The organism is Fibrobacterota bacterium, assembly GCA_019509785.1.
Classification (GTDB): domain Bacteria; phylum Fibrobacterota; class Fibrobacteria; order UBA11236; family UBA11236; genus Chersky-265.
In genome coordinates this window covers 57,672-173,014 of sequence record JAEKLQ010000022.1, presented here as the reverse complement: position 1 = coordinate 173,014, position 115,343 = coordinate 57,672, and the positions used below count along the sequence as shown (strand labels likewise).

Here is a 115,343-nt window from a genome sequence, read left to right as displayed (position 1 = left end):
TCCGGTAGCGGGGCCCCGGCCTTTCCCCAGCTGGTGGGACCCTTCAACGTCCAGGACGCGCGCGTGAACGGACGCCTGTCCCTGATCGATGTCGCGAACTGGAAACGTTACGCGGCCGCCCGCGGCGAGGCCGAAGGCGGGGGCTACGAAGCCGAAGCCGCCGCCGAAGGGGCCGAACTGGGCGCGGCCGAAGCCTACTTGGCGCTGGAGCGGGCGCGCGCCTTGGTCGCCAGCCGGCATGCCGAAGCCTCCCTGGCGACCCAATTGGCCGAACTCAGCCGCGCCCAACAACAGGCGGGCGCGGCCACGCGCCTCGAGACCCTGCGGGCCGAGGGCCAGGTGTCCAATGCCAACAGCGGCGTGGCCGCCGCCGAGGGCGAGGAGGAACGCGCGCGTTACGTATTGCTGAGGGCCGTGGGCGCTTCCCTGGATGCGATGCCGGTCCTGGGCGATACCCTGGGTCTGCCCGAGCCGCCTACGGCTTCCGCCGCCGGGGCCATGCCCGAAGTGGCCGCCGCCGACGCGCGTGAACGCGCCGCGCGCGATCAGGTTTCCGCCTTACGCGCCGAGGTTTTACCCACCGTGGAATTATCGGGGGACTACGGCCTCAGCGGTCCCCGTCTCGATGATCGTTCCGAATGGACGGAGAACATCGCGTTGACCCTCAATTGGAACTTGTGGGACGGGGGCAGCCGACGCGCGCGCCTGGCCGCCCAGTCCGAGAACGCCAAGCAAGCCGCCCTGGCCTCCCGCGACATCCGCGATGCCGCCGAACAAGGTTTGCGCTCCGCATCCTCCGCCATGCGCAGCTTGCGCGCCGAGGCCGGCTTCGCCCGCGAACGCGCCGCGCTGGCCGAAGAGGAAGAACGCCTGGCCCGCGAGAAGTTCAAGAGCGGAGCCTCGGGGAACCTCGAAGTCATCAGCGCCCAGGCCAGCGTGAGCTTGGCGCATCAGGCATATATCGACGCCGCCTACGGATACAACCGCGCCCGCTTGGAATACCTGCGGGCCGCCCATCGCTTGGGGGATTTATGACGACGCGCCGGGAAACCGAAGTATTGGATGGGGAGACCGCCGCCCGCGGCAAGGCCCCGAAAAAGAAGAACACCGTCCGCAACGTGATCCTGCTGGCGTTCCTGGCCGTAGGCCTTTTCTACGGCATACGCACCTGGCGCTTCCACCTCACCCACGCCACCACGGACGATGCCCAGGTGGAAGGCCATATCCTGCCCGTAAGCCCCAAGGTAGGCGGCTTCGTGGCCCATATCTTCGTGGCCGATGAGCAAGAGGTGAAGCCGGGGGACACCTTGTTCACCATCGACAACGCCGAACTCGCCATCAAGTTGCGGCAGGCGGAAGCGGATCTCTTGGCCGCCGAAGCCTCCGCCAAAGGCGGCGTCGCGGGGGCCGGCGCGCACGTGGCCGAAGCCCAGCGCACCGCCGCCGAAGCCAACTTGGCCGCGGCCAAGGCCAGCCTCGACAAGGCCAAGTCCGATCTCGAACGCGCGCGCCGCCTGTTCCAGCAGCAAATCGCCAGCAAGGCCCAGTTGGACGCCGCCGAGGCCGCCTTCCAGTCGGCGCAGGCCACCTACCAGTCTTCTTCGGAAGCCGCGCGGGGAAGCTCCTTCTCCATCCAGGGGGCCAACGCCCAGGTGCGCGCCGCCGACGCGCGCTTGGCCGCGACCCAAGCCGCCGTGGATGCGGCCCGCTTGCAGCTGGCCTATTCCGCCGTGATCGCGCCCTCCGCGGGCCATATCGCCAAAAAGAACCTGGAACCCGGCCAATTGGTTTCGCCCGGCCAGATGGTGATGGCCATCGTGGAAGCGACGCCTCCCTGGGTGGTGGCCAATCTCAAGGAGACCCAGTTGGAAGGTTTGCGTCCCGGCCAACCCGTCGATGTGGACGTGGACGCCTTCCCGGACCGGACCTTCCATGGCAAGTTGGCCTCCATCCAATACGCGACGGGCGCCAAATTCAGCCTTTTGCCGCCGGACAACGCCACCGGCAATTTCACCAAGGTGGTGCAGCGCGTGCCGGTACGCATCGACCTGACCGACGCGGACGCGGCCAAGCTGTTGCGGCCGGGCATGTCGGCGACGGTGGCCGTGGATACCCGCGCGGGGGAGTGAACGCGTGGTTTCCCTAGAGGTGCGCCGATGAAGTTCGGGATGGAGAAGTGGATCATCATCCTCACGGTGGTGTCCGCCGCGCTCCTTCAGCTTATCGATACTTCCATCGTCAACGTCACCTTGACGCAGATGATGGGAAGCCTGGGCGCCACCCTGGCCGATATCAGCTGGGTCATCACCTCGTACGCGGCCGCCAACGTGGTGATGATCGCCATGTCGGGATGGCTCAGCTCCCGTTTCGGGCGCAAGCGCTTCTTCGCAGCCTCCATCATCCTTTTCACCATAGCCTCGGTCCTGTGCGGCATGTCCACCAGCGTGTGGATGCTGGTGTTTTTCCGGTTCGTGCAAGGCATCGGCGGCGGCGGGCTGCTCTCCACGGCCCAGGCCATCATCGTGGAGACCTTCCCCAAGGAAGAGCTGGGGCTGGCCAACGCCATCTACGGCCTGGGCGTGGTGATCGGCCCCACCATCGGCCCGACCATGGGCGGCTACATCACCGACCATCTTTCCTGGCATTGGATCTTCTACATAAACGTGCCCGTCGGCATCGTGGCGACCATCATGACCATGCTCTTCATCAAGGAGCCCGCTTATCGGCAAAAGCCGCAAGGGATGGATTGGCCGGGGATCATTTTCCTGGTGGCCGGCGTGGGCGCCTTGCAGGTGGTGCTGGAGCGGGGCGATCAGGAGGGCTGGACGGAATCGGCCTACATCAACGTGCTGATGGCGGTGGCGGCCGTGGGCATGGTCGCCTTCATCTGGCGCGAGATCGTGCATGAACATCCCGTGGTGAATCTGCGCCTGATGAAGAGCCGCACCTTCGCCGTGGGTATGCTTTTCAATTTCATCCTCGGCTTCGGGCTGTTCGGATCGGTATTCGTGATCCCGTTGTTCGCCCAAAGCTTCCTCGGCTTCACCGCCACGGATACGGGCGTTCTACTCATTCCGGGCAGCCTGGCCACGGCGGTGATGATGCCGGTGATCGGCAAGCTGATGCAGAAATTCCCGGCCCATTTGTTCAGCGGCCTGGGCTTCCTCTTCTTTTTCATTTCCACCTGGATGCTCTCGCATATGGGGCCGGAATCCGGCGCGGGCAGCTTTTTCTGGCCCTTGATCATCCGCGGCGTAGGGCTGGGGCTCATCTTCATCCCCCTCACCACCTTGACCCTGGTGGACCTGAAGGGACGCGATATCCCGCAGGGCACGGGCCTCTCCAACATGATCCGCCAATTGGGCGGCTCCTTCGGCGTGGCGCTGATGGCAACCTTCATCGAGCGGCGCACCGCGTTCCACCGCTCCGTGCTCGCGGACAAGGTGGATGCCTTCGCCACCGCCGCCCAACAGCGGATGGAAGGCCTTACCCGCCTGTTCGTCTCCAAGGGGGACGCCTTCGGCTTGGCCCATCAGAAGGCGCTGGGGCTGCTCAACGCGAATACGGGACACCAGGCTTCCCTGTTATCCTTCCTGGATACCTTCTACGTCATCGGATTCTTCTTCCTGGTGTGCATTCCGTTGCTGTTGCTCTTCAAATCGCCGAAAGCGGAGAAGGGCAAACCCCACGTGGATATGGCCATGGAGTGATCTCCGTAGCGGATCGGAACTAAATTCCCCTTCCCTACGCGTCACGAAAAGCATATTTTCGCCTCCATCCCAACCGGAGGCCTCCATGCATTCCCGCATATCTTCAATCGCCTGCACCATCCTGGCTTCAGCCGCCCTCTTCGCCGCTCCCGCCCGCGCCGAATCCCGCTTCGCGACGAACCGGTTCGAAATCACTTTCGGTGACGGTTGGCAGAACCAGCCTTCCGTCGGTGGCGATTCGTCCGTCTTCCTGATGTACGGCTATTCCATGTTGGGATTCTGTTATATGACCGCCGGCAGCGGCGAAAGCCCCGTCTCCGCCGGGGATTTCGATAACTTCCGAAAGCAATACGCCGGGGCGGACAGCGTGACCAAGGTGGCCGAGGGAACGGATAGCCTGGGCGGGAAAGCCTTCGCTTACTCCGAGTTCAAGAACGCGGATACTTCCAACGGGGACACCCGCATCCGCCTTTACTCCACTTCGGACGGATCGCTCCGATTCCAATCCCTGCTGGTTTACGAGTATCCCGTCGGCACCCTCTTGGTCTCCGCGATGGACTCGGCCCTGGCCACCTTGGCCCTCTCTCCCACCGCCATCCACGCCCTACAAGCGCGTTCGCCTCTCGTTCTCCGAGCGGCCGATCATGATGTCCTCGGCCGGCTCCGGCCCTTGGCGATGCGGCCGACTTCGTTCCGCTTACCGGGACGGTAGCGCCGACCCGGACGCAGGGGGATTTTCGCCCCTTCCGGTTCCGGCGCGAAACGCTTAGTTTGCCGTTCATCTTTACCCGCCACTACCCTATCCGGAGGCCTGCATGCAATCCCGTAAAATCCTGATCGCCCTTTCCTTTCTGTCCTTGGCCGTGTTGACGTCGATCTCGACCGCGGCCGATACCACGTTTACGACCAGCCGTTTCAGCATCAGCTTTCCTCCCGCATGGCAAAAGGTCCCTTTCATGGCGGGAGGCGATTCGCTCTTGGCCGTATTTAACGACACGAATATGGCCTATTGCTACATGACCGCAAGCACCACCGATCATCCCCTTACCGCCCAGGAACTAGAAGCATATCGGAAGGCGTACGCCGGATCCGATAGCGTGAACAAGGTAGCGGATGGAACGAAGACCCTCGGTGGCAAGTCCTTCTCCTTCGTGGAATACCAATCCACGGTTACCGCCAATGACTCTTCCCGGGTGCGGATCTACTACACCAACGTAGGTTCGAACCTTTTCACAAGCATTCTTATTTATACTCCGGGAAGCGAGGATGGCGCCGTCGCGGATTTAGAATCGGCCCTGGCGACCTTAAGCCTGTCCGCCAGCCCCATCCACGCCTGGATCGAAAGGCCAACATCCGCCGGGCGCGCCGCCATCCATGATGTCCTGGGCCGTTCCCGGCCTTTGGCAGCGAGAACGGCTCTGTACCGCCTGCCCCTGCCCTAACGGCCATCCGATTCAGGCATAACCGGCTGCGGCCCGCGCTCGGCCCCGGCCGGTTGCGCGGGGGCCCTAGTCGCCCGTCCCTTAGAAGGGGTCTCATAAATGGGTTCGTCGCGGAGGGCGGCGAGGATTCCAGGCCTTTGCTAAGTTACGGATATGGCACTCTCCCTGCGCTCCGCCATCGCCCTGGCGCCCCTCCTGCTTCTCGCCTGCTCCCGTCCCGAGAAGAACATCCATCGCTGGTTCGACATGGATACCGAGTTCGTCGCGACGCTCTATGGGCATGGCGCCGTTCCGCCGGACAGCGCCTTCGCCCGGCTGCAACGGGAGAGCGCGCGACTGGAACAGGTCTTCAGCGATTACCTGCCGGGATCGGACTTAAGGCGGGTGATGGGCCGCGTGGGCGATACGCTGACGGCCGATACGGAGATCATCACCGTGCTGCGCGCGGCCGCGGAGATGGCCGAGGCTTCGCAGGGCGCCTTCGACATCACCATGCACGATTTGAAAGCGGCCTGGGGTCTGGGCAGCGGGGACAGCGGCCGGGTGCCTTCCGATGCCGCCATCTTGGCCTTGATGCATGGCAATCCCGCCTTCGGCGCGCCTTTGGACGGCAACCCCGCCAAGTATCCGCCCTATCGCCTGGTGGGCGGCAACCGGCTGGTGATCCTGCGGGACAGCGTCATCCTCGATCTGGGCGGCATCGCCAAGGGCTATACGGTCGATCGCATGCACGCCCTCCTCGATTCCATGGGCTTCCCGGACCATATCGTTTCGGCCGGCGGGGACATGCGCGTGGGCGGCCATAAGGGACGGGAGCCTTGGACGCTGGGCATCCGCCATCCGCGCGATCCCGAAGGCCTGGCCGGCACATTGAAGCTGACCGAGCCGCGCGCCGTCTCCACCTCCGGCGACTATGAGCGCTACTTCTTCAAGGACGGCATCCGCTACCACCACATCTTCGATCCCCGCACCGGCCGTCCGGCCCGGCCCTTCTGCTCGGTGACGGTCCTGGCGGACAGCGGGCTGCTGGCCGATCGCCTGACCAAGCCCTTGTTCATCCTGGGCCCGGAGCGTTCCAAGGCCTTGCTGGATCGATTCAAGGCCCGGGCGGTGTGGATGCGGGAAATCCAGGCCCTACCCCAGGGCAGCCAAGGGGATCGTATCGACGGCGCCGAGGCCCCGAAGCATCTGTGTTACGTGGCATCCGCGGGGCTGGACGGGGTGTTGGGGATGAAGAATATCGACCCCTGCGAAAAGGGGCGGTGAAGGACGGCGGATCACGGTTTTCCATGGCGATATCCGTAGAATAGACAATACGGGTTAGGAGGTTTTCTTGGCATACGGACGGCGGCGTTTATCCTTGTTCTTATTGATGATGTTGGGAACGCCTGCGCTCGCGTCGGCGGCATTTAAATACTTCGACCCGACCAAACCGGGCGAAATCCCCCAACTCCTTTCGCAAACCGGATTCTACAGCGCCATAGCGAGCCGAACCACGGACACTGCCGCCAAGGCATTCGTGGTGAACTCCCCGCTTTGGTCCGACGGGAGCTTGAAAAAGAGATGGGTGATCCTACGCCCCGGCAAAAAAATCGCCTGGGCGGACGACACCGACTTTTTCGATTATCCGGACAGCACCGTCTTCGTGAAAGCCTTCCTGCACGTGCGCGCGCCCGGCGACACGATCTATTGGGAAACCCGCTTCCTCGTGAAGAAGGCGGATACCGCGGAGGGCGCTCAGAATTGGTATGGGTTTTCCTATCGCTGGAATACGGCGCAGACCGACGCCAACCTGGTGGATCCCGGGACCGGGGCCAATGGGGTCCTCTCCGTGAAGGACAATCAGGGACGCACAACCTACAAGAAATGGCGATTCCCGGCGCAAGCGGACTGTAACCGCTGCCATCAGGTCACCTCGGGCAACCATCCCTCCCCGAACCTGCCGGTGAGACAGGGCCGCGGCGTGATGGGATTCTATCCGGCGCAGCTCAAGAGGCCCACCCAAAACGGCGCCAGCAACCAAGTGCTGGATTTGTTCGCGGCCGGGGTCTTCTCCGGCGCCCAACCTAATGCGGCCTCCTTGGCCCGGCGGTTCATCGGCATGGCTGAAGCGATCGATCCCACCCTGACCGACGCCCAAAGGCGGGTGGTGGTGGACAACATGTCCCGATCCTACCTGGCCGCGAATTGCTCGGGATGCCATGGCGACAGGTCCGCGCTGATAGGGGCCAGCGCCGCCACCATCCCTCCCAATTTCGATTACTTCGATTTACGCCAGCATGATATCCCGTTCAACCAGATCAAGTCGATCGGGATCCTCAACGACACCGCCGCCTATACCGATTCTCTCTCCCTGATCCAGGGCCGCAACAAGTACAAGTGGCTCGTGTCCACGTCCGGGCTGGGGTCGGATCCGAACTGGAACCTTGCTCTTCCCCCCGGCAATCCCGACACCCTGACCACTAATGAGATCTATATCGATCCCGCGACCAAGAAGGGCTACCCGTCCCTGTCCTATGGGCTTTTCCGGCAGTGGGCCCGGACCACCCCGGCCGCGGATTCGGCGACCTGGTACCGGGCGCTTAAGAAGGCGGCCGGCTTCGGGGACGCGGACGCGCTGGCCAAGCTGGCTTGGATGTTCTCGCAGCCTTGGGGATCGAAGGAATGGACCGATAACCTGGCCACCCATGCTTTCAGCCTGGATTCGGTCATGGCGGGCCTGGGAGGCGTGAACCTGTACCGGAACGACGGCGACGGCATGCCGCCCTTAGCCACCTATATCCCGGACACCGCGTCCCTGAAGATCCTGGGGGAATGGGTAGCCAAGCAAGGCGCATCGCCGGGGATCGGGATCCGGGCCATCGGGTCCCGCGCCTTCCCATCCCCGTATATCCGGGACCGCATCCTCATCGTGCCGGCCGGCTTCACGGGAGCCGTGAGGTTGATGGACATCCGCGGACGGGTCTTCGCCCTGCGGTCCTTAGGGAACGGCCGTTACGGCATCCCGGATAGGGCGCAGGACGGCATCTACTTTCTGCGGGTCGGCCAGAGCTTTTTCAGGGCATCGTTGCTGAGATAGCCGAGACCCCATTAGGTGCGCCTACGATAGGCGGGCCTCCGATAGAGGAGCGCCTCCGATAGCCGGGCCGTCTATTAGAACGTCACCGGCCGGACATAGGCGCGCCCGCCCTGCCGCACTTCCAGGATGTGCAGGCCCGCGCCGGGGGCCTTCAGCGTAAATTCGCCCGCGTCGAAACCCTGACGCTCTTCCCTGCGGGCGCCGTTCAATTCCCTGAGCGAAACGGTGTAGGCCCCCTTGAGGTCCACGCGAAGCTTCACCGCTCCCGGAAGCATGGTATGCATAACATGGTTATTCATGTATTGATCGGAAGCGCGATCCGCGATGGAAACCGGGGCGGGATTGAAGGCCACCGTGGATTGGTAGTTGTGCGTGAACAAGGTTGAGTTGTAGACCAAGGATGCGTTGCCGGTGCGCGCATGGATGCCGCCGGCGGTGATGGACAAGACGCGATCGAATTTGGCGTTGCTTCCGATGCCCAGGAAAACCCGGTAGCCGTCCTGGGACAACTGGACGCTGGTGATGGCGGGCGCGGCCGAGGTGTTGTTCCCTGCGCCATAACCCTCTTGGCGCACCAGATCATACTGCTTGATGGCGAAGCTCGCGGCCACCGCCGAGGCTTCGGAGACGGGCTGGGAAAAAGCGACTTCGATTCCCCCGGCCCTCGATTTCACGCTCAGGATTTCGAAGCTCGCCTTGATGGCTGCGGCGTCCAAGGCGACCTTATAGACCGGCTGATCGGCGCCGGAGGGCCAGGCTCCCCCGCTTTGGCCGATGATCTCCAAGGTGCCCACGTAAATGACGTCAGCGGTCGGATCCATGACGAAGCGGTTAGGGGCGGGGCAATTGGCCCCTCCCGGCAGGTTCGTGAACCAATGCACCGATCCGTTGTAATTCGCGTTCACGCCGGTGGCGCCGTTCACGGGATCCAACGCGATGCGGGACATTCCCTCCAGGGTGACGTCCCCCACGACCACGTCGCCCGCGTAGGGCCCATGATCCATGTAGAGGGGCTGCGAGGTGCTCGCGCCCACGCCGTATTCCCCGACCGCTTGGGCCTGCATCATCCAGGCGACCGGAGGCTGGTAAGGCAAGGTGCCGGCCTTATTGGCCAGTCCCGCCCAGTTGTCCTTGAATCCCTTCGAGGTATTCTGATGGAGGCCGTAGAAGGAGTTCGGCTTGATGATGTTCAGCGCGCAGGAAGGGTTCCAGCTTCCTTGGTTATCCGTGAACAGCATGATGCCGTTCGGCCCCAGCCCCCCGCCGTTGGGCGACCGCGTGCCGCCGGCGTACTTGGTGAATCCGCCCGTCCCGTCCGGTTTCCAGGCGAGTATGGAACTGGCGTAGTCGCCGCTCGGATCGGTATCCGCGAAGCCGCCGGAGATGAAGGTCCCGGAGTAGGGCGCATAGTACATGCCGTTGCTGTACATGGGGCAGAATATGTACGAGTGGTACGGGAGCGTCCCATCGTAGGTCGGAGGAGCGGCCACCACCTTGGTCCGGGTCCCATCGGTGGCGGAAACCTTGTACACGCCATCCAAATCGACGACCATGATTTCGTCGTTCGGGCCGACCGTCACTCCCGTGGGCTGGCGGAATTGATCGATGAGTTTGGTCACGGTCGGAGTGGTGGCGATATTCTTCACGATCCATACGCCTGCATTGGCGTTGTTACCGGGCGGAGTAGCGTAGTTGTTCGGGCAGCGCACCCAGACCATGTCCCCGTTCTTCAACCAAGCCATCCCCATGGTGCTGTACTTGCCCAGGGCGTCTATGGCGGAGATGGTAAACCCGGGGTGCGCCTCTTTGCCGGAATAGGCTCCCGTGATGGCGGCGTTCGCTGGGGGGACCGCCAGCGATAGCAACGCGAGCAGAACGAATTCGGAACTTGGAAGTAAGGGACGACGCATCGTTTCTCCGTCGACGTAAAGGTTTGCAACGCCGATAACATAACCTTATTCCGATTGCCCCAATCGCCAAAATTGGCCAAATTTCCGATACTTGCGCATGTGGTGGAATAAAATTGCGCTCACGGCAAACTAGAGCGACGCGCACGACAAATCGAAGCCAATGGAAACGCCCGCTTCCACCTGAGCATTCAGGATGGGCGTCGATTCGGATTGGTATTGGAAGAGGATGAGCGAAGCCCCATCACCGCGTTAATCCCCTGCGCCGCCAAGAGGGACCCGGTCAGCGAGATCAGCGGATTCCAAGGCCAGGCCAACGCCAACCAAGGCTTCCACATCCCCGGCGGAAGCACGGGGATGGTGCTGAAGGGAAGCAGCGCCAACATTCCGACTACCGCTCCGATCATGATCGCCACGGGCCGGGTCTTCGGCAGGAAGAAGGCCTGCAAGAACATCGACAGCAGGGGACCCGTGAAAAGCGAGGTGAAGAACAAGGCCTTCCCCAGAATGGTTTCATCCCCCAGGGCGCATAGGAATGAGGCCGCGGTACCCAAGGTCCCCCACAGCACCACCCAGATCCGGGCATGCTTGAGCGAATGGCTGCCTTCGCCCCCCTGATCCCGCCGCAGGAAATCGATCACCGTCGTGTTCGAGAGCGCGGTCAGCACCGAACTCAGGGCGCCCATATCCGCCGCCAGGATGGCCGCCACCAATAAGCCCTTGACGCCGGTGGGCAGGACGTTCACGATGAAGTGCGGGAGCACTTGATTGGCCTTGAGGTCCGGCAAGACTTCCACGTGGGCGATTTGGAAATACACGTACAGGAAGGCGCCTACCGTGAAAAAGAGCACGCCTACGCATACGCCAAGCAGGGATGAGGTGACGGAAGAGTAATTGGCGGCGCGCACGTCCTTGGTGGAGAGATACCTTTGCACGAATTGCTGATCGCACCCGCGGATGGCCACTTCGAAGACGATGTAGACCAAGGACGCGGTCCAGAAATTACGCGGGCTGGAGGGGTCCCAACTGAAATCGAGCCAACGGGTTTTGCCGGCCTCGCTGGCCATGTGCCAGGCCGCGCCGAAGCCGCCCACGGCATGGGCCACGAAGCCGATGCATAGCAAGCCGCCCCCGAAGAAGATGACGAACTGGATGATGTCGGTGGTGGTCACCGCCTTGATGCCGCCCAGCGAGGTGTACATCATGGCGAAGACGGCCATGGCGACGGCGCAAGCCCAATAGGGGGCGCCCGTTATTTTCATCAGGACCAGGGACGGCCCGTAGATGAGCATGCCCATCCGCAATAGCAGGTGGAACGAGTAGAAGGATGCGGCCATGACCCTTACCGGCCGGGAAAACTTCATCTCCAACAATTCGTAAGCCGATTTGATCCCGCTGGAACGGATACGGGGGATGAATACGGTCCCCACGATGGCGATGGCGGCGAGCGAGCCAACGTTCAGCATCAAGAGGCGCATGTCGTTGGCATAGCCGTCGGCGGGATTGCCTAGGAAGGTATTGGCCGATACCGAAGTGGCGATGAGGGAAATGCCCACCGCCAGCCACGGCATATTGCCGCCCCCGAACATGAAGTCCTTGAAATCCCGGTTGCGCCGGGAGAAATAGACCCCGATGCCGGCCACTACCGCGAAGTAGAGGACGATTACGAGCCAGTCGACGGGGCTGAACATCCGCGCGGTCCCTTCTTGAAAGCAGCCCATAATGTAAAAAGGACGTCCGCCGGCAGACGGGAATGCGCGGCTTGCTATCTTGGTCCCATGGCCAATACTTCCGAAGAACCCGTCGCCGACGGCAAGCGATTCAAGCCCGACGCCTTACGCATCGCCTTCCTGGCCGTGGTGGCCAGCGGGATCTACGGATCGGGCATTCTGGCGGCGATGTGGGCGGCGAACTTGACGATTAAAGCGGCGCATGCCGGCCAGCCCATGCCCGTTTTGCCCTGGGCCCTCGCCTTCGCTTTCGTCGTCGTGGGCATCCTCTCGGTCATCTACGGTTTCTTCTTCCGCCCGCGGGAGCTGCGCTTGAGCGAAAGCCAGGTGGCGGTGGTCTACTGGGACGGCAACGGGAAGAAGATCAGCCGCGATCAGGTACGGCAGGTGGAAACGAAGGGGCGGCGCATCGTCCTGCGCGGGCCGGAGAAGACCTTGGTGATCGCGAGGATCTTCAAAGATTGGGATCGGATTAAGTCCGAATTGGCGGCCTGGGCTAAACCGGCCGGTTCAGCAAGCTGAACCGGCTCTTGATCCCGGGCTTCACCGCTAACGCTTAGCGGTTGGCTTTACGGTACTGCAGCGGAGTCATGCCCATCCGCGCCTTGAATTGCCGGATGAACAGGGTGTCGTCCGCGAAACCCAGGTCATAGGCGATTTTGGCGACGGGGCGCTTGTCCGATACCAGCATGTCCCGCGCGGCCATCACCCGCATCCGGATCAGGAACTGGTTCGGGGGCATCCCGAACTGCTTCTTGAAGTTCCGGTGGAACTGCCGCAAGGAGAGGCGGACCAGGTCGGCGAGCGCCTTCATGGGAACGTTCTCGCGGAAATGTTCGCTCAGGTATCCCATGACGCGATCCATTCCCGAGGCATCATCGGCCGCGCCGATGAAGGCTTCCGGAAGGCGCGCGGGTTGGATCGCGATCACGCGATCGGAACCGGGAAACCTTCCGGTTACCTGGGGCCGCAATGCCTCGCGGAGGGCCGGTGCCGGCGGCTTCGGGCCGAGAGCCAAGGCGCGCACGGTCGAAGTAGTGGTCAAGCCCATTCCCGTTTCAGGCCGGGTTTCCCACGGCCGGAAGCTACGTGTGGTCTGAAGATCACCTGCCAAGGTCTCTTCGTGAGTGCCAGAAATCTCAGGTCCAAGATTCGCCATGGATATTCCCCTCCTTTGGCGTGCGAAGATGAATATACGGCCGAAGTCGGCGAAAATGGGATCGAATATGCAGTCGATTGCAAGAGGCGGATCGCTAGAGAACCATCTTCCCTGAATTCCTCAAACCCCGACACATCATTATTGGGTTCAGGCGTGTTTACCACTCCGTAACCAACGCTAATCGTATCGAAAATGGGGGTAACATGCGTGTGCACATGCCGGAATCCGCGCTAGAGGAGCCGGTCCCGGCAACAAATGGTAAACAGACCCGAGACCGGGTCAGGGTTTTAAGGGGGAGAATTCCAGGTTGGTGACGATGTCCAATGTGGATGAGGCCACCGAGCGCTCGGCGAAATAAAAGTCGAGAGAGTACTGGCTCTTATCCGCTAGCCCGAAGGCGCCGGCTTTGTCGTCCAAGGAAACCGAATCGGACTCCGCCGAATGGATGCCGCCCAGATCGATGGCGCGGTGGCCGTTCACGAAGGCCCACACATCATCATCGCCGCGTGCGGAAAGGAACTGGCGCTCTCCCTGCCTGTAGGTGAAGGTCGCGTGGAATTCCAAGGTGAAGCCATAGTTGTGGGTGGAGAGGTCGACGCCATCCTTGGTCCCGCTCTGCAGATATCCGAAAGGGTCGGGACCGGAATCGGCTTCCTTCCTGGCGCCTTGATCCTTGTCCAAGGGGAAAAACTGGTTCTCCTGGAAGACGTAGTAACCGGTATTATCGTCCTGCTCGAATTTCATGGTATACAGGAAGGGGCGGTTCACGTCTTGGCCGCGATCCTCGAACCAATCCGTGAAGCGATCAGCCGGCTCGAAGCATCGCGAAACGTTGACGGGCATGCTATCCAGAGGCGCCAGCACCGGAGTCCGTTCGTCACCGGGAAAAGAGGGATCCTTGCCGCCGCCGGTGGAGAGATCCGGAAGGACGGTGAATATGCCCGCGAGGTGGGCCTCGCAGGCGGCCACGCCTTGGTTGAAATGCGGGTGGGTGTTGTCCGTGGAGGTGGGATTGCCTTCCTTGAAATCCCGGACCTTGGCCACCACATCAATATGGTTCCTGGTGTCCTTGCTGTCCTTGATGGGTCCCAGGAAACCCAGCTTGCCGCAACCTGCGAGCGCCATGACGGCCGCCAGGCCTCCAATCATCGCCTTATCCATCGCCATGCTCCTTTCCGGGCATACGGGATCCGGGGCGGGGCAGGATAACCTGTCGGTTACCCCTCACGACGCCGCGCGGATCCTTGCCGATTATGTTAGAGGCTCTTTACGCTTTCCTGAAAATAAACTCCCGCCGGAGGGGGAGGGAAAAATCCTGAACGGGAAAAGCGAGGGGAAAGCGGAGGAAAGCCGGGGCTCAGCGGCCTTTGGAGCGGACGCCGCGCAAGGACAGGCACAGGCCCGCGAGGCCGAGGGCGAAGAGGGCGTAGGCGGAGGGCTCGGGAACGGCCGGAGCCTCCAGAGGGTTGCGCGTATCGATGGATGAGAGCACAAGGGACGAGCTGTAGGTGCTATTCTCTACTCCCGGCCCGTTCTGTACGAAATTCTCCCCTTGGACGATCTTCCCTACCTGCCAATCTTCGAACATGGCGTCGGAGGACCATATGTCCAGCAAATCCATGCCGCTCGCATCGGAGTTGCTCCCGCGCAAGGCGCTGAAGATCTCGTCCTGATAGCGCATGATGTCCATCCCGTAATGGGACGACTCTTTGTTCTCGGAAGCGGGATTGTCGCTGGGGAGGATGTTTCCGCCGATGTAGTCCGCCAGGAAATACTTGGTGAAATAGTCCGGCTCCTCGACGTAATCCGCCATCGCCTGGGACTGGCCTTGGCCATCGACGGTGTATCCCGGGGCGCTTCGATCCACCCGAAACACGTAGGTTACGTCCATTCCCAAGGGGTACTCGGACAGGGTGGAATAGACTACTTGGCCCGTGAAGGAATAGTACAGGGGAACGGCTTGCGGGCGGGCCGCGGCCGTGAGGATCAAAGCGGCCGCGGAAAAAAACAGTCGGGGGAGATTTGGGGAAGCCATAGGCGGAAAAAACGCTTCCGCCGGGCGCGGGCGCAAACGGAATCTTCGCGAACGATCAGGGGGAGGCCGGGACGGGCCCGGCGCCGTCGATTTCCGGCGGCGAGGCCTGGGCCGGCTCGAGCCCCGGAATCGCCCGCAATGAGCGGGCTTCGCCGGAAGCCCATCTCCCCGCGACCCATAAGGATTTGGAAAGATGGAGCGGTCCCTGCGCGCAAGCCGCCGCGATCAACGCGGTGGCGGCCGCCTTGAGGATGATGTACGCCTTTTGCATGGACATACCTCCATGAACACCCTGATGCAAATTCCGAGCCCGACCTATTTGGTTCGGGAAAAGGGGTTTTAGGTTCGCGAAAGTCCGAAAATCGCGATTTAGACCTTCGTCGAGCCCGTAGGGGAAAGCATGGGGGGACGCCTTGCTCAATCTTTGCCGGTCGGAATCGGCCCGACAGCCGAAAAAACGGGGCCGGGTCCGGCCCTGCCCTCATCGGGATTTCAGGCGACCGGGGGCGCGGCGCGGTGCTCGGCGGAGGTTAAGTGCTCTAAATCGGAGATGGAGGGACCGTTCAGCACATGGCCGCGGCAATCGAAGCGCGATCCATGGCAAGGGCAATCCCAGGTCCGCTCCGAGGCGTTCCAGGTGACAATGCATTTAAGATGGGGGCAAACCGCCGACATGCGATGCGCTTCGCCGTTCTCGTCGCGGTAGATGGCGATATGCTGCATTCCCTTGCGGATCACCGCCCCGCTGCCGATCGGGATGGTTTCTTCTTCCTTCACCGTATGGCCTTTTACCCAATCGGCCGCCAGACGGGCCGCCACCTTGAGGTTATGCCGGCCGAACTCTCCCGCCGCCTTCAGGCTTTTACGCGCGGGATCGTAGGTGGAAGCCCAGGCATGCAGACGGCCGCTTATCAATTCGGGCAGGATCAAGCCGGCGATGGTCCCGTGGGTAAGCCCGTTGCCCGAATCCCCGGTCGCGATGAAAACGTTGTCGTGATCGCCGGGGTTGCGGCCGATGTAGGCCAGTCCGTCCAGGGTTTCCACGATCTGACCCGACCAGCGCGCATGCACCACGCCCGCCTCGGGCCAACGCGATCGCATCCAGTTTTCCAGATGCGCATAGCGGGAATCGAAATCTTCCGCCTGGCCCACCGGATGATCCTCGCCGCCCACCACCAGCAGGTCCTGCCCCGGCGCGTTATCGGCCCCCGCCGCCAGCCGCACGTAATGGTAAGGATCGGCCGTATCCCATAGCAATGCTTTGGGCAGCCCTTCGGGAACATGCGCGGCGATCACGTAGGTGCGATGCGGCATGAGCTTGGTATGCATGGTGAAGCGATCGTTGACGGGGACGTTGGTGGCCACCACGATGGCTTTGGGATGGATGGCATGGCCCGAACGCAAACCCACCAGCGCGTCGGAGCCTCCCCGGATTTCCGCGGCATGCGCGGTGTAGATGCGGCCGCCCCGGCGTTCCACCGCCTCGGCCAGGCCCGCCAGGTACAACAGGGGATGGAATTGGGCCTGCGCGTCGAATTCGATCGCCGGGCCGGTATCGAAAAGGGGAATGGGCGCGCGTGCGGCCTTCCGCGCCGGCAAGCCCGCGCGCCGGGCCGCCGCCAACTCTCGATCCAAGAATTCCACTTCCCCGCCGGCAGCGGAAAAGAGATAACCGGGCACGCGCTCGAAGCCGCACTCGATGCCCTCGACGGCCGCGATGGCCTCGATGCGCGCGATGGCGTCGGAATGGCTGCGGGCCACGATGCGCGCGGCCTCCGGGCCGTGCATGGATTCGATCTCGGTATAATGATCGTCGACGGCGCTGGCGAGATGGGCAGAGGTGCGACCGGTTTCGCCGCTCCCCACCGCCCCATCGTCGATGACAACCACCGAAGCGCCTTGCTCGGCCAAGGTATAGGCAACGCTAAGCCCGGTGATCCCGGCCCCGATCACGCAGACGTCGGGCGCGAGGCCTTCGGGCGCGACGGGATATTTGGGCATGCCGGCGGAACGGGTCCAAATGGAAACCTTGGCTCCCGATGTGCTGTCGCGATGGTTCGGATGCATGGCGCCCTCCCGGTTACGGGACCTCCCCGTCCTTTGAAAGAAGGGTTCGGCGGCGGGAAGGTCAAGGGCAACGGCTTCCCGATCGGAGGGGACGAAAGGGCGCGACTCCGGTTTTTCCCGTCTCTGGGCGGGGTCTAGGGGTCCAACTGCGAAAGCAACGGATCGTTGGGGATGGGGGCGCCGACGGTCACCGAGTAGTTGCCGACCGCTGCGTTCTGCCCTTGGGCGATAGGTTGCCTGCCATTGATGACGTTCCCGGGACCCAATCGTAGGGTGCCCGCGACGTCGACCCAAGAGAGCGCGCCGGCGCCGGTGAAGTTGAAGTTGAAGACGTTGTCCCAGGCGTCCGCTTCGGTTTCGAGCGCAGAGAGGCGGAAGACGTTGTCGCGATAGGTGCTGGTCGTGAGGTTGAAGGTGTTTTTCCAGAAGCGCAGGCGCTTGCGGTACGGCACCGGAGGGACGAAGGTGGGGCCGGCGCTTTGGTCCTGCTCCCCCATGTTGTCGCCGCCGTAGTGGATGACGGGCGGGCCATTCGAGATGACGGTGTTGCCGTAGACATAGTCGGTGCCGTAGTCCGGCTGCTTGACTATGCCGTTGGTCTGCTCCTCGGACTGTACGAAGTCCATGCACAGGGCGCTGCATTCCACCGTGTTGTTGCGGAAGATCTCGCCGCTGGAGCGGGACTTGTACGAGGATCCGGTCGAGCCGGGGCGGACGACGCCGATGTAGTTGCCTTCGACTATGGGGCTCGCCGCCTGGACGTAGAAGCCGTGCTCGCTATAGGATCCGGAGACGCCGTTGCCGTATACGCGGTTGTTGGCGAGGGTGACCCGGGTGGTCGTCTCGGTCAGCAGTTCGTCCTTGGCCATCAGGAAGATGCCGAAGGCGCAGTCGGAGACGATGTTGTTGCGGACGGTAATGTCCTCGCCCTGCTGGATCCAAATGCAGCCCGCCGAACCGTAGGTCGAGGCGACGCCGGCGAGGGTCGTGTAGGCGGCTCCCTTGCGGGCGCCTTGGACCTGGAGACCCTGGATCGTGATGAATTTCGGCTCATACGCCCCGTACGGGTCCTGCGTAGAAGGGCCGCGCTTGATGACGATGCCTCCCAGGCCCTCGTTGTACCCCCCGAAGACGAGGTTGCCGGGGCTGTCGGTGCCGACGGCTGTCTTGGCTCCGTCGAAGTTGAGGATCGGCTTTTTGCAGTCCGCGTCGCTGACGCCGTTGATGATGACGGGCTGGGAGGCGGTGCCTTGCGCGCGTAGGCCGAACTTGGCCAGGTAGGGCGTGGGACGCGCGTAGATGTTGACGACGTCGCCGGCGACGAGCGAGCCGAACGGGACGGAGTCGAGTTCGGCATAAGGCCTTCCGGGCCCGACGTCATAGGTCATGTGGCTGCCGACCAGGGCGGTGGTGCAAACGTCGGTGCCTGTAAGGCCCTGGGGGACTCCGCCACTGCCGCCACCCGTCGTCGGCGCCATGCTCACGTTGACCGTCGTGTCGTAGGCGGAAAGCATCACCGTCTTCGCAGTGAATCCGGCGGCGGTAACGGTGAGGGTATCCACGACGGCGGCCATCTTGGCCATGCTGGCGCTCATCCGCGAAACGTTCAGCAACTCCGGACTCGCCGAAGGAGGGGCGAACCCCATCCCGAAGTAACGGAAAATCTTCGAATAGCCTCCGACTGAAGCATGTACCAGGACCAGGTTCTCCTTTGGGCCCATCCCTGAGATATCCATCCGATACACGCCCGCCGGGGCTTTCTCCATCACTACCCGATTTAGAAGCTTGCCCTTTACATCGAAGATCTCGATCTTGACCGGAGCGGGGTTACCCAGGAACAGCTCCAATAGGCCTCGGTTCAGGCTGAAGCGAGCAAACATCGGGTGAGAAGGGCCTTCCATCGCCGAGAGGTTCCTGGTGATCGAAAAAGACCCGTCCGATCCAGTAGTGTCCTTTAGTCCCTGGCGCACGAGTTCAACGATGGCATTCGTCACCGGATTCCCGGAAGCATTGGCGACCTTGCCGCGCACGTTTATGATTTGGGCGTTGGCTGCCAATCCGAAGGATAGGCAAAAGCAAGCGATTATCCGTTTGTTCATAACCTACCCCGCTAAAGAACCCTGTTCCGAACCGCGCCACCGAAGGCCATTCCAGAGTAGTATTGAAAAGCTGGCTGGGTGATTGGGAAGATAGCCCGGCCTGGGGCCAGTTTGTCCCCAACTCCGAAGCCTGGGGCTTCAAGGCACAGGCGGAAACAGCGCATCGGCCAAGGCTTTGTAATCGCCCCCGAAATGATGCCCCCCGGTGAAGGATTTCACTTCCGCCAAGGACTTGTCCGCTTCGTTCTTGGCGAGCTCCGGGCAGAGGCTCCCTTTTTCGTCGGTTCCGTAAACGCAAATGATATGCAGGCCCTTCAGCTTGCGCAACTCCGGAAGGACCGGCACGCCTTCGGGTTTCCCGGGGATCCATTCGGTGATGTGGAATTCCAGATCGTAGCGGGTCTCCACGCCCATTAGCCCGATGAGGGAGATCCTCTGCTTGAGGGAGTCCGGCAGCCGGGCCGCCATGGCCGGGAGCCCGTCCGCGCCCAGGCTATAGCCAAGGAGCGCGACCTTTGAGGCATGCCAGCGCTCGCCATAGGCTTGGATCACTTCCGCCAGATCCTGCGACGCGCGCGCTTCGCTTTTCCGCTTCCACAAGTACTTGAGCGAATTCCATCCCACCACCGGGATTCCCCGCCGGGAGAGCTGCTTGGCGAGATCGCGATCGATGCCGGCCCAACCTCCGTCACCGGTAAGGAGGATGGCGAAGAAGGGAGCCCGCGGGCCTTCGGCGGGCACTTCCACCAACGGGAGTTCCCGCGGCAGGCCGGAAGCCCGGGGTTCGGGCGGGGCGCCTCCGGGAGCGATGCGGGCGAAAGCGCGCGTAGCCGACCGCACCGCGGTAAGCCAAGAGGTGTCCGGCAAATCGATCGCTTTCGCTTTCGCGATCACGGCAACGAATGCATTGGCGCTATCGACGGCGCATGCGTTTTGGCTTCCGCCCGATCCTTCGCGCGGGCTTCCGACCGGACCTCCGCCCCGGGTCGTGTCCAGGAGGATCGTCCACGGTTGGCTCAGGCCCGGGAAAGGCAGCAAGTCCATCTCCGTGCCTTCGCGCCGATCCCGCGCGGTCAAGCCCGTGCCCGGGCAAAGCCGCTTAGGCGAAACCAGCCGAGGGCAGAAGCCCAGGCTCACGGCGCCGGCGAAGGTGGCGGGCGGGGACTGGGCCAGGATCGCGTAAGCCATGGCGCCGCCTTCGGCTGAGCCGATCAAGACGGGCATCCGGTAATCGGAGAGGCCCAGCAGCTTCTGGCCGAAATGGCTGAGGCCGTCGAAATCGGCGGCGCAATAGGCGCATTTGCCGTGGGTGGAGGCCATGTCGCGCAGGTAGACCCGCATGTCCACGCCCAGGATCCATGCATTCCCCGAATCGGCCAGTCCGCGCGCGAGCGCCGAGTCGCGGGGGCCCCAGCCGGCCGCACCGGAAATCAACAACGCGACGCGTTCGGGCACCGAGGCCCCGCGGAATACCCGCACGTCGCCGAAGGGGGAGTAGTGGAACGATTCCGCGGAGGCTGTACGGTAAAACGAAATCCCGAGGCAGAGGGACAGGCAAACGACGGCTTTCATTTCCCTATGGCCCCTTTCAATCCTCCCGAGATCAGGGTCGTGACGTTGGCGAGCACCCTCGGCATCGCCATGCCGCCTTGGGCGGCCAGGTAACGGGGCTCCCAGATCGGATCGAACTTCTCCTTGTAATGCCGCAGGCCCTGGAAGTTGTAGAAGCGTTCCCCATGCTGGTATACGAAGGACGCGGCCTTGGCCCAGAAGGGAGCCAAATCGCGGTTCTCCAGGCCCGAGAGCGGCGCCATCCCCAGGTTGAAGCGGGCATAACCTTGATCCCGCCCGTATTGCAGGATGGAGGCGAACAGGAAGTCCATGATCCCCTTGGGGGCGTCGCCCGCGTAGCGCATCAGGTCGACGGAGAGCTCCTGCTTGCCATCGCAGCGCCACAAATTCGCGAAGGCGGCGATCCGGCCTTCCACGCGCGCCACCGCCACCGCGCAGCGCGCCAGATATGCCTGGTCGAAATAGCCCAGGGAAAAGCCTTTTTCGCGGGCGCCCTTGTCCTGCAGCCAGGAATCGGATACCAGCCGCAGCTGGGGTAACGCTTCGGTTACCTGCTCGGGCGGCAGCACGGCGAATTCGACGCCTTCCCGGACGGCCCGGGTGCAATTGGAGCGCAAAGGCTTGAACGCCTTTTTCTCGAGGGAAAAATCCGCCAAGGGAATCAGGGCCTCCTCCCCGAGTTTCAGGAAGGAAAGCCCCGCATCGATATAGGCGGGCAAGTGCGATTGGGTGACCTGGTAGAAAACCATATGCGACGCGTAGCGATCGCAGAGGCCCTTGAAGGCCCAGATGAGCTCGGGCATTTCCACTTCAGGACCCACGGGATCGCCCATGGCCACGCAGGAGCGGCCCGAGGCCGCGAACATGATGAAAGCCTTGCCGTTGGCGCTGAAGAGTAGGGTCTTGTCCCCCACCAGGGCCAGATGGCCATAAGCGGCCCAGTGGGCGCGGGCGATGGCCTGCGCATGATCGAGTGCCGTCGGGCCCGGTTCGGAAACCGCCGCCGAAGGCCGGGCGGCGCGCATGGCCGTCCAGATCCCGTAGAACACCAGGAGGCTGGCTATGCCCACTTCGGCGCGCAGGAAGCGCGAGGCATTGCCGCGCAGGGTGAATTTCCACCATAAATCCTGGCTGTATTCGACGTGCTTGTAGGAAAACAGGCCCAGCCATAGGGCCGCCATCAGGGAAATGGCGATGGCCGCGATCCAGCCGGCGGGGAAATTCTGTTCGCGGATGGAAGCGCGCCGGTTGAAGTAGGGCCGGCCGGGAAGGAGGATCAACCCGATGGAGAACAGCACGCAGGCTTCCTCCACGTCGAACCCCTTCGCCAAGGAGAAAACGGCGCCCGCGCCGAGCGCCCATAGGGCCATGTGGAAGGCGGAATCCAAGCGTAGCTGCAAGCCTCGCGCCAATAGGAGTAGGGCGATACCGCATAGGCTGGCCAGGAAGTGCGAGGTTTCGATCACGGCCAAGGGGAAAATCCGGTTCAGCCACTCCAGGCGGTAGGGTAGGCCGCGGGTCGAACCCGAAAGCAAGAGCACGATGCCGGCGAAGAACACCATGACCGAAGAAACCCCCGGCGCCATGGGGGCCGCGAACTCCCGCACCCAGGCGACGCGACGCCCGAGCCAGACGCGGCCGTTCCAAGCCTCGAAGGCGGCGAAGGTGACGCCTCCCAGCGCCAGCGGACCCAGGTAGTAGAGCGCCCGGAAAGCCAACAACGATCCGAACAGGGCGCTGCGCATCCCCTCATGCGGGATGAAGAGCAGGACCGCGGCTTCGAACACGCCCACCCCGCCGGGGACGTGGCTCAACATCGCCAGGATCTGGGCCGCCATGTAGACGCCCGCCGCCCGCGGCAGGCTGATCCCCAGTTCCGCCGGCAGCATGGCGTAGAAGGCGGCAGCGACGGCAAGCCAATCCAATGCCGATACCAGCGCTTGGAAGATGGCCAGGCCTGGTCCCGGCAGCGCGCGTTCCCATCGGCGGATGCGCAAGGGACGCCCGCGCAATCCGATCGCCAGGCCCACATAGGCCAGGAAAACGGTTTCCATCGCGAAGCCCAGAGGGCGCAGCCCCAGGCCCAGCACAGGTATCTGCCAGGGCAAGGGTTCGAGGATCAAGACCAGGCCCCCGATGGCGAAGAGGCCGATCCAGAAGGTGACCGCCGCGAAGCCGGCGATGGCCGCCGTCTCCACCGCGCTGACGCCGAACAGGGAGTAGATGCGGTAGCGGATCAAGCCGCCGGTCACCGCCCCGAAGCCGATGTTGTTGCTGAAAACGTAGGCCAGGAAAGAGCTGAGGGCGATCTTCGGGTAGGGAATGCTGACGCCGGCGAAGCGGCAGCCCAAGGCATCGTAGCCGGTGAGGGCGGCGTAGGACAGGGCGGTAAAGAAGGCTCCCCGGGCCACGGATGACGCCGGAATGGCCCGCAGGGCCTTGACGATCTCGTGGTAGTGAACCGATCGCAAATCATGGTGGATGAAATAAAGCGCGACCCCGAACAGCGCGGCCAGCAACAACGGAAGGACCTTGCGGGCCAGGGCCTGGGTTTTCAGGGAAATCAATTCCGGCAAGGTGAGGGCTCCATGGGTACCTAATCCCTCAATGTATCCTTTTGGAGCCGGACCTTGCGGATTTTCCCGTGGGGATTTTCCATCCGCGGTTTGGCGCCGGTCCGGGGTGCGAGTAATTTCCCTCCGACGTCCCCGGGATTCCGGATACGGGAGTTAAGCCGGCATGATCCCATTCGGATCCCCATCGCGCTCCGCCTGGCTCGGCTTGTTCCTGATCGCGGGCTGCATCCGGCCCGTGCCACCGCCCGCGGCGCGGGAACGGATCGTACGGAGCAATGTCACGCGCGCCGATTACGTGGGCTCGGCCGCCTGCGCCTCCTGCCATCCCGCCGAGTACGCCGCCTACATGTCCGCGCCGATGCATAACATGACGCGCCGGGCGGACACCGCGCGCATCCTGGCCCCTTTCGATCGCTCTTTCCGCTTCAAGGATGGTTCCGTTTCCCTGGAGATGCGCGAGGGCCATCGTTGGATGCGCATCGGCGCTCCGGGCAAGCCTGAACGCGTATACCGGGTCACCAAGGTGATCGGAGGCCATCATCGCGAGGACTTCGCCGGCGTGGAAGCCGACGGCGATTCGATCACCGAACAGATCCTGCCGGTTTCCTACGTGTACGCGACGGGCGCCTTCCGGTATAAGGGCTATTCGGTGATGGTCCCCGAACGCCCGGGACTCAAGGCGGGGCCCGAATGGCGCGCCACCTGCATCTTCTGCCACAATACCGTGCCTTACCTTTCGACCGCGCTGGGCGCCTGGGCCGGGCCGGGAGGCACGGGCTATCAGGGCCAGATCCTCGACCTTTCCCTGCCCCCCGGGAAGCGCGCGGCGCCGGCCGTCTCCGATTCCGCGGGCCTGCGCGCCGCCTTGGAATCGGAGATCCGATACCTGCATGCATCGCTTCCCGCGCCTGTGGCTTCGACTTCGGCGTGGGTACGCAAGACCATCGCGGCCACCCGCGATCATTTCGGCGAGGGCGACCTGGTCGAACTGGGGATCGGATGCGAGTCCTGCCATGGCGGCTGCGCCGAACATATCCGCGATCCCGCCGTGCGGCCTTCCTTCGCGCCGGTCGCCCCATTCCTGCGACCCCAGGCGCAACTCCAACGCGCCGGCATCGATCCCTCCAAGGCCCATGACGAGCAGGTCATCCGGGCATGCGCGCGTTGCCACCAGGTGCTGTACTCGGGATATCCTTGGACTTGGGAAGGCAAGCGGCGTTCGGATCTCCCGGCCGGGGGAGCGCATATCAATTCCGGGGAAGCCCGCGATATGTTGTTGGGGAATTGCCGCATCGCCTGCAATGCCTGCCACGATCCGCATTCGCATGATCGCGGCGGGGAATTCGCGCGCCTGGAAGGCCCCGCCGGAAACGCGATCTGCCTGAAATGCCATGGCGCCTTCCGCGAACCGGCCGCCTTGCGCGCCCACTCCCGCCACGATCCGCAAGGGCCGGGCGGCCTATGCATGAACTGCCATATGCCCCGCAAGAACATGTCCCTGGACCTTCGGCTTTCCCGCTACCATCGCATCGGCTCGCCCGATGAACCCGCCAAGGTGGAAGGCGATCGGCCCTTGGAATGCGCGCTCTGTCATGGCGATCGCAGCGTGGCGTCCCTGGTGGACACCCTGGAGGCTTGGTGGGGGCATCGCTACGATCGCGCTCGCCTGCGCGGCCTGTACGGCGATCTCGACGCCAATGCCCTGCAAGCGACCTTGCGCCTGGGGAAGCCCCATGAGCAGGCGGTGGCCGCCTACCTGGCTGGAACGCTTGGCCGTAAGGATTGGGCCGGGGACATGGCCGAGGTGCTGACCGATCCGCGTCCCTTGGTGCGCTATTACGCCGACCAGGGATTGGCCCGCCTCCTGGGCGGCCCGTCCCCGGTGGATCTGAACCAGGATACGGCCGCCATTCGCGCGCAAGCCTTGGCCTGGATTACCCGCGCCTCGGGCCAGGATACGGCGGCCGCGCACGCGTCGCCTCCTGCGCCAGTGTTACCACGCATGTTACCGCCCGAACTACATTAGGGCCGGGATGGAAGCCGGAATCGATGCGGGAGCTAATGGCGCTAGCGCGGATATGGACGCTACGTCCGTCGCGGTCGCATTGGCAGCCCTCCGCGCGCGCCTTTCGGCCTTGGAAGAAAACCCCACCGCGGGCGAGGCAGCGGAATTCCTGGCCCGATCGGAAGCGATGGATGAGTTGGAACTGGGAGTATCCCTTCCGCTCGCAAGCCTGGGCTCCGCGCCGGAAGCGGTTGGAGAGGCTGAAGCGGCCGGCGGCCTGGAAGTTGCGGAAGAGCCGAATGCCATCGGTGATCTCGCCGATCTCCGTCGGCGGGCGGAGTCCCTTTTGGCCCGTTGGGAGGCCCTCGATGATTCCCTTTTCCAGGGCTTGCGTCTCGCCTTGCGGGAAGCCCGCGATCCGGGCGCGGCCTTCCGGGGAATGCTGGCAACCTATCTCCCGAGCCGCGCCTTCGAAGGCATCCGCATTAGCCCGGGATACGACGCGCGCGACGCCTTCCTATCCGGCCTCCTGTTGGCGGAGCCCATCCCCGCGCCCGTCCATCCCCTTGAGCCTGGTATGGTTCAACTCCAGAATACCCCGGTCCGCATTCTGCTGGAGCTGATCGAAAAATCGGCCTTAGCGCCTTCGGATACCTTCTACGATATCGGCTCCGGCCTGGGACAGGTCCCGTTGACGGTCCATCTTTTGACGGGGGCCCGCGCCATCGGCATCGAACGCGAGCCCGCCTACGTCGGATACGCGCGCGACCTGGCCGCCGCATTCGGCCTCCCCGCGGTCCGCTTTCAGAGGGTCGATGCCCGCGACGCCGACTACTCCGATGCGAGCGCGCTGTTCCTGTATACCCCGTTCCGGGGGCCCATGCTGGAAGCGGTGTTGGATCGGATTCGCGGCCAATGCCGAGCCGGGGCCCGCATGTTCACTTATGGGCCCGCCTCGGTCGAAATCGCCCGACATGATTGGCTCAAGCCTTTATGGCCTCCCCCGCCGGATGGGCTGGGCGGATTCGCGCTGGCCTGAGCGGGGATTTATAATTCCGGTAGGGCCGATTTTCCGGGCCGGACCGAGCCGCCCCGGCCCGCGTTTTCCAAATTCGGAAGATCGAAAAAAAAATCCGGTGACGTGTCGATTCCGGGCTTTCCCGATCGCCGTATCAGGAGAGGCCCGGGAAAAGGCAGTTCCGCCCCCGGCAACAAGGAGTCGAAAATGAAAGTCATCGTCCTCGTCAAAGCCAGCAAGAATTCCGAAAACGGCGTCATGCCCGATATCAAGCTGCTCACTGAGATGGGCAAATACAACGAAGAACTGGTGAAGGCCGGCATCATGCTCGCGGGCGAAGGATTGCACCCCTCTTCCAAGGGCAAACGCATGGTGATGGGCACCGGCAAACGCACCGTGGTCGACGGGCCTTTCGCGGAAACCAAGGAACTGGTGGCCGGTTTCTGGATGTGGCAGGTGAAGTCCATGGAAGAGGCCGTGGAGTGGGCCCGGCGTTGCCCGGATCCCATGCCCGGCGAGGAGTCCATCCTGGAACTGCGTCAGGTTATGAGCGCCGATGATTTCGGCCCGGCCCTGACCCCGGAATTGAGGGAACAGGAAGAACGATTGCGCGCGGAAGGCGAGCGGATGCTAAGGAAGTAGCGGCGCGAGAGCCGGGCGGCCCGGAAGTGGTCCATTGATGGAACCGCTTCTAGCGCCGCCTGCGTCCTTCGGCTCCGAAAGCCCGCCCCCGGGCCCAGAACCATTCCTCCCCCCCGCCAGGACGTGGACGCATGCCCTGCATGAGCGGTTGGACTAATTGCCTCCGGGGCGACCGCACGGCATCCCCCCATACGGCCGGATTCAGCCACAGTTCCTGCTGCGCATCGTTGGCATCGTCCGCGCTCAGGATGTCCGGATAACCATCGCCATTGACGTCGGCCAACACCGCCTGCCATACGCCGTCGGCGGTGGGCCAGGCCGTTTCGGACCAAGCGTCCCCCTTGCCGCGGTCGGCGTTCCGGAAGATCAGCATCTCCTTCGAACCATGGTGATCGGTCCCGGTGACCACGTCGGGATAACCGTCGTGATCGAGGTCCCCGACTTGGAGGGAGTGCAACCATTGGGCCCGATCCGCGGGCATGATCAAACGCGATGTCCATGGGCCCGCCCGGGGATGGGCGGATGCGAACCAGACCACGGGCATGGGCATGGAGGTATCCGACGGGCCCACCACGATATCGTTGCTGCCGTCGCCATCGAGATCCGCAATGACGACCCGGGTCATGGAGCATCCATATTCGGCGTTGAAGACATGCCGCGGCCAGGCGTCCCGCATCGGATCGGCCGGGGTTTCCAGCCACACCAGCCCGTCGGTGATGTCCAGATCGCCATCACCGTCGATGTCGCCCAACGCGGTGCCTTCGCCCGCGCCGAAGGCCATCTCCAAAATCCGCGTGGACCAGGCATCCGGCGCATCCTGATGGAAGATCGTGAATGCGCTACCGGCTTTCGGGCGCAGTACCGCGTCCACGCGATGATCGCCGTCCAGGTCGCCAACCTTAAAGTCATGCGGGAAGCCGCCGCCCCATCGGCCGATTCGATGGCGCTTCCAGCCCGTCGCGGTCAGCACCTCCGCCTTACCCGGGTTCTCCCACCAATACACGGTGGAATCTCCCATGTCCCGGGCCAGCACGTCGATATCGCCGTCCCCATCCACGTCCGCCGCCTGGATCTCCATCCAGAGATTGCCCGCGGCCTCTATGGTATGGGATTGCAAGGCCGGATAGGACATCCACCGGAGGGCTTGGGGCTCTCGGGCCACCACGATATCGGCGCGACCGTCCCCATCGATGTCGGCGGCCGCGAAGGCGCCGTTATCTCCCGCATGCAGAACGCTTAATTTGAAAGGCGAAGGATCCGCGGCGAGGAGCCTAGCCGGGAGAAGGCAGGATAAGCAGAACGCGAATAATGGCGGGGTGCGATGCATGCATCACCTCGCGGAAACCGGACGTGATCAAGATAATGTCCGTCTAAATATGTTTCCGCGAAGCGCGAAATCAACCCCCTCGGCGCGCGGCATCAGGCCAGGGAAGACACGATCAGGAATCCGATTCCGGCCAAGCCCAGCAGAATACTTCCGAACCACAGGGCCTTTTTTCGGGTCAGGACGGAAATCGCGGATAAGGCGATGCCGATCTGGAAGCAGGTTACGGCGCGCGACTGCGTGGTATGGACCCGCAAATGCGCGGCCGCCTCCTTCTCCAGGTCTTCCGCCTTTTCCTTGATCTCGGTTTGCTCCTGCTTGTATTCCTCCAGCTTCTTGCCGTCTTCCGGATTGGCGGCCTTGCCCAAGGCGTTGAATAGATCGACCTTGGAATTCAGCACTCCCGCCTTGATGCCCTTGCTTTGGTAATAACCCCACTGATCGGATGCTTTCAATTGCACGATCAAGGCCTCGTTGGCATGGTGGCCCGCGAGCATGGAGGCGATGGCCGCCAGCACGGCCAGGATGGCCGCGCTCAGGGCGACCTTGGAGATCCACGCCTCGCGGGATTCGCGGGCATGTTCTTCCAGGGATTCGTGGAGGTGTTCGGTAGGGACTTCGGGTTCTTCGGGCATACGTCCTCGCTGTTATGAGGACGAAAAATAGCACAGCGGGACGGCTTAGGGGACGCGGGCCGCTTTTCCGCGGCGCGGTCCCCGCGCCCTCAGTTCATCTTCTTGATTTCGCTTAAGTGGTAGGTCAAGGTCTGCGGCGCCGTGTCGGCCACTCCGCCCGGGTTCCACGGCACCGTCCCCGTTTCGCCCACCGACGTCTTACGCGCGAAGCCGTCGAAGATGGCGGCATGATCGTAGCCTTGCAGGCTCAAGCTACCGTCGGCATTGCCCTCGGCGAAGAAAATGACGGGAACCTCGGGCGGGGCCAAGGCGCCGTCGGTCGGATAGGCGTTGACGTTGGCGGCCACCACGTTGTCCCCGATGAGGTACAACTCCAGGCGCATGCCGTAGGTCCCGCGGGCCCAGGCTTGATCGATGGCCACGGCGAACTCGTAAGTCTCGCGCATGACGTCCTCGCCCTCCCGGTAGGGTACCGCGGTCGCTTTCAGGAAGGGAACCCGGATGTAAGCGGAGGAATCGGAGGAGAGCAGGTCGGGCGTAACGCTGGAGTTACTGCTATCCCCGGCCCCGGCGAAAAGCAGATCCTGGGGGTTGAAGACGAGAAGCACGTTCCAGCGGCCCGACGGAAGGTACCGGATGGTGGGATGGCCCAGCGAGTCCCGGCCCGTGGTGTCGGCGATGGTGGTGGTACTATCCAGATCGGCCTCGGTCAGATGGAGGGGCCGCAGGAAGCGGAACCAGGTGCCGCCGTTGTTCTTGCGGACCACGGCATCCTCGGCGGGGCCTTGCAGCAACGAGGTCGAGGGCCGGGTGATGTAATAGAAATTGTCGTCGCGGGTGCTGTTGGGATAGCTATGCCGCTCGATGTAGCCGTCATGGGTATAGGCCGTATCCCCGCCGGGGAGCGGGATGGCGGACCGGACCCGGAAGAATGGAGCCCAATTCACGACCACCCAGTTGTAGGCGCCGGTATCGCGGACGGTGAAGGGTTGGCTGGAAGCCATCCTGGCGATGCTGGCGGGATCGCAGAAGTCGATGAAATGCGAACGCCAGGCCGGATCGCGGGCCAGGGTGGAATCGATGGCGTTATGATCGCCCATATCGTGCTGGCTGAAGAGGGACAGCGCGCCCGAGATGTTCGACCAACCGCTCCCGCTGGTGGTCAAATCCTTGGCGATGGAAATGTCCGCGATCGCCACCTGGAAGCTTTTCACCCCGTCGGCCCCGCTGGGAGCGACGCGCGCCAGGGAATGCTCGGCGCCATTCACGCTAGGCTCGAGTTGGATGCGGCCGCCCCGGGCTTCTCCGCTTCCGGAGGATCCCGAATCGAAGCATCCGGCCCCGAACAGCAAGGCCGCGCCAACCGTAGCCCACTTGATTCCAGATCGCATAGCTGCCTCGCGGAACGGGTCCGCCCGGATGGTAAAGGGTGGCCCGTGCCGGGGTCAAGCAATCATGGTTATTTTTCCCCTCCAAGCCGGTGAACCGGCGCGGAGGCCGCATGCTCGGAATGAAGACGTACCCCAAGGACTATATCGCCGCGTGCAAGAAACGCGTGGACGCCAACGTTAAGGCATGGCGCAAGCAAGCCGGGAAGCCCCCGGATCCCGAATTCGAGAAGCGCTTTTTCAACGATCAAACCCTCTTGCTCGACTACATGTTCGTGCACCGCCTATCGGGGGCCGAAGGCAAGGATGGCAACCCCCTCAACGAGGTACGCGTGCTTTGCAATTCGCTCTTGCTCAACGATGGAAAGGTGCAGGTGGAGAAAAAACCGGATTGGCCCACATCCGCCGTCTCCGGATTGAAGCTGCCCGCGGAGAAATCCGTCTTGGGGTTGAAGAACGGGGACGCGATCGGATTGACGGAGGGGGACTTCCTTAAACTCTCCAAGGCCTTCTTTACCGAACTGGAGAGGAAATACTCCTGACCGGCCCCGGCATCAGGCTCCGTGGCACTTCTTGAATTTCTTCCCGCTCCCGCAAGGGCAGGCGTCGTTGCGGCCCACCTTCGGCGCTTCGTTGCGCACGGTTTTCACCGCCGGTGTCGTCCCGTCCTCGAAATACCAGCGGCCGTCTATTTTCACGAAGGTGGCCAACTCATCATGCCGCTGTTCCTCGCCTTTATCCTTGTACCTGGCCGTGAATTCGACCGTTCCGGTATCGTCCCCGGGACCGCCCTTTTCCGTCCTTACTATCTCCAGGCTCAGCCATTCCGATTTGCGGGACCAATCCTCTATGCCTTGCCGATCGAACTCCTTGCGGCGCGAAGGCGCGATGGTATTGTAGATGTAATCGACGTCGTGCGTCGCGAAAGCCGTGTAGCGCGCCCGCATCAGGGCCTCGGGAGTGGCCGGCGCGACGGCGCCGGAAAGCGCGGGGCCGCAGCATTCGGAAAACGGTTTCTGCGAGCCGCAGGGGCAAGATTGCGTGGTCATGGATCGGGCCTTCCGGATGGGGTCGGTCGGGAAATCTAGTCAAGGATTTATGTTTTGAAACCAAGGAGGCCTTATGGCGGTGAACGAGAACCTGACCCAGCGCGGCCCCATCCCGTTGTTCACCGTGGACGCCTTCGCCGACGCGCGGTTCCAGGGCAATCCCGCCGCCGTTTGCCCCTTGGAAGCCTGGCTTCCGGATGCGGTCATGCAGAAGATGGCCGCCGAACACAACCTTTCCGAAACCGCTTTCCTGGTGCCCGACTCCGGCGGATACCATCTTCGCTGGTTCACGCCCGTGGCGGAAGTCGAACTTTGCGGCCACGCCACCCTCGCCTCGGCATTCGTGGTATTCGAAAGGATGGGATTCCCCGGGACACGCGTGGAGTTCCATACCCTGAGCGGAACGCTCACGGTTGAGCGCCGCGACGGCGGGTATGAGATGGATTTCCCCGCGCAAGCGCCCCTTCCCTGCCCTATGCCGCCCGAGGTGGCCGAAGCCCTGGGGCGTTCCGATCTGCCCTGCTTCCGCGCCGATGATTATCTGGTCGCTATGGCTTCCGAAGCCGAAGTGCGGGCCGCATCGCCACGCATGGAGGGATTGCGGCATATCGATTTGCGAGGATTGATCCTGACCGCCCCGGGCGACAGCGTTGATTTCGTTTCCCGTTTCTTCGCCCCGAAGTTCGGCATCGACGAGGATCCGGTTACGGGGTCGGCCCATTGCATTTTGGCGCCTTATTGGGCCCCGCGCCTGGGTAAGACGGAGATGCAGGCACGCCAGGTCTCCGCTCGCGGCGGCTCATTGCGGGTCCGGCTCGCCGGCCCCAGGGTCTTTATCGGCGGAAGGACGGTACTCTACTCCGAGGGCCGCATCCTTCCGGCTTGAATCGCCTTTTGGCAGGATCAGAAAGGAAACCCCATGGCCGCAAATGATGCATCGACCAAGGACCTAGCCATCCGGACGCCGGAGGTGTACGGGACCTCGAAAGCCTACCGGATGGGCTTGGGAACCATCCTCGCTCTCCTGGCCCTTGGCGCGCTCGGCTTCGCGGTATATGGCCTCGTCGGCGGGGATTTCCATAGCTGGACCCAGCGCGCCATCATATGCGTGAGCTGCCTGGCCGTCGCTCTGCTCGTATCCGCCGGCTTGGTTTCCACCTTTCGATACCGCATCGAAGTATGTTCCGATCGGTTGGTACGGAAAGGCGCATTCGGTTCCCGCGAGATGCGGCTCGAAGCGATCGCGGGCATCCGCACCATCCAGACGAAAAACTCCCGCACCCTGGTCTTCCTCCCGAAAGATCCGGGCGGCAAGAAGATCAAGATCAACCTGATGATGCCCCGCAGCAAGGAATTCCAGGCCTGGGCCCGCGGGAACTTCCGGGACTTGGACGCGGAGGAAAGGGAAGCCGATCTGCGGAAGATCCTGGCGGACGAATCGCTGGGCGGCGACGCGGAGACGCGCGGGCGAAAATACCGTTTCGCCATGCGCCTCACGAGGCTGGTGAACGGCGCCGGCACCGTCGCCTTGCTGTGGGCCTTCTTCTATCCATCGCCTTATGAAGTCGTCATTTGGATCCTCATCAGCCTGCCTTTCGCCGCCTTCGCCACGGCATCAATGTTCCCCGACCTGGTCCGATTCAACGGACCTCCCAAAGGCGCCTATCCCATCCTGTCCCCTGTCGTCACCCTGGCCGCCATAGGCCTTGCCTTAAGGGCCTTTATCGACCGGGACATCTTGGCCTGGGATCGGTTCTGGACGCCTTTCACGATCGTCTCCGGATTGCTTTTCGCCTCCCTGCTCCTCCGCTTCCCGGAGATTCGGCGCAAGCCCCGCAACGCGCTTTTTCCCATTATCCTGGCCGCCGCTTACGGCTATGGCGCGACCATCTCGTATAATTGCCTGGAAGATCATGCACGGGCGAAAAAGTACCGCGCCGAAGTCGAGGAAAAGTGGGCCTCCCATGGGAAAACCACTACCTACTACCTGAAGCTTTCCCCATGGGGCCCCCGCAGCGTTCCCAAAGATGTCACCGTAAGCGAGAGCGCGTATGCTCAGGCCCAACGAGGGGACAGCGTAAGCGTATGGCTGCGGAACGGGGCCCTGGGGATCCCGTGGTTCACGGTGCAGGTGGATTGAAAATCCTTTCCCTCTTCCGGATAGGACCCTAATTTCGGACTATGCGCCCAACCTTTCCGCATCTGACGGCGCCGGCGGTCTTGTCCGTGGTTTGCGCCTTGGCATCGCCCCTTGTCCTTCCGGAAGCCGCCCAGGCCGAAGCCGTATCCCTTCCCGTCTTGAAAACCACCCTTCCCGCCAGTTGGGACGAAAGCTGGTTCGGCTCGCCGGTGGCCTATGATCTCGACGGCGACGGCGCGATGGAGATCATCGCCGCGCGCCATAGCGTGCTCTACGTGTGGAACGCCAAGGGCGAAATCGCCTGGCGCGCAGCCGTGGGACAGAACGGCGTCCAGGAGGAAGTGCACGGGTCCGCGCGCCAGTACGCGGGACCCGTGGTTGGGGCTTTCGCGCCCAAGGGCAAGGGCCGCATCGCCGTGGCTTACGACAACAAGGTGGCGGTATACGATGAGGCGGGCCGGGTCCTCCCCGGATGGCCGCAAACCTTCCCGGGCCCGGCCAGTGAAATCCGCTCCCTGGCCGCTGCCGATCTCGATGGCGACGACACCCTCGAAATCGTGGCCGTGAAATCGGGCGCGGGACCTGCGACCATGGCCTGGAAGCTCGATGGCAGCGCCCTTCCCGGTTGGCCCCAAGCCAAGGATTGCGACCAGTGCAATCAATACGGCGGCTATAACCAGAATCTCGGCATCGCGGATCTGGACGGCGATGGAAAGCCCGAAGTCGTGTCCACTTATGACGCATCTTACCTCGGGATCATGGAAGCGGACGGGAAACCGGCGCCGGCGGAGAACGGGTTCGCGGGGCCCTGGGCCTCCAGCGTCCCCATGTTCCACGACTTAAAGCTGGCCCAGCAGGGCTGGGGCGCTGACGGGAACGATCGCGACGAATTCACCTATTCCCCGCCCTCCTTCGCCGACCTCGATGGCGATGGCAAGCCCGAAGTCATCCTTTACTCCTCCCACCGCAAAGCCGGGGATACGGCGGCCCTGGGCAATTGCCTCTGGGCTCTGCACGTCGATATGACCCGGGCCAAAGGCTTCGAAAAGCCATTGTGTTCGGATGCGCCCATCTTTACGGGTTATTACAACAATGTCGTGGAGACGGCGCCGGCGCCGGCCATCGGGAACCTCGCCGGGGACGCGCGCCCCGAAATCGTGGCGGCAAGCAACGACGGGCATCTCCGCGCCTTCTCTCCGGACGGAACGCTGCTCTGGACCTATACGTACGACGTGCAAGGCGAACCCTGGATCATGGCATCGGAGCCCGTCATCGGGGATCTCAACGGGGACGGCGTTGCGGAAGTCGTCCTCACCACCTATAGCGTGGATCAAGGCGTATCGCATCTGATCATCCTGGATAACCAGGGGCGCCTGCAACGCACGGTCACCTTGGACAAGCGCGGGGCCATGGCTTCCCCCGCCCTCGCGGACGTGGACGGCGATGATAAGCTCGACATCCTGATCAGCCTGAAGGACGTGGTAGGCGGCGGGTTGGGAGGAGTGCAGATCTGGACGGTCGCGAGCGCCGGCGATGCCCGGCCGGATTGGCCCATGGCGCGAGGCAATGCGCTCCGGACCGGCGTGGGCGACATCGGTGCGGGGACGCTTTCCTTACGGCGCCCGGCCTCCCGTTTCGTCCCGCGCCTGCGTCCATCGCCCCTCGGGCCCTGGTTCGATGCCCTGGGGCTTCCGGCCCGCGGTCCCAAGGCATCTCTCCCGCGCATATTGATGGGCCCGGCCGAATAGTTACCTTGACCCCATGCCCCCGACCCGATCATCCGAAGACGCGGACCATTCCGCCAAGGTCCCCGAAGCCACCCTGCTCTTCTGGACCCTGAAGATCCTCGCGACCACCCTGGGCGAAACCGGCGGCGACGCGGTGACCATGACCATGAATCTGGGTTACCTGGCGGGTACGGCCATCTTCGCGGTCGTATTCGTGATCGCCGTCGCGGGTCAAATCGCCGCCCGCCGCTTCCATCCTTGGCTGTACTGGCTCACCATCATCGCCACCACCACGGTGGGCACCACCCTCGCCGACTATGCCGATCGATCCCTGGGAATCGGATACGCCGGGGGATCTACGCTTCTGCTGGCGCTGTTGCTCGCGTCCCTGGCGACCTGGCGCTTCAGCCTGGGTTCGGTCTCCATCGCCTCGGTTTCCGGGCCTAAATCCGAAGCGTTCTATTGGATCACCATCCTTTTTTCGCAAACCTTAGGCACGGCCCTGGGGGATTGGACCGCGGATAGCGCGGGCCTCGGTTATGCGGGAAGCGCTTTCCTCTTTGGCGGCGCCCTGGCCCTGGTCGCCGCCGCCTATGCCTTCACCGGGTTCTCCCGGACGGTCCTGTTCTGGATCGCCTTCGTGCTCACGCGACCCTTGGGAGCCGTGGTCGGGGATTTCCTCGACAAGCCTCTGGCCAAAGGCGGATTGGACTTGAGCCGGTATTCCGCCTCGCTCGTCCTCGTGGCCGCCATGGCCGCTTGCATCCTGATCTTCCGACAGCGTCCCGCCTCCCGCGCCCACTGAGGGTTCTTCCCGAACGTTTCCTTGCCCGTCGATGCGGGCCAGATATACCCGGCGCTAGCCTCTTCCCCGCCGCCCGCCCTATCTTTATCTTGAGTCATGGCCAACGCGCGCGATCCCGCGGCCGATCGGGCCGGTCCGGTATTGCGTTTCTGCGCCCGCGCCGGATGCGTTTCCATCGGCGCCGTGTATGCCTTGATCGGAACGTGGGCCCAGTTGGCGTTACTGCGGCTGGCCCGGCCCGCCGCGGACGAAGAGCGCATCCTGCAACGCCTGCGGGAATTCCCGGCCGGCACGGCCTTGGTCATCGCCATCTGCCTTGGCGTGTTCGGCTACATGGCATGGCGGTTGTACGAAGCCGCGCGCGATCCTTACGGCCTCGACGCCGGCCCGGCCGGCCTCATCGATCGCTCCACGACCGTGGTGGGGGCGTTTACCTATGGGCTCATCGCTGTTTCCGCCCTCAAGGTGCTGGCCGGCCGCGGAGGCCATGGCGAGCAAAGCCAACGCGATCTCGTCGCGCGCGTATTCCAATGGCACGACGGCCGTTGGCTGGTGGGCGCGTTCGGTGTCGTCATCGTGCTGGTCGGCTTTTACCAATTCGTTTACATCGCCGCAGGCAATCATCGGATCCGCATCCGCATGGATCGCCTGGCGGCCCCCGTCCGCCCTTGCGTGGACGCCCTCGCATGGGCGGGATTCGCGGCCCGCGGCGTCATCCTTTGGGTGCTGGGCGGATGCCTGGCCAAGGCGGCATGGGCTTCCGACCCGTCGAAAGTGCGGGACACCGATAGCGCCTTCGATTTCCTGGGCAGCCTGAACCACAAGGCCTTCGCCGCGGTGGCGATCGGAACCATCGCTTACGGGGCCTTCTTGTGGATCAACGCTGCGTTCTACCGCTTCGGCCGCGACTCCGCAAACGCGTAAATGCTTCCTTCCGATTCAAGCTTGGCCTTACTGGCCTAGCATGAAACAGCCCCCGGCGACCACTTTCAAACCATCCGCGAACTCTTTCCAAACCCGGAGATAGCGGAACCTGCCTTGGATGGGATTCCCTAACATGGTTCCTTTCGTTTCATAGACCACGACTACCGTAGCGACGTCGCCCGATATCCTTACCTCCTCGATGGAGGGGATCAGATGATCGACGGTCATGTCGCCTCTTCTATGGGAGTCCAAATCCATCTGCTTGGTAATGAGTTGCCCATTGGGAGCCAGGAAAATCAGATCATCATGCAGGGCGGCCTCTAAAAAGGAGATGTCGTCCTTTTTGATCGCCTCGATAAGGTCGCTTTCGATCGCGAGGATCGCGGATTTCTCGATTGCCATCGTTTCCCCTTCGCTTAACGCCATGCGGAATATATCAACAAGGCCCCGCGGCAAGCCCGTCCCGCCAAGTCGATGTAAATTGGGATCCATGTGCCGCAACATCCGTACCCTGTTCAATTTCGCCCCGCCGGCCACCGAAGAGGAAATCCGCGCTTCGGCCGTGCAATTCGTCCGCAAGCTGAGCGGTTTCGCCAGGCCCTCGCAAGCCAATCAGGCCGCCTTCGACCTGGCCGTGGATCAAATCCACGCATCGGCCCGGGAGCTGATCCGCTCCCTGGTAACCTCCGCGCCTCCCCGTGATCGCGAAGTCGAGAAGGCCAAGCTCATGGAAGCCTCGCGCCTTCGTTTCCGTAATCGCGAACCCGACGCCGGCCTCCTCGGCTGATTCCCCTCCCGCTCCCTTCCGGAAAAATTCCCGGGCATCGGAAATTTCGATGTACCCGATCTTCCGGCTATGGTGTCTATACCTCCGAACGGCCCAATGCCGGGCCGCTCGCAAAGGAGTACATCCATGAGCCAGAAAGTCACCATCCCCGCGGGCCTGGGCTTCGATCTCAATAAGAAGCACAACATCGCGGACAAGATCATCGCGTCCATGCGGCATGCGCCCTGCACCTCGGCGGTGGACGTACGCTTCAAGGACATGAGCGGATCCGTCTGACCGGATCGCCTCGCGGGAACCCAGCTTGAAGGAGGAGGAACCAATGGCCGGCAATGGAACCGAAACGCATTCCGGCTCGCCGGAACGCGCGCCATCGGGCGTGGGACTCGTGTGGGTGCCCGGCGTCGAGCCCTTGCTCGCGCCGGGCACGGGACTGGTCGACATCATCGAGATCGAACCGCAAATGTGGTGGGACTATCGCGCCGGGGACGCGCGGCCCTACGCCATGCGGGAGGAGGCATTCGCTTTCCTGGAGCAAAGCGGCAAGCCGGTAATCGTCCATGGCGTGGGCGGCGGAGCGGCCGGGACGGTGCTACCGCCCCCGGGGATGACCGGGCATTTCCACGAAGTCTGCGCTCGGCTGAAGCCGGCGTGGATCAGCGAGCATTTGAGCTTTCTGCACCAGCGGGAGAATGGCGAGCGTTATTTCGCCGGCATGATGCTACCGCCCCTGCAGACCCCGGCGGGGGCCGAAACCGCCGTCGCGAGCATCCGGCAGGTATCGCGCGGGTTACCTGCCCCGTTCGCCCTGGAGACCCAGGTCAATTACCTGCGGTCCGCCTGCGGGACCTTGTCCGACGGCGAGTTCATGGCCCGGGTGTCCGATGGCCTGGATTGCGGCATCCTCCTGGATCTGACCAACCTCTGGGTCAATGAAAGGAACGGCCGCCAACCGGTGGAGGAATACCTGGACGCCATCCCGCTTGATCGCGTGATCGAAGTCCACCTGGCCGGGGCCCGTCTCGACGAAGGCGTCTGGCTGGACGCCCATAACGGCACCTTGCAGGACGAGGTCTTGGCCCTGGCCGAACGCGTCCTTCCGCGGCTCCGCAAGGTGCGGGCATTGACCCTGGAAGTCGTACCCTACTTCGTCCCGCGCGCCGGCATGGATCTTCTGGCGCAACAACTGCAAGTCCTTCGCGGCCTTTGGGACGGGCGCTATAAGGCCCGCGCCGAAGGTTCGCGTCCTCGAGCGGAGATTGCCTCGCGCGCCGACCTCATCCCCTTGGATTCCGCCGAAAGCATCACCCCTGCCGCATGGGAAAAGGCCCTCGGCCTCTGGACCGCCCAGGAACGGGAAGCGGGCCCGGTATTCCCGAAGCTCCGCGGCGATCGCGGCCTCGCCACCTACCGCATGATCGCCAACAGTTTCCGCTGGGGGAACCTCACCGACTTGATGGGGCTGGCCATGCAATTCTTGTTGCGCCTGAAAGGCGCGGCCTGGGTTGAGGAAATGTTGGCGGATTATTGCCGCTCGTGCATGCCCGGCCAATTCCCCATCCAAGAGACGGAGACCTTCGCCGCTTATATGCGCGCCCACCCCATCGATCATCCTTATTGGAAGAACGTCCTCGATTTCGAGGAGGCCAAATTGATCGCTTTGCGTTCGGGCCTTCCCCGGGAGATCCCCTTCGAGTACGAGCCCAACGCCTTGCTGGAAAGCGTGGCCCGCGGGGAGATACCGGTGGGATTGGCCGAAGGGAAATTCGTGGTGGAAGTCACGCCTTAGCAACGTTGGGGAAACGGGTTCGCAATAGGCCCGTTAGGCACCACGAAAATTGGACCTTGTTACCTCGCGGGAACCGAGGTAGGTTGCTGGCATCCCCGATCCCGGGGGACCCGTAACCGGAGGCAAATCATGACCCAAGCGAGCGCAATTCCGATGGCCATTCGTCCCGCGATCGAGGCCGATTCCGAGGAGTTGCTAGGGCTTTTCCAGGAAAATGATCGCAATCACGCCCGGCTTCTGCCGGGAGACGTCCGCAACCCGCGCGCCGCGCGGTCGCGCCGCCAAGTCCAGGACTGGATCTCGGATCGCAACGGGTTGCTCCTGGTTTGCGAACGCGCCGGGGAAATCGTCGCCTGCCTGCACGCCTCCCTGGTCCGTTCCACCGGATCGGCGAAAACCCCTCCGGTCCTCAGGGTCCACGACCTGATCGTCGCCCGCCGCATGCGCAATTCCGGCATCGGGTCGACCCTCATGTCCGAAGCGGAGGAATGGGCCCGTCGCCACCGGGCCCGTAGCGTTCAGATGGAAGTCCTGGCCCGCAACCATGAAGCCTTTTCCTTCTGCGACGAATTGGGTTTCGAGACCCTTTCGGCAAGCCTGGAAAAGCGCATTTGAAGCGGGGCCGGCGGCGCCGGCCCTTTGATTCCGCCGACGCTGCGGCCTATGCGCCCTTAAGCGGCGAAGCGGCCCAGCATGGCGTCGAAGCGCGAGGCGGGTAGCGCGCCCACTTGGCGATGCACCTCTTTCCCGTCCTTGAATACCACATAGGTCGGAATGGCCTGAACGGCGTAGCGGTTGAAAAGATCCGGTACGGCTTCCTGATTGGCTTTCAGGAACCGTAGCGCAGGGAATCGGGTTGCCGCCGATTCGTAGATGGGATCCATTACCTTGCATGGCGGGCACCACTGCGCCGAAAAGGCCACCACGGATACGCCCTCGTCCATCGCCGGGGCCGCGCCTTGTTCCAGATACGTCACCATACCGCCTCCTATTCCGCCACCGGCTGCGCCGTGAGCGATGCTTCCAGCCGTACTGGAAGCGGGTTGAAATTGGGAAAGAAAAAATCCGGCCGAACGCCCTTCACGTAACCGAAATCGCACATCAGGCCGATATGCTCGGCGCTGGGAACGGAAAAACCGGTTTCCCAACGGGCCACAGTGCATTGGGGGACCTGCAAAACCGCCGCGAGGCCGACTTGGGTGAGGCCTACTTTCTGCCTGAATTCTCGAATTTTCTGGGCTGCGAAGGGCATTTTATATCACCTATGCTATAATATAGCACAAACGCTATATAAGTCAAGGAGATTTTCCGCCACTATGGCAATCCTCCCTTTCGATGATCGCCCCTCCCTTATACTCGGTTCCGAGGGCCCACCATGAATAGCTTCGTATGGAGTCCGCTTTACACGGTCGGAGTCCCCGACATCGATGGGCAACACAAAGGCCTCATGTGCGCGATGCACGAATATTACCTGTGCCAGTCGAACGAGGAGCACGATCAGGCGCGCGGCGCCCTCGGCCGGCTTCTCACGCTTACCGTAAACCATTTCCAGGACGAAGAGGAGCTGATGCGCCAGGCCCGGTTTCCCCATATCAAGGATCATATGCGCACCCATCGCGAACTGTTGCATGTCATGGATGGGTTGGCGCGCAAATATCTGAAAGCCCCGAATACGGCCACCGCCGGAAGGCTCTGCAACTTTTTCAGGGTGTGGCTTACGCGGCACATCCTGGGAGACGACAAGAAATACGTTCCTTATATTATTACCTCGGAGGAATTAAAGAGGGCCGCGGCCGGCCGATAAGGGACTTCGTTATGGCAGCGCGCAAGAAGAAGACTACCGGAAAACGGCCCTCTGCCCAGGGTCCCGCGAAGGGAAGGACGGGGAGATCGCCCACCGTCGCGGAATATTTCGCGAACCTGGACCAGGAGAAGCGCGCAGGCATGGAAAAGCTACGCCGCACCCTGAAAGCCCTCCTCCCCGGGGCCGAGGAATGCATCAGCTATGGCGTGCCCGCTTTCCGGAATCCGGACGGAGTGGTTGCCTACTACGCGGCCATGAAATCGCATCTTTCCTTCTTTCCGACTTCCTACCCGATCGAAGTTTGCGCGCAAGACCTGAAGGGCTATGCGACCAGCCGGGGTACCATCCGCTTTCCCATCGATGCGCCTTTGCCGGCGGCATTGGTGAAGAAGTTGGTAAAAGTCCGCTTGCGGCAGATGGCGAAAAACTAGCTTAGCCCGCCATGCCCGTACTCTCGGCCCAAGGCCTTTGCAAGACTTATGGCGACGTCGACGCCGTGCGCGACGTTTCCTTCGCGGTCGAAAGCGGCGAAATCGTAGGGCTGCTGGGACCCAACGGCGCGGGCAAGACCACCACATTGAACATGGTGCTGGGGGTTTTGGAACCCACGTCGGGCAGCATCGCCATCGAAGGGATGGATCTGCGCAAGCACCGGGCGCAGGCACTGGACCGCACCAACTTCGCGGCCGTATACGCGGCCCTACCCGGCAATCTTACCGTCTACCAGAACCTGCGCGTGTTCGGCCTCATCTATTCCGTGCCCGATCTCAAAGCCCGCATCGAGGAATCCCTGGCCGAATCCGATCTGATCCGTTTCCGGAATACCAAATGCGGGGTCCTGTCCTCCGGGGAGCAGACGCGCGTGTCGCTGGCGAAGGCCATGATCAACCGCCCGCGCCTTCTCCTGCTCGACGAGCCCACGGCCTCGCTCGATCCCGCCATGGCCCGCGACATCCGCCGGCGCATCCGCGCCTTCGCGGCCGCCGGCACCGGCGGCGTGCTCTGGACCTCGCATAACATGTACGAGGTGGAGGAGGTCTGCGATCGGGTGCTCTTCATTTCCAAGGGCCGCATCCTGCTGGAAGGGGATCCCCGCAAGCTGCCCGCCGCCAATGGCAAGAAAACCTTGGAAGAACTCTTCATCGCCTTGGCCCGCGAGTCCCTGATCCCGGAGGCTCCCTGATGTCGGCCGCGCGCGTCTTGGCCGTCGTACTGCGCCAGTACTATCTCATCCGGGGCACCTTCGCGCGCTTCTTGCCATTGTTCGCCTGGGTCGCCATCGATATGCTCACCTGGGGGTTCCTTTCGCGTTACCTCGACTCGGTGGCGGGCTCGCCGCTCAATTTCGTACCCCGCCTTTTGGGAGCCGTGCTGCTGTGGGATTTCCTGGTGCGCGTGGCCCAAGGCGTCACCACCGCCTTTCTCGAAGACGTGTGGTCGCGCAACTTCCTCAACTTCTTCGCCACCCCGCTCACCGTGGGGGAGTATCTCGCCGGCCTGATGCTCACGAGCATCGCCACCAGCCTGGTCGGGCTCCTCGTCATGCTGGCGATGGCGACCACGGTCTTCGGCCTGCCGTTCTTCGCCTTGGGCGCGCTCTCCTTTCCCTATCTCCTCATCCTCTTCTTCACCGGCATTTCCCTGGGCGTGTTCGGGGCGGGACTGGTGTTGCGCCTGGGTCCCGCGTCGGAATGGTTCATCTGGATGATCCCGGCCACCCTGGGGCCCTTCGCCGCCGTCTTCTATCCCATGTCCAGCCTGCCGGGATGGATGCGCGCCATTTCCTACCTGGTTCCGCCCTCCTACGTCTTCGAAGGCCTGCGTTCGGTGGTGGGCGGCGGGCGTTTGGCCTGGACGCCTCTCCTGGCGGGAGGGGCCTTGACCGCATTCTACGCGGCTTTGGCCATCGGCTTCTTCCGGATCACCTACCGGCGCGCCATTCGCACGGGCCTGATCGCCCGTTACAGCGCCGAATCCGTTTCGTGATCCCCGCAACGGTTGCGGGAATTTATATTCCCGGAACCATCCGGGAAGGACGCATACCATGAAGTCGCTTACGCCCCACCTCAATTTCCAGCCTGGCAAAACCCGCGAGGCGCTCGGGTTTTACAAGCAAGCCCTACGCGGCGAAATCGAAAGCATCCAGACTTACTCCGATGCGAAGTTGGACGTTCCGCCTCCCCTCCGTGACGAAGTCGTGCATGCCGTGTTCAAGGCCGGCGCTGTCCGATTCACCGCTTCCTCCGGCAATCCGCAAAACCCGGTCAAGGCCGGCACTAACACCAAATTGCTGCTGGAGTTCGGCGACGGCAAAGAACAGGACGCGGTTTGGAAAGGCCTAAGCGAAGGCGGCGAGATCGGAATGCCCTTGCAGGATACCTTCTGGGGCGCCCGCTTCGGCATGCTCACCGACAAATACGGCATCAACTGGATGCTGAACTGCCCGAAACAACAACCCTGACCGGCGCGGCCATCAGGCCGCTCCATCGGGACTACCTGGCCCTTTGCCCCACATGCAGGCCTCCGCGCGCGCCCTGAGGAAGGCCTGTTCCTTTTCATTGCGCGTCAGATCCGCCGCGCGCGCGAATTCCCCCGCGGCGTCCCCGAAGCGTCCCAGTTTGTACAGCAAGTCCCCGCGCACCGCGGGCAGCAGATAATAGCCTTTCAGCGCGGGTTCCCCGGAAAGACGCTCGACCGCCTCCAGCCCAATCCGGGGCCCATAGGCGTAGGCCAGCGCCACCGCGCGATTGAGATCCACCACGGGCGAAGGCGCGATCTTGGCCAGGGACTCGTAGTTGGAGGCGATGAGGGCCCAGTCGGTCTCCGCCGCGGTCCGCGCGCGCGCATGGCAGGCGGCGATGGCGCCTTGCAGTCCGTACGGGCCGAGGCCGGGCCCTACGTTTTCCGCGCGGGCCAAGGCGTCCAGTCCCCGTTGGATCAGCAAGCGATCCCAGGCCGCGCGGTTCTGTTCCGTCAAAGGGATGACCTCCCCCTTCGGCCCGATGCGGGCCGCCGTCCGCGACGCCTGGATCTCCATCAATGCCGCCAGGCCATGGACCTCCGATTCCTGCGGCGCCAAGCCCTGCAGGACGCGGCCCAGGCGCAGGGCGTCTTCGCAGAGGGCCGGGCGCATCCAATCCCCGCCCGACGTGGCGGAATAGCCTTCGTTGAAGATGAGGTAGATGACCTCCAGGACCGACGCCAGGCGGGTGGCGAAATCTTCGCCGCGCGGGACCTCGAAGGGAACCTTGGCTTCGGCCAGGGCGCGCTTGGCGCGCACGATGCGTTGGGCCATGGTGGCTTCGGGGACCAGGAAGGCGCGGGCGATCTCGTCGGTGGCGAGGCCGCCCACCAGGCGTAGGGTGAGGGCCGTGCGCGCTTCGGTCGAAAGTACCGGATGGCAGGCCGTGAAGATGAGGCGCAGCATATCGTCCCCGATGGGATCGTCGAGGGCCTCGTCCAGATCGGCCTCGGCGCGATCGGCCGCTTCGTCCAGTTCCCGTCCCAGGGCCAAATGCTTTTCATGGTGGAGCTTTTCGGAACGCAAGCGATCCAGGGCGCGATGCTTGGCGGCCGTGGTCAGCCAGGCGGCGGGATTATCGGGCAGCCCCTCGCAGGGCCATTTCTCCAAGGCGGAAAGGAGGGCCTCCTGCGCGCATTCCTCCGCCAGCCCTACGTCCCCGAGGATGCGGGCGATGGCGGCGATGATGCGCGGCGATTCCATGCGCCATACGGCGGCCAGGGTGCGTTCGACGGGGGTCGGAGAGGCCATGGTCCAAATATATCAAGACGGGTTGCTAACTTTATCCCGTGGACAAAGCCGCCTATCTCGCCCGCAAACGGGCCCTCGTCGAACAAGCCCCCGATTACCCCCGCGAGCGCCTCTGCTACCGCTGCCATTGGCTGCCGCATCTGTGCCGTTGCCCCTGGATCCGGCCCTTCGCCACCCGCACCCTTTTCGTCCTGCTCATGCATCCCAAGGAAGCCAGGCGGGAGCGCCTGGGGACCGGGCGCCTGACCCATGCGGCCATGCTGGATTCGGAGATCATCGTGGGCGTGGATTTTACCGCGGATGCGCGCGTCAACGCCCTGATATCCGATCCCGCCAACCTGTGCATGGTCCTCTATCCCGGGGAAAAGGCGCTGGACATTTCCCGAGGGGACGTAACCCCTTTGTTACGGGAGGCGGAAGCGGGCCGGCGCCTGACGGTGTTCCTCATCGACGGGACCTGGCAATGCGCCAAGAAGATGATGACCCTATCGCATAATATCCGGGCCCTGCCCCGCATCTCCTTCGCGCCCGCGGGGGAATCGGTTTTCGAAATCAAGGAGCAGCCCGCCCCCTGGTGCCTTTCGACCTTGGAATCCATCCACCGTTTCCTGGACGAATCCGATCGCCGCGGACTGGAATCCTTGCCGGGCCGGCCGCAGGATACCCTCATGGACGTGTTCCGTTCCATGATCGAATTCTCGCTGCGCTGCGCGGCCGATCCGTCCTTGAACAGGTATCGCGAAAGCAAAACCGGCTATACGACCCGGGCTGAGCGCCGCAAACGGGCCAACGCGCGCGGGATTTTCCTGCGGGATTAGTCCCGGCGCGGATCCGCGCCCGATCCGGGCCCGGCGTCGGCGGCCGGCATTTCGGCCGCTCCGGTACGCAGCAATTCGGCCACTTCCTCCTCGTACCGCTCCAGGAATCCGGCCAAGGCCTCGTGCGGACCGCGTCCCGAGGCGCGCGCGGAATGCAGCCGCTCGTACAGGGCGCGCATGAATTCCCGGATCCGCCGGCCATGGCGGTCGTGCTCACCCTGGAGAAAGAGGCGATCCAGAAAGCGCAAATTGCTTTCGCGGTCGGCTTCCGGTATGCCTTCCAGGCCGCCCAGGGCGTTCAGGAGGAATAGGGCCGCGGGTATATCGCTCAAGCTATGCTGCTTCACATGCACGATGGATTCGACGATGCGCAGGGCGCGCTCCTCCAGGAAAGCCATCTCGGCGGCGTATGCATCGGCCCCGCCGCCCAAGCGCGCCACCGCCGCGGCGAGGCGAAGATGATTGTAACGCACGATCATCACGTGCAGGGAAGGGAAGCAGTAAGCGTTCCGATCGAACGCATGGATCAGCAGGGAGTCGGCCCGGAAGCGCGGACCGGGCCGGTTGGCCACGGTGGAATCGCGCACGGTGAATACCTTCCAGGCTTCCCGGAACAAGATTCCCAAGCCCTCGATAAAGCCTTCCATTTCGGGCAGGGCGCGATCGCCGAAGCGCAGATGGAGCCAGCCGAGGGATCCCTGCCATAGGCGGACGAAACCCAGGTAACTCGCAAGCCACGTCTCATCGAAGGGAACGGCCGCATCCAGCTCCATATCCAGGGCGACCCGGTGCCGCCGATGGGCGGTGTATTGGGGCAGAATATAGGTCCTGAGGATGGTTATAAGCAGCCGTAGACAGCGCAGGCCGAAGCGGGGATGGGCGATGATGAGCCAGTACAAGCGCCGCAGGGATGCGGAAGAAGTGATGGCATGCCGGGGAGGAGGAAGGCCGGGCATGGGAATAAGGTAGGCAATTCCCGCGGGCTCCGTGAGGCCCGGCTACAATAACTTCCCCAGCTTCTTCAACGCCCCGTCCATGGCGTTCCCCTGCTTCAGCGCATCCGCGAAGAGATCCCCCTTCCTCTCCAGGCGCTTGGGCATGGTCTTCATGTTGAAGTCTTCCATGGCGAACTTCTTCTTCAACTCGCCCCATTCCAAGGCGGCGCTCACGGGGGCGCCCGGCTTTTCGCGGACCGAATACACCGAGGCCACCGATTTGCCGCGCGAATTCTGCATGCAATCCAGGTAGATGCGGCCCTTGGGGCGCGCCTTGATGCTGCGTTCCACCGTGAAGGTATCCGGTTTCAGCTTGGCCGCATAGGCCCCGATCATTTCGGCGAAGGCCAGGCCTTGGGTGAAATCGTAGCGCGGCTTCAAGGGCACGTAGATATGGATACCGCGCGACCCGGAGGTCTTGACCCAGGCCGAAAGGCCCAGGCCGTCGAGCACTTCCTTGATAAATAAGGCCGAGGAGCAGACTTCCGGAAAAGGCACGCTGTCCTGCGGGTCCAGATCGAAGACCGCGAAATCGGGCCGCTCGGGATGGGGCAGGCGCGAGAGCCAGGGGTTCTGCGGTATAACGCCCATGTTGGCCAACCAGAGCAGAGACTCTCTATTCTGGCAAAGCGCATAATGCACCAGGCTTCCGTCCTCTTCCTTCAGGGGGGCGCGCGTCACGAAGGACGGGGCGGATTTCACGTCATGCTGGAAGAAGGCCGGTTTGCCGATGCCGTTCGGGAAGCGCTTCAGGATCAGGGGACGGTCCTTGAGATGCGGCAGGATCCAATCGGAAACCGCATCGTAGTAGGCGATGAGATCGCCCTTGGTGTATCCGTCGCGGGGCCAGTAGACCTTGTCGGGATGGGTGATCCCGGGGGTATCCTGGGTGTTACCCTGGCGATCCGGTTGCCGTTTCCGGGTCTTCGAGGTTTTAGGCCCGGCGCCTTTATGGCCTCCCTTGGCGCCGCGTCCGCCCGCCTTGGAGCCGCCCGCCTTGGACCGGGTCCCGCCTTCGGCCCGTTCGCGCCCGGCTTCCGCTTCCTCCACCACCTCGTCGGTGGGCCGGGCGAATTCACGCACGCACGCCTTCGGATCCTTATCCGGGCGCAGCCCCATGAATATGGGCTGGCGCATGCGTCCGTCTTCGGTCCACTCGGCGAATTCGACTTCGGCCACCAATTTGGGCTTGATCCATTGCACCTTCTCATTGGTTTTGGGGACCGTGGCGAAGGGGCACTTGGCGGTTTCCAGGGGCTTCATGAACCCGTGGACCTCCTTCAGCAGCTTGGCGTTGAAGCCGCCGCCTACATGGCCGGCGAAGCGGAGTTCGCCTCCGCCGTACAGGCCTGCGACCAGGGATCCGAACAGGATGCGGCTACGGCGCGGCTCGGTATAGCCGCAGATCACGATTTCCTGCCGGAGCTTGGACTTTATCTTGAGCCAGTCATCCGAACGTCCGGCGCGGTAAACCGAACCCGAGCGTTTGGCCACGATGCCTTCGAGGCCCAACTTCACCGCATTACGGAAGATTTCCTTCCCGTCGCGGGCGAAATGTTCCGAGTAGCGCCAGGCGCCGCCCCCGGGCAGGATGCGCTTAAGCAAGGCCTTGCGTTCCAATAGGGTACATCCGGTCAGATCCTGGCCGTCCAAATGCAAAAGATCGAAGGCGTAATAAACGATGATGCCCGCGCTATCGCGGCCTTTCCCTTTCAATCGGTTCTGCAGCAATTGGAAACGCGGCGCGCCTTGATCATCCAGGGCCACGATTTCCCCGTCGATGAGGCAGGACTTGGCCTTGAGGCTATCGCGGGCCAGCAGTTCGGGAAACATATCGTCCAGGCTGTGCCGGTTGCGCGAGATGAGATGGAGGCTGCTCGCGTCCACGCGCGCCAGGGCGCGCCAACCGTCGAACTTGCTTTCGAACACCCAATCGGGATGATCGAAGGGTTCATCGGCGAGAGTGGCCAACATGGGTTCTACGAAAACCGGCAGGGGGGATTTCTTGGCGCCAGCTGGCCACCGGCCCGAGGCACCCGTTGACGCGTTTTCCGGCGCTCCGGCTCCGGTCCCCGCCCGGCCCCTTGCTCCCCGCCCGCGATCCTCGCGGTCTCGCACGGGAGTCCAATCCTTCACGTTACGCAGGGCCGATTTCGGGATCTCGAACCCCTGCGGCCGTTCCGAGCGGGAGCCATAAGGCAATATGCGCGGAGTCTCCCAGCCGGGCTGCGCGTCCTCGTCATGCTTCTTGAAAAAGAGCCATTGGCGATCGCCGTGCGCGCCGTGGATGAGCATGAAAACGCCGCGCAATTTCTCCCCATGGAATTCCAGGTGCAATTTGCCTTTGCGATAAGCCTCCATCGGCTCTTCACCCGTAGGCACGCGATAGCTTCCCCGATCCCAGATCACCATCTGGCCCGCTCCGTAATTGCCGTCGGCGATGGAGCCTTGGAATTCCAGGTACTTGACGGGATGATCCTCGGTTTCCACCGCCAGGCGGCGCACCTCGGGATCCAGGCTCGGCCCCTTGGGCACCGCGAACGACTTCAGCACTCCGCCCATCTCGATGCGCAGATCGTAATGCAATCGGCTGGCATGATGCTCATGCACCACGAAGCGGCCGCCCCGGCCCACCCCCATTTCCGCCCGCGGCTCCGGCGTATGCGAGAAATCGCGCTTCTTCCGGTATTTGACCAGGGATCCTTTGGGCATGGCTCATCCCGCCTTCTTACGATGGTAATGCCGCTCCGAGTGGGCATGATCCTCGACTTCGGCCCGCGCGGCTTTCCCGGCTTTCTCCGCCCCCCGCTGGGGACCCGCCTTCCCGCTTTTCTCCAGGCTTTGCTTAAGGCGTTCCATCAAATCGATCACCTTGCGATCCGGACCGGCGGCGCCCTTGCCGCGCTTGCCCGCCAGCGAGCCCGCCTTCTTGCGGATGGTCGCTTCCAAGGCTTCCCGATGGGCGTTGGCGAATTCTTCCGCCCGGAAATGCCCCTTCAAAGTGCCCACCAATTGCTTGGCGAGATCGAGTTCCTTCTTACCCACCACGGCGCCTTCGGCGGGGAACTGGAGGAGCTTGGGATCCTCCATCTCTTCGGCGAAGTGCATCAGGTTAAGCAGGATGGCGGGCCCATCGCATTTGAGCGCGGCCAGATGCTCCCGGTTGCCGAATTGGATCTTGCCCACGCCTACCATGCCCGAGGCGCGGATGGCCTCGCGCAAAAGCACGTAGAGGTTCTCGGCATTGCGCGCCGGCATGATGTAGTACGGCCGCTCGTACAATTTCGAATCGATCTCCTCTTCCTTCACGAACAGGGAGATCTCGAGATTGCGCGTGTTGGGCGCCTGGCCCGTCTCCAAGTCTTCCTTCTCGAGAGGGACATACACGTCCTTCTCTTGTTGGAAGGCCTTGACGATTTCGTCCGCGCTGAGGATCTTGCCGCAGCGCTTGCAAACCTTCTGGTAGCCGATGCGGCCATGGTCCTGCTTATGCAGCAGATGGAATTCGAGATCCTTGGATTTGAACGCCGGATAGAGGGTGATGGGGATGTTCACGAGGCCGAAGCTGATGGTTCCTTTCCAGGCTGTCGGCATGGGCATCTCCTCGGAGGCGGGTCCAAGGGGAAACTAGGTTTGGGCCGGGGCGGGAGCAAATGCCAGAACCGTTCCGGACGGAACTCCCGGCACGGCCCCAGCTTATGAAGCGCTATTAAAACAAGGGACGAGGAAAGCCCCGGATTTACCGGACCCGGATCTGGACCACCGCGGAGCCGGCCGTCTTCGGCAGCTCCACCCGTTCTTCCAGGCGGGAATCGCCGCTCCGGGAATAGGACCATATTTTATGGCCATCCAGACCGTAGACATCGGCGCCCGTCGCGCCCGCCGGAAGCCGGAAACCGGATATACCCATGATGGCCTGGAAGGAGCGATACCGCGGGGCGGACTCCTGCGGCGCCTTCAAGCCGACCGCGCAGCTCGCTTCGTTCAGCGGGCCGCGGTATTCGATTTTGTAAAAGGCCTTCGCGCCGCCGTTATACCCGCTCGTGCTCCACTGCAAAACGTACATCGCCCCGTTGGCGCCGAATATGATACTGATATCCGACCCCCAAGTATGGCCGGTGAGGGGAATGTCCTCGATTTTCGCGACGCCCCCGAGCGCATCCAGGCTGATCATCTTGGTGAGGTTCCGGCTCCAGTCCCAGAAGATCATTTTCCCATGGTAATAAGGGGGGAATTTGACGTCGGAAACCAGCGCGGCGCTGTATTGATAGAAGGGCCCTATCATGGCGGTCTCGGCGCCGGTTCCGAAGTCCGGGAAGTCTTTCGTATTGGCGATGGAATACCACGCGACCGGCGCCGTGGAGGGCGGCAATTTCGTGATACCCTTGTTGTTGGGGGAGTCGTTCACGGGATTGGCGCAATCGAATTTTTCGTCGAGATGGACCTCGCCGCCGCCGGAATAGTCCACCTTGTTGTACGGAAAATTATTGCCGTTGCAATAGGGCCAGCCGTAAAAGCCCCCTCCCGGCTTGGTCAGGTTGATTTCGTCGTGCCCGGCGCGGCCCTTGGTGCTGTTATCGACGGTCGCGTCCGGCCCGACCTCGGCGGAATAGACCCAGTCGGTATTCGGTTTTACGGAGATGCGGTAGGGGTTACGGAAACCCATCGCGTAAATCTCCTTCTTCACGAGCGTCATATCGGTCGCGGGCAACGTCGCGGCGATCGTTTCCCAGAAGTTCCCGGCCGGGATTTGGTAGGTCGTACCGACGCCGGGGGTCGGGGTCTGGGTGTCGGGAAAGGGCATGGGGGTTACGCGCAGGATTTTCCCGCGGAAGTCCATGGTATTGGCGGCGGACCGCCCGGCGTCCTTGATGGGAGTCCGGATATCGATCGATCCGTATCCGCTATTCGACTGCGGGCTGGTATCGCATCCCGAAGAAATGAGGAGATTGCCATGGCTGTCGAAGGCCATGCCCGCGCCCAGGTGGGCATTGGTTTCCTTGGGGATCGTCAACAAGGTCTTCTGCGAACTCACGTCGAGGACATCGCCGGTCATCTTGAAACGGGCCACTACGTCGTTCCCGCCCGCCTTGGGCGAGAAGCGGATGTAGATCCAACCGTTGCTCGCGAAATTCGGATCCAGGGTGAAGCATTGGAGCCCATGCTCATTGCTGTTGGCGACGGAAATTTTCCCCGCCACCGCCAATCTGGGGGTCCCGCCATCCCGGAAAATCAGGATCTCGCCCGTGTAGATATCCGATATGAAGATGCGCCCATCCGGGGCCAATACCATATTCGTGGGCGTGCTCAAGCCGGTCATGGTCAGATCCACGACGTGGAAATCCGAGGCGGCAGGAGCGGGACACGTAGCTTGGGCATGGGGAAAAGCGACGCAGGCAAACACGAGCATGCCTATTTTCCGGGCCTGGTATTTTATCGAGCTTCCGTTCCGTCCGATATCGGCCATAACCGGTCTCCTTGCAAAGCCCTAAGGCATAGGAATCCCTTATCATAATGCTAAGGCCGGGATTCTACCTGCCGGACCGCGGGGGGATTGGATCCGGTTAGGCCCAACAGAACGGTAATGAGACGGGTACCATGCCGGGGCGAGGCGCGAATGGCCTATAATCCCCAAGGACGGGGCAAGCCCGGCTCCAGTAACGGCGAAGTTACCTGCTCCGGGATCGGCCCCACCTCCCGAATTGCGATTAAAAAGGGCAGAGGTATTTATCTTCTTGGTCCCACATGAATTCGCTGTAGGGAAGATTGTTGATGTCATCGATGGTGAAATTCTTGCCTTCATAGAATCCGAGTACCATGTTGGGATACACACCCGGCAGTACCGCGTCCAGATTCAGGCTGGCGGTGGTTTCCCGGATATAGGCTCCCGTCATGCTCCCGTAATTGAATGCCAGGATGCCTGAACCGTATCCCGCGCTGTAGTCCTTTGTCAAGCGGATGGTGCTGAGGAAAGGCCCCTGGCAAGAACTACCGTGGGGCGGATTATTGTCGTAAATGGGGGCGGCGCTGGTAAACCGGCTTTCCGAGGATAGGTAATCAATGGCGCCGGAATTTTCGGTAACCATGACCGAAAAGGAGGTTTTCCCTGCGTTCTCACCCAGATAGTTATAGCCTAGGACGCGCACCATTTTGGCGGAACCGGTATTGTTCACCCAGGTAGCAGAAGCATTAACCCCCTCATAAGGCGAAAAGTCATCATTCCATGCCACGATTTTGACCTGGTAGGCGGCGGGATCCGCGCTCCCCGTCGTCTTATAGAATGCGATGACCGCCGGGTCCGTGCCAGGGTCCACGGCCCCGGAGTGGATGGTGATCGTCTGGCCATCGCCTACGTTCACATCGCGAAAATGCACGAAAAAGAAGTTGATGCGGCTGAGTTTAGCCGCGAAAGTTTTGAACACGACTTCGGTTTTGCCCAACCCTTGCGGCGCCACGGCTTCCGGAACTCCCGCCGGCGCCGCCTCGTCCTGTCCAGGGGCTAACTCAATGGGCGGAAGCCCATATTTGGCCCTCAGGCCGGGTGCGGCCTCGGCCATGGCCTTGGGAGACAGGCCCTGGGCCTTCAAGGCCAGCCAATCGTGTTCGAAGGCCGTCGCCGCCCGTGGGGAATCCGCCGGCTGTTCTGCCGGGGAAGGGGCGGCCGCCACTGGCGTTTCAGGTTGATTGCAGCCCATCAACCCCAATCCGAGGCTGATGGCGAGGGCCGCGGGTAAAACGGTGAAAGACGGCGAAAAAGAGAACGGGTTCATGCATATCCTTTCACGGGCTGAATTCGGGTCTCTGGTAGGATGCCTATCCGGGAAAAATTGTGCCGAACCGGGGATTTTTCGCGACCCGGATGTTTCCGCGAACGGGACACCCGTTTTTACCGACCAACCGGGTGCCTCTTATTCACTCCAGCCACGGACCCAACATGATGCGAACCCACTTACTTGCTCTCGGATCTTTATGCCTGGCGGCGGGATCGGCCATGGCCGCCCCCAAATTCCCCTTCCCCCAGGATCAGAAGTACGCATTCGGCATCAAGCCCGCCGGCGCCGACCACAATGACGTGCAGGCCGCTTATAAAATCTTCGTCACCAATTATTACGAAGAGAGCGGCGCCATGGCCCGCATCAAGTGGGACACACCCACGCAGACCGTGAGCGAGGGCATCGGCTACGGCATGCTCATCATGTGTTATATGGACAACGCGACCAACAATACGCAGGCGAAATTCGATAAGCTCTGGGCATACTACCAGAACTTCGCCAACGGCGCCGGTTTCATGAACTGGAAGATCAACGGCTTCTCGGGCGCAGCGGAACAGAACGGGGCCACCGACGGCGACTTCGACGCGACGCTCGCCCTGTGCCTGGCCTACTTCCAATGGGGGGACGCGAAATACAAGACCGCCGCCACCACCATGATCAACAAGCTGTACGCGAACGAGGTGAGCGCCTCCAAGGTACTCAAGCCGGGGGACGCTTTCGACAGTCCCAAGAACCCCTCCTACTTCGTGGCCGCGGCCATCGGCCTGTTCAACAAGCTCAAGTGGGATAGCAATGACTGGGCTTCCGTGCTCACGGCGAATTACGCCATGGTATCGGGGGCACAGAACGCGACCACGGGACTGGTGGCGGATTGGACCAATGATGCCGGCCAGCCGGACAGCCGTGGCGTCAACTACACCTACGATGCCGCCCGCGTACCCTGGCGCATGGGCCTGGCCTATGCCTGGTACGGGGATGCCAGCGCCAAGACCATCGCCAACAAGATGACTTCCTGGATCAAGACCAGCACCGCCGGCGATCCCGCCCTGATCATGTCCGGCTACCAGCTCAACGGAACCGCCGTCCAGAAATACAACCTGCCCGCCTACCTGGGGCCTTTCGGCGCCGGCGCCATGGTGGACGCCGCCAACCAGGCCTGGCTGGACGCTTGCTACAAGAAGCTGGCCAGCTTCATCGACGACGACAACTACTACAACGAATCCTTGCAGTTGATCAGTCTGCTCACCATGACGGGCAACATGCTGGACTTCTCCAGCGCGACCCCCAAGTCCGCTTTCACCATCACCGCGGGCGTGTCCCCGGCGAGCGCCGGTTCGGTCAAGCTCACCCCGGCCAAGGCCACCTATGCCTTGAACGATCAAGTGACCCTGGAAGCCGTCCCCACCGGCAGCAACACCTTCACCTCCTGGGGAGGGGACGTCACCGGAACGACGATCACCAAGACCGTCACGGTGACCAGCGACATGAACGTCACCGCTTACTTCAACGCGGGCGCGACCGATCTGATCGATGACGCCGAGGATGGCGATAATTACACCCGGCTCGGCACCAAATGGTTCACCTACGACGACGTCCTGAACAAAGGCGCATCCGTGGTCACGCCCAAGACCTCTACGACGAACCTGTTCACCATGGCAGCCGGCGGGGCCGCGGGCACGGCCAAATCCGCTAAGATCAGTTACTCCTTGGACAAAGGGAGCAACACCAATAACCCCTTCGTCGGCATGGGGTTTCCCTTGAACCCGCTCGGCGATTCGACGCCGGTGGACATCAGCACCTCCTCGGGCCTCACCTTCTATATGAAAGGTTCGACTTGCGACGTGCGCGTGGAGAACCTGGGCATCACCGATTTCGGATTCTTCTTCAAACGCTTGCCCGCCGCCGCGGATTGGACGCTCGTTTCGCTCAAGTGGAGCGATTTCGCGCAGGCCACCTGGGCGAAACCATCCAAGATGGATCTGACCAAGGCCACCAAGATCGCCTGGCAGACCACGGATAAAGGCGTGACGGGCGATAAGGGGGATATCAGCGTCGATGAAATCCATTTGCCCGGCTGGGTCGTACCGGTCATCGTGGGAATCAAATCGCCGCATACCTCCGCCTCCGCCGCCGGGCGCGCCCGCAGCCTCTTCGTGCGCCTCGACCACAACGGGCATCCCGTGCCCGGCTCCGTCATGTACAACGCCGCGGGACGGAGCATTTCCGTGCCGCAGGCCGTAAGCGGCCGCTGAACTCCGAAGGCGCGGGCCCTCCCCCGCGCCTTTTCCCGCCCGCGTCCCTCCGCGGCCGGATCCCGTCTTCCCGGTCGGCCTGGTTTCCATCGACCTCCCGCAATGGCAAAATGTTTATTGGATGAAGCACGGCGAAGCAGGAGGTTCCATGCGATGCAAAGCGAGCTATAAAATCGCGGGATGGGATGAAAAAACCTTTTCCGAGGCGGACGTTTCGGGCCCGGGCCATGCCGGCAAGTTATCCAAGGCCAGCGTGAGGAAAACCTATTCCGGGGACCTGGAAGGCGAAGGGTTCCTGGAATACCTGTTGGCCTATCAGGGCGACGGTTCGGCGGAGTACGTGGGATATGAACGCGTAACCGGCAAGTTGAATGGGTCGACGGGAAGCTTGGTGTTCCGCCATACCGGGACCTACGCCCATGACCGCATGGTTCAGACCACCGTCATCGTCGAGGGTTCGGGCACAGGCGGCTTGGCCGGCATTTCCGGAAAGACGGAAATCACCGCCGGCCACGATAAGGAGTATCCCTTCATCTTGGAATACGGGATACCGTAGGCCGAAGTTCCGATTCCGGGCTTTGGATATCGGAAAGAAGGATTAGATTCACAACCGTCGGGCTCCGGGGCCGGGAGGCGCTTGTGGCTAGGTTTTCCCATTCGATCATTCCCCTTCTGTTCGCCCTCTGCGGTCGCCCGTGGGCGCAGGGAGGGGCCTTGCTCCTGATCGATACCAGCTATGCCCATGGATCCGAAGCGGTGACCCGGCCCGAAGCCTCCTTTTCGCTTTCCGGAAGCACGCCGGCGGATTGGGCCGCTCCGGTGGACTATTCCCATGGAGCCGTATGGCTTCGCATACAGGTGAGCGAAAAGCCCACGCAGGCGGCGCTTCGATTACAGCCTTGTTTGGAACAGGATGCGGACCATGGAGGCATGCGGTCCTGCGCGCCGGCGCAGATGCTTTCCGATACCGGGACCTATGCATGGTCCGCCCCGCTGTCCCAATGGTCTCCCACGCTGTCCTGGCCGGTCCGGCCGGCCCGCATCATCGTCATCTTGCAAGACGCGTACGGCGTTCCCGTGGATCCCGGAGGAGCCGTCTGGGTAGGGAATCCCTATGCCTCGCTTTACTATCCCATGAAGATGCGCTTTTCCGCGGCCGTCCTTTCCGCGGCCGGAACCTTTCCGGGCTGGGACGCTTTGATATCCGCCGCGCTACGTCCCCCTACCGGCGCGGGCGCCGCGGTACCGGGCGCGCGCCCTTGACTTCTTAAGGAGTTCGCCATGTGGACCTTACCTCCGCGGAAATCCCGGCCCGAAGCGGAGCCCCAATCGCCATTGCAATTCCATCCGCGTTCCAACGGGGAGTTCCCGGCATGGGATCCCACGCCCCGGGAAATCGCCGCCGATCGATTGTTCCATGCCACCGCCGCGGAGAAGGCCAAGAGGCTCGGGATGTCGCGGCGGAAATTCATCGAGAGCGCCGCCGGCATGGCCACCGCCCTGGTTGTCCTGAACCAGGTGATGGGTTGCCGCCTATACGGGGTGGATGATGAGCATACGTATGATCCCGATCGCGCGAAAAACCTGCTGGCGCCGGAACAATTCATCTTCGACGGGCATACGCATCCCCGGGACCAGCTCGGCATCGAGGATTTCCTGCGGGCCATGTTCATCAACAGCACCACCACCTTGGCCTGCATCACCGTGGGGCAAGGCGCCGGGACCGGGCCCGACGATACGCAAGGATGGGCGGAGCACGTCGCCGTAAGGGAATTGGCCAACCGCATCTCCGGCGGCAAGCGCGTCGTCATCCAAGGCAAGGTATGGCCCAAGCGCGCTGGAGTCGCCATCCTCGATCAGGCCCAACTCGATGGCATGGAAACCATGGCCAGGCTGTGGAAGGTGGCGGCCTGGAAAACCTATCCCCATGAGGCGGACAATTGGCGCCTGGACGACGATGCCATCGGCATCCCTTTCATCGAACGGGGGCGGCAACTGGGGATCAAGGTATTCTCGATCCACAAGGGCCTGGGCACCAGTTCGCCCGTCGACGTGCCCGCCGCAGCCAGGCTTTATCCCGATTGCGTTTTCAACGTCTTCCATGCGGGCGTGGATAGCGACTATACGGAAGGGGAATATGATCCGGCCAATACCAAGGGCATGGATCGCCTGATAGCCGCCTTCGAGGCCGCCGGCAATCCCGGCAACGTGTACGCGGATCTGGGTTCCATATGGAACACCTATTCCGTCGGCTCGGCGGATGCGGCCGGGCATCTGCTGGGTAAACTCCTTAAGCATCTGGGCGAGGATCGCATCTGCTGGGGAACCGACGCCTTGGTGGTGGGCCAACCGGCGCCGCAGATCGCGTCCTTCAACGCCTTCCAGATCCCCCAGGCCTTGCAGGACAAGCATGGCTATCCCGCCCTGACCGCGCAGGCCAAGGCCAAGATCCTAGGGCTCAACAGCGCGCGCATCTACGGAATCGATCCGAAGGCAACCCTGAAAGCGGTATCGGATGATGGGCTGGCGCGCATGCGGGCCTTGGTGGAAGCGGGCGAAGCCCCTTATCGCCCGCATTTCGGCTGGGGCCCGCGGACGCGGCGGGAGTTTTTAGCGATGCTACGCGGAGAACGGCGCGAAGCCCGCAGTTAGACGGCAACCTTAGCGTCTTGCTGGTATTTTCCATCCGCTATCACTCGAAGTTTCTGCCGGGCCCGGATGGAAATTCCTTCCCATCCCTACCGCGAATCTTCGACTCCAACTTCAAAATCGGCATGAATAGGGCGGTTTTTAGGGGTTCCGGCGCTTGGCACCGGCCTTGCTTAACTACCCCGGCAGAACCATATCGCTTTCCGAAGGAGCGTCTATGTTTGCCGACACGATGGAAATGACCGAGAAGAAGACCCAGGAACCCCTTATCAGCATCCGCGATGCCGCGCGCATCATAGGCGTGCCGCCCCATACCATCCGGTATTGGGAGAAGGAGTTTTCCGATTTCCTGGTGGCCCCGCGCACCATGGGGAAACAGCGCCGTTACGGCGACGCGCAGATCAACAAGCTGCGCACCATCTTCCGCATGCTGAAGGAAGAAGGGTATTCGATCGCCGGCGCGAAGCGCGCCTTGGCGAAGCAGAACCAAGCCGCCAACTTGGCCAATAGCCAGGCCAGCGGCACCCTCGAAAGCCTGAGCGCGGAAATGGCCGAGAAAATCCTGGCCATGGTCAAGAACGAACTCCATTACCAGTTCTGATAGGTAACTCTAATGTTACCTTACGGGAAACCACGCTACTCCGTAGTCATCGTCACCTATAACTCGCGCGAAAACATCCGGGCCTGCCTGGACTCGCTGCGGGGATGCGGCCCGGCCGCGCTAGGCGCGGATGGATCCCACGAGGTGATCGTGGTGGATAACGACTCGCGCGACGGGACGCAGGAATACCTGCGGTCGCAGGGCGACATCCGCATGATCCTGAACGGGGGCAACAACGGGTTTTCCAAAGGCTGCAACCAGGGAGCGGCCATCGCCAAGGGCGAATTCGTCATCTTCCTGAATCCCGATACCTGGGTCACGAAAGGCTGGACCGATGCCATGGCCCGCCATTTCGAGACTAAGGGCGAAACCAAAGACGGATTCAAAGGAGTCGGCGCGGTGGGTCCCGTATCCAATTACGTGGCCGGATTGCAACGACTGGACGTGAACCTGCCCCCGGCTTGGGCGCAGGCGCAGTCTTTCCCGGGGAACGGGGTGCCGGAGGTGGCCGAAAGCATCGCGCGCATCTTGCGCGAAGCCAATGCCGGCCGCGGGGTCGAGAGTAAATTGCTGATCGGTTTCTGCCTGATGATGCGGCGCGAGCTGTTCCTGTCGATGGGCGGCATGGACGAGGATTTGTTCCTGGGTAATGATGATCTCGATTTAAGCTGGCGGCTTCGGAATGCCGGCCTCAAGCTCGTCGTCGCCTCGGACGCCTTCGTGTTCCACGAAGGGCAGAAGAGTTTCAAGACCGAAAAGAAATCGCACGTCGACCGACTCACGCAGGAATCGACCGACGCGCTCTACCGGAAATTGGTGAAGCATTACGGCGGACGGAACCAGGTTCCGCCCGCCTTGGAACTTTGGGGGATCGGGTGGTTCAACCCGTCCCCTTCGCTAGTGGCAGGACTCGATGAAGGCGCCGTCGGATTGGCCCATGGCCCATCCGCGCCCACGCACGCGGGAGGCTCTATGATCAATGGACAACGGATGGAACGCGACGATCAGGCCCACAAGGCGGATGCCGCCGGGGGAGCCTGGAAGGCGGTAACCGTCATCGTACACGCGGGCGCGGCGCGCCCGGCGGATGACGAAACGGTCGCGGCCCGGCTGGATCGCACCCTGGCTTCGCTTCCGGCCCGTCCCGGCCTCGGGATCATCGTGCTTAATTGCGCCGGCTCGATCACGGTCGAGGCCCCCTCGGGCGCCGATCTGCGCAAACTGGATTTGGGCCCGGCCTTCCCGGCCCGGCAGGCCTTGGAAATGGCCCTGGCCCTGGCCTCGGGATCGCACGTCTTCTATTGCGCCGCCGGCGTGGAAGCCTCGGCGCTCTTCAATCATTGGCTCGACAAGCGCGATATGGCCACGCTGGATGCGGCCTTGCCCCTGCCCCTGCGCATCGGGGAGGGAGAGGCCGCTCCCGGCGCGGCGGTCCTGTGCCGTAAGGATTGGCTGCGCGGAGCCCTCGCATCGCTGCCCGCCGACGGATTCTTCGCCGGATTGGGGGATCGCGCTTCGGGTGCGCGCGCCCAGTCCGCCGGTAAACCCATCGATCCGCCCTGGCTGTCGGCGCGCGCCGCCGATCTGCCCATCGGCTTGGCCGTACGGATCGCCGCATCCTCCAATAGAGCCCCTGCGCCCGCCCGCGAGACCTGGACCCCGGTCAAGGACTCCCCGGCGCAAACCATGCGCGACGGCATCGAACTTTATCCCGAAAGCCTGCGCCCCATCCTGCGCGATTCGCAGCACGTCTGTTTCGCCGGCAGCAAGGCCGGAGCCCCCGGCGTCAGCGGTCCCATCTCCGTTTTCGACGTGGCGGGCAAACCCTCGCGCTTCACCGAGCAAGACCTTTTCATCTTCCGCATCACGCCGGATCTGCTGGATAAGCTGCCCGAGCGCTTGGCCAACATCCGCCGGCAAGGCGAACGCCTCAAGCGCCTGGTCGCCATCATCGACGTCAAGGAAGCCAAGGGCCTGCCTCCCCGGAACGGTTTGGCGGCCATCGATCTCACGCCCGATGGCATCCGCCGCGTGCTTTGGGAAGCCGGCTTCGCCGTCACCGGCGAAAGGCCGTACCTGGGATTTCCCCAGGGGAATTCCGGGAAGGCCGATCCGCAACCGGGCTGGATCCAGATCGAAGCCAAGCCCCGCGCCGCCGCGCACGCCTTGTCCAAGAAGGTCTCCATCGTCATCCTGGGCTTCAACCAGATGGCGTATACCAAGAAATGCATCGACTCCATCCGCAAGCATACCCGCCAGAACCATGAATTGATCCTGGTGGACAACGGCAGCAAGGACGATACCTGGGAATATTTCCGCTCGGTGCCGGGGGCGAAGACGATCCGGAACGCGACCAACCTGGGCGTGTCCAAGGGCTGGAACCAGGGCATGCGCCTGGCCGACGGCGAGTACATCCTGATCTTGAATAACGACGTGATCGTCGGGCCGGATTGGCTGGAGAACATGGTGCGATTGGCCGAGAGCGATCCGTCCATCGGACTGGTGGGCCCGCGTTCCAATTACATCGCCGGGCCCCAAGTGGTGGCCGACGTGCCCTATAAGGGCTCAACCGGATACGACGAGCAAGGCATCGCCCCTTTTATCCGCAAATGGCAAGCGGAGCACGATCTCTCGGCCTGCGAATTCGGTTTCATCAAGGGCTTCTGCCATCTCATCCCGCGCCGCGTCTTCGCGGAGGTGGGCTTCTACGACGAGCGCTACGGCAAAGGCAATTTCGAGGACGATGATTATTGCCTGCGCGTGCGCTACCGCGGCTACCGCGCGCTGTTCGCCAACGACAGCTTCATCCATCATTTCGGCAGCGTCTCCTTCAACCAGGAATCCAACGATTGGCGCGCCCTCATGATCGAGAACCAGAAAAAATACGAGGCCAAATGGGCCAAAGGGGCGGCGGCCGTACACGACACCTACCTCGACCCTGCCCCCGCCGACCTGAAGCCGGCTGCGCAAGCGGCGGCTCCGACCCAGGCCCTGAAGCCGGCGGCGCAAAGCAAGCTCAAGGACGGACAGGCCGCCTACGAAGCCGGCGATCTGGATAAGGCCCGCACCCTTTTCCTGGAGGCACAAGCCGCCGAACCGGGCAATCCCGAACCCTATTGCAGTCTGGGCGTGGTCCTTTTTTCCGAGAACCTCTCCACCGAGGCCATGTCTTTCTTCATCCGCAGCCTGGAATTGGATGGCGCGCATGCGGACGCCGCCCAGAACCTGCTGGACGCGATCTCGGCCCGTAGCGGGCAAGTTACCCGCGATGACGCCTCCGCCCTGGCCCATCGCTTTCCGGACAATCCCGTTTTCCGCCGCTTCCTGTCCGGCCTGGAAGCCGGCAAGTCGGCGGCCCCGACCGTACCGGCCGCCCCCGCCCTTCCCGCCTGGCGCTCCGCCGTGGAAGCGCATATCCGCGACGGCAAGTACTCCGCGGCCATCGATCAACTCGAAAGCCGCATGCGGCGCGGCGAAGACGCGGGCGCGTGCGCCAATTACCTGGGCATCATCGCGCACGCTTGCGGCGACGCCGGCATGGCCCTGGCCCATTTCCGCACCGCCTTGGGCCATGCGCCGGCGGAAGCCGACATCATTTTCAACTTGTCCGATACCTTGCTGACCATGGGCCGCGGCGAAGAGGCCTTGCGCCTGCTCGAGGACGCGGCCGGCAAGAACCCTATTCCCGCCGGCGAGGGCCCCGATCTGGCGGCCATGGCCGAGCAAGTCCGGCATGCCCTATCCCGGGGACGCTTGAACGCCGCGGATCTTTTGGCCTCGCGCGATGCCAACCAACAGGCCGAAGCGCTGCTACGACGCAAGGATGTCGCGGGGGCCGTCGAGTACCTGAAAGCGGCCGTCGAATCCGATGCGGAGGACTTCCGCGCCTATAACAACCTCGGGATCGCTTCGTGGTACGAAGGCAGCGCCAACGCGGCCTGGAACTTCTTCTGCTTGGCCTTGGAGGTGCGTCCCGCCTGGACGGATGCGCTCATCAACGCTTTCGATACCGGCTTGTCATTGTCGGATCCGGATTCGCTCGGCGTGCTCCTGGACCATGCCCTGGCCGTCAACCCCAATCATGCCCAGGCCTTGGCCATGCGCCGCCATCTCAAGGCGCAGGGCCCGTCCATCTGCATGTTCCGGACCTTCGAGGCCCTGGAAGCGAACGCGCGCCGGTTGGCCGATGCCGAACGCCTGATGGAACAAGGCAAGCAGGGCGAAGCCATCCTGGCCTACCTGGATGCCGTCAAGGCCTTCCCGGAAAATCCGCAGGCCTACAACGGCTTAGGAGTCATCGCCTTCGCCGAAAAACGCGCGACGGACGCTTTCGGCCTGTTCGAGTTGGCGGCGACCTTGCATCCCTCGGATCAGGACATCCTCCTCAACCTCTGGCAATGCGCCCAGGCCCTGGGCCGTACGGGCGACGTGCTGCCCAAGCTCCGCCAATCGGTGGACAAGAACCCGGCCTTGGCGGATGTAAAGGCGGCCCTGAAGGCTTACGCTTGAACCACCCGCGGCTATCCGTCGCCGTCATCGCCCGCGATGAGGAACGGAACTTGCCGTCATTGTTCCGGTCCCTCGACGGGCTATCGGCCCAGCGCATCCTGGTCGATACCGGGAGCCGCGATGGCACGCGGGAAGTCGCCCGAGGCTACGGCGCCGAGGTCCACGATTTCCCCTGGACGGGCGATTTCTCCGCCGCGCGCAACCATTCGCTTTCGCTGGCCCGGGGCGAATGGATCCTGTGGCTGGACGCTGATGACGAACTGACGCCGGAAGCACGGGACTGGCTCGCGACCCGCCTGCCGCTCTTGGACCACTCCGAGGCCTACGCCTTTCGCGTGCGATCCCCCGGGCCGGACGGCGCCGAAACCACCTGGTCGCAAATCCGCCTCGTACCCAACGGCAAAAGCCTGGGCTTCCGCAATCCCGTGCACGAGACCTTGGGCGAAGCCGTGGCGGAAGCCGGGCTGACCGTGCGCGCCGCGCCCGCGGAAATCCTGCACACCGGGTACCGGGACATGGCCGCCGTGGAACGCAAGCGCGCCCGCAACCGCGCCCTTTTGGAAAAAGCGCTGATGGCCCCGGATGCCTCGGCGGCCTTATGGCTGGCCCAAGGCCGCATGCGGATGGCCGAGAAAGGCTGGGCGGACGCCGCGATCTCGTTTCGGCGGGCTATAGCAAGCGCGCACCCCGCCACCCATGACGTCCTGCTGGCCGCCTACGTGGGGCTGGGCCAATCCCTTTGCTTCCAGGATCGGCCAGCCGAAGCTCTGGAAGCCTTCCTGGCCTGCCCGCGTGGGTCGGCGCATGCGCCTTGGCTACTCGAATGCGGCAAAGCCCTTTGGCTCACCGGCCTCAAGGCCGAAGCCCGTTCGTTATGGACCCGGTGCCTGAACGCCGGGCCGGAATACGGCGGCGTGCCTTTCGACTGGGAAGGCATACGTAACGCGTCCGCTACCCTCTTGGAAACCACGCGCGAAGGCGATGACCCGGAACGCGGGTCGCCTCCACCGGAAGATCCTTTGGCCCCGCCGGGAGGCGGAGGCGGCGGGCCGCGCCTGGACCTGTCCATCTGCTCGATCCTGAAGGACGAAGCCGCCAATCTGCCGGGCCTGCTGGCTTGCCTGCCCTTGGGCCGCGCGGAATGGATCGTCGTGGATACGGGTTCGACCGACGGCACGGTGGAGGCCTTGCAGGAGGCGGGCATACAGGCGCGCCAATTTTCCTGGTGCGACGATTTCTCGGCGGCCCGCAACGTTTCCTTGGCCGCGGCCACCCGAGGCTGGATATTGTGGCTCGACGCCGACGACCGCGTGGACGAGGATTTCTGGGAAGCCCTGGCGCCCTTGCTGGACGGCCCCAAGCGGGCTTACCGCTTCGTGGTGCGGAGCCCGCGGGAGAATTCCCGCGGCGAATGCTTCCGGCAGATCCGCTTGTTCCCCAACCATCTGGGCGCCGCTTTCGAAGGCCGCATCCATGAACAACTCGGGACTTCCCTGGGCCGCCTGAAGGTGCCCATCGGCGCGACCGATCTGGAAATCCTGCACCTGGGGTACGATACGCCGGCCAAGCGCGGCGCCAAGCTGAAGCGCAACCGCGCTTTGCTGGAAAAGGAGCGCCAGGAATTCCCGGCCGATCCGGTAGTGATCATGGAATACGGCAATTGCCTGTACCAAAGCGGGGAATACGCCGGGGCCACCGAAGCCTACCTGTCGCTATTGCCCGGGCGCGATCCCCGCGCGCTGGGCGATGCCCCCGCGGACGAAGCGCTCCGGCATTACCCGGCTTTTCTCGCCGAGACTTTCGCCAAGCAGGAGCGCGATGCGGAAGCGGAGGAATGGTTCCGTCTGGCCGCGCGCTGGGACGCCTCCGACCCCAAACCCTTGTACTGGCTGGGCAAACGGGCCCTGGCGGCCAACAATCTGCGCGGAGCCCTGGAATTCCTGTATGGGGCCCTGGATCGGCCCGTAACCGTGGGCCGGGTCGCCACCGATGCCTATACGGTGCGCCGGAATTCCCTGGCCCTGGCCGTTCTCTGCGAACTGCAACTCTTCGGCCCCGGCAAAGCGCCCCGCGCGCGCGAAGCCCTGCGCGAGCTGATCGCCGGCGGGCTGCGCGACTTCCCCTTGGATCCGCGCGTACCCTGGGATTTCTTCAAAGCCACCGACTGCGATGCCGAAGCGGAGGGCTATGCGCGGGCCTACCTGGCGTTGGCTCCCGGGGACGTAGGCTTATGGGAAGACCTGCTGGAATCCTTGTACGAGAGGGGCAAGCATCGCGACGTCCTCGCCTTGTTCGAATCCCGCCCGTTCCTCCGGCTGCGATCCGGGGTGTTGGAAGCCTTTCGCGGAAAATGCGCCGAGTCTGCCGGCCGCCCGGTGGAAGAGATCTACGCCAACTACCGCGAAGCGTTGCGCAAATTCCCGGAGGATCCCACCCTGCTGGTTTACTTCTCCGAATTCGTGAACCATAATAAGCTCTACGCCAAATGCTACGCCGATCTCAAGGCGATGGCCCGCCCGTCGGAAACGATGCGGGACTTCCTGCGCCAGATGGAGGCCTTGGGATACGGCCAGGGCGCGGCCTAGGCTCTGAGGGAGCGCGAACGACTATGTCCAAAGCCGGCAAGAAAGCCAAGCGGAAGGAAAGGGATCCCATCCCCGCCTCCCAGGCGCCCGCCTCCCAGGCGCCCGCCTCCCAGGCGCCCGCCTCTCAGGCGCCCGCCCCGAAGGCGCCATCCCTCGATTGGGCGGGCCTTCCCGACGATATGCCCGCCGCGGAAATGGCCAAGCGGTTCGGCACCATCCGCGGCGTCTTGAAAACCCCATGGCCTCCCGGGACCCTGACCGTCGCCATGATCGTCAAGGACGAGGCCAAGAACATCCGGGACGCGGTGGAAAGCTTCCGGCCCATCGCCGATGAAATCCTTGTCTACGATACCGGTTCCACCGACGGGACCCAGGCCATCCTGGATTCCCTCGGGGTGCGTTGGATCCAGGGCGAGTGGCGGAACGATTTCGCCTGGGCCCGCAACCGTTCCATCGAAACGGCCCGCAGCGCGTGGATCCTATGGATGGACGCGGACGATCGCATTCCCGCCGATCAGTTGGAGAACTTCCGCAAGCTCAAGACCGCCCCCATGGACCGCGCCTTCGGCTTCCAGGTGATCAATACGCAGGGGGGCCTTCCCATCGGCGGTCGCTTCATGCAATTGCGCATGTTCCCCAACCATCCCGCCTTGCGCTTCCGCTATCAAGTCCACGAGCAGTTGTTGCACGCGGTGGCCCTGCTGGGATTGCATACCTTCTGGACCGAAACCACCGTGCACCACACCGGCTACGAAGATCCGGAACTCAAGAAGAAGAAAGCCCTCCGCAACCTGCTCCTCTTGCAAGAGGATCCCGCGCGCGTGGCGCGCGAGCCTTCCCTGGCCATGGCCATCGGCGATTCGTACTACATCCTCGGCGAGTTCGAGAAGGGGATCGAAGCCTATCAGCGGACCATGGCCATGCCGGATTGCGAGACCATCAACCGCGACATCTACCGGGAACTGCCCTCTTGCATAGGGCAGGGATACCAGCGCCTGGGCCGCCGCGAAGAAGCGCTGGGCTGGTTCGACAAGACCATCGCCCTTCAGCCCGATAAGCACGAGGCCTATTTCCACAAAGCGCAATGCCTGATGGAGATGGGCCGCCCGCGCGACGCCGAGCCCCTCTACGCCAAGCTGGTCTCCATGCCGGTAAGCTTCACCACCACCAGCAACCAGTACGATCTGATCCAGATCTATAGCCGCTATTACCTGGCCCAGTTCGCCTTCGAACGGCGCGAGATGGCGGCCGCCCGGAAATTGCTTGAGGCCTTGCTCGCGGGGCATCCTCAAGTGGTGGAGGCTTGGCAACTGCTGGGCAAATGCAAATTGGCGCAGGGCGAAACCGAGGCCGCCGAGAAATGCTGGGCCAAGGCCATCCTGCTCAATCCCACCGCGGTCCCGGATTTGCACGCGCAACGCCTGGTCCTGCTGCGCAAACTGGATCGGCGCGAGGATTTCCGCGACGCTTTGGCGGCCGCCCGGGCCCTGTTTCCCCAGCGCCGCCTGCCGGAATGGGAAGACCTCTCCCCGGCTTCAACGCGTCCCGCGTTAAGCCTATGCATGATCGTGAAGAACGAACGGGAGAACCTGCCTGCCTGCCTGGAATCGGTGCGCGGCCTCGCCGGCGAAACCATCATCGTGGATACCGGATCCGACGACGGGACCCAGGACATCGCCCGACGCTTCGGCGCGAAATTGATCCAATCCGATTGGACGGGCGATTTCAGTCGCGCGCGCAACCTCTCCCTGGACGCCGCCACCGGCCGGTGGATCCTCTGGTTGGACGCCGACGATCGACTCCTGGAAGAGGATAAGCGGGCCATCCGATCCCTCGCCGATGGCGATCCGGACCTCGCGCCCAAGGCCTATGGGCTAAGGGTGAAGAACAGCCGCGATGGCGGCCTCACCGGCAGCGTCTTCAACCAGATCCGCGTCTTCCCCAACCGCCCCACCTTGCGCTTCCGGGCCCCCGTCCACGAGCAGATCCTGCCCGCCATCGAGGCCGCCGGCATCCCGGTGGAATACCTGGCCGCCAAGATCCTCCACACCGGTTACGCCGACCCGGCCCTGGCCAAAGCCAAGCAGCAACGCAACAAGGCCATCCTCGAGGCCCAGGTGGGGACCGATCGGGGTATCACGCCGGTTACCCTATACACCCTCGGCTGCGCTTGCGCCGACCTGGGCGAGCACCTGGCCGCGGTGGAGTGGTTCCGGCGGGCCGCCTCGTTGGCCGCCGCGACGGGCTCCGACCCCCACGTGCGCGACGGCGCGCCCGCCAAGGCCGCCGCATCCTTGGCCGCCCTGGGCCGGCATGCCGAGGCCCTGCGAGAATTGGCGCCCGCCCTGGCCGTTGCTTCCCCGCTCCCCGAGGCCATGCTGGTGAAGGCCCAAATCGAGGCTGCCGCGGGCCGCCCCGATTCGGCCAGGCCTTTCTACGAACGCCTTCTCGATCTCGTAGAAGCAGGGACTTTCCTGCCGGTGGACTTCCAGCTCCTCAAGATCCAGGCCCTGCAATGGCTGGGGCAATATTGGTTCGATCAGGGACGCCGCGATCTGGCCGTGGCCCTGCTCAAGGCGGGCTTAGGGATCAAAGAAGGCCGGGACCTAACGGGAGCGGCGTTGGCCGCGCTCTATCGATCCCACGGCTTATCCGGCTGAACCGCCGGCGTTTAGACTCATTCCCGTTTGCGAAGTTTGCGTCAATGACGAAATGGCGCGGGATGGCGATTAAATCAGAGTTAAAGTGCGTTCATAACTTTGTCGATATTAGGGGTAGGAACACCATGGGGGAATATGACTTCTTAGACTTAATCTAGAAGCCAAACAGGCAAAAGCAGGTATAGTATGAACAGCACGGATATCGTAAACGAAGTCGCCCGACTGGTGGCGCAACGGGATCTCGGCCTCAAGGATCCCAAGGATGGCAAAGCGGTCAAGGCCAAAAAGGCCGCGCCCGAAGCCCACGACGAGGTCGATCTTTCGGATTCGGCCAAGGCGCTCGCCGGACATGAATCCGGATCGGACTACGAAAACGAGCAATACCTTAAGGTTGGCAGGCTGAAATCGCTGGTCAACTCCGGTAATTACCACATGGACCCGAAGATGGTGGAAACCATCGCGGAGCGCATCGCCAACATGCTCGTGTAGGGTCCCGCTTGCATTGCGGCGCGGCCGGGTCCTATAATCTGGGCATACCCGCGTAACGGACCCGCACTTTCAGACCGAACGCCTCCTCCCCGGAGGCGTTTGCGTTTCCGTCTCCGCTTCCCAGCCGGCCTCCTTCCCGGAAAAAGCGGTTCCTATCTTTCCCGCGATGATCCCCCTCTCCCCCGCGACGCCCGATGCGCTACGCCGCGCCGCCGATGCGCTGCGCGCGGGCGGGCTCGTCGCCTTCCCCACGGAAACCGTCTACGGCCTGGGCGCCAAGGCGCATGACCCCCTGGCGCTGGCCAAGATCTTCGAGGCCAAGCGCCGCCCATTCTTCGATCCCCTCATCCTCCACGTGGCGGAAAGGTCCCAATTCGAAGCCCTGATCGCCCCGGAGGCGCGGCGCGACCCGCGCGCCACGGACCTGATGGATCGCTTTTGGCCGGGTCCTCTCACCTTGGTCCTGCCCAAGGCTTCCGACGTGCCGGACCTGGCCACCTCGGGCCTGCCCACCGTGGCGGTGCGTATGCCCGCCCATCCGGTGGCGCTCGCGCTCATCCGCGCCGCGGGCTTCCCCCTGGCGGCCCCCAGCGCCAATCCCTTCGGACGCCTGAGCCCCACCACGGCCGCCCACGTGCAGGCCCATTTTCAAGCCCCTTTCCAAGCCGGCGAGGCGGGCATCGATCTCATCCTCGACGGCGGACCTTGCACGGTGGGGGTGGAGTCGACCATAGTATCCCTGGCGGGGGAAACTCCCGTGTTACTGCGGGCGGGAGGCGTGCCGCGCGAAGCCATCGAAGCGGCCATCGGCGCCATCGCCATGGCTCCCGCGGCGGCGGCCCGGCCGCAGGCCCCGGGCCAACTCCCCGGCCATTATGCCCCGCGCACCCCCTTGCGGATCCATGCGGGCGAAGAGATTCCCTCCGATGCCACGTTACGCCTGGGTTACCTGGCCTTCCGTCGCGCCCCGGATGGGCCCTATGCGGCGACGGAAACGCTTTCCCCTGACGGCGATCTGCGCGAAGCCGCCGCCCGCCTGTTCGCATGCCTGCACCGTCTGGATGCCGCAGGCTTGGATCTGATCCTGGCCGAAGCCGTGCCGGAACGGGGTCTCGGGGCGGCCATCATGGATCGCTTGCGTAAGGCCGCCGCGGGTTCAGGGCCGGGTTGAGGAGGGCCCTGGCTTCAGGGGTTTAAGTCCAGGGACGGCCCCAGTAGTTAGGGTCCCGTCGCGGCGGAATCGGGCAGACCGTCCGGGGTATTGGGCGAGCCGCGCTTTAGCCACGCCAGCAGGGTATCGCGTTCGGCCTGGGAGGGCTGATAGGGAAACCCCGTCGAGGGCATGGGATCGACCGGGGGATCCTGGGCCGCGGCGACATTGGAATCCAGTCGCTCCAGCAATTTCCCGCTGCCTTTCGCCCATTCCTCATAGGTGTCCAGGCGGATGGCATGCCCCCAGGCATCGTCATGGGACTCGTTGTTCCCGGCTTGGGCATGGCAATCGGCGCAGTAAAGGCTCACCAGGCGGCGGGCCGGTTCATAGGCGCAATCCACCAGGCAACCCTCGGTCACGATCGGCTTCGGGGGGGAATGGGTGGTACCGAACTGGCATCCCGCCAGTGCCGACGGGAGAAGGGCCAACGACAGAAGGACCATCGGAAGGCGGGCCAGGCGCGCGCGGCGGAAGGACATGGGGTCGAAAGGCCCGGGGCGGCGGCGCCCCGGAAGTCTCTGCTTAGTGGATAACGACGGTGAAGGCCACCGAATCTTCCATGCTCTCGATATCATCGTGATTGGCATTCGCCCCTTCGGCGATCAGGTAATGCTTGCCGGCGGTTAAGCCCGTCAGGGTCACCGTATCGGACTTGGACAATTGTTCCACCGCATCGACATCCAGGCCCACCGGTTTATCCAGGAACAGATGGATGTGGCCAACCACATCGCTCGATGAGGAAGATCCGTACGCCGCTGTCCCAGCGGCCGCTGCCGCTTCGGAGGTCGCGGCCCGCTTGGCCGCCGCCGCGCCGGCAAACTGGAAATGGGTCGTCGCCAATTTCACGAAGACGTTCGGGCCGACAACGCTATCGTTCATCTTGGGTGAATCGAAATGAACCGTGGGGTCCGGCTCGGAATTGGTGGCGCAGCCCGAAAGCAAGCATCCCAAAGCCAGTAACAGAATTGCAGAAACCAAGAAAACTTTACGGGCCCGTTCGATATTCCGCATGCTTCTCCTCGCGATTGAGTCCTCCTCCGGTCCAGGGGATTTCGTCCGAATTTACTTTATTGCTTCGCATTAAGCCCGCCAGCCCGGGGAAGGTCATAGCATGGGTCGGGGAAAGGGGCGCCGGCGTTACCGGAAACGCGCCTGGCTTCGGGCCCGAAGCGATCTACTTGGACTCGGAGCAACCTTCTAATAAGGTTTCCCCGGTTTCGTTCCGCAAGGAAAATAAAAGGAAACCGGATTCAACTGCCTCATCACCCGATAAACCCAACGTCCTAGCAATCTTTTCAAGCCGGGAGCCGAAGTACCGATTATATTCGGATTAGAGTCTTCGGTGCGCCAATGCCAAATTACCTGCAAAGCCTCCCCCCAATCCTCGTAGTCGACGATGAGAAAGTGGTGCGGACCCTGATCCGCCTCCAATTGGAGGAAGCGGGGTATCCCGTCCTGGAAGCCCCTGGCGGTCGCGAGGCCATCCAGCTCATCCTGGATCGGAACACGCCGATCGAACTGCTGGTTACGGACGTCTTGATGCCGTTCATGAACGGCCGCGAATTGGCGACCCGGGCCAGCATCATCCGTCCCGACATCCGGGTTCTCTTCATCTCCGCCTATTCGGCGAATCTGCTTATCGACCTGGGCGTAGCGCCCACGGGAGCCGATTTCCTGCGGAAGCCTTTCAAGACCGGCGAGCTTACCGATCGGGTCAAAAAGCTCTTGGCCGTCGGGCGCACCTGGCGGCAAGTGACCGCCAAAACCGTTTGACGATATCTGGACGGAACTGCGGACCGGCGGCTGGAATTCAGCCTCGGTTTGTCCGTGGAACGCGCCTGGTAAAGGCGGAGTATTCCCTCGACAAGGCCGGGTATTTCCTCGCCGCGACTTCGCGTACGCCCGCCCTTACGTTACGGAAGCTCCCTAATTAGGGAAGTATTAGCCGGAAATCATGGAAACATGCCATCCACCGAAGCCACTTTCTTTCGGCGTAAACGGGCCATTCCCGTTACTTTAAGAGCGATTCCTTCTCGGCCTCCATTCGGGTCTTACTTCTAAAACTTCAGAGGAGCATTGCATGGCAAGATTTTTCCGGTTTAACCCCCTCCATGCGGGCCTGTCTGTCGGAATCGGTCTTTTGATATCGCAATCCTCCCCGTCCGCCGGACCTTGCGATATCTACGCCACCGGAGCCACGCCGTGCGTCGCCGCATATAGCATGGCGCGTCCCCTTCTCAATTCTTACACCGGGCCCCTCTATCAGGTCCGTAACGCGGCTGGCGCCACCCAGGACGTCACCGTAAAGGACGGATACGCGAACACGACGGCTCAAGAGACGTTCTGCGGCTCCGGCAACTGCACGGTTTCCATCATGTATGATCAGTCCGGGAAGGGCAACGATCTCATCAAAGGCCCGAAGGGATGCTACACGGGAACCGCCGCCCTGCCGGATAACGAGGCCAATATCAAAGGCCACACCCAGATGATCGCGGGGCATAAGATTTACGGGCTTTACATGATCGTGCAAGACGGCTACCGGAACGACGCTACCAAAGGGATGCCGACTGGCAGCCAGCCCCAGGGCATTTACGAGATCGCGGACGGGAAGCATAACCCGGGCGCCTCATGCTGCTGGGACTTCGGAAACGCATCGACGGACAATTGCAGCGGGGGGACCGGGAACATGGCCACCTTGCTTTTCGGGGAATCGTTTTGGGGACAGGGCGATGGAAAAGGCCCCTGGTTCGCTGCCGATTTAGAGGCCGGCGTCTGGGCGGGAGGCGCCAAGTCGGGAGATCCGGGTTGGGGTGAGCTCAATGGCGCGCATCCGGCGAATACTAAAAACATCTCCTTGCCCGTCGATTTCGCCTTCGGCATCCTCAAGACGAGTTCGACCAACTACGCGATCAAATCCGGGAACGCGCAATCCGGAGTTCTGAACACCGCCTACGACGGCGCCCTTCCGTCAGTCCTGCATTGGACCCTGAAAGGCGCCATCGTCCTCGGCATCGGCGGCGACAATAGCAACTCGAGCGGGGGCACCTTCTATGAAGGCGTCATTACCGCCGGCAGGCCTTCGGATACCACCGACGCCGCGATTTTCAAGAACGTACAGTCCGCGGGTTTCGGGAGCAGCGTGATCTCGATCGGCGAAGGTCCTCAAACCAAGGTCCCAGGCGCGACCGCCTTCAAGGTCCGCTACAATCCGGCCTTGGCCCAGGTGTCCATCCAATACCGCCTAAGCGAATCCCGGCGCCTGACCCTGGCCGTATTCGATACCCAGGGCAAGCGGGTCGCCACCCTCGTGAAAGGCGTAGTATCCAGCGGTAGCCACGAAGCGTTCTGGAACGCCAAAGGGGCGCAGGCCGGGCGGTACATCGCCTCCCTGGCCCTGGATGGGAATACCGCTTGGACCGGCAACATCTTCCTGGAGAAGTGAGCGCAGTCTAGATAAACCGCTCGACCGTACCCTGTACGTTACAGGCTGCCCCGGTCGCGGAATGAACGACCGTCACCGGGGCCGGCTTTGGGCCGCCCCGGATGCCTAAATCTCAGATAAGGGTATTGAGGATCCCGCCCACCACCGCCATGACCAGCCACCCCAACACGGCGGGCACCAGCCCGGCGATGGAGAATCCGGGTAACAGCCACGCTACCAGGCCGAGCATGGCCGCGTTCACCACCAGCAGGAAAAGCCCCAAGGTGAGGATGGTGAATGGCAGGGTGAGGAGGACGAAGATGGGTTTGATGATCGCGTTGACCACGGATAAGAGCAAGGCGGCCAGTAGCAGGGTCACCCAGTCGCTCACGTAAATGCCCGGGATGATGCGGGCGGCCAAGCCTAAGCTGACCATGCTGACGATTAGGCGAACGAGGAATCCCATGTCCGGGAGATAGGTTTTTGCGGCCCGTACGGCAACAGGTCGTCCGGTCTTAAGGCGACTCCCTTCGGCGCCACCCGTTCCGAAGGGGCCCGGTTCAGGCCGTTCCGGCCCCCATTCCGGCCTCGCCGCCGGCGATGGTTTCCTTATGGCGCGCCAGCATCTTTTCCATGTCTTCCAGGCTGCGAGGCCAATCCTTCTTGAGCAACGAGGACAATGCGCGGTCGGCCAAGAGCTTGCCGCCCGTCTGGCAAGTCGGGCAATAGTTGGTTTCGTTTTCGGCGTAGCGGATGCGCTGCACCGGGCTGCCGCAAACCGGGCAGGGCTGGCCGTACCGTCCATGCACCGCCATCCCCTTCCTGAAAGCCGTGACCTTTTCCGGAAAGCCCTCGCCCGTCTCCTCCCTCAATGCTTCGGTCCAGCGCGACAGCACATCCCGGGTGGCGGCGTACAGGGCCGCGATCTCCGCGTCGCCCATCCTCCCCGTCAGCATCACCGGGGAAAGCTTCGCCTGATGGAGGATCTCATCGGAATAGGAGTTGCCGATGCCGCTGAAAAGCCGCGGATCGGTAAGCGCGCGCTTCAAGGTGTGGTTCTCCAGGCGCAACCTGGCCGCGAACTCCCGGAGGCCCGCATCCAGCGGCTCCAGTCCCACCGGGAACTTCGCCTCCAAAGCGGCCTGATCGGGAAAAGCGAATAGCGCCGCGCGCTTCTTGATGCCGCTTTCGGTGAGGATGAGGCTCCCCTCGGCGAAATCCATGGCCATAAGCCCATTCCCCTTGGGAACAGGCGCCCCGGCCGCCTTCCAATGCAATCTCCCAGCGATCATGAGGTGCAGGGCCAGGCGGGACCCGCCCGCGAAGGCGAAAACGATGCGCTTTCCCCTTCGTAACACGCCCGTTACCTCCCTCCCGGAGAAGGAATCCAAGGGCGGATCGACCGTGCGCAGCAGGAAGGGGCTGGACAGACGCATGCCTTGCAAGGTGCGGCCCGCAACGAGCGCTTCGAGGCGTTCCACGTAGACGGTGATGTCGGGGAGCTCGGGCATGCCCGGATTCCCGCGGCCTACGGAATCCTGGGGCCGGCCGGGGATTGCCGGAACGCGAAGGCTCCCCCGGCGCCACGCGACCGAAGCTGCCGTCCCAGCGCATCGCGGACGGGGCCATCCGCGAGAGGAGACGGGAAGATGGTACGCCGCCTGGATCGGAAGGGCGCCAGGGAGACCGGGACATGCACCGTCCCATAGGAATACGCATCGGCGGACATGAGGTACCCGTTCTTATCGTACTGCTTCTTGGTCTTCACATTCCCGTCGGCATCGTACTCGGTTCGTTCGTCCGAGTAGAGCAACGCAAGGGTATCGTTTCCGTATGCGCTGATTTCCCGGATCAATCTCCCCTCGCCGTCATAGGCGAATGTCTTGGCGTATATGGTATCGCCATTGGCCTTCAAGGACAGGCGGGAGGCGGGACGGGCGTCGGAGCCGTAGACATAGCTGACGTTTTCCTTCAAGGCGCCGTTGGATGTAAGGGTCCGGGTTTGCAAGCGTCCCTGCGCATCGTAGACGTAATCGTATTCGGATATCAGGGACGAGCCGGCCGAATCGAGGGGCCACAAGCCAATCGTCCATTTCAAGAGCCTCCCCGAGGCGTCGTATTGGTATCCGTAATCGTACAGAAGCGAATCATTGTACTTGAGGACGGCATGGACCGGGCGGCCCGTCCCGTCGTACTCCGATCGCGTCGAAAGGCGATAGGCGGTCCCGCCGGGGAGAAGGGCGAAGAGGGTGTCGAATATATCCCTCCCCGTGGCGTCGTAAGTCTTCTTCTCCGTCGTCACCACGGAATCATGCCTGCGGGTGGCATCGGTTTCATACCACAATCCCTGGTTATCCAGGGAATAGGAAAATTCTTGATGATTCAGGGTGTCCCCGCCGGATCCCAAATGGTCGATGCGGACCAGCAGCAGGGAATCGGAGGAAAAGGCCCGGGCGAGCGCCGGGAGGGACAGGATGGCGATGAGACAGGAACCTATCTTCAAGCTTCCACGCATAAACTCTCCTTCACCTGGGGTTACCGTTCTTTAGGGCTACGGGGAACGGATATCCACCGCCTTCGTGCAAGGTAGAACCCAAAATCGAATCCGCAAAACCTATTTTCCCCACGGTCGGGAAACGTCCATGGCCCTATTCGAAATCGTCCTCGTCCTTCTCTTCGCCGGCGCCCTGTTCGCGATCTGGTCCGATCGCCTCGGCGTGCCATATCCCGCCCTCTTGGCCTTGGCCGGCGCCCTCATCGCCCTCATCCCCGGCGGTCCGGGCATTATCCTGCAGCCCGATCTGGCCTTGGCCCTCTTCGTCGCGCCGACCTTGCTGGATGCGGCCTACGATGCCTCCCCCCGCGACCTCAAGCGCAACCTGGTTTCCGTCGTCGGCCTGGCTATCGTGCTGGTGATCGTGACCGTCGCCGCGGTGGCCTGGGCCGCGCGCCTGGCGGTTCCCGGCATGGGCTGGGCCCCGGCCATCGCCCTGGGGGCCATCGTCGCGCCGCCCGACGCTTCGGCGGCCGCGGCCGTACTACGCAGGTTACGCCCGCCCCATCGCCTGATGGTCATCCTCGAAGGCGAGAGCCTTTTCAACGATGCCACCGCCCTGCTCATCTACCGCTTATCCGTGGGAGCCGCCCTTACCGGCAGCTTCTCCGCCTGGAAGGTCGCGCCTCTCTTGCTCTTGTCCTGCGGCGGGGGCTTGGCAGTTGGCTGGGCGCTCGCGCGCCTCCAGATCCTGCTGGCGGGGCGAGTGCGCGACATCCCCATCAGCGTGCTGCTGCAATTCGTCGGGACCTTCGCGGTGTGGCTCATCGCCGATCGGCTGGGCCTCTCCCCCATCATCACCATGGTCGCCTTCGCCATGACCCTGGCGCGGCAGATCGGCGGGCGGACCGATGCGCATCATCGCATCGCGTCCTATGTCGTGTGGGACGTGGCGGTGCTGGTGCTCAACGTACTGGCCTTCGTGCTTATCGGCCTGCAATTGCGCGGCATCGTTTCGCGCATGCATGGCCGCGAGTGGGGGTCCTATGCCGCGTGCGCGGGCGCGGTATGCGCCGCCGCGGTGCTGGTACGCCTCGTCTGGGCGCCGGTATTCGTAGGCGTAGTTCGCTGGAAGCGGATGCGCTTCGGCCCCAGGGACCCGGAGCTCATGCCCACCTTCCGGAACGCGGCCTTGGCCTCGTGGTGCGGCATGCGCGGTATCGTTACCTTGGCCACCGCCCTGGCCCTTCCCGATGGCCCGACCGGCTTTCCCTTCCGCGATCTCATCGTCTTCTCGGCCTTTTCGGTTGTCCTCTTCACCTTGGTGCTGCAAGGCCTCACCCTACCGCCATTGATGCGCCTGCTGAAATTGCACGACGACGGCTCCGTGGATCGCGAGATCGCCGTCGCGCGGGCCGAGACCGCGCAAGCGGCGCTGCGCGTTTTGCAAGAACGCGGAGGCGATTCACCGGAAGCCGCCTTGCTGAAAAGCGAGTACCGGGCCCGCCTGCTGGAAGAGGCCGCCGGCTCGGAACCATCGACCCAGGGCGCGGGCCAGGATCTGCCGGGGCTGCAAAGGCTGGCCGTGCAATCCCAACGCGAATCGCTTCGCGACCTGCGGGCTCGCGACGTGATCGGCGACGATGCCTTCCACGTAGTGGAAGAGGAGATTGATCTATTGGAGTTGACCGCGGAAGCGCGGGTGCGGCCCGCCCCGGAGGCCTAGAACCGGGCCTTCCGTCTCCAATCCTTCCGATGGATCGCGTCGCCGTGGTGGCGACGGCAATTCCGGAGGCCGGGTCGTCCTTTATGTCCGGGGGCGGCCGCCGCAAGCGGCATGACCATTTCGATGGTAGTGTTGTCGATTAAACCGAAGCGCCCGAATTCCCCGGATTGGACGCCGACTTCGGCCACGGTAATGCAGGCCAATGGCTTCGATACAGGGATGCTGTCGGCCAGCATCCCGTCCAATAGTACTCGGTAGAATCCGGGAGCGGCTTCCGTCTGCAGCGAGAGGGGCGCGCGGGGGGCGGGATTCCAGGGCGCTTCCACGACATTATCGAATTCGACGCCGTCGCTGGCCCCGAACGATTCCAGCAAAACCCTGCGCTGGGCGCGGGAATACTGGATCGATACGAAGAGGTAATTCGAGAACGACGCATCCGAATCTCCCGACAGGAAAAACAAGCCTTCGCGAAGCGAGGAATCGAATGCCACGCTTTCGTCCATGGCCAATTGGTTGGAGAAGCGGAGCGTACGGGTATCAGAAAGCGCGCCTTCCTTCCCCGCCAGCCAATCCGCCGTCGCCGATTCGGCCCCTTCCGCAGCGGTGAAATTCCCGTTCACAACCCTCTGATCGCCATCGCCTCGCCATAGGCCCGCATCGAAAGCATCCCAAGGTTCCGAAACCAGTCGGCGCACGCATGCGTCCGCTTCCAAGGGGAGAAAGCCATCTTCGCATTGCCGCAGGGAAGTCTTGGGGCAGGATTTGGAAGCCGGGCCGGGATTGGAGATCGAAGCGCTCAAGGCTAAATGGTTATCGGAATCCGTTCCCGATTGGACCGCTTCCGGCCCGGCGATGCATCCCGGCAAAACCGCCATGCACGCAAGGCCGCAAATTGCCATATGTACTATCCGTAACGGCTTCCCTCGAAATTCCATGCGAACCCTCCCATGCAATGGTTGAGCATTAGATGGTATCGGGTCGGGTCGGATGGTTCCAGAAAAATCGCATCGGCCATGAGGAAGCGGCGATGATTGAGGCGGGAACCCAATCCCGCCTTGGGAAAAATGGGAAAGATGAAGTTGCTTTAAGGGCGGAGCAACGGGATGACGGGGTTGCCGCCCAACCGAAAACTCGCAATCCTATGCGGAAGGCGCCGATAGCAGGCCCCCAACCACCGCTCCAAGGCTTACAAGCCGCGATAGACAGGCTCGCGCCAGGTCTTGCCCGGAAGGACCAGGACTCTTCCGGATTCCAATCCGCCTTGGGCATTCAAGTGTCGTTGCGACATCTGGAATCGTAGGCCGACATCGGGCAAAGCAGCGGTATCCCGATCGTACCGGGGACGGAAACGATGGGTGGGCGGGTAGGCGGTAGTCGTTCTCCTTACGCCAGCGGCCAGATATAAGGTGTCGCGGCCGACCCGCCAGCCATGATAAACGTCCCGCACCGATTTCGAAAGTTCGAATTGGTTGAGCGCATCGAAAGCGCCCCTGATCCGGTTCTTGGCGGTATCGATCGACGAACACGTGGTCCAAGTCGTATCGATGGTGGAAACGACCGAGTCCGGGAAAAACTTAAGGGATTCCGAGAAGGAGTAGGAAATCGGCTTTACATCGGTCCGATACGCGCCGGGGAGGGCGCTCTTCCAAGCGGACTTCCATTTTTCCGGAAGGACGGATTCCAGGCAGGCGCGGCTGCATAGCACGAAAGGACTCGGGGGTGCACTCCTGTCGATGGCCAGAACGCATGCGCGCGTGCATTTGCGTTTGCCCAGTTCCGCGCCCGAAAGGCCTTGCAATTCGTTGAAAGCATGGCCAAAATCCAGGTCCCCTTTCCATTCGATCCCCATGAAATCGGGCCTTTGCGGGAGCCAAGCTCCCTGATCCTTTTCCGAGAGTGGGACCGGGTCCGGACCGGCAGGAGCCGACGCGCCCCATGCCCGTTCATGACCGGCAATGAGGCCGGCCCAGAGGAAAAACGATGCTAAAGCAATAGGCGCGACTCCGCCGCGATCAGGAGGGATTCGCGGGACGACGCGCATCAGACACGGACCGTCTTCGGCGGACGCCCCCGGCGTTTGGGCGTCTCTTCTTCTTTCCCGGGCTTGGCGCGGAATACTTCTGGGATTTTCGGTTCGCCCGTCGCTTGGCTCCCATTGTCCGGCGCCGAAGGGTTCCTGGCGGACCCGTTCGCTTGGCCCGGTTTCGAACCGGCCGGTCCCCCCGCAGGCGAGGCCGTTTTAGCCCGCGGCTGCCGCGCATGCGGCAAGGCTTTTTCGATCTCCGCCAGCTTCCGCAGCCACTCGCCGGTATACGATCCCGTCACGGCGGCTACCTGTTCCACCGTGCCCTGGGCGATGATGCGTCCGCCGGCTTCGCCGCCCTCAGGGCCCAAATCCACGACCCAATCGGAATTCTTGATGATGTCGAGGTTATGCTCGATGACGAGGACGGTATTCCCCTGGGCCACCAGCGAATGCAACACCACCAGCAGCTTACGCACGTCCTCGAAGTGAAGTCCCGTGGAGGGCTCGTCGAGGATATAGAAGGTGCGGCCGGTGGAACGGCGGGACAGTTCCGAGGAGAGTTTGAGGCGTTGGGATTCGCCGCCCGAAAGGGTGGTGGCCGATTGCCCCAGGCGGATATAACCCAGCCCGACGTCCAGCAAGGTCTTCAGCTTGTTGGAAAGCGCGGGAAGGTTCTTGAAGAACTCGTAGCCCTCTTCCACCGTCATGTTCAGCACGTCGGCGACGTTCTTGCCCTTGTAATCGATTTGCAAGGTGTCGCGGTTGTAACGCTTCCCCTTGCAAACTTCGCAGGTCACGTACACGTCCGGCAGGAATTGCATCTCGATGCGGATGAGCCCGTCGCCTTCGCAATTCTCGCAGCGCCCGCCCTTCACGTTGAAGCTGAAGCGGCCCGGCTTGTAGCCGCGCACCTTGGACTCCTGCGTCATCGCGAAGAGATTGCGGATCTCGGTGAACAAGCCCGTATAAGTGGCCGGATTGGATCGGGGCGTGCGCCCGATGGGCGACTGATCGATGACGATGGCCTTGTCGATATGCTCCAGGCCCTTAATGGACTTGAAGACCCCCGGCCTCGCCTTGGCGCCATGCAGTTCCTTGGCCAATACTCGCGAGAGCACGTCGTTGATCAGGGAGGATTTGCCCGAGCCGGAAACGCCGGTGACCGAAAGGAAGCGGCCCAGGGGGATTTCCAGATCCACGTTCTTCAGGTTGTTGTGCCCGGCCCCGATCAGCTTCAGGGTCTTATCGCTGCGGCCTTCCGCGAAGCGTATCCCCAGCCCCCGGATCTCTTCCAGGATCTCGTCGCGGTCGATGCGTCGCTTGCCGGAAAGGAAGGCCCCCGTATCGGTATTGCCCGATGCGATCAGATCCGCGGGCAACCCGTTGAAGACCACCCGGCCTCCATGCTCGCCGGCCCCCGGCCCGATGTCGATCACCCAATCCGCGTCCCGGATGGTGTCCGCATCATGCTCGACCACGAGGACGGTATTCCCCAGATCCCGAAGGCGCTTCAACGTCGTCAGCAGCCGATCGTTGTCACGCTGATGCAGGCCGATGGAGGGCTCGTCCAGCACGTAGAGCACGCCGGAAAGGCCGGTCCCGATTTGCGAGGCCAGGCGGATGCGCTGCGATTCGCCCCCCGACAGGGTGCGGGCGCTGCGGCTGAGGCTAAGGTAGTTGAGGCCCACGCTGACCAAGAAAGTCAGCCTGGCGAGGATTTCCTTGAAGACCTGCTTGGCGATGATCCTTTCGTTCTCGCCCAGATCATCTTCGGTCGGATCGATTTTCGGGATCTTGAAGAAGCGGTACAGGCAGGAATCGGCGGCCTCGGCGGGAGGGCGGGCCTCTTGCAGGGCCCGGGTCCAATCGTAGGCGTCCTGGATGGACATCTCGCCGAGATCGGCGATGTTCAGGCCGCGGATGGTGACGGTATAGGCTTCCGACTTGAGGCGCAGGCCCTTGCAGGTCCCGCAAGGCTTGTCGTCCATGTACTCTTCGATCTCGCGGCGGACGAAATCGGAATCGGTCTGCTCGTAACGGCGCTTAAGGCTGCTGATCACGCCTTCGAAGCGGGCGGCCCAGGTATTCGATCCGTCCCCGCCCCATTTCACCTTATAGCGGGCTTCGCCGGTGCCGTTGAGGATGATGTCAACGGCCTTCTTCGACAGGTTCTTGATAGGCATGTCCAGCGAGAAGCCCTCGGACTTGGAGATTTGCTTGAGCAATTGCATGGGCCAGGAGGCCTCGTTGTCCGCGGAGCGGGCCCAGGGAAGGATGCCGCCGTCGTTGATGGACAGCTCGGGATCGAACACCGCGCGGGTGTCCACTTCCTTGATGAAGCCAAGGCCGTTGCAGGCCGGGCAGGCGCCATGGGGCGAATTGAAGGAGAAGGAATGCGGCTCGATCTCGGCGAAGGATTGGCCGGTGGCGGGATCGACCAGGCGTTCCGAGAAGAACACGTCCTCCTTCTCGTCCAACAGGTTCACCAGCATCTCGCGCTCGCCCAGATTGAGCGTTATCTCCACCGAATCGGTCAGGCGTTTCACCGCCTCCGCGTTCTGCCGCGTATCCGGCTTGATGATCAGGCGATCCACCACCAATTCGATGTTGTGCTTCACGTAGCGATCGAGCTTGATCTTCTCTTCGAGCTGGTACACCTGCCCGTCCACGCGGGCGCGCACGAAGCCCTGGGCCAGGTAGCGCTCGAACAATTCCTCGTAGGTGCCCTTGCGATCCTTCACCAAGGGCGCCAGGAGCATGATCTTCACTTCGTCGGCGAGGGTTTTTCCTTCCGCCGCCTTCGCGTCCTTCTTGTCCTTGCTCTTCCGATGCGGCAGCGCCAGGATGGCGTCCACGATTTCCTGCACGGTCTGGCTCTTGAGGCGCTTGCCCGAGGCCGGGCTGCGCGCATGGCCCACGCGCGCGTAGAGCAGGCGGAGGTAGTCGTAAACCTCGGTGATGGTGCCCACCGTCGAACGGGGGTTATGGCCCGAGGATTTCTGATCGATGCTGATGGCGGGCGAGAGCCCTTCGATCAAATCGACGTCCGGCTTTTCCATCAGCCCCAGGAACTGGCGGGCGTAGGCCGAAAGCGATTCGACGTAGCGGCGCTGACCCTCGGCATAGATGGTGTCGAAGGCGAGCGACGATTTCCCGGAACCGGAGAGCCCGGTGATGACCACCAGCTTGTCCTTGGGGATGTCGACGTTGACGTTCTTCAGGTTATGGGCTTTGGCGCCCCGGACGCGGATGTAGTTGTCAGCCATAGAGATAAGAACCCAAACGAAGGTGTCTTGGGAAAGATAGTGAAAATTTGTGCAGCGAAAGGGTGGCTCTCCCCCTCAACCACCCCACTGCGGAACAGGACGGCGAAGCGGCTACCACCCTCCCTGAATCCAGAAGGGTTGAAGCAAACGAATCGCCAGCAACATCCAACCTGCATCGTAAGCGAAACCAAGCCTTACGCTAAAAAAGGGGTGTCGATAATGGATACGAAGAGGCGGAACGACTCCAAAGGCGCGGGATTTCATGGCGGATGGGCGCCTATCGCCCTCATGGGGCTAGGGCTGGGGCTCGGTCTCCAGGGCTGCTTGCGGGAAGCCCCGTTGGAGTCGCAGGAAACCAATACCTTGGCCGTCGCGGCCCGGGGATCGACCCAACAGGTCTCGGACATCTGGAACCTCTCCGATTTGAGGCGCATGACCGTTTCGGGAAACTATCGGTTGCGGGCGAATATCACCATGACCTCGTCGGATGCCGCTTTCATTCCCATCGGTTCCTCATCCAACCCGTTCCACGGAACCTTCAATGGGAACACGTTCACCATCACCGGTTTGCGCATCAACGGCGGTAACGCGTTTTACCAGGGCCTCTTTTCCGCGGCCAACGGCGCCATCCTGAGCAAGGTCCAGCTCGCCAACGTCAATATCACGGCGGGCTCCATTTCCGGGGCCATCGTCGGATACATGATCAATACCATACTGACCGACAGCTACGTCACGGGAACGCTATCGGGCTCGAGCAATTCCAATGACTTCGGGTACTCCTTGGGCCTCGCCGTAGGCACGGCCGCGGATTACTCCGAGATCTACCGGTGCTACGCCACGGGAACCGTGAAGGGGTCGGCCTACACCGCCGGCGGGTTCGTGGGCGAGATCCGCGGCGCCGGCCAGATCAGCAGTACCGATCCCCGGGTGAAAATCCAGGAAATCTTCACGAACGTCAACGTGACTCCGACCAAGCCTGGTATCGCGAGCGAACTCCAGGCCGGCGGCCTGGTGGGATTCGCCGTAGGCGCGATCATCCAGGACATCAATTGCGCCGGGCCCGTCACGGGATACGGACCGGTAGGGGGAGTGGTCGGAGAGCTCGTGAACGATGATCCCTCCAGCGCTCCCTCCCGCTTCACGCAAGCCATCTCGCTCGGCAAGGTCACCTCGAACACCGTTCCGGACCGCGCGGGCGTGATCGGGTTTATGTCGGGCGATCGGGAATCGGGAAGCCGCTGCGGCAGCTCTTACAACATCTCGAACGACGCGGGAACCCCGATTTCCATGGGCGATATCGACTGCAATGTCGGGAGGACTCCCACCGAATTGCGAGCCGCCCACGGGGACCCCAACAAGGATCTAAGGCCCTACATCATCGGGGCCTTCGTAGACGCCCAATTCCGGATCGATCATCCCGGCACCGCGTCCTGCAAGCTGGGTTCCGGTTCGGACGGCGATTGGGGTTTCGGCACTTGCAACACTCCGATCGTCTGGAGAACCTTTGCCAACAACCAGTATAGCGCCCTGTACCGGATTCCCAATCCGGGGATACAACCGCTGTAATAAGCGGGCAGGGAATCGCATCGATGGCGTCCCAACCCGGGCGCCACCTTAGGGGATTTTCGCGACCCAAAGCCCCGAATTCGGGTTTAACGAATCACGATCCGCCGGTTAATCGGGTCTTATGATTGGGGGATGAAATCCCCCTTCGCCACCGCTGCCTGCGTCTTGTTCTTTTCCGCGGTTCCGCGCGCCGCCAACATCCCCTTTTTCCCCATCGATACGACTGGTTCCGAATACAAACGTTTCGTCACCTACATCGATCATGCCTTGGCCGGGAACCCCGACTACGGCTTCAGCCCCTACGATGCGATGATCCGCTATAGCATGGGCGGGGATGCGAAATACGCCGACTTCGCGATAGCCCGAATCGATTCCACCGTCGCCTCCGAGGAGGCCCTGATCGCCGCCAAGAAGGCCCCCGATGTCACCGGGGATTCGTATCTCTACGTGGGCGAGCAGATCGCTTCCCTGGCGCTCGCCTACGATTGGGCATCCGCCCGCCTTACGGCGTCCCAGAAAACGCGCTGGAAGGCGTTCGCCGATCAGACCATTTACAATGTCTGGAATCCCACCCTGGCCAGCTGGGGAGGCGCTTCCCTGCCTTGGTCGGGTTGGAGCATCAACGATCCCGGGAACAACTACCACTACAGTTTCCTGCGGGCCACCATGTACTGGGCCGTCGCGAGCCAGAACCAGCAATGGCTGGATTTCGTGCGCCTGCAAAAGGCGCCTCCGCTCACCGCGTACTTCGCGCAGTTGCCCGGAGGAGGCAGCCTGGAAGGCACCGGCTACGGCACTTCGCATAAGGGCCTGTTCGAAATCTACGGATTCTGGAAGAGCGCGACCGGGGCCGATCTCTCCGCCCAATCCACCCATTGCGCCAACACCATCGACTATTGGATACACGCCACGGTTCCCACCCTCCAGCGATTCGCCCCCATCGGCGATCAAGCGCGCGTCTCCGATGCGCCGTTATACGATTACCAGCGCGCGTTGGTGGAGCGCGCGGTGCTTCTCAATCCGGGCACGCCCCAGGCGGGTCGCGGGATGTGGTGGCTGAACAATATTTCCATCCGGCAGATGAGCGGGACCTTCAATCTCCGCGACAACATCTTCAAGCTTCCGGACGCCCCGCAAAAGCCTACGGCGCTCGCATACCATTCGCCGGGGGTGGGGGATCTTTTCGCCCGCGCCTCGTGGGATACGGCCGCCACCTGGCTGCACGTGAAAGCCGGCCTCTTCAACCAGTCGCACGCCCATCAGGATCAGGGTTCGGTCGAGATCTACAACAAGACTTGGCTGGCGGTGACCGAAAACATGAATTCCCATAGCGGCATCGAGCAGGGCACGGAAGTCCATAACGTCCTCCTCTTCCTGGCGAACGGCGGAGCCGATACCGTACGGCAGGAGCAGAGCGACAGCGCGGCGAGGTTGGATTTCCGGGACGACGGCGCGATACTGACCGCCTCCGCCGATCTTTCCAATATGTACCGCAAGGCCAAGCAGGTGCAAGCCTGGCGCCGTTCCGTAGTGTTCGATCGCCCGGCGAACCTCGTCACCGTGCGCGACACCTTCTCCGCGCAAACGGGCGTAACCGCGGCCTGGCAACTGAATACGCCGGTTCAACCTCTCATTCAAGGCGATTCCATCGTCGCCGGCGCCCTGGCGATAACTCCCCTCGACGCGGACGCCCAAGTACGCATCGTGGAATGGAGCAAGGCCCGGAGCGACGCGGGATGGAAGGATGAATTTCCCTCCGGTTGGAAAATCACTTTGACTCGGCCCTCCACGGCTACGACCTTCGCCGTCCGGCTCCGGGTCAATGCGGCCTCCACCTGGAAACCGGCTTCGATCCGCGAGAGGATGGCAAGGCCGAGCGGCGATATGCCGTTATGGCTGGAACGCCGCGCAGGCAATTTTGTTGCGCTGACGTTGCATCTTACTGCGGTACGCGGCCAGATCATTTCCTTGCAACTTTACGACGGCCGCGGCAGGAAGGCCGGGCCGATGCTGCGCCGTTCCGTTCCGGCAGGATCACAAACGATTCGCTGGGACCTTCCCGGGCTGCCCGCGCAATTCCTTTACGCGGTTATCGACGCGAATGGAGCGCGAACCAGAAGCCGGATAACGATTCGATAGTCCGTAGCGATCTTTGCTTCTTGGCAGGACTTGCCGAACCCCCAGGATGCGGATAAGGATCCAGTTTCGGATCCGACTCCCTGAAATATTTTTTCTGTAGTGCCAATTAAATTGGTGCGACATTCCCCGCCCAGTCTTCGTCTCAATGGTAGCGATCGAAATTTATTCGGTTGCATCACCATGATCACAAGGAACAATCATGAAATTAACGCGACAAGTTCGGATGTCGGCAATCGGGGCGGCCATACTGGCGTTCGCCGGGGCGGCGAGCGCGCAAACTTTCGACGATATCTGGGTTCACGGTAATACCTGTATCGGTGGCGGCGTCGTACAGAGCACATTCGGCGCCAACAATCAGTCCACCAGTTCTTCGGCAACCGTAAATTGCGGGATCCAATGGGCCAGGCCTCAGGGCGCCCTCAGCGGCTCCCAGCTTTATGTCATTCAGGCCACCTTTTGGAATCGTAGCACCACTCCGGGCGCTTACACCTGCAAGGTCGCTGGATTGGACCAATCGGGGAATAACGTGTGGAACTCCGGGACTACGACCTTCCCGACCGGCGCGCAAAATGCCCCTCCGCACACCCAGTCTATCGGGTCACCCCCGATTAACGTCACTTATTTAAACGTCTCCTGCACCATTCCTAAAGCCTCGGGGTTATCGGGTGGTTCATCGTTCCTTAGCGGGATTTCGGTCCTCGTCGGGAGCTAATCCTGCATTAGCCGGGCGGGCACATCCCTGATGTGTCCGCCATTCCGCCGCTTTTCGCGGCAAACTCCGCTTTTCAACCCCTTCCATTAGATCCCCCGACAATCGGGATTCTTATCGCTTTCCGTGGCCCCGTAGGGATTTATTTTCGTGAGAGGCAGGCTCGGCCTCCGCGGCGGCGCGGCCCCCGCCTGAAGGAGGAAAGCATGGAAGGCAGTTCCCTGTCCGCTATCGCGTTGGGTCTCGCCTTGGCCTTCGGCTTGCAAACCATTTTAGCTGGTTCCGCCATCGCCCTAGGAGCCTTTCGTCATGCGCGCCCCCCGGCGACCGCGCGCCAGATCGGCCTGCGCCTGGGTTGGAGAGCGACCTTGGGGGCCTGCCTTCCGCTCTTCGTAGCCTGTTGGATCGCCGCCTCCAGTAACCGATCCGTTACCCATCGGCAGGGTCTCTGGATCGCCCTCGTGGTATGGGCCGGATTCCTCGCCGTGATGTCGCTCTCCGAAACCTCCGGGCGCGCCTCCTGGTTCGGGGCCGTCGTGAGGGTCTTCCGCCGCTCCCTGGCCCATTACTCCGTCCCTCCACTGCACGTTCCCGCCTGGGATACGTCCACCCAGGCGCGTTTGGAATCCGAAGTTCGCGAATCGTTCCGTTCCCGCCGGACCGGGGAAACCCTGCGGGAAAGCCTCAAGGAATTCCTGGAGCGGTTGGGATCCCAAGGCCCGGACCGCTTCGAGATCGATCGCGAAGCGGATGCCTTCTTCGACGACGAGGCCCTGCGCGAGGCCGCGCGGCGGGACGACCTGCTGCGCCTCGATAAGGCGCGCTTCCGGGAGATGGCATCCAGCCGCAACGATTTGACCGCGGAAGAGGTGGCCCAGTGGACGGAAGCCTTATACGCGCGATGGACGGCCCTGCGCGAGGCCGGTCCTGCCCATCCGGCCGAATCCACCGTAACCGATGTGTTACCCAAGGAGGGCGCCCCGGGAGGCGCCGACGTTTCCCCGTCCGGCCCCATCGCCCTGCCCCCGCCGGCGCCGGCGGGCAAACCCTTCGAGGGCGGCGGGGAAAAGCTGGAAGCCGCCACGGCGGTAGCACAGGGGGCCGGCTATCGCGAACGCTTGCAGGGATTCAAGGATTTCCTGCGCAAATCCGATCGCAGCGCGCTGAATCCCGATCGGTTGGAACGGGAACTGGCGCATTTGGTCCTGCGAAGCGAGAACGGCCGGGAGATCGTGGACAAGGAAGCCCGCTCCTTGCGCCGCGAGGACGTGGCCCGCGAGCTCAAGCAACGCCGCGACATCTCCCCGCGTGAAGCCGATTCCATCGCCGATCTCATCGATTCGGCGCGCACCCGCATGCTGTCGCGCAGCGAGATCCGCGAGCATCGCCGCCAGGAGGCCACCGATCAAGCCCTGTCGCGCTTGCGCGATCGCCTCTACGCCTTGTCCCGGCCCGAACGCGACTACGCCTCGTTCCGCCGCGCCCTGGAAAGGCTGCTCGAAGAGCGGCTGGCCGCCGCCCCGGCCCTCGACAAGGAGCTGCGGGAATTCGATAAACCCGCCTTGCAATCCTTGTTCTTTTCCAAGCAGGGCATATCCCGTTCCGATGCCGAGAAGATGGCCGAGGCCGCCGATGCGGCCTTCCGCGCCGCCGAGGAGTCCGCCGGCCGTTTGCACGCCGAAATCGCCCGGCGCCGCGACGAAGCCCGCCTTTCCGTAGAGGCCGAAGAGGCTTCCGTCCGTTCCCTGGCGGCTTCCTCCGCGCGCTGGCTACTCGCCATATCCGCGCTCTCCGGGGCCTCGGCCGCCCTGGGAGGATGGTTGGGCGCCAAGGGCTGAACGGGATACGCCCCCGCCCGAGATTCCCTCGTCCATGTATTTTCCTCCCATGGCCCATCCCGAACGCCGTCTCCCCGGTAATGCCCAAGGCGATTTCTACGTCGACGAGACTTGCATCGATTGCGATACCTGCCGATGGCTGGCCCCGGAAACCTTCGTGCGCAAGGCGGGCCAAAGCGCCGTAGGGACGCAACCCGCCGATCCGGAAGCCCGGCATAGGGCCCGTTTGGCCGCGGTCGCCTGCCCGACCGCATCCATCGGCACCCTGGCTCCCGATCCGGAAATGCCGTCCGCCCGCGCCGCCTTTCCCGTGCCGATCGATGGCGAGGTCTTCTACTGCGGCTACCATAGCGAGAAGTCCTACGGGGCCGCGTCCTATCTCATCGTCCGGCCGGAGGGCAACGTGCTGGTGGATTCGCCGCGGCGGTCCGAAACCCTGGCGGGCCGCATCGAGGCCATGGGCGGGGCCCGTTGGATGTTCCTGACCCATGGCGACGACGTGGCCGACCATGTTTATTGGCATGACCGCCTGGGTTGCGATCGCATCATGCATGCCGCGGACGCGGGCTGGGGCGCCCGGGGGATGGAACGCCTGCTGGAAGGATCGCAGGACCTGGAATTGGCCCCGGACCTGCGCATCATTCCCGTTCCGGGCCATACCGAAGGCAGCTGTTGCCTGCTTTACCGGGATATCTTCCTGTTCACGGGGGATCACCTCGCCTGGTCCGAGCGTCGCGGCCACCTCTATGCTTTCCGCGACGCTTGCTGGCATTCCTGGGAGGAGCTGGCGCGTTCCATGGAGAAACTCGCCGGTTACCCCTTCGAATGGGTGCTGCCCGGGCATGGCCGGCGTTTCCATGCGCCGCATGAGGCCATGCGGGAGAGCATGCGGGAATGCTTGCGATGGATCAGGGAAGGCGATTTCAAAGGAAAACCGCGTTAAATCCCGTTTCCTCCCCTCCCCCGGGGCCTTGACGCATCGCGGCTTTTACGTATAATTCGGATATGACTTCCTGGCGATCCACCCAATCAATCCTCGCTCCCATTCCGGCCCGGCCGTGCCAGCGCGTATGCGCGCGTTGCGTCCGGACCCCGGATGCCATGACCGGCAAACATGGGAACGGGAGGAGCGGGTCTTTATAGGCGTTCGGGGAATCAACCTCGCCTTACCGAAGCCCGCTCCTCCGAGCGGGCTTCTTTTTTTGTTTCGTTTTTCGTTTCACGGAGGGCAAGATGGACATCGCAATCGAAGCGCTCGCCGCGCAAGCGGCACTGGATCCGGAAATCCCGGGGGATACGCCGACCCTGGTCTCTTTCCTGGTCAACGCCTTGTACTTGTTCGGCGGCCAATCGATCGCCGCCCATGGGGCCCCGGCAGGGGTAACCGCCGAGTTAACCCGGCTGGGCCATCGAGTGGCCGGCGCTTTTCCCGACGTCGGCGGGCTGGATCGGATTTTCCTGGCGGGAGCCCTGGGGTTCGAAGCCGATCCCGCGGAACGCCTGCGGGCCTTGCGCCGCGCCCTGCGGCCGGGAGGGCTCTTATGCTTCCACTTGCTCGATCGCGATCGCGCTTGGGAAAGGACCGGGACCCGTTCCATCCAAGCCGGCGGCGCGCCCGTAAACGCCAAGGTGGACTTCGATCCCGACAACGGCAGGCTCATCGCCCGGGTGGCAGGGGAAAGAGGAAGGATAAAGGCTCCGGCGGCCAGCGCGCAAACCTGGAACTTAGGCGAAGTGAAGGCTCTGTTGCGGACGGCCGGACTGGAACTGGAACGGGCTTATGGCGACTGGGACGGCGGGGGGCCGGGAAAGCCTTCCGGCTTGCTCATCGTCGTGGCGGCGAAACCGCTCGGAGGGGCGCGGAGGCGGAAGGGCCGTTACTCTTCTTCGGTCTCGACTTCTTCTTCCTCCGCTTCCACCTCATCGGGGTCTTCGGCGGCGATCAGGTCCTCCACCTTGTCGACCAGGTTCCGGGGCGAGAAGGGCTTGGCCAGGAATCCCGCGAAGGCGTCGCCCACTTCGTCGACCACCCCGTCGGTGGCGCCGTAGCCGGAAATGTAGAGGACCTTCAGGTCGGGCCGTAACAGCCTTAGGCAGGTGGCCAGCTCATGCCCGCTCATGAAAGGCGGCATCACCTGATCGGTGATCAACAGGTCTATGGGCCCGGGGTGCTCGTCGGACAGACGCAGGGCCTGATCCGAATCGCGGGCGGCGAGTACCCGGTAACCCTGGGCCGCGAGGCTGTCTTGCGCCAGGGCGCTCACCTGATCGTCGTCGTCCACCAACAGGATGGTGTAGCCGTTATAGGGAACCCCGGCGCCCTTGGGGCCGCCGGGGTCGTTCTCGTAGTTGAACGGTAGCATCGGGCGATTACGCCTTGAACCGTTCCAGCTTCTGGAGCCGCGACGGATGCCGCAGGCGCTTCAGGGCCTTCTCCTTGATTTGACGCACGCGCTCGCGCGTCAGGTTGAAGCGTTGGGCGATCTCCTCGAGGGTGTAGGTGGTATCCAGCCCGATGCCGTAGTACAAGCGCACCACCTTTTCCTCGCGCTCATCCAAAGAGGAGAGGATGCCCTTCATCTCCTCGCGGAGCGTGTAGGCCACCGTGCTCTTGTCGGGGCTATCCACGTTATGATCCTCGAGCACGTCCTCCAGGCGGCCGTCCTCCCCGTCCTTGACCGGGGCGTCCAGGCTCATCGGCGACGAGCTCAATTGCAGGCTCTCGTGGATTTCGTTGATGGATACGCCCATCTCCTCGGACAATTCGGAAATGGTCGGGGCGCGGCCCAGCTTCTGTTCCAGCTTCACGCTGGTCTTGCCCATCTTGTGGATGGTGCCTACGCGGCTGGGAGGGATGTTGATGACCCGCGATTGATCGGCCAGGGCCGAAAGGATGGCCTGGCGGATCCACCACACCGCGTACGAGATGAACTTGAAGTTCATGGTCTCGTCGAAGCGCTTGGCGGCGCGGATGAGGCCGAGGTTGCCCTCGTTGATCAAATCGCCGAGCGGCAGGCCCTGGTATTGGTAATTGCGGCACACGGCCACCACGAATTTCAGGTTGGCTTGCACCAAGGTGTTCAGGGCGTCCTTATCGCCGGCGCGGATATTCCGGGCCAGTTCCGCCTCCTGCGCCAAAGTGAGATTCTGGGATTGGCTGATCTCCCGCAGGTAGGTCGCCAGGCCCGAATCATCGCCTAGGAAACGCAGGTTCCGATCCGATCCGCTCTTCTTTTCCTTTTTCGGGGCCAGGGTCTTCTTTACGCTTGGCCCGCGGACGGGAGTTCCGTCTTCGCCCGTCGCTCTCTCTTCCGGGGCCATCCCCATGTCTTCGAGGGAGGAGGGGATTTCCGTGGATGAATTGAGTTCGTTCAAGGTGATCTCCTCGCTAGGGTGCTTCCGAGCCCTACTAATCTCTTTTTAGGCCAAAGCGAGGACAAGAGAAAATTGAGGTGCGGGATGCGCCGTCAGATTTGGAAAATTCGCGGAGAACCGCGGGACCGGAACCGCGATTCCCGGGAAATTCCGCTCGGCACGGAGAGGGCGGCGCGGGTTCCGGTATCCGATCTTTTATTAGTGGGGATCGACCGCGCCTAATCCAGATTGAAGACGTGGGACGTTATCCGGTCCGTAACGGTGCGGGAGATGTCCTCCCAATGCCCGCGGATATCGTCCGCGTTCACGCCGCTTTCGATCTGGAATTGCCCATAGGCGATCGCCGCCGACTTCCCGTAATCCCACAGGATGTACTTCGCGAAGGCGGTCAGCTTCGGCTTAAACCCTTCTGCAAGGATCTCGATCCCGCCGCCGCCTACGAAAGTCTGGTTCACCGTAGGCGCGCTCCCGCCGTGGAAGCTTACCCCCGTAGTCTGCCATGATCCGCCTCCGCCCTCGTTTCTGAAAGAAGAGGCCGGGACATCCTTGATGGAAACGGTGAGGCTGGTGAGGTATAAGATGAGATCGGCCCGGATCCCAAGCGAATCGAGGACCTCGCGTTTCGGATGCTTGAAATAGTACTCCGCCTTGCCATTCCCGTAGTAATGGATGCTCTCTTCCAGGGCGGCATCGGTGAGGGCCGCGTTATAGCGGGCGAAGTCGGGTTCGGGTACGATCTCCACTTTGAGGAACGATTTCCGGAAGCGGGCGTTGAGGCCCTCATTGTAGACGCGCGCGAGGGTGTCCTTATTTATGAGAAGGGCCTGCTTGCCGCTATCCACCTTGGCGGACGAGTTCCCTGCCGAGACGGCAATCGAAGATAAGGGAGCGATGAAGAGCTTCTCGCCTTTGAAGACGGCTTTCTCCGCCTTCGCATCCTCCTGGTAATTGTTCGTCGAATACGTCGATGCGCAGCCGACCAAGAAAATAGCCAGCACGGCGCAATGTCTTATCATATTCCCCTCGTTTTCGATTCGGCAGGCGGAAGCCCGGGTACCCGAAAGGTACCCTGGCCCAGGCCCCGTTCCAAGATGGAAACCCGGGCGCATGCCCGGTTTCGCGCGATCATGGCCGTCCGCCAAGGCCGGTTTGTTTGAAAAACGGCCCCGGATTACCTATGCTCCTCCCGTGTTTGATACTCTTTGATCCCATGGCCGACCCGACAAATAGCATCCGGAAAAACAGGCAGGTGTGGCGATCGCGATGGCTGACCGTCGCGCTTCCCGTCGCGGCCACCTTGGCGACGGTAGCGATCTGCTTCGCATGGGCGGAAAACTGGGAACGGCAGCACTTGCGCACGGAATTCGAACATCGTTCCTTGGTGCTTTCCAATTCCATCCAACGCGAGGTGGAAACCTTGCTGTCGGGCTTGGACGACGTGGAGGATTTCTTCGCGGGTTCGCAATCGGTCGACAAGGACGAATTCCGGCTGTTCGCCATGCGATTGATGGCGCGTACGCCGGGATTGGTGGGGATGGGATACGCGCCCAGGATCACGGAGGCGACCAAGGCCTTTTGGACGAAGGAAGCCGCCAGGCAGGGAGTGGTCCCTTGGCGCATTTACGATTTGGACAGCATCGGATTCCCGACGGAACCCCGGCCCCGCGCCGAGCAATATCCCCTGTTCTACGTCGCCCCCGACAAGCTCTCCTACGCCGTGGGCATGACCTTGACCCACGAACCCTTGCGCCAAGCGGCCATCGCATACGCCTTGGAAAGCGGAGGCACGGGCGTGACCTCCCGCCTCTACTTCTCGCGCAACGCCGGCAAGCGCCTGGACTCGGCCAGCAATACCGAAATGGAATCCCGGATCAAAAGGCCCGCGGGACATTACGCCTTCCGTCCCCTGCGCGCGGCGGCGGCCTATCGCAGCCTGTTACCCATGACCTGGTCCCCCGCCGACCGGGATAGCGTTCGCGGTTTGCTGGTGGCCGCGTTCCGTCTCCCGGAGATATTGGGGAAGGCCTGCGGTCCTGATCTAACGGCCGGCATCGCCCTCCGCCTCATCGATTCCGCCGCGCCGCCGGAGGCGCGCGAATTGTTTTCTTCCAACCTTGCCTTCAGGGAGGGGGCCGTTCCAGGCGGGTTCGGGCTGGCCGGAGGGACGTCGCCCCTGAAATGGACGCGCGAAATCCAGGTGGGCGGCCGGAATTGGGTGATGGAATTCGCCGCTACGCCCGGCTTCATGAAGGCGCGCCGGGCCTGGACGGTATGGGTGGTGTTGGTGACGGGATTGCTTTTCACGGCCCTCTTGGCGCTGTTCCTGTGGATGTTGACCGGGCGGCACGCGCATGCGGAAGCCTTGGTGGAGGAACGGACCCATGCATTACGGGAAACCTTCGATGCCTTGGTAAAAGCCAAGGACGAAGCCCTGAACGCCAGCCGGGCGAAAAGCGAATTCCTGGCTACGATGAGCCATGAAATACGCACGCCGATGAACGGCGTATTGGGCATGGTGTCCCTGTTGCAAGGTTCGCGGCTGGATCCCCAGCAGCAGGACGGTTTGCGCACCATCCAGACTTCGGGAGAAGCCTTGCTGCGGATCCTGGACGAGATCCTGGACTTCTCCAAAATCGAAGCCGGCCGGATCGGTTTGCAACCGGCCCCTTTCAATTTGAAGATCGTCATGATGGAGGTTTGCGGCCTGTTCCGGCCCCGCGCGATGGAGATGGGGCTGGAGCTTTCGCTGGACTACCCGGGCCACCTGCCCGAATATTTCTTCGGCGACGCCGGCCGTATCCGCCAGATCCTGACGAACCTCTGCGGCAATGCCGTCAAATTCACCCACCAAGGCTCGGTGCGCGTCAAAGTCGCGGGGCGGCCCATTTCCGAAGGCAAGCTCGCCGTGGAAATACGCGTCGTCGATACCGGCATCGGCATTCCCGAAGATAAGCTGGCCCTCTTGTTCCAGCCGTTTTCGCAGGTCGACTCCGGATTCAACCGACGTTACGGGGGAACCGGGTTGGGCCTGGCCATCTGCAAGCGCCTCGCGCTGCTGATGGATGGGGATATCCGCGCGGAAAGCAGCGCGGGCTTCGGTTCCGCCTTCATCGTTTCCCTGCCGCTCCGGAAGGTGGATAAGGAACCGTCCTCCGGGGAAAACGGTTCGGCCCCTCAGGGTGACGGACCCCTGCAGGCGCCCGCGCGCAAAAGCTTTCCGAAGGTCCTCCTCGTCGAAGATCATGTGGTGAACCAGAAAGTCGCGGCGCAGATGCTCGAAAAAATGGGTTGCATCGTGGAGGTGGCCGGCGAAGGGGAAGTCGCGGTGGAGATGGCGAAACGCGGCGGTTACGCCGTCGCCTTGATGGACGTGCAAATGGCGGGATGGGACGGATACGAAACGACCCGCAGGATCCGCGCTTGGGAAAAGGAAACGGGAACGGCTCCCATGCCCATCATCGCGGTAACCGCCAATGCCATGGCCAGCGACCGCGACCGCTGCCTGGAAGCGGGGATGAGCGATTACCTGAGCAAACCCATCATCCTCGAAATCCTGCGCAGGACCCTGACCCCTTACCTGGGCGATTCGATTTCGGTTTGAAGCGGTAAGGCCCAGCGGCGGCCGAGGAAATCGAAGAACTCCGCGCGGCCGTTTTCCGCGGAACGCAAGGGAACGGCCCGTACCCGGGGCGCATGGATGGGGCTGGGATCCGTGGGTTTGATGGGGATGCTATCGGCCATGGGCGCTTGGCCATGGAAGACCTTGGCGATCTCTCCGGCCAAGCGCAGGTACCAATCGGACGGCAAGGCTTCCCCATCGGCATCGAGCGTAAGCCAATATCCCTGGTCGGGAGCGTCGGCGCGCGTGGGCGCGAGCTTGAAAATGGCCGTGCCTTCGTCGACCTCGTCGAACATCGCGATCTTCACGGATTGCGCTCCGGCGGCCTTGGCGTTCATCGCCTGGCGCCATAGGAACCGGCCCCCGCGGCGCGGGATCTGGTTGGCCGGGCCGGCGTTCAGGTTCTTCCAGGAGAACCCTGGGAAGATGACCGGGCAGTATGCGTTCCCGTCCGCGGCGGCGAGGGCGAGATCGGGCGCCAGGGAGTTCTGCCGGTATCCGTCCGCTCCGGCGATGTCGACGTAACGTCCCACCGTCCAAGGCTGGACGGCGTCCATGGACGCGTACACCGCCTTCCATCCGGAATCCGTGCGGGCATCCTGTTCGAGCCGGCGCCATCCGGCCGGGGCGCCGCCCATGAACCAGGCGCGGTAGCGGGCGTCTGCGTCGGCGTGGAACCAGCGGATGAAGGCGGTAGCCGCGGCCGGATCGGCGGGCGGATGCGCGTCGGTGAATCCCATTCCCCACGCCGCGATGACCGGCTGTCCGCCCTCGTGGAGGTAACGGGGATCGGCGCCGATCCCCAGGCTGTCCACCAGATAGCGCCAGTCCTCTTCGATGAGGGCGGCGAAGCCCGGATCCGGCGCGCCGGAAACGTCGTATTCGACGGCCCAAGCGCGCCCCGACGCCGCGCAGGCGCGCATGACGTTCTTGAGGACGATATCGCCGCCCCGGCGTTTCGATGCGATTTCCGTCACGAATCTCTGTACCAATGCGCCGTCGATCCCGTAGGCCTCCATCCAGCGGAAATGCGCGTCCACCACCGCCGAGGTCCGCGCCGAATAGAATCCGGCCGTTTTCCCGCCCACGGTCATGCCGGCCGAGGCGCATAAGTCGGCCCCGCCGAACTCGCGCAAATCGGGATACATGTCGACGGTGAGGTTGGCGGCCGTCGGGACGCCGCCGCGGGTCCAATGGATCCAGGAGCCGGCGCCGCCCATGGGGCAATCGAACCAGCCCTGGTATCCGACCAGGACCTTGCCATTCATGCTGGAAGCATCCACGCCCGCGGCGGAGGCAGCCGGGTGCGCTATGAAGACCGCCAGGGCGAGGGGCATTGCGCATAAGCCTGGGATTCGCATAAGCAGCCTCCGGGAAAAGGCTACTAAACCGGAATCGGAAAACCCAAGCGGGAAAAGGGCGACGGATCTCCGATCGGCCCTCTGCTTACTTGGGCGCCAGCCCATCCGCCAAAAGCAATAGCTCCGTCTCCGCGCGCTTGCTCTCGAAGCGGGCCGAGACCAGACGCGTTTCGGCCGCCACGAATTTCTCCTGGGCGGCCCGTAACTCCAAGGAGGCGATCGTGCCCAGGCGCAATTGCTGCATGGCGATGCCCATGTTCTCCCGCGCCAAGGCGACGTTGGAAGTCTCCAGGGCCAGCTGGTTCATGCTGGCCCGATAGGCCTGGGCCGCTTCCGAGAAGGCCGCTTCCAAGGCGGCGCGAGCTTCCTGGTATTGCAGGTCGGCTTTGGCGATGGAGCGCTTGGCCGCGCGCCAATCGTCCCGCAAGGTGAACCCGTCGAACAGGTTCATCTTCACGTTGATGCCGTAGCTGACGCCCTCGGCTTCGTTGGTGCGCAGGAATCCCGCTTGGGATTCGGCCAGGTTGTAATTGTAGCCCAGCGAAAGCCCCACCGCCGGGAAGAGCTTACCCACGTATTCGCGGAAGGCCGCATCGGAAACGCTGCGGGTAAGGGCGGCCTGGCGGAGCGACGGGGAGATTTCGATGGCCCGCCCGCGCAGGCCCTCGAGATCGGGAGCCGCCGCCAAGGGGATGGAATCCTCCGCTTCGAAGGCCAGGGTGTCGGGGCGGGTCAACAACCGGTTGAGCAGGCGCTTGGAAGCGTCCAGGCCCAAGGACTGTTTCAGGCTATCCGCCCGATCGGAGTTCAGATCCAATTGCGCTTGCAGCAGTTCTAGTTTGGAGGTGCCCCCGAATCCGTATTTGCCTTGCGTGATCTTGACGCGCTCGCGGGAGAGGGCCACGGTGGAATCCATCGCCGCCAGCACCCGGCTCTGCCGCACCACGTCGCTATAGCCGAGGATGACCTGGGAGGCCAAGGTCTGGCGGGCCTGTTCGCGACCCGCATCGGAAAGGGCGGCGCTGGCTTCCAATCGTTTGTGCGCCGCCAAGGAGGACAAACCCTCGAACACGGTCCAGGTCCCGTTGATGCCGGCCAGCTTGGTGCTGGATTCGGCCCCGGACACGCTTTCCGGCGACGAGCCCACGCGCACCTGGCGAGTGTCGTTGACGCTTTTGACGTAAGACCCGCTGGCATCCACGGAGGGCAAGGCCCCGGCGCGGCCCCAGGATACGGCCTCGGCGGCGGTGCGGGCATCCAATTCGGAGATGCGGTAGTTGCGGTTGGAATCGAGGGCGATGGCCAGGGCCTGATCCAAGGTAAGCACCGGCGCGGCCTGGACGGCGGTAGCCAGGGCCAAGGCGGCGGGGAGAAGGACTCCGGTTAGCATGGTCGGAATGCATTGAATGGCGGCATTAGGGGCGCGCTCGGCGCCGATCAAGATCATCTTCATGTTGTTCATCCGTGCTCGCGAAAGCGACCCGCCGGAAGCACGCGGCCCGCTTCAGTCGGATTGGCGGTTCCGGGTTTCGCGGGAACCCCGTTGCTGGCCAAGAGGTCGTCCGGGCCTTCGGGCCCCAGGTCCTTGCGCAGGGAAAGGTAGCTGTACATGGCGGGCACCACGTATAAGGTCAGGACCAGGGAGAAGAGCAGGCCCCCGATCACGACGATGCCCATGGGCATGCGGCTCTTGGCGCCGGCGCCCAGGGCCAGGGCGATGGGCAAGGTCCCCAGCACCGTGGCCAGGCTTGTCATCACGATGGGGCGGAAACGCGAGGCGGCCGCGTCCTTGACCGCCTCTAGCTTGTCCAGCCCATGTCGTCGCCGTTGGTTGGCGAACTCCACGATCAGGATGCCGTTCTTGGTCACCAGGCCGATGAGCATGATGGCCCCGATGTTACTGAAGATGTTCCGGGTCTGGTTGAAGTACCAGAGCGCGAGGCCGGCCCCGCACAAGGCCAGCGGAACGGTGAACATCACGATCAAGGGGTCGAGATAGCTTTCGAATTGGGCCGAGAGCACCAGGTAGACGAGAACCAGGGCCAGCACCAGCGCGAAGGCGATACCGCCCGAGGCTTCTTCCTGATCGCGCGCCGGGCCCGACAGCTCGGTCGAGAAACTGGGGTCCAGCACCTTGGCTGCGATGCGCCGCATGGCGACGATGCCGTCCCCCAGGGTGTAGCCGGGATTCAGGCCCGCCGAGATGGTGGTGCAGTCGTAGCGGTTATAACGATAGAGCTGGGGCGGATTGATCTGCTCGCGGTAGCTCACCAGGTTGTCCAGGCTGACCAGCTCCCCGCGCTTGTTGCGGACCGTGAGGTTCTTCAGATCGCTCGGCTCCTTGCGGAACTCCTTGGCCACGCGGCCGATCACCTGGTATTGCTTCCCGTCCTTCACGAAATAATCGAACCGTTGATCGCTAAAGGCGAGTTGCAGGGCGGTGGCCACGTCCAGCACGTTCACGCCCAGGGTGCGCATCTTATCGCGATCGATTTCCACGCGCAACTCGGGCTTGTTCAGCTTCAGGTTCTCGTCCACCACGGAGAAGGCGGGATCCTGGCGGGCCTCCTCCAGGAACTTCGGGAGGATTTCCTTCAGCTTCTGGAAGGTGGGGGCCTCGATGATGAAGTTCATAGGCAAACCCAAGCGCGCCCCGACCTGGATGGTCTGATCCTCGGCGACGTTGATGCGCGCGCCGGTCAGGCCCTTGGCCTTGGCGAACATGAGGGAGGCGATCTGGTGTTGGCTACGCGTGCGCTTCTCCGGATCGATCAGGTACAGGCGGATAAAGCCCGAATTGACGCCGGCCGAGCCGGAAAAGCCGGGTGCGGTGACCGAAAGCATCACGTCCGATTCCGGGACTTCGGCGGTGGTCAGCTTGATCAGCTTGTCCATGTACTTGTCCATGTAATCGAAAGTGGCGCCTTCCTGGGCGGTGGCGTTGATCATGAACATGTTGCGATCTTCCATGGGCGCCAGCTCTTCCTTGAGGTGGGAAAAGAACCAGCCGCCTCCGGCCAAGGCGGCCACCAGGATGATCGGCGCCATCCAGCGGACGCGCAGGAAGGAGGCCAGGCTATCGCGATAGCCGTCCTGCAAGCGGGTGAAGAACGGTTCGGTCCATTCGTAGAAGCGGCTATGGCGCGCGTGCCCTTTCACGATGCGGGAGGTCATCATGGGCGTGAGGGTCAGCGACACGAAGGCGGAGATGAACACCGAGCCCGCCACCACCACGCCGAACTCGCGGAACAGGCGGCCCGTGAAGCCTTGCAGGAACACGATGGGCAGGAAGACCACGCCCAGCACCAAGGTGGTGGAAATGACGGCGAAGAAGATTTCCGCCGCGCCCTTATGCCCGGCCTCCACCGGATCCATGCCATGCTCGATCTTGGCGTAGATGTTCTCCAGCACCACGATGGCATCGTCCACCACCAGGCCGATGGCCAGCACGATGCCGAGCAAGGTGAGCACGTTGATGGTGAACCCCGCCAGCCACATGAAGAAGAAGGTGCCGATGAGTGAAACCGGAATGGCCAGCACGGGGATGATGGTGGTGCGCCAGTCGCGCAGGAACAGGAAGATGATGAGCAAAACCAGCAGGAAGGCGAAGATGATGGTCTCCTTCACCTCGTCGATGGACCGCTGGATGAAACGGGTGCTATCGAACCCGAGCCTGATCTTGACGTCGTCGGGAACGTCGTCCTTCAGCTTTTCGAAGCGCTTGTAGAATTCCTTGGCGATGGCCAGGTTGTTGGCCCCCGGCTGGGCCGTAAGCGCCAGCCCGATCATGGGGATGCCGTTGTTCTTCAGGATGGTCCGCTCGTTCTCGGCGCCCAGCTGGGCATGCCCGATATCCTTGAAACGCACGATGGCCGAACCGTCCGTCTTGACGATGAGGTTGTCGAAGTCCTCCACGGTGGCGAGCTGGCCCATGGTGCGCACCGCCAACTCGGTGTTCTGGCCCTCGATGCGCCCCGAAGGCAGATCCACGTTCTCGGCGTTGAGGGCGTTCTTCACGTCCACCACGGTGAGGCCGTACGCCGAAAGCTTCTTCGGATCCATCCACAGCCGCATGGCGTATTTCTTCTCGCCCCAGATGCGCACTTCGGCCACGCCGGCGATGGTCTGCAAGCGATCCTTCAGGCGCGATCCGATGGCGGTTACGTCCAGGATGTCCCGCTTATCGCTCTGCACCGTGACCATGATGATGGGGAAGGCGTTGGCATCGGCCTTGGCCACCGTGGGCGGATCGGCGTCCACCGGCAGGCTGCGCGCCACGCGCGAAACGCGATCGCGCACGTCGTTGGCGGCCACGTCCAGATCCGTCCCCAGATCGAACTCGACCGTAATGGTGCTCTGCTGCTCGCGGCTGATGGAACTGATGTCGCGTATTCCCGAGATGCCGTTGATCGATTCTTCCAGGATCTCGGTGATCTGGTTTTCGATGATGTCGGCGGCGGCGCCCCGATAGGTAGTGGTGACGGTGATGGTGGGCGGATCCACCGCCGGGAATTCGCGCACGCCCAGGTAGAGGTAGCCGATGATGCCGAAGACCGTGATCAGGATGGACATGACCGTCGCGAGGACGGGACGGCGGATGCTTGTAGAAGAAAGACTCACAATACGTTCTCCATGGCGGAGGGAAGGCTGGGACGCTTAATCGACATGCGCCAGGGTCACGGGCGCCCCCGGGCGGATCTGGACCACGCCCGAGGTGATGACGGTATCGCCGGCGGCGAGGCCGTTGGTGATTTGGACCAGGGAGTCGGTGCGCAGGCCGGCCTGCACGGGACGAGCCTCGGCCTTGCCGCCCCGGAACAGGAAGACCTTGGCCCCGCGGGCATCGGCGGACAGGGCCTCGCTGGGCACCGTCAGGGCGGACTCCACCGTTTGCAAAGGCACTTCGATGGTGGCGAAGGCCCCGGGGAGGACGCGGCTTTCGGCGTTGGGGCTGACCGCGCGTAGGCGCAAGGTGCGCGATTCGGGATCGATGCGCGGATCCACCGCGTAGACCTTGCCCTGGAAGCGGGCATCCGAGCCCTGGATGGTGAAGCGGATGATCTGCCCGGGCTTCATCAAGCCCGAATACTTGCCCGGCACGGTGAAATCGATCTTCACGGGATCAATCTCCTGCAGAGTGGTGATCAAGGTGTTGGGGCTGACGTAAGCGCCTTCGCTGACCTGCTTCAGGCCCACCATCCCGTTGAAAGGCGCGCGTAGCTCGGTCTTGGCGAGCTGGGCCTTTAAGAGTTGCACGTCCCCCTTGGCCAGGGTCAGCTCGCTCGCCGTCTGATCGTAATCCTTCTGTGAGACGGCTTCGATTTCCAGCTGCTTGCGCATGCGGAATTCATTGTCCTGGGCGAGCTTGAGATGCGCCTGGGCCTGCAGCGAGCGGGCTTGCAACTCCGAATCGTCGATTTTGACCAGCAGATCGCCTTTCTTGACGCGGCCGCCTTCCTTGAAGGCGATGCGGATGATCTTCCCCTGCACCTCGCTGCGGATCTCCACGTCCTCATTGGCGAGCACGTTTCCGGAGCTGGTAATGGAGTTTTCCAGGCGATCGGCGCGCATGATCCGGCCCGTTACCGAAACCGCGGGCCCACCGGGGCCTGGGGCCGCGGAACCGCCTCCCGCAGCGGAGGTCGCGCTTCCCGCACCGGACGCAACAGGCTGGGCGGAGGGTTTGGCGGACCCCGCCCCGGCAGAAGCGTTCGCTGGGGCGCCCGCTGCCGGAGGAGCGCCCGCTCCTACTGGAGCGCCCGCTCCTCCGGGAGCGCCGGCGACATCGCTCTTTTTAGGCTTCACGTAAATCAAAACCCCTACGATTGCAACAGCGACGACGATCAGGGAAATGCGGCCGACGGGTCTGGACAAAGGCGCTCCTTGGGGAATCCGAAGCTGTAAATTAGCAAACCGGGGGAAGCGCAAAATATGGGTCGCGCTTCGGTACTAGCGCTCCCAAGGGCACTGATGGGTTCCTGTTCGCGAATTCACAAGGTTCTTTCCTTGGACAAACGCGGCATTGCGCTGGTTCCTGTAATGTTCTTTTTTCAGAATTGATGCGTGCCGGTAACCCGCAACCCGGCCGCGTCGGATGCCTCTTTCCGAAGAGGCCCGCCGCCGCGGCCTTAGCCTTATGGATGCTCTGCATCCCCGCGGCCTTCGCAGGCGCCCCGAACGCGCCCGTCCCGGAAGCCTCCGCCACCGGCCCCCGCACGGTGACGGTCCTCGATCCCGTCGATTTGACCACCGGCATGCCGGATCCAGTGGCCGGGAAATTATTGCGCCATAGCCTGGCGGAGAATCCCGCCTGGAAGGTCTTTTCCGCGGACAGCGCCGAGAAACAGCTGCGCGACCTGGGGATGGATCCCGATCATCCATGTTCCGAATTCCAATGCGCATTCGACGCTGGCAACGCGCTGCAAAGCGAATTCGTCCTGTTCGGAACCTCCACCGATTTGCCCGAGGTGAACGCCTATACCATAGGGCTGGCGCATATCCCCTCTTCGCAAATGGTCTGGTCGCGGGTCGGGCAAGCCCCCAAGCGTCCCGGCGATACCCGCCATGCGCGCCGCGGAACCATCCTGGAAGGCCCGCTCAAATTCGCCGTTTCCGACCTGGAGCCGGCCAGCCTCGACCTGCGCAAGCATCCCAGCCTCGGGCTATTGGGGGTGATTGATGGCGGCCAGTCCACCCCGCAATCGCGCGTGGCCTTGCACCGCGCCTTGGCGCATGCCTACGCGTCCCGGTCCTACGACATGCTCGGCCCGGCGGAGTTGGATGCCCTGGTGGCGGCCTTGGACCTGGACCATTCCAAGGCCACGGCCGGCGGCGACGAAGCCGCGGCCTCCGGCACCGGCCCGTCCTCGGCGCATGGCCTGGGGGGTTCGGCATTTTCCGAATCCGGCGGCTCGGACATGCTGGCCTTAGGCAAGCAAATGGGGGTGCGCTATCTGTTGCGTTCCGAGGTCCGCAACGAAGGCGGCCAATACGCGATGGATCTATCGCTTTACGACGTATCCGCGGGGAGGAAAATCCGCGCCTGGCCCTCCCGCGAGACCACCGACTACGCGTCCTTGCTGAACCTGGAGGATCGCTTCATGACGGCCTTGGGCGAAGAAGGCCCCGTGGCCGCCCGCCCGGTCCCGCCCACGCGGCATCCGTGGAAATCGTTCTTCAAGGGGTCGACCGTCGGTTTGGCCGTCCTCGGGGCCGGCGCCTTCGGTTACATGGCCTGGCAATCCCATGCCCAGGCGGATCAGGCATACAACGACTTCAAAGCGGCGAAAGTCCGCAGCGAAGCCGATCCGGCCCGCTCCCGCGTGATCGAAAAGGACTCGGAGACGCGTAAGTTCGGGCTTCTGGGAGGCTTGTCCTTGGCGCTTGGAGTGGTAGTATGGTCGTTTTAAAACGCGTTTACACGGCATTTTTCGGACTCGTGGTATTGTGGGGGTGTAACGAACGGGATTTCTCCTCGCCCTGGCCGTCGACGCCATCCGACTCCGGATCGGTGGTGGCCGCCAAGCCCGTGTCGCCGCCAAAGGAAAAGAAGGATACCGTTTCGATTCATGTGGGAACGACTATCCTCATAGAATCGCTTTCCGCCACGGACCTGCGCCTCTCCGTAGGCGAAACCAAGTCGGCGCCGGTGAGCGTGCTTCCCTCCAACGCGTCATCCCCTCTCTATGAAATGACAAGCAGCAAACCGGGCGTGGCCGAGGTGACCGCGAACGGCATCCATGGGTCGGGCGCGGGATCGGCGACCATAACGGTGCATGCCCTGGACGGGAGCGGCAAGACCACGCATTTCCACGTGATCGTCGATGCGATTTTGGATGGCTGCTTGCTTCTCCCCTGCCTTTGCCTGGGTAAGCTGGCGGGCGACGGCAAGGGGAAGGATAAAGGGAACGGCGACGGCGGGGACGCCGCGAATTCCTGCCCCGATTAGAATGGGGCGGAAGGCACCAGCCGCCCCCGGACATCCGTAACACGCAAGCTACCTCTGCGATCCCGGCGGACTTCCAGCCTCGATCCCCTGGCATGGATGCCGGGCGGTGCGAGAGCCAGGTCGATGATGAAATCTCCCATCAGGTATTTCATGTATCCGTAGGTGGCCTTCCTGAGCCAGGCGCCGTTATCGGTCCAATCGTTGGCCTGGTGGCCTAACGCGGTATACAGCATGCGGCCGCCATGGGCGGGGAATTGCCTGGTCCAGGTAAATCCCTCCCCGTACGTGTTCCAGGCGTTGGCGCCTCGCACTTCCTGGAGGACCTTTATTCCCGGCGCCGCCGCGATATCGATGTTGAGATGCGCGACGGCCGATCCGACCAAAACGGAATCCACGGGGATTTTCAGGGAATCCCGGAGGAATCCCCACATGCCGAGCAACTCCGGATCCCAGCCCGACGGGGGCGGGAAAGGCCTGTACAAGCCGGCCCAATTGTCCAAGCCGAAACTCTGGAACCGCGCGCCGCTGAACAAGACCGTATCGTACCAGTCCCATTTGCCGCGGTGATCGGCGGCGGCGCCGAAAGCCAGGAACTTTCCGCCCGCCTCCATGTATTTCCTTAATGCCATCTGGGGGGCGCCCGGAACGCCGGTTACCCCTCCCGCATCGGTGGCATTGTCGAATACGACCAGGTCGTAATCCGCCACCTTGATCAAATCGTTGGTATCCGCGCTATGCTTGACCGTGAAGTGGTACTCGTTCCCCAAGCTGTCCAAGGCGGCCCGGCAGGCGGCCACCCCGCCGGCCCACTCCTTATAGCCGGTCTTGTAATAATGCAGCACCATCTGGAGGCGCGCGGGCGCATCCTGGGCGATCAAAATGAACGCGAAAATCGCGATGGGCCAATTCCGCTTATGACCTTTTTCCATGGTGCTCCCCCGATTCCCGCAACGCCGGCACCCCTAATTTAAATCAAAACCAGGATCCCGCGCCGGTCCGCCGGATCTTGAGCAATTCGTCCCACGTGGCGGGCCCCTTCCGAACCCCGCTTTCCCCTCCGAATCTCCCCCTGGAAAAAGGACCAAGGGATTAGGTTTAATCCGTCCTCCGGAATCTTCCCGCGGCCCGAATGAGGTCCTATGCGCCCTACCCGATATGGGCCCTTGAAAATCAGCCTCCTGGTATTGGCCGGGACCGCCGCCTCCGTTCATTCGGCTCCCGTTTGGCAATCCCTGCCGTACTCCAAACCCGTTACCGACAGTTTGCTATTGGGCGTGGGCGCGAAACTATGGGTCGCCGAGGACAGCGGCATTCTGGTCACCGATACGGCCGGCCTGGCGCGCAAATGGTTGACGACGCCTTTCCCCTCGGGAAAGTTGTCCGGTTTGAAAATGCACATGGGGCGCATCTTCGCGGCCACGGCGAAAAAAGCCTGGTGGGTCACGGACGATTCCGGAAGCCATTGGAGCGCTTGCGGCGCGGCTTGCCTGGACCCGTTTCTCCTTCCCAGCGACTCCTCGGCATACGGCGACGCCGGCGTGCTTCTGGCTCAAGTGAAATACCTTCCCAGTCCATCCGGTTTGTTGATGTCCGTCCCCGGCGCGGTTTTACGTCGCGTGACGCGGAACGATCAATCAGCCTGGGAAGTAGCCGCCATGGGTTGGGGTGACCAGGTTTTGAATTTGCAGAAGGATGCCCGCGGCCTGCTCGCCATCGGCGACGTAATGTATACGGATCGCGGCGGGGGCGAAATGGTTCCCAATAACCGGCTGGCGTTGCGGTCCACCGACGGGGGCGCCACCTGGAGGCCCGTCCCCCGCGCGCAATCCCATTGCATGACCGCCGTCGAGTCCCAGGGAACCTGGATATGCAAGGAATCGGACACGTCCCAAACCCTCGCCGTTTCCAAAGACCTGGGCCGCACATGGTCGACCCTTCCGGTCAATCCCGTTGCTGCCCAACCCCTCTCGCAAGGATTCCAGCTGTTGGACTACTATGGGCCTTGGGTGGCATGGTTCCTCAGGAACGGGAAACCCTGGCTTTATTTCTCGGTGGATAACGGGGCGCATTGGTCGGATCGGACCCCTGCGGACATTCAAGAGACCGCGCAATTGGGCGGTTTCCAGCGCATGGGAACGGCGTACGCCTTGCTCGGCGACAATAGTACCCTCTATGTTACCTTGGATTCCGGCCGGCATTGGCAGAAAAAACCCCTCCCCGAATCCATCCTTCCAACGCATCAGTATTACAGCATGGTCGGCTCGACAGACTATCTCTGGCTGACCACCAATGCCGGCCACGATTATCGGTCGGGCGATTTGGGGACCACCTGGACGCCCTTGGATTCGACGCTCTATACCGCAGGCAACCTTGGGGCGCAGGACAGCCTGATTACGGCCGGTAGATCCCTCGGCCTCTCGCTATCCCCGGATGAAGGGAAAACCTGGGAATACCTGCCCACTCTGCCTCAAGTCGTGCACGACAAAATCGTTTGGAGCGGCCAATGGTGGGCGGCTACCGAGTATGGGCTCTATTCCAGTTCCTATTCCGGCGCGAGTTGGAAATCCGAATCCCCGGATCCCTCCGGCGTACCGGTCTACAATCTGGAAACCCGCGGCGACTCCATATTCATCCTGGCCCGGAACGGATTTTACCTCGGCACCGGCGCCGGATCGAAAATGAGCACCCTGTTGTCCTTCGGTCATATCGATCCAACACCGATTCAAATCGGGGATGGGATCGCTCAGATGGGTGCCTGGGTTTTCGACAGTACGCAGCAACCATACGGCTTGCCTAACAGAAATGGCGGTTCCCGCGTCGCGCTGATCGGAAAGGAAGCCCGGTGGATTTCGACCCAAGGCGTTTTCGGCGCCCGCATGCGCGATTCCGTTGCCCGATGGTTCCCGCAGATCCATGGAAATGCGGGAAAGCTTCCGGTAGGCTTGGGAAGAACTTTTGTCGCACAAGATGGCCGGTTGAGTTGCCTGACGGGTATCGGGCTTTTCGAAAGCGCCGACTCGGGAGCCTCGTGGAGTCCGACCCCGGCGCCGCTGGATTTTTCCGTGCCAGCCGGTTTGGCCCGGGGATTGGGAGGGATATTCTTATCCACCGCGAATTGGATCTGGTTTCGCGCCCATGCCGGCGAAGACTGGAGGGCGTTGGATACCCTCGGGAAAACCAGCTTGGGCGGTTTGCTGTTCGCCACGGATTCATTGGCGGTAAGGGGATGGCCTTCGGAATATTACTTGCGGAACCGCCTGGATTCCACCTGGCGGATGCTCGGCAATCTGCCGGGCAGCATTATGGCGGCAATCGGAAACTCCCTTTTCGCCCAGGCCCAGGGAAAGTTGTATGCGAGCAGGGACGCGGGCGCGACTTGGCAGCAGCCTTTATCGACTTCCTGTCCGGGAGGGACTTGGCAGGTCCTGCCCGTTGGCGCCGCGCTGCTCGCGCACCCGCTGGAGTTCGGATGCATCGATCCGGCTGTGGCGCATGCCAAGGATCAAATCTCCACGGATGGCGGAAAGACTTGGGCGCGTCCGGACACTTCGGTATTCCCGTCCTTGCGCGCTAGCTACTCCGGCATCGCATCCGGAAATAATTCCTGGGTGTTTACTTCGAAGAACTGGATTTTCCCGGGCAACGCCTCCCCGGTCGAGGCCAATGCAGGGATGCCGCAATCCATCGCGGTGCTCGGGAACCGGTTTTACGCTTTTACCGCCGATAGCCTGAAATGGGCGGCCTTCCCATCAGGTACTTTTACGACATCGATCACAAAGGGTACCCGCGGCGCGATCCAATTCCCTACGAGCTTGATCCGGCCGGAGGCTTTCGGCGGCCTGCATTTGCAATTCAATTCGCCCTTCCCCATGTCCGCCGTCCTGGTTTTTCAGGATATCCAGGGGCGCGTCCGTATGCGTACGGCCGCCAGGAATGTGCTCGCCGGTCCGAATGATTGGTTCGTAGCAACGCCGGGACCCGGGCCTTGGATCGTCCATCTTGTGGAATCAGCCCCTCGGTAAACCTCTGCCTCGCCACAACCTGTAAATCGCCGGATAAACCACCAATTCCATTAGTACCGAAGTCAGCACGCCGCCCACCATGGGGGCCGCGATCCGCTTCATCACGTCGGAGCCCGTGCCGTGGCTCCACATGATGGGGATGAGGCCCGCCAAGATCACCGAGGCGGTCATGATCTTCGGGCGCACCCGCATGACCGCGCCATGATCGATGGCGGCCTTCAGGTCCTTGAGATTGTTCATCAGGCCCTTGCCCTTGGCCGCCTCGTAGGCGCGCTCCAGGTAAAGCAGCATCACCACGCCGGTCTCCGCGTCCAGGCCCGCCAAGGCGATCAGGCCTATCCATACCGCCAGGCTCATGTTGAAGCCCAGCAGGTACAGGTACCATACCGCGCCGACCAGGGAAAAGGGTACCGCCAACAGCACGATGGCCGTCTTGGCCATCGACTTGGTATTCAGGTACAGGATGATGAGGATGATGAAGAGCGTCAACGGGATCACGAGCATGAGGCGCTTCTGCGCGCGTTGCATGAATTCGTATTCGCCGCTCCAGACCAGGTTGTAGCCCGGCGGAAGGCTCAAGTGCGCCCCGATGGCCTTCTGGGCCTCCTTCATGTACGACCCGATGTCGGTGCCGCGCATGTCCACGAACACCCAGGCGTTGGGGCGGGCGCCTTCGGTGCGGATGACCATGGGCCCCCGCGTGGGCGTCAGTTCGGCGATCTGCCCCAGCGGCACCTGTTGCCCCGAAGGCGAGGGAATCAGGACCCGCTTCAGTGCCGCCCACCGCGCGCTCGGCGAAGGCGGAGGCCGTATGCGGGACCTTCCGCATCAGCGCTTCCACCTCCAGCCCGATCATCTGCAGGGTATCCAGGTTGGGCCCGGAAATCTTGATGCCCACCGGGGTCTTGATGCCCGTCGAGAGCATGTCGGTGCGGTTCTTGATGGGCATGGTCCACGAGTTCGTGAGGCCGGGGAACTTCAGGACCGCGTCCATCTCCTCGATCAGCTTTTCCGGCGTCATGCCCGGCCGCCATTCCTGCTCGGGCTTGAGGCGGACCGTGGTCTCCACCATGTCCAGGCCGGCGGGATCGGTAGCCGTCTCCGCGCGCCCGATCTTCCCGAACACCTGTTCGACTTCCGGGAAGGTCTTCAGGATCTTGTCCGTCTGCTGGAGGATTTCCTTGGCCTTGGTCACCGATACGCCGGGCAGGGTGGTGGGCATGTAGAGGATATCGCCTTCGAACAAAGGCGGCATGAATTCCGATCCCAGCTTATGGAAAGGAATGATGGTGACCAATACCAGCAGCACGGCCGTGCCGATCACCCATTTGGGGAAGCGCAAAACGAAATCGACGACCGGATGGTAGACGCGCATCAGGAAGCGGTTGATGGGGTTGCGATGTTCGGGCGGGATTTTCCCGCGGATGAAGAAACCCATGAGGATGGGGACGATGGTGATGGCCAGGATGGAAGCGGCGGCCATGGAATAGGTCTTGGTGAAGGCCAAGGGCCGGAAGAGGCGGCCTTCCTGGGCCTCCAGGGTGAAGACGGGGATGAAGGACACGGTGATGACGAGCAGGGACCAGAACAGGGCCGGGCCCACCTCCTTGGACGCGTCCAGGATGACGTCCCAATGCGGCCGGCGCTCGTTTTCCGGTTTCAGGTTCTCCTGCTCCAGGTGCTTATGGGCGTTCTCGATGAGGATGATGGCCCCGTCCACCATGGCGCCGATGGCGATGGCGATACCGCCCAGGGACATGATGTTGGCGTTGATTCCCTGCAGGCGCATCACGAAAAAGGCCAGCAGGATGGCGGCCGGCAAGGTGAAGATGGCCACCAAGGCGCTGCGCAAGTGCAAGAGGAAAATCCCGCATACGATCGCGACGATGATCATTTCCTCGATCAGCTTGTGCTTCAGGTTGTCGACGGCGCGGTGGATCAATTGGGAGCGATCGTAGGTGGGCACGATCTTCACGTCCGCCGGCAAGCCGGCCTTCAGGACCTCCAGCTTCCTTTTCACGGCATCGATGACCTGCAAGGCGTTCTGACCGAAGCGCATCACGACCACCCCGCCGGCCACTTCCCCTTTCCCGTCCAGTTCGGCGATGCCGCGCCGCATCTCGGGCCCGATGGCGATGTCGGCGATGTCCTTGAGATAGACCGGCGTGCCGGTTTCCCTATTCATCATGATGGGGATGTTCTTGATGTCGTCCAGGTTCTTCAGGTAGCCGAGGCCGCGGATCATGTACTCCGCCTCCCCCATCTCGATCACCTCGCCGCCGGCGTCGGAATTGCCCTTCTTGATGGCCATTTCCACCATGCCGATGGGGATGCCGAAGGCCTGCAGCCTCACGGGATCGACATTGACCTGGTATTGCTTCACGAAGCCGCCCACGCTGGCCACCTCGCTTACGCCTTCGATGCTGGCGAGCTGGTATTTCAGGTACCAGTCCTGGATGGATCGCAGTTCCTGGAGCGAGCGTTTGTCGGACACCAGGGCGTACTCGTACACCCAGCCGACGCCGGTGGCGTCGGGGCCCAGGGTCGGCACCACGCCGGCGGGCAAGCGCTTCTGCGCGTAGTTCAGGTACTCCAACACGCGGCTGCGCGCCCAATAGATATCCGTGCCGTCCTCGAAGATGACGTACACCAGGGAGTAGCCGAAGAAGGAATAGCCGCGCACCACCTTGGCCCCCGGCACCGAAACCATGGCGGTGGTCAGGGGATAGGTGACCTGATCTTCCACGATGCGGGGCGATTGCCCCTTGTGCTCGGTGTAGACGATGACCTGAACGTCGCTGAGATCGGGCAGAGCGTCCACCGCCGTGGTGGACAAGGCGTAGATGCCGAGGCCGATGGCGAGCGCGGTGAACAATAGGACGAGGATGCGGTTGCGGATGGACCAGGTGATGATTTTCTCGAGCATGATAGCCTACTTTCCGTCCGAGCCGGTATGGGCGCTATCGGCCGCGGCAGCGGGCCCCGGGGCAGCCCCCGAAGCGGGAGCCGCTCCCGCACCCGACGCGCCCATGTCCATTCCCTTAGCGGAGCCGCCCTGCATTTGCTGGATGGCCGCCTTGAGATTGCTCTCCGAATCGATCAAGAACTGGGAAGAGACGACCAAGGTCTCGCCTTCGTGCAGGCCTTCGGTGATCTCCACGTAATCGCCGGAGGCGGCTCCCAGCTTTACCTCGCGCGGTTCGAAATAGCCGTTACCCAAGGCGACCACGGCGATGTCGCGCCGTCCGGAACGGATGATGGCCTGCTCCGGCACCGCCACCACGCGGCTGCGCGCCGCGGAACGGATATGCACGGTCGCGAACATTTCGGGCCGGAAATCCAGGGCGGGCGTATTGGCCACTTCGACGCGCAGCTCCGCGGTCATGGTCTGCGCGTTGAGCCCCGGGGAAATGGAAGTGACCTTGCCCTTGAAGGTCTTTCCCGGCATGTAGTTCAGTTCCACCTCCGCCTCGGCCCCGAGGCGCGCTACCGCCAGATCTTGCTGATAAACGCTGGCCACGATCCACACCTTGGAGAGATCGGCGATCTGGTACAGTTCCGTCCCGGGCATGACGTTCTGGCCCTGCACCACCATCTTCTCCAGCACGATTCCGTTGGCGGGGGAGGCGATGGGCAAGGCGCTCCGGGCATGGCCCAGCTTCTCCAACGAGGCTATTTCGCTTTCGGAAATGCCCCAGTTGAGCAAGCGCCGCCGCGAGCTTTCCACCAATTCGCGCGCCCCGAGATCGGCCCCGCCGGCGTTTCCCTTCGCGTACCGCAACGCCTGCAGGTATTCCTCCTGCGTGCTCACCAGGTCGGGGCTGTAGAGTTCCAATAGCGTCTGGCCCTTGCGGACCTTCTCGCCGGTGGTGCTCACCGCGACCTTTTCCGCGTAGCCCATCACGCGCGCGTTCACCGAGGTCAGCTTGCTTTGATCCACCTTCACCATGCCGCTGGTGCGGATCTCGGTTTGCATGTCCCGCAAGCCCACCGCCTCGGTTTTCACCCCCATGTTCTGCACGGTGGTGGGATCGATGCGGACGCCCTTCGCGCTCTGGTCGCCCTCGTATATGGGCACCAGATCCATGCCGCAGTCCGGCGCCTTGCCGGGCTTGTCGGACGTGTACCAGGGATGCATGGGATCGCGCCAATACAGGATTTTCCTTTCCGCGCCGGCGCTCGCCTCCCGGCTTCCCGAATCCGCATGCTCCTTGTCCATCGGCACCAGTTTCATCCCGCAGATCGGGCAGTTGCCCGGCTTGTCCGAGATGTACTGCGGATGCATGGCGCAGTTGTACATGGTCTTGGCGGCCTTGATTCGCGCGGCCGGCGCCCCGGCCCCATGCCGCAAGGTCCAGATCTCCGCCGCCACGCCGGCCAGGAATATGGCGGCCAAGGCGATAAGCATTCCCTTTTTCATTTCTTCGCTCCTTCGCTTATCTTCAGCGAGATTTCTTCCAGTCCCAGGCCCACGGCCTCTTCCAGGTCGGCCTGGCTGGCGGACAGTTGCATGATGGCCATCTCGGCGTTCTCCTTGGCCATCAAGCGGGTTCGGTAGGCGTCCAACAGGGTCATGAAATCGCCTTTCCCGCCCTGGTAGGCCGCCTGGTTCGACTCCAGAGCCTGCTGGGCCTGCGGCACCAATACGCTCTTCGCCAGACGGGCCAATTCGGCCCCGCTTTCGGCCTTGAGCAGCGCCTCCTGCGCCTTGGCGAACAGCATGTTCCGCATGTTCGCGTATTCCCGTTTGGCCTGGGCGAGGTTGGCTTCGCCTTGTGCGTAACCGGCGCGATACCTGGGCAGGGACCAGAAGGCGACGGGCACGTTCATGCTCACCATCACCGACCAGAAGTCCCCCGGCGACCCTTCCCCGGACGACATCGCCAGCATATCCTTATAGGTCCCACGCACCATGAACTCGGGCAAGTATTCCTTTCCGGCCATGCTCTTTTCCGCTTCGCGCATCCGGATCGAAGCCTGCATGGAGCGGAGCTTGGGATGGTTCTCCTCCAGGATGACGGCGATTTGCCCGAAGGTCCAGCCGATTTCGGCGACCTTGAGGTCGGCCGCGACCGGAAAAGGCCTTTCCGTTTCCCGGTTCAACAAG

At 62.9% G+C, this 115,343-nt stretch carries 89 protein-coding genes and 1 pseudogene (2 of these 90 cut by a window edge); 48 read left to right on the top strand and 42 right to left on the bottom strand.

Annotated elements, in window-relative coordinates:
• From JF616_02045 to JF616_02015, 7 genes are all read left to right on the top strand, one after another.
• Positions 1-1,035 carry the 3' portion of a TolC family protein gene (locus tag JF616_02045; protein MBW8886513.1) on the top strand. 264 nt of this gene lie to the left of the window's left edge, so only the last 1,035 of its 1,299 coding nucleotides appear in the window; its start codon lies off the left edge, out of view; it ends in the stop codon at positions 1,033-1,035.
• Complete coding sequence (locus JF616_02040) at positions 1,032-2,129, top strand: HlyD family secretion protein (GenBank protein ID MBW8886512.1); 1,098 nt, start codon at positions 1,032-1,034, stop codon at positions 2,127-2,129. The genes JF616_02045 and JF616_02040 overlap by 4 nt, the downstream gene beginning before the upstream one ends.
• 27 nt (positions 2,130-2,156) lie before the next feature.
• Positions 2,157-3,710, top strand: a complete 1,554-nt coding sequence (locus JF616_02035; GenBank protein ID MBW8886511.1) for a DHA2 family efflux MFS transporter permease subunit — start codon at positions 2,157-2,159, stop codon at positions 3,708-3,710.
• Positions 3,711-3,795: 85 nt separating this feature from the next.
• Positions 3,796-4,422: a hypothetical protein gene (locus tag JF616_02030; protein ID MBW8886510.1), complete on the top strand. Its 627-nt coding sequence runs from the start codon at positions 3,796-3,798 to the stop codon at positions 4,420-4,422.
• Positions 4,423-4,525: 103 nt separating this feature from the next.
• On the top strand, positions 4,526-5,152 hold the full coding sequence (locus tag JF616_02025) for a hypothetical protein (GenBank protein ID MBW8886509.1): 627 nt from the start codon (positions 4,526-4,528) through the stop codon (positions 5,150-5,152).
• 153 nt (positions 5,153-5,305) lie between these two features.
• Positions 5,306-6,418, top strand: a complete 1,113-nt coding sequence (locus JF616_02020; GenBank protein ID MBW8886508.1) for an FAD:protein FMN transferase — start codon at positions 5,306-5,308, stop codon at positions 6,416-6,418.
• Positions 6,419-6,485: 67 nt separating this feature from the next.
• Positions 6,486-8,231 (top strand): hypothetical protein, encoded by a 1,746-nt coding sequence (locus JF616_02015; GenBank protein MBW8886507.1) that lies wholly within the window; start codon positions 6,486-6,488, stop codon positions 8,229-8,231.
• Positions 8,232-8,305: 74 nt separating this feature from the next.
• On the opposite strand, the gene JF616_02010 is transcribed toward JF616_02015, so the two are convergent.
• Both JF616_02010 and JF616_02005 read right to left on the bottom strand, forming a co-directional pair.
• A complete protein-coding gene (locus tag JF616_02010) occupies positions 8,306-10,141 on the bottom strand; it encodes a hypothetical protein (protein ID MBW8886506.1) in 1,836 nt (611 codons plus the stop codon).
• Positions 10,142-10,329: 188 nt separating this feature from the next.
• Positions 10,330-11,829, bottom strand: coding sequence for a sodium/solute symporter (locus JF616_02005; protein MBW8886505.1), 1,500 nt, complete (start codon positions 11,827-11,829; stop codon positions 10,330-10,332).
• 87 nt (positions 11,830-11,916) lie between these two features.
• Between JF616_02005 and JF616_02000 the strand changes: the two genes are divergently transcribed.
• Positions 11,917-12,390, top strand: a complete 474-nt coding sequence (locus tag JF616_02000) for a hypothetical protein (GenBank protein MBW8886504.1) — start codon at positions 11,917-11,919, stop codon at positions 12,388-12,390.
• Between the two features lie 34 nt (positions 12,391-12,424).
• Here JF616_02000 and JF616_01995 read toward each other — a convergent pair whose 3' ends face one another.
• The 8 genes from JF616_01995 to mprF form a co-directional block, all read right to left on the bottom strand.
• Positions 12,425-12,913, bottom strand: a complete 489-nt coding sequence (locus JF616_01995; protein ID MBW8886503.1) for a helix-turn-helix transcriptional regulator — start codon at positions 12,911-12,913, stop codon at positions 12,425-12,427.
• Between the two features lie 393 nt (positions 12,914-13,306).
• Positions 13,307-14,194 carry a fibro-slime domain-containing protein gene (locus tag JF616_01990; GenBank protein ID MBW8886502.1) on the bottom strand — a complete coding sequence of 296 codons (888 nt, stop codon included), beginning with the start codon at positions 14,192-14,194 and terminating at the stop codon, positions 13,307-13,309.
• 190 nt (positions 14,195-14,384) lie between these two features.
• Positions 14,385-15,062 carry a PEP-CTERM sorting domain-containing protein gene (locus tag JF616_01985; protein ID MBW8886501.1) on the bottom strand — a complete coding sequence of 226 codons (678 nt, stop codon included), beginning with the start codon at positions 15,060-15,062 and terminating at the stop codon, positions 14,385-14,387.
• Positions 15,063-15,117: 55 nt separating this feature from the next.
• Positions 15,118-15,339, bottom strand: a complete 222-nt coding sequence (locus JF616_01980; protein ID MBW8886500.1) for a hypothetical protein — start codon at positions 15,337-15,339, stop codon at positions 15,118-15,120.
• A gap of 215 nt (positions 15,340-15,554) precedes the next feature.
• The gene (locus JF616_01975; protein MBW8886499.1) at positions 15,555-17,129 is read right to left on the bottom strand and encodes an FAD-dependent oxidoreductase; all 1,575 of its coding nucleotides are present in this window, start codon (positions 17,127-17,129) and stop codon (positions 15,555-15,557) included.
• A gap of 134 nt (positions 17,130-17,263) precedes the next feature.
• The gene (locus tag JF616_01970) at positions 17,264-19,228 is read right to left on the bottom strand and encodes a hypothetical protein (GenBank protein ID MBW8886498.1); all 1,965 of its coding nucleotides are present in this window, start codon (positions 19,226-19,228) and stop codon (positions 17,264-17,266) included.
• Positions 19,229-19,366: 138 nt separating this feature from the next.
• Positions 19,367-20,800: a virulence factor family protein gene (locus JF616_01965; protein MBW8886497.1), complete on the bottom strand. Its 1,434-nt coding sequence runs from the start codon at positions 20,798-20,800 to the stop codon at positions 19,367-19,369.
• A complete protein-coding gene (gene mprF, locus JF616_01960) occupies positions 20,797-23,376 on the bottom strand; it encodes a bifunctional lysylphosphatidylglycerol flippase/synthetase MprF (GenBank protein MBW8886496.1) in 2,580 nt (859 codons plus the stop codon). The genes JF616_01965 and mprF overlap by 4 nt, the downstream gene beginning before the upstream one ends.
• A gap of 163 nt (positions 23,377-23,539) precedes the next feature.
• Between mprF and JF616_01955 the strand changes: the two genes are divergently transcribed.
• From JF616_01955 to JF616_01945, 3 genes are all read left to right on the top strand, one after another.
• Positions 23,540-25,402, top strand: coding sequence for a hypothetical protein (locus JF616_01955; protein MBW8886495.1), 1,863 nt, complete (start codon positions 23,540-23,542; stop codon positions 25,400-25,402).
• Positions 25,403-25,454: 52 nt separating this feature from the next.
• Positions 25,455-26,420 (top strand): hypothetical protein, encoded by a 966-nt coding sequence (locus JF616_01950; protein MBW8886494.1) that lies wholly within the window; start codon positions 25,455-25,457, stop codon positions 26,418-26,420.
• 186 nt (positions 26,421-26,606) lie between these two features.
• A complete protein-coding gene (locus tag JF616_01945; protein MBW8886493.1) occupies positions 26,607-27,041 on the top strand; it encodes a YciI family protein in 435 nt (144 codons plus the stop codon).
• A gap of 49 nt (positions 27,042-27,090) precedes the next feature.
• Here the strand turns inward: JF616_01945 and JF616_01940 are convergent, their stop codons facing one another.
• The 3 genes from JF616_01940 to JF616_01930 all read right to left on the bottom strand — a co-directional run bounded on the left by JF616_01940 (position 27,091) and on the right by JF616_01930 (position 30,391).
• Entirely contained in the window at positions 27,091-28,368 is a 1,278-nt protein-coding gene (locus JF616_01940) for a VCBS repeat-containing protein (GenBank protein ID MBW8886492.1), read from the bottom strand.
• Between the two features lie 92 nt (positions 28,369-28,460).
• Positions 28,461-29,000: a DUF4337 domain-containing protein gene (locus tag JF616_01935; protein ID MBW8886491.1), complete on the bottom strand. Its 540-nt coding sequence runs from the start codon at positions 28,998-29,000 to the stop codon at positions 28,461-28,463.
• Positions 29,001-29,089: 89 nt separating this feature from the next.
• Entirely contained in the window at positions 29,090-30,391 is a 1,302-nt protein-coding gene (locus JF616_01930; GenBank protein ID MBW8886490.1) for a hypothetical protein, read from the bottom strand.
• 110 nt (positions 30,392-30,501) lie between these two features.
• Here JF616_01930 and JF616_01925 point away from each other — a divergent pair, with 110 nt between their 5' ends.
• The gene (locus tag JF616_01925) at positions 30,502-30,930 is read left to right on the top strand and encodes a hypothetical protein (protein ID MBW8886489.1); all 429 of its coding nucleotides are present in this window, start codon (positions 30,502-30,504) and stop codon (positions 30,928-30,930) included.
• Positions 30,931-30,942: 12 nt separating this feature from the next.
• Here the strand turns inward: JF616_01925 and JF616_01920 are convergent, their stop codons facing one another.
• On the bottom strand, positions 30,943-31,437 hold the full coding sequence (locus JF616_01920) for a YchJ family protein (protein ID MBW8886488.1): 495 nt from the start codon (positions 31,435-31,437) through the stop codon (positions 30,943-30,945).
• 73 nt (positions 31,438-31,510) lie between these two features.
• Here JF616_01920 and JF616_01915 point away from each other — a divergent pair, with 73 nt between their 5' ends.
• The 5 genes from JF616_01915 (at position 31,511) to JF616_01895 (ending at position 37,033) form a co-directional block, all read left to right on the top strand.
• Complete coding sequence (locus JF616_01915) at positions 31,511-32,323, top strand: PhzF family phenazine biosynthesis protein (GenBank protein MBW8886487.1); 813 nt, start codon at positions 31,511-31,513, stop codon at positions 32,321-32,323.
• 33 nt (positions 32,324-32,356) lie between these two features.
• On the top strand, positions 32,357-33,577 hold the full coding sequence (locus JF616_01910) for a hypothetical protein (protein ID MBW8886486.1): 1,221 nt from the start codon (positions 32,357-32,359) through the stop codon (positions 33,575-33,577).
• A 41-nt stretch (positions 33,578-33,618) separates the two neighbouring features.
• Positions 33,619-35,325 (top strand): VCBS repeat-containing protein, encoded by a 1,707-nt coding sequence (locus JF616_01905; GenBank protein ID MBW8886485.1) that lies wholly within the window; start codon positions 33,619-33,621, stop codon positions 35,323-35,325.
• 13 nt (positions 35,326-35,338) lie between these two features.
• A complete protein-coding gene (locus JF616_01900) occupies positions 35,339-36,109 on the top strand; it encodes a hypothetical protein (protein MBW8886484.1) in 771 nt (256 codons plus the stop codon).
• A 96-nt stretch (positions 36,110-36,205) separates the two neighbouring features.
• Entirely contained in the window at positions 36,206-37,033 is an 828-nt protein-coding gene (locus tag JF616_01895) for a DUF1206 domain-containing protein (protein MBW8886483.1), read from the top strand.
• Between the two features lie 27 nt (positions 37,034-37,060).
• On the opposite strand, the gene JF616_01890 is transcribed toward JF616_01895, so the two are convergent.
• On the bottom strand, positions 37,061-37,435 hold the full coding sequence (locus JF616_01890; GenBank protein ID MBW8886482.1) for a nuclear transport factor 2 family protein: 375 nt from the start codon (positions 37,433-37,435) through the stop codon (positions 37,061-37,063).
• An 88-nt stretch (positions 37,436-37,523) separates the two neighbouring features.
• Between JF616_01890 and JF616_01885 the strand changes: the two genes are divergently transcribed.
• The 4 genes from JF616_01885 to JF616_01870 all read left to right on the top strand — a co-directional run bounded on the left by JF616_01885 (position 37,524) and on the right by JF616_01870 (position 40,221).
• Entirely contained in the window at positions 37,524-37,820 is a 297-nt protein-coding gene (locus JF616_01885) for a DUF2277 domain-containing protein (protein MBW8886481.1), read from the top strand.
• Positions 37,821-37,946: 126 nt separating this feature from the next.
• Positions 37,947-38,096, top strand: coding sequence for a hypothetical protein (locus JF616_01880; protein MBW8886480.1), 150 nt, complete (start codon positions 37,947-37,949; stop codon positions 38,094-38,096).
• 43 nt (positions 38,097-38,139) lie between these two features.
• The gene (locus tag JF616_01875) at positions 38,140-39,606 is read left to right on the top strand and encodes a DUF692 family protein (GenBank protein ID MBW8886479.1); all 1,467 of its coding nucleotides are present in this window, start codon (positions 38,140-38,142) and stop codon (positions 39,604-39,606) included.
• Between the two features lie 129 nt (positions 39,607-39,735).
• A complete protein-coding gene (locus JF616_01870; protein MBW8886478.1) occupies positions 39,736-40,221 on the top strand; it encodes a GNAT family N-acetyltransferase in 486 nt (161 codons plus the stop codon).
• A 56-nt stretch (positions 40,222-40,277) separates the two neighbouring features.
• Here JF616_01870 and JF616_01865 read toward each other — a convergent pair whose 3' ends face one another.
• Positions 40,278-40,586 (bottom strand): thioredoxin family protein, encoded by a 309-nt coding sequence (locus JF616_01865; protein MBW8886477.1) that lies wholly within the window; start codon positions 40,584-40,586, stop codon positions 40,278-40,280.
• A gap of 8 nt (positions 40,587-40,594) precedes the next feature.
• Entirely contained in the window at positions 40,595-40,858 is a 264-nt protein-coding gene (locus tag JF616_01860; protein MBW8886476.1) for a helix-turn-helix transcriptional regulator, read from the bottom strand.
• Between the two features lie 123 nt (positions 40,859-40,981).
• On the opposite strand from JF616_01860, the gene JF616_01855 reads away from it, so the two are divergent.
• The 5 genes from JF616_01855 to JF616_01835 are packed head-to-tail and all read left to right on the top strand — an operon-like array spanning position 40,982 to position 43,871.
• Positions 40,982-41,410 carry a hemerythrin family protein gene (locus tag JF616_01855; protein ID MBW8886475.1) on the top strand — a complete coding sequence of 143 codons (429 nt, stop codon included), beginning with the start codon at positions 40,982-40,984 and terminating at the stop codon, positions 41,408-41,410.
• An 11-nt stretch (positions 41,411-41,421) separates the two neighbouring features.
• Positions 41,422-41,841, top strand: a complete 420-nt coding sequence (locus JF616_01850; protein ID MBW8886474.1) for a DUF1801 domain-containing protein — start codon at positions 41,422-41,424, stop codon at positions 41,839-41,841.
• 11 nt (positions 41,842-41,852) lie between these two features.
• Positions 41,853-42,593 (top strand): ABC transporter ATP-binding protein, encoded by a 741-nt coding sequence (locus JF616_01845; GenBank protein MBW8886473.1) that lies wholly within the window; start codon positions 41,853-41,855, stop codon positions 42,591-42,593.
• On the top strand, positions 42,593-43,396 hold the full coding sequence (locus tag JF616_01840) for an ABC transporter permease (GenBank protein ID MBW8886472.1): 804 nt from the start codon (positions 42,593-42,595) through the stop codon (positions 43,394-43,396). Before JF616_01845 ends, JF616_01840 begins: the two co-directional genes overlap by 1 nt.
• Before the next feature lie 58 nt (positions 43,397-43,454).
• Positions 43,455-43,871 (top strand): VOC family protein, encoded by a 417-nt coding sequence (locus JF616_01835; protein ID MBW8886471.1) that lies wholly within the window; start codon positions 43,455-43,457, stop codon positions 43,869-43,871.
• Positions 43,872-43,883: 12 nt separating this feature from the next.
• On the opposite strand, the gene JF616_01830 is transcribed toward JF616_01835, so the two are convergent.
• Positions 43,884-45,182 carry an RNA polymerase sigma factor gene (locus tag JF616_01830; GenBank protein ID MBW8886470.1) on the bottom strand — a complete coding sequence of 433 codons (1,299 nt, stop codon included), beginning with the start codon at positions 45,180-45,182 and terminating at the stop codon, positions 43,884-43,886.
• 38 nt (positions 45,183-45,220) lie between these two features.
• Here JF616_01830 and JF616_01825 point away from each other — a divergent pair, with 38 nt between their 5' ends.
• Positions 45,221-46,000 (top strand): DTW domain-containing protein, encoded by a 780-nt coding sequence (locus tag JF616_01825; protein MBW8886469.1) that lies wholly within the window; start codon positions 45,221-45,223, stop codon positions 45,998-46,000.
• Here JF616_01825 and JF616_01820 read toward each other — a convergent pair.
• The 5 genes from JF616_01820 to JF616_01800 form a co-directional block, all read right to left on the bottom strand.
• The gene (locus JF616_01820) at positions 45,997-46,956 is read right to left on the bottom strand and encodes a hypothetical protein (protein ID MBW8886468.1); all 960 of its coding nucleotides are present in this window, start codon (positions 46,954-46,956) and stop codon (positions 45,997-45,999) included. The two genes, JF616_01825 and JF616_01820, sit on opposite strands and share 4 nt — an antisense overlap.
• A gap of 42 nt (positions 46,957-46,998) precedes the next feature.
• Positions 46,999-49,707 carry a DNA ligase D gene (ligD, locus tag JF616_01815; GenBank protein MBW8886467.1) on the bottom strand — a complete coding sequence of 903 codons (2,709 nt, stop codon included), beginning with the start codon at positions 49,705-49,707 and terminating at the stop codon, positions 46,999-47,001.
• 3 nt (positions 49,708-49,710) lie between these two features.
• Complete coding sequence (locus JF616_01810; GenBank protein ID MBW8886466.1) at positions 49,711-50,589, bottom strand: Ku protein; 879 nt, start codon at positions 50,587-50,589, stop codon at positions 49,711-49,713.
• A 145-nt stretch (positions 50,590-50,734) separates the two neighbouring features.
• Positions 50,735-52,405: a PQQ-dependent sugar dehydrogenase gene (locus tag JF616_01805; protein ID MBW8886465.1), complete on the bottom strand. Its 1,671-nt coding sequence runs from the start codon at positions 52,403-52,405 to the stop codon at positions 50,735-50,737.
• A 298-nt stretch (positions 52,406-52,703) separates the two neighbouring features.
• Positions 52,704-53,765, bottom strand: coding sequence for a hypothetical protein (locus JF616_01800; GenBank protein ID MBW8886464.1), 1,062 nt, complete (start codon positions 53,763-53,765; stop codon positions 52,704-52,706).
• A gap of 221 nt (positions 53,766-53,986) precedes the next feature.
• Between JF616_01800 and JF616_01795 the strand changes: the two genes are divergently transcribed.
• The 10 genes from JF616_01795 (at position 53,987) to JF616_01750 (ending at position 70,684) form a co-directional block, all read left to right on the top strand.
• Positions 53,987-56,020, top strand: a complete 2,034-nt coding sequence (locus JF616_01795; protein MBW8886463.1) for a hypothetical protein — start codon at positions 53,987-53,989, stop codon at positions 56,018-56,020.
• Between the two features lie 148 nt (positions 56,021-56,168).
• Positions 56,169-56,576: a DUF3224 domain-containing protein gene (locus JF616_01790; GenBank protein ID MBW8886462.1), complete on the top strand. Its 408-nt coding sequence runs from the start codon at positions 56,169-56,171 to the stop codon at positions 56,574-56,576.
• An 83-nt stretch (positions 56,577-56,659) separates the two neighbouring features.
• The gene (locus tag JF616_01785) at positions 56,660-57,283 is read left to right on the top strand and encodes a hypothetical protein (GenBank protein ID MBW8886461.1); all 624 of its coding nucleotides are present in this window, start codon (positions 56,660-56,662) and stop codon (positions 57,281-57,283) included.
• A gap of 18 nt (positions 57,284-57,301) precedes the next feature.
• Entirely contained in the window at positions 57,302-58,672 is a 1,371-nt protein-coding gene (locus JF616_01780; GenBank protein ID MBW8886460.1) for an amidohydrolase family protein, read from the top strand.
• A gap of 214 nt (positions 58,673-58,886) precedes the next feature.
• A complete protein-coding gene (locus JF616_01775) occupies positions 58,887-59,270 on the top strand; it encodes a MerR family transcriptional regulator (GenBank protein ID MBW8886459.1) in 384 nt (127 codons plus the stop codon).
• 12 nt (positions 59,271-59,282) lie between these two features.
• Entirely contained in the window at positions 59,283-63,779 is a 4,497-nt protein-coding gene (locus JF616_01770) for a glycosyltransferase (protein ID MBW8886458.1), read from the top strand.
• Entirely contained in the window at positions 63,776-66,364 is a 2,589-nt protein-coding gene (locus JF616_01765) for a glycosyltransferase family 2 protein (protein MBW8886457.1), read from the top strand. The genes JF616_01770 and JF616_01765 overlap by 4 nt, the downstream gene beginning before the upstream one ends.
• Positions 66,365-66,387: 23 nt before the next feature.
• Positions 66,388-69,024 (top strand): glycosyltransferase, encoded by a 2,637-nt coding sequence (locus JF616_01760; GenBank protein ID MBW8886456.1) that lies wholly within the window; start codon positions 66,388-66,390, stop codon positions 69,022-69,024.
• 186 nt (positions 69,025-69,210) lie between these two features.
• Positions 69,211-69,513, top strand: a complete 303-nt coding sequence (locus tag JF616_01755; GenBank protein ID MBW8886455.1) for a flagellar biosynthesis anti-sigma factor FlgM — start codon at positions 69,211-69,213, stop codon at positions 69,511-69,513.
• A gap of 166 nt (positions 69,514-69,679) precedes the next feature.
• Positions 69,680-70,684 (top strand): threonylcarbamoyl-AMP synthase, encoded by a 1,005-nt coding sequence (locus JF616_01750; protein MBW8886454.1) that lies wholly within the window; start codon positions 69,680-69,682, stop codon positions 70,682-70,684.
• Between the two features lie 47 nt (positions 70,685-70,731).
• Here the strand turns inward: JF616_01750 and JF616_01745 are convergent, their stop codons facing one another.
• Together JF616_01745 and JF616_01740 are read right to left on the bottom strand one after the other, a co-directional pair.
• Positions 70,732-71,205 (bottom strand): hypothetical protein, encoded by a 474-nt coding sequence (locus tag JF616_01745; GenBank protein ID MBW8886453.1) that lies wholly within the window; start codon positions 71,203-71,205, stop codon positions 70,732-70,734.
• 43 nt (positions 71,206-71,248) lie between these two features.
• A complete protein-coding gene (locus JF616_01740; GenBank protein MBW8886452.1) occupies positions 71,249-71,737 on the bottom strand; it encodes a hypothetical protein in 489 nt (162 codons plus the stop codon).
• Positions 71,738-72,076: 339 nt separating this feature from the next.
• Between JF616_01740 and JF616_01735 the strand changes: the two genes are divergently transcribed.
• Positions 72,077-72,499, top strand: a complete 423-nt coding sequence (locus tag JF616_01735; protein MBW8886451.1) for a response regulator — start codon at positions 72,077-72,079, stop codon at positions 72,497-72,499.
• Positions 72,500-72,866: 367 nt separating this feature from the next.
• Positions 72,867-74,168 carry an alpha-L-arabinofuranosidase gene (locus tag JF616_01730; protein ID MBW8886450.1) on the top strand — a complete coding sequence of 434 codons (1,302 nt, stop codon included), beginning with the start codon at positions 72,867-72,869 and terminating at the stop codon, positions 74,166-74,168.
• Between the two features lie 112 nt (positions 74,169-74,280).
• Here the strand turns inward: JF616_01730 and JF616_01725 are convergent, their stop codons facing one another.
• The 3 genes from JF616_01725 to JF616_01715 all read right to left on the bottom strand — a co-directional run bounded on the left by JF616_01725 (position 74,281) and on the right by JF616_01715 (position 76,662).
• On the bottom strand, positions 74,281-74,613 hold the full coding sequence (locus tag JF616_01725; GenBank protein MBW8886449.1) for a phage holin family protein: 333 nt from the start codon (positions 74,611-74,613) through the stop codon (positions 74,281-74,283).
• 94 nt (positions 74,614-74,707) lie between these two features.
• Complete coding sequence (locus tag JF616_01720; protein ID MBW8886448.1) at positions 74,708-75,658, bottom strand: formamidopyrimidine-DNA glycosylase; 951 nt, start codon at positions 75,656-75,658, stop codon at positions 74,708-74,710.
• 17 nt (positions 75,659-75,675) lie between these two features.
• Positions 75,676-76,662: a hypothetical protein gene (locus JF616_01715; protein ID MBW8886447.1), complete on the bottom strand. Its 987-nt coding sequence runs from the start codon at positions 76,660-76,662 to the stop codon at positions 75,676-75,678.
• Positions 76,663-76,789: 127 nt separating this feature from the next.
• Between JF616_01715 and JF616_01710 the strand changes: the two genes are divergently transcribed.
• Positions 76,790-78,367 (top strand): Na+/H+ antiporter, encoded by a 1,578-nt coding sequence (locus JF616_01710; GenBank protein ID MBW8886446.1) that lies wholly within the window; start codon positions 76,790-76,792, stop codon positions 78,365-78,367.
• On the opposite strand, the gene JF616_01705 is transcribed toward JF616_01710, so the two are convergent.
• From JF616_01705 to uvrA, 3 genes are all read right to left on the bottom strand, one after another.
• A complete protein-coding gene (locus JF616_01705; GenBank protein MBW8886445.1) occupies positions 78,364-79,266 on the bottom strand; it encodes a hypothetical protein in 903 nt (300 codons plus the stop codon). The genes JF616_01710 and JF616_01705 overlap by 4 nt on opposite strands.
• A 287-nt stretch (positions 79,267-79,553) precedes the next feature.
• Positions 79,554-80,216, bottom strand: a complete 663-nt coding sequence (locus JF616_01700; GenBank protein MBW8886444.1) for a hypothetical protein — start codon at positions 80,214-80,216, stop codon at positions 79,554-79,556.
• Positions 80,217-80,407: 191 nt separating this feature from the next.
• Positions 80,408-83,659, bottom strand: a complete 3,252-nt coding sequence (gene uvrA, locus JF616_01695) for an excinuclease ABC subunit UvrA (protein ID MBW8886443.1) — start codon at positions 83,657-83,659, stop codon at positions 80,408-80,410.
• 219 nt (positions 83,660-83,878) lie between these two features.
• Between uvrA and JF616_01690 the strand changes: the two genes are divergently transcribed.
• The 4 genes from JF616_01690 (at position 83,879) to JF616_01675 (ending at position 90,854) form a co-directional block, all read left to right on the top strand.
• Positions 83,879-85,225, top strand: coding sequence for a hypothetical protein (locus JF616_01690; protein MBW8886442.1), 1,347 nt, complete (start codon positions 83,879-83,881; stop codon positions 85,223-85,225).
• Between the two features lie 132 nt (positions 85,226-85,357).
• On the top strand, positions 85,358-87,364 hold the full coding sequence (locus tag JF616_01685; GenBank protein ID MBW8886441.1) for a heparinase II/III family protein: 2,007 nt from the start codon (positions 85,358-85,360) through the stop codon (positions 87,362-87,364).
• A 915-nt stretch (positions 87,365-88,279) separates the two neighbouring features.
• Positions 88,280-89,911 carry a hypothetical protein gene (locus JF616_01680; GenBank protein MBW8886440.1) on the top strand — a complete coding sequence of 544 codons (1,632 nt, stop codon included), beginning with the start codon at positions 88,280-88,282 and terminating at the stop codon, positions 89,909-89,911.
• Between the two features lie 49 nt (positions 89,912-89,960).
• Positions 89,961-90,854, top strand: coding sequence for an MBL fold metallo-hydrolase (locus JF616_01675; protein MBW8886439.1), 894 nt, complete (start codon positions 89,961-89,963; stop codon positions 90,852-90,854).
• A gap of 934 nt (positions 90,855-91,788) precedes the next feature.
• On the opposite strand, the gene JF616_01670 is transcribed toward JF616_01675, so the two are convergent.
• The 3 genes from JF616_01670 to JF616_01660 all read right to left on the bottom strand — a co-directional run bounded on the left by JF616_01670 (position 91,789) and on the right by JF616_01660 (position 94,302).
• Positions 91,789-92,274 carry a response regulator gene (locus JF616_01670; GenBank protein ID MBW8886438.1) on the bottom strand — a complete coding sequence of 162 codons (486 nt, stop codon included), beginning with the start codon at positions 92,272-92,274 and terminating at the stop codon, positions 91,789-91,791.
• Positions 92,275-92,281: 7 nt separating this feature from the next.
• Positions 92,282-93,232 (bottom strand): sigma-70 family RNA polymerase sigma factor, encoded by a 951-nt coding sequence (locus tag JF616_01665; GenBank protein ID MBW8886437.1) that lies wholly within the window; start codon positions 93,230-93,232, stop codon positions 92,282-92,284.
• A 272-nt stretch (positions 93,233-93,504) separates the two neighbouring features.
• Positions 93,505-94,302: a hypothetical protein gene (locus JF616_01660; GenBank protein MBW8886436.1), complete on the bottom strand. Its 798-nt coding sequence runs from the start codon at positions 94,300-94,302 to the stop codon at positions 93,505-93,507.
• Between the two features lie 233 nt (positions 94,303-94,535).
• Between JF616_01660 and JF616_01655 the strand changes: the two genes are divergently transcribed.
• Complete coding sequence (locus JF616_01655) at positions 94,536-96,887, top strand: response regulator (protein MBW8886435.1); 2,352 nt, start codon at positions 94,536-94,538, stop codon at positions 96,885-96,887.
• Here the strand turns inward: JF616_01655 and JF616_01650 are convergent.
• The 4 genes from JF616_01650 to JF616_01635 all read right to left on the bottom strand — a co-directional run bounded on the left by JF616_01650 (position 96,860) and on the right by JF616_01635 (position 103,837).
• Positions 96,860-98,242: a xylosidase/arabinosidase gene (locus JF616_01650; protein ID MBW8886434.1), complete on the bottom strand. Its 1,383-nt coding sequence runs from the start codon at positions 98,240-98,242 to the stop codon at positions 96,860-96,862. The two genes, JF616_01655 and JF616_01650, sit on opposite strands and share 28 nt — an antisense overlap.
• A gap of 109 nt (positions 98,243-98,351) precedes the next feature.
• Positions 98,352-99,719: a TolC family protein gene (locus JF616_01645; protein MBW8886433.1), complete on the bottom strand. Its 1,368-nt coding sequence runs from the start codon at positions 99,717-99,719 to the stop codon at positions 98,352-98,354.
• A gap of 5 nt (positions 99,720-99,724) precedes the next feature.
• The gene (locus tag JF616_01640; protein ID MBW8886432.1) at positions 99,725-102,886 is read right to left on the bottom strand and encodes an efflux RND transporter permease subunit; all 3,162 of its coding nucleotides are present in this window, start codon (positions 102,884-102,886) and stop codon (positions 99,725-99,727) included.
• Positions 102,887-102,922: 36 nt separating this feature from the next.
• On the bottom strand, positions 102,923-103,837 hold the full coding sequence (locus tag JF616_01635) for an efflux RND transporter periplasmic adaptor subunit (protein ID MBW8886431.1): 915 nt from the start codon (positions 103,835-103,837) through the stop codon (positions 102,923-102,925).
• Between the two features lie 488 nt (positions 103,838-104,325).
• On the opposite strand from JF616_01635, the gene JF616_01630 reads away from it, so the two are divergent.
• On the top strand, positions 104,326-105,675 hold the full coding sequence (locus JF616_01630) for a hypothetical protein (protein MBW8886430.1): 1,350 nt from the start codon (positions 104,326-104,328) through the stop codon (positions 105,673-105,675).
• Positions 105,663-106,214, top strand: a complete 552-nt coding sequence (locus JF616_01625; GenBank protein ID MBW8886429.1) for an Ig-like domain-containing protein — start codon at positions 105,663-105,665, stop codon at positions 106,212-106,214. The genes JF616_01630 and JF616_01625 overlap by 13 nt, the downstream gene beginning before the upstream one ends.
• On the opposite strand, the gene JF616_01620 is transcribed toward JF616_01625, so the two are convergent.
• Entirely contained in the window at positions 106,211-107,143 is a 933-nt protein-coding gene (locus JF616_01620) for a ThuA domain-containing protein (protein ID MBW8886428.1), read from the bottom strand. The genes JF616_01625 and JF616_01620 overlap by 4 nt on opposite strands.
• A gap of 210 nt (positions 107,144-107,353) precedes the next feature.
• On the opposite strand from JF616_01620, the gene JF616_01615 reads away from it, so the two are divergent.
• Positions 107,354-110,236, top strand: coding sequence for a hypothetical protein (locus JF616_01615; protein MBW8886427.1), 2,883 nt, complete (start codon positions 107,354-107,356; stop codon positions 110,234-110,236).
• On the opposite strand, the pseudogene JF616_01610 reads toward JF616_01615, so the two are convergent.
• The 3 genes and pseudogenes from JF616_01610 to JF616_01600 form a co-directional block, all read right to left on the bottom strand.
• Positions 110,222-113,162: pseudogene (locus JF616_01610) on the bottom strand (efflux RND transporter permease subunit). The gene JF616_01615 and the pseudogene JF616_01610 sit on opposite strands and share 15 nt — an antisense overlap.
• A gap of 6 nt (positions 113,163-113,168) precedes the next feature.
• A complete protein-coding gene (locus tag JF616_01605; protein MBW8886426.1) occupies positions 113,169-114,656 on the bottom strand; it encodes an efflux RND transporter periplasmic adaptor subunit in 1,488 nt (495 codons plus the stop codon).
• On the bottom strand, positions 114,653-115,343 hold the 3' portion of the coding sequence (locus JF616_01600; GenBank protein MBW8886425.1) for a TolC family protein. 668 nt of this gene lie beyond the right edge of the window; 691 of the gene's 1,359 nt are visible here — the last part of the coding sequence; the start codon falls outside the window, past its right edge; its stop codon occupies positions 114,653-114,655. The genes JF616_01605 and JF616_01600 overlap by 4 nt, the downstream gene beginning before the upstream one ends.

Coding starts and splice junctions, on each gene's coding strand:
- JF616_01930 (MBW8886490.1), bottom strand. CDS start 30,391: ATGCGATCTGGAATCAAGTGGGCTACGGTTGGCGCGGCCTTGCTGTTC.
- JF616_02040 (MBW8886512.1), top strand. CDS start 1,032: ATGACGACGCGCCGGGAAACCGAAGTATTGGATGGGGAGACCGCCGCC.
- JF616_01895 (MBW8886483.1), top strand. CDS start 36,206: ATGGCCAACGCGCGCGATCCCGCGGCCGATCGGGCCGGTCCGGTATTG.
- JF616_01985 (MBW8886501.1), bottom strand. CDS start 15,062: ATGGCTTCCCCAAATCTCCCCCGACTGTTTTTTTCCGCGGCCGCTTTG.
- JF616_02025 (MBW8886509.1), top strand. CDS start 4,526: ATGCAATCCCGTAAAATCCTGATCGCCCTTTCCTTTCTGTCCTTGGCC.
- JF616_01845 (MBW8886473.1), top strand. CDS start 41,853: ATGCCCGTACTCTCGGCCCAAGGCCTTTGCAAGACTTATGGCGACGTC.
- JF616_01710 (MBW8886446.1), top strand. CDS start 76,790: ATGGCCCTATTCGAAATCGTCCTCGTCCTTCTCTTCGCCGGCGCCCTG.
- JF616_01915 (MBW8886487.1), top strand. CDS start 31,511: ATGGCGGTGAACGAGAACCTGACCCAGCGCGGCCCCATCCCGTTGTTC.
- JF616_01940 (MBW8886492.1), bottom strand. CDS start 28,368: ATGCATCGCACCCCGCCATTATTCGCGTTCTGCTTATCCTGCCTTCTC.
- JF616_01980 (MBW8886500.1), bottom strand. CDS start 15,339: ATGTCCATGCAAAAGGCGTACATCATCCTCAAGGCGGCCGCCACCGCG.
- JF616_01900 (MBW8886484.1), top strand. CDS start 35,339: ATGCCCCCGACCCGATCATCCGAAGACGCGGACCATTCCGCCAAGGTC.
- JF616_01910 (MBW8886486.1), top strand. CDS start 32,357: ATGGCCGCAAATGATGCATCGACCAAGGACCTAGCCATCCGGACGCCG.
- JF616_01675 (MBW8886439.1), top strand. CDS start 89,961: ATGGCCCATCCCGAACGCCGTCTCCCCGGTAATGCCCAAGGCGATTTC.
- JF616_01725 (MBW8886449.1), bottom strand. CDS start 74,613: ATGGGATTCCTCGTTCGCCTAATCGTCAGCATGGTCAGCTTAGGCTTG.
- JF616_01705 (MBW8886445.1), bottom strand. CDS start 79,266: ATGGCAATTTGCGGCCTTGCGTGCATGGCGGTTTTGCCGGGATGCATC.
- JF616_01800 (MBW8886464.1), bottom strand. CDS start 53,765: ATGAACCCGTTCTCTTTTTCGCCGTCTTTCACCGTTTTACCCGCGGCC.
- JF616_01685 (MBW8886441.1), top strand. CDS start 85,358: ATGAAATCCCCCTTCGCCACCGCTGCCTGCGTCTTGTTCTTTTCCGCG.
- JF616_01735 (MBW8886451.1), top strand. CDS start 72,077: ATGCCAAATTACCTGCAAAGCCTCCCCCCAATCCTCGTAGTCGACGAT.
- JF616_01665 (MBW8886437.1), bottom strand. CDS start 93,232: ATGGCCCCGGAAGAGAGAGCGACGGGCGAAGACGGAACTCCCGTCCGC.
- JF616_01855 (MBW8886475.1), top strand. CDS start 40,982: ATGAATAGCTTCGTATGGAGTCCGCTTTACACGGTCGGAGTCCCCGAC.
- JF616_01745 (MBW8886453.1), bottom strand. CDS start 71,205: ATGTCCTTCCGCCGCGCGCGCCTGGCCCGCCTTCCGATGGTCCTTCTG.
- JF616_02000 (MBW8886504.1), top strand. CDS start 11,917: ATGGCCAATACTTCCGAAGAACCCGTCGCCGACGGCAAGCGATTCAAG.
- JF616_01760 (MBW8886456.1), top strand. CDS start 66,388: ATGTCCAAAGCCGGCAAGAAAGCCAAGCGGAAGGAAAGGGATCCCATC.
- JF616_01850 (MBW8886474.1), top strand. CDS start 41,422: ATGGCAGCGCGCAAGAAGAAGACTACCGGAAAACGGCCCTCTGCCCAG.
- JF616_01770 (MBW8886458.1), top strand. CDS start 59,283: ATGTTACCTTACGGGAAACCACGCTACTCCGTAGTCATCGTCACCTAT.
- JF616_01660 (MBW8886436.1), bottom strand. CDS start 94,302: ATGATAAGACATTGCGCCGTGCTGGCTATTTTCTTGGTCGGCTGCGCA.
- JF616_01890 (MBW8886482.1), bottom strand. CDS start 37,435: ATGGCAATCGAGAAATCCGCGATCCTCGCGATCGAAAGCGACCTTATC.
- JF616_01810 (MBW8886466.1), bottom strand. CDS start 50,589: ATGCCGACAGCCTGGAAAGGAACCATCAGCTTCGGCCTCGTGAACATC.
- JF616_01975 (MBW8886499.1), bottom strand. CDS start 17,129: ATGCATCCGAACCATCGCGACAGCACATCGGGAGCCAAGGTTTCCATT.
- uvrA (MBW8886443.1), bottom strand. CDS start 83,659: ATGGCTGACAACTACATCCGCGTCCGGGGCGCCAAAGCCCATAACCTG.
- JF616_01605 (MBW8886426.1), bottom strand. CDS start 114,656: ATGAAAAAGGGAATGCTTATCGCCTTGGCCGCCATATTCCTGGCCGGC.
- JF616_01970 (MBW8886498.1), bottom strand. CDS start 19,228: ATGAACAAACGGATAATCGCTTGCTTTTGCCTATCCTTCGGATTGGCA.
- JF616_01885 (MBW8886481.1), top strand. CDS start 37,524: ATGTGCCGCAACATCCGTACCCTGTTCAATTTCGCCCCGCCGGCCACC.
- JF616_01645 (MBW8886433.1), bottom strand. CDS start 99,719: ATGAAGATGATCTTGATCGGCGCCGAGCGCGCCCCTAATGCCGCCATT.
- JF616_01750 (MBW8886454.1), top strand. CDS start 69,680: ATGATCCCCCTCTCCCCCGCGACGCCCGATGCGCTACGCCGCGCCGCC.
- ligD (MBW8886467.1), bottom strand. CDS start 49,707: ATGCCCAAAGGATCCCTGGTCAAATACCGGAAGAAGCGCGATTTCTCG.
- JF616_01805 (MBW8886465.1), bottom strand. CDS start 52,405: ATGCTCGTGTTTGCCTGCGTCGCTTTTCCCCATGCCCAAGCTACGTGT.
- JF616_01865 (MBW8886477.1), bottom strand. CDS start 40,586: ATGGTGACGTATCTGGAACAAGGCGCGGCCCCGGCGATGGACGAGGGC.
- JF616_01905 (MBW8886485.1), top strand. CDS start 33,619: ATGCGCCCAACCTTTCCGCATCTGACGGCGCCGGCGGTCTTGTCCGTG.
- JF616_01625 (MBW8886429.1), top strand. CDS start 105,663: ATGGTCGTTTTAAAACGCGTTTACACGGCATTTTTCGGACTCGTGGTA.
- JF616_01635 (MBW8886431.1), bottom strand. CDS start 103,837: ATGCGCGCCGATCGCCTGGAAAACTCCATTACCAGCTCCGGAAACGTG.
- JF616_01700 (MBW8886444.1), bottom strand. CDS start 80,216: ATGGGGATCGAATGGAAAGGGGACCTGGATTTTGGCCATGCTTTCAAC.
- JF616_02010 (MBW8886506.1), bottom strand. CDS start 10,141: ATGCGTCGTCCCTTACTTCCAAGTTCCGAATTCGTTCTGCTCGCGTTG.
- JF616_01830 (MBW8886470.1), bottom strand. CDS start 45,182: ATGGCCTCTCCGACCCCCGTCGAACGCACCCTGGCCGCCGTATGGCGC.
- JF616_01755 (MBW8886455.1), top strand. CDS start 69,211: ATGAACAGCACGGATATCGTAAACGAAGTCGCCCGACTGGTGGCGCAA.
- JF616_01965 (MBW8886497.1), bottom strand. CDS start 20,800: ATGAAAGCCGTCGTTTGCCTGTCCCTCTGCCTCGGGATTTCGTTTTAC.
- JF616_01870 (MBW8886478.1), top strand. CDS start 39,736: ATGACCCAAGCGAGCGCAATTCCGATGGCCATTCGTCCCGCGATCGAG.
- JF616_01835 (MBW8886471.1), top strand. CDS start 43,455: ATGAAGTCGCTTACGCCCCACCTCAATTTCCAGCCTGGCAAAACCCGC.
- JF616_01990 (MBW8886502.1), bottom strand. CDS start 14,194: ATGGCGATGGATAAGGCGATGATTGGAGGCCTGGCGGCCGTCATGGCG.
- JF616_01820 (MBW8886468.1), bottom strand. CDS start 46,956: ATGCCCGGCCTTCCTCCTCCCCGGCATGCCATCACTTCTTCCGCATCC.
- JF616_01955 (MBW8886495.1), top strand. CDS start 23,540: ATGATCCCATTCGGATCCCCATCGCGCTCCGCCTGGCTCGGCTTGTTC.
- JF616_01790 (MBW8886462.1), top strand. CDS start 56,169: ATGCGATGCAAAGCGAGCTATAAAATCGCGGGATGGGATGAAAAAACC.
- JF616_01880 (MBW8886480.1), top strand. CDS start 37,947: ATGAGCCAGAAAGTCACCATCCCCGCGGGCCTGGGCTTCGATCTCAAT.
- JF616_01780 (MBW8886460.1), top strand. CDS start 57,302: ATGTGGACCTTACCTCCGCGGAAATCCCGGCCCGAAGCGGAGCCCCAA.
- JF616_01620 (MBW8886428.1), bottom strand. CDS start 107,143: ATGGAAAAAGGTCATAAGCGGAATTGGCCCATCGCGATTTTCGCGTTC.
- JF616_01715 (MBW8886447.1), bottom strand. CDS start 76,662: ATGCGTGGAAGCTTGAAGATAGGTTCCTGTCTCATCGCCATCCTGTCC.
- JF616_02030 (MBW8886510.1), top strand. CDS start 3,796: ATGCATTCCCGCATATCTTCAATCGCCTGCACCATCCTGGCTTCAGCC.
- JF616_01875 (MBW8886479.1), top strand. CDS start 38,140: ATGGCCGGCAATGGAACCGAAACGCATTCCGGCTCGCCGGAACGCGCG.
- JF616_01615 (MBW8886427.1), top strand. CDS start 107,354: ATGCGCCCTACCCGATATGGGCCCTTGAAAATCAGCCTCCTGGTATTG.
- JF616_01720 (MBW8886448.1), bottom strand. CDS start 75,658: ATGCCCGAGCTCCCCGACATCACCGTCTACGTGGAACGCCTCGAAGCG.
- JF616_01950 (MBW8886494.1), top strand. CDS start 25,455: ATGGACGCTACGTCCGTCGCGGTCGCATTGGCAGCCCTCCGCGCGCGC.
- JF616_01775 (MBW8886459.1), top strand. CDS start 58,887: ATGTTTGCCGACACGATGGAAATGACCGAGAAGAAGACCCAGGAACCC.
- JF616_01630 (MBW8886430.1), top strand. CDS start 104,326: ATGCGTGCCGGTAACCCGCAACCCGGCCGCGTCGGATGCCTCTTTCCG.
- JF616_01860 (MBW8886476.1), bottom strand. CDS start 40,858: ATGCCCTTCGCAGCCCAGAAAATTCGAGAATTCAGGCAGAAAGTAGGC.
- JF616_01650 (MBW8886434.1), bottom strand. CDS start 98,242: ATGCCCCTCGCCCTGGCGGTCTTCATAGCGCACCCGGCTGCCTCCGCC.
- JF616_01740 (MBW8886452.1), bottom strand. CDS start 71,737: ATGCGGAATATCGAACGGGCCCGTAAAGTTTTCTTGGTTTCTGCAATT.
- JF616_01925 (MBW8886489.1), top strand. CDS start 30,502: ATGCTCGGAATGAAGACGTACCCCAAGGACTATATCGCCGCGTGCAAG.
- JF616_01920 (MBW8886488.1), bottom strand. CDS start 31,437: ATGACCACGCAATCTTGCCCCTGCGGCTCGCAGAAACCGTTTTCCGAA.
- JF616_01690 (MBW8886442.1), top strand. CDS start 83,879: ATGGATACGAAGAGGCGGAACGACTCCAAAGGCGCGGGATTTCATGGC.
- JF616_02005 (MBW8886505.1), bottom strand. CDS start 11,829: ATGTTCAGCCCCGTCGACTGGCTCGTAATCGTCCTCTACTTCGCGGTA.
- JF616_02020 (MBW8886508.1), top strand. CDS start 5,306: ATGGCACTCTCCCTGCGCTCCGCCATCGCCCTGGCGCCCCTCCTGCTT.
- JF616_01670 (MBW8886438.1), bottom strand. CDS start 92,274: ATGCTACCGTTCAACTACGAGAACGACCCCGGCGGCCCCAAGGGCGCC.
- JF616_01945 (MBW8886493.1), top strand. CDS start 26,607: ATGAAAGTCATCGTCCTCGTCAAAGCCAGCAAGAATTCCGAAAACGGC.
- JF616_01795 (MBW8886463.1), top strand. CDS start 53,987: ATGGCCGCCCCCAAATTCCCCTTCCCCCAGGATCAGAAGTACGCATTC.
- JF616_02035 (MBW8886511.1), top strand. CDS start 2,157: ATGAAGTTCGGGATGGAGAAGTGGATCATCATCCTCACGGTGGTGTCC.
- JF616_01840 (MBW8886472.1), top strand. CDS start 42,593: ATGTCGGCCGCGCGCGTCTTGGCCGTCGTACTGCGCCAGTACTATCTC.
- JF616_01680 (MBW8886440.1), top strand. CDS start 88,280: ATGGAAGGCAGTTCCCTGTCCGCTATCGCGTTGGGTCTCGCCTTGGCC.
- JF616_01935 (MBW8886491.1), bottom strand. CDS start 29,000: ATGCCCGAAGAACCCGAAGTCCCTACCGAACACCTCCACGAATCCCTG.